Origin of the sequence: Burkholderia sp. BCC1988 (assembly GCF_905339895.1) — a bacterium.
In the GTDB taxonomy this organism is placed as follows: domain Bacteria; phylum Pseudomonadota; class Gammaproteobacteria; order Burkholderiales; family Burkholderiaceae; genus Burkholderia.
Genome location: NZ_CAJPHA010000001.1, coordinates 1 through 115,343 on the forward strand (window position 1 = coordinate 1; position 115,343 = coordinate 115,343).

Sequence of the window (115,343 nt, forward strand, 5' to 3'; positions counted from 1 at the left end):
GTATGCCGCCGATACCGTGACCGACTACCTGCTGCGCGACCGCGACAACCCGTCGAGCGTGCTGTCGTGCATCGAGGCCGCGCGCTCGAACGCGCGGATGGTGCGCACGGCGCTCACGCGCGAGGCGTGGGAGAGCGTGAACGGCGCATGGCTCGCGCTGCGCCAGGCGCTCGCGCAGCCGGTGCCGGAGAGCGGGCTGCCGGCGGTGCTTGACGAAGTGAAGCGCGAAACCGCGCTGATCCTCGGCAGCTTCTACAGCACGATGCTGCGCAACGAGATCTTCGATTTCGCGCAGATCGGCGCGTTCGTCGAGCGCGCCGACAACACCGCACGGATCATCGACGTGAAATACCACCTGCTGCTGCCGTCGGTGTCGCACGTGGGCACGATCCTCGACAACTACCAGTGGGAGACGATCCTGCGCTGCGTGGCCGCTCACCGGTCGTACCGCTGGGTGTACGACGTGCAGTACAAGCCGATGAACATCGCCGACTACCTGATCCTGAACGGCCGCATGCCGCGCTCGCTGCGCTATTGCTACGGGCGCGTGGTGTCGAGCCTGAACCTGCTCGCGAAGGATTACGGCGTGACACACCCGTGTCACGACACGGCCACGAAGATTCTGCAGATGCTGTCCGACACCTCGGTCGAGCGGATCTTCAAGAGCGGCCTGCACGAGTTCCTGACCGACTTCATCGGCCGCAACAACAGCCTGGGGATCGATATCGCCCAGGCCTACAACTTCGACTGAGACTTGCCATGCGACTCGCCATCCGACACATCTCGCGTTATCAGTTCGACGATCAAGCCACCCATGCGCTGCAACGGCTGCGGCTGCGCCCGCAATCGGGGCCCGGGCAGACGGTGGGCGCGTGGCAGGTCACGATCGACGGCGTCGAGCCGACGCTTTCCTATGCGGACGGATTCGGCAACCGGATCGACCTCGTGCGCCACGACCGCGGCGCGAAGAACGAGGTCGTCGTGGTCGCGGCCGGCGTCGTCGAGACGCAGGACCGCGCGGGCATCCTCGGCAACCCCGAGGGCTATGCACCGCCGTGGATCTTCGAGCGCGAGACCGCGCTCACGAAAGCCGGCGACACCGTGCGCGAGCTCACGCAGGCGCTGCCGATCGAGCCGCACAGCCTCGATGCGCTGCACTGGCTGATGACGGAAGTGCACGACCGCATCGCATACGCGCCGAACCTGGCCGACGCGCCGGTCGATGCCGAAACCGCGCTGCAAAGCGGCGAGGGCACCAGCCGCGACCATGCGCACGCGTTCATCGCGGCCGCTCGCGCGCTGAAGGTGCCCGCGCGCTACATCTCGGGCTACGTGCTCGCCGACAGCGCGATGCAGCGCATCGCCGACGCGAAGCAGAGCGCGAGCGACGAGGATGCCGAGGAAGCGCTCGCGCTGCAGACGGGCGACGGCATGCAGCAGGTGCTCGGCGCATCGCATGCCGCACAGTCACAGGGCTTGCCGCAGGCGGCACTCGGCGCGCAGCCGCAGGCCGTCGCGCTGATGCAGCAGCCGGCCGGTCATGCGTGGGCCGAGGCGTACGTCGAAGGGCTCGGCTGGGTCGGCTTCGATCCGTTCATGAACCGCTGCCCGGACGAGCGCTACGTGCGCATCGCCGTGGGCCTCGACTATCGCGACGCGCAACCGGTGACGGGGATTGGCGCGAGCGTCGTCGGCATCGAGATCAGCGTCGTGCAGTCGCCCGAACTGGTCTGACGCACACCTTCTCCGAACCCGCCGTGCCGTGCCGCCGCAGCGACGGCGACGCGGCGCGCGCGGCCGGTCCAACCCGAACCGAGCGGCTCTCCCATGCCCATTCACGTCGCGCTGCATCACACCACCCGCTACCGCTACGACCGGCCCGTCAACCTCGGGCCGCAGATCGTGCGGCTGCGGCCCGCGCCGCACTGCCGGACGCCGATCGTCGCGTATTCGATGACCGTCGAGCCCGCGCAGCACTTCATCAACTGGCAGCAGGACCCGTTCTCGAACTATCTCGCGCGGCTCGTGTTTCCGGAGCGCACCGAACACTTCGAGATCACGATCGACCTGGTTGCCGAGATGTCGGTGTACAACCCGTTCGACTTCTTCCTGGAAGCCAGCGCGGAGCAATACCCGTTCAGCTATGACGATGCGCTGAAGACCGAACTCGCGCCGTACCTCGCGTGCGATCCGCAGACGAGCGCGGCGCCGCTGTTCCGCGCGTATCTCGACGGCGTCGACCGCACGCCGGCCGGCACCGTGAACTTCCTCGTCGCGCTGAACCAGCAGCTGCAGCACGACATCGGTTATCTGGTGCGGATGGAGCCGGGCGTGCAGACGCCCGAGCAGACGCTCGAGCTCGCGTCCGGGTCGTGCCGCGACAGCGCGTGGCTGCTCGTGCAGCTGTGCCGGCATCTCGGCATCGCCGCGCGTTTCGTGTCCGGCTACCTGATCCAGCTCACGCCCGACGTGAAGGCGCTCGACGGCCCGAGCGGCACGTCGGTCGACTTCACCGACCTGCACGCGTGGTGCGAGGTCTACCTGCCGGGCGCGGGCTGGATCGGCTTCGATCCGACCTCGGGCCTGCTCGCCGGCGAAGGGCACATCCCGCTCGCATGCACGCCGCAGCCGACCAGCGCCGCGCCGGTGGAGGGGCTGATCGACGAATGCGAAGTGTCGTTCGAGCACGAGATGGTGGTGACGCGCGTGTACGAATCGCCGCGCGTGACGAAGCCGTATACCGAGCAGCAATGGGACGCCGTGCGCACGCTCGGCGCGCAGGTCGACGGCGCGCTGACGGCCGGCGACGTGCGGCTGACGCAGGGCGGCGAGCCGACCTTCGTGTCGATCGACGATCGCGACGGCGCCGAATGGAACACCGATGCGCTCGGCCCGACCAAGCGCGGCTATGCGACCGAACTCGTGCAGCGGCTGCGCGCCGAATACGGCGAAGGCGGCTTCCTGCATTTCGGGCAGGGCAAGTGGTATCCGGGCGAGCAGCTGCCGCGCTGGGCGCTGTCGATCTTCTGGCGCGCCGACGGCCAGCCCGTGTGGCACGACCCGTCGCTGTTCGCCGACGAGCGCGAGCCGTCCGCGTGCACGACCGACGACGCGAAGCGCTTCATCGACGCGCTGGCCGCGCGCCTCGGACTGACCGACGAATTCGTGCGGCCCGGCTACGAGGATGTCTGGTACTACCTGTGGCGCGAGCGCCGGCTGCCCGTCAACGTCGATCCGTTCGACTCGCGCCTCGACGACGAGCTCGAGCGCGCGCGGTTGCGCAAGGTGTTCGACCAGCATCTCGACAGCGTGGTCGGCTACGTGCTGCCGATCAAGCGCACGGACGACGCGCCGGGTCTCGACGGCCCGCGCTGGCAGACCGGCCCGTGGTTCTTCCGCGACGAACGGATGTACCTCGTGCCCGGCGATTCGCCGATGGGCTATCGGCTGCCGCTCGATTCGCTGCCGTGGGTCGCCGGCGCCGACTATCCGTACCTGGTCGAACGCGATCCGTTCGCGCCGCGCGACGCGCTGCCGGACGCGGCCGCGTTCCGTGCGCGTCATGCGGGTGCGGCCGACGCGCCGCGTTACCTGGCCGGCGTGCATCGCGAAGCGTCCGCGCAAACGGTCATGCAGTTGCGCAGCGACGGCAGCGCCGCCGGCGACCGGCACGCGCATGCCGCGCAGGACCCGCAGCGCCACCCCGAGCGCTTCGAATCGGCCGCATGGATCACGCGTACCGCGATGTGCGCAGAAGTGCGCAACGGCATCCTGTACCTGTTCATGCCGCCGCTCGCCGCGCTCGAGGATTATCTCGACCTGCTCGCGGCGATCGAGCTGACCGCGCAGGCCCTCGGCGTGAAGCTCGTGCTCGAAGGCTATCCGCCGCCGCGCGACGCGCGGCTCAAGCTGTTGCAGGTCACGCCCGATCCTGGCGTGATCGAGGTGAACATCCATCCGGCGAAGAGCTTCGACGAACTCGTCGGCCAGACCGAATTCCTGTACGACGCCGCGTGGCAGTCGCGGCTGTCCAGCGAGAAGTTCATGGTCGACGGCCGGCACGTCGGCACGGGCGGCGGCAACCACTTCGTGCTCGGCGGCGCGACGCCGGCCGACAGCCCGTTCCTGCGCCGCCCCGATCTGCTCGCGAGCCTGATCGCCTACTGGCACAACCATCCGTCGCTGTCGTACCTGTTCTCGGGGCTGTTCATCGGTCCGACGAGCCAGGCGCCGCGCGTCGACGAGGCGCGCAACGACCAGGTCTACGAGCTCGACATCGCATTCGCGGAAATCCAGCGCAACAAGCTGCTGTACGGGCAGGACATGCCGCCGTGGCTCGTCGACCGCGTGCTGCGCAACCTGCTGATCGACGTGACCGGCAACACGCACCGCAGCGAATTCTGCATCGACAAGCTGTATTCGCCGGATTCGTCGACCGGGCGGCTCGGCCTGCTCGAACTGCGCGCGTTCGAGATGCCGCCGCATGCGCGGATGAGCATCGTGCAGCAACTGCTGCTGCGCGCGCTGGTCGCGCGCTTCTGGGCCGCGCCGTATACGACGCCGCTCACGCGCTGGGGCACCGCGCTGCACGATCGCTTCATGCTGCCCGCGTTCCTGAAGATGGATTTCGACGACGTGCTGGCCGAGCTGCGCGACGCCGGTTTCGCGTTCGATTCCGCGTGGTTCGCGCCGCATTTCGAATTCCGCTTCCCGCTGTTCGGCCAGATCGCGGTGAACGGGATGCAGCTGTCGCTGCGCGGCGCGCTCGAGCCGTGGCACGTGATGGGCGAGGAGGGCGCGCCCGGCGGCACGGTGCGCTACGTCGATTCGTCGGTCGAACGGCTCGAAGTGCGCGTGACCGGGCTGAACGACAACCGTCACGTCGTGACCGTCAACGGCCGCGCGCTGCCGTTGCAGCCGACCGGCACCGTCGGCGAATACGTCGCGGGCGTGCGCTACAAGGCGTGGGCGCCGCCGTCGGCGCTGCATCCGACCATCGGCGTGCATGCGCCGCTCACGTTCGACATCGTCGATACGTGGCTGCAGCGCTCGCTGGGCGGCTGCCGGTATCACGTCGCGCACCCGGGCGGGCGCAACTATGCGACGTTCCCGGTCAACGCGTACGAGGCCGAGAGCCGCCGGCTCGCGCGTTTCGTCGCGATGGGGCACACGCCGGGGCGGATGGACGTGGCGGCCGCCGCGCCGAGCCGTGAATTCCCGTTCACGCTCGACCTGCGACGGCCCTGATCGTCGGATGAAAGGACGCACGACGATGCGCGGTCTCCGACCTCCCGGCGCGCCGGGAGGAGTGCTAGGATGCGGGCAGACTGCGGCCGCCCGCCGCGTCTGCCGTGCCCGGACGACGGTGCGGCGGCGCGCGGGCACCGCTGCCCCCTGACGACGGAACGATACCGACCGTGCCGCCCATTCACCCCGACGATCTCGCCGACGCCGACGCGATGCCCACGCTTTTCGATACCGGCGCGCAGCCGGACGCCGCGGAACTGGCCGCCGCGCTCGCGGCGCCGGCCGCGGCCGGCCGCTACGACGAACTGCGCGGCAGTGCCGCCGGCCTCACCGCGCCGCTGCTCGCCCCCGCATGGCGCAGCTTCTTCACGTCGATCGGCAGCGACGGCGTGGCCGACCTCGACCGCCGCGCCGACGCGCTGCAGCGCCGCATGCGCGAGAACGGCCTGTTCTACCAGCTCCACGAACAACGCGCAGGCGACGGCGCGGCCGGCCCGTGGTCGCTCGACCTGCTGCCGCTGATCGTCACGCCCGAGGACTGGGTCGCGATCGAGCGCGGCGTGCTGCAGCGCGTGCGGCTGCTGAACGCGACGATGGCCGATTTGTACGGACCGCAGACGATCCTGCAGCGCGGGCTGCTGCCGCCCGCGCTCGTGACCGGCCACCCGGGCTACCTGCGCGCGATGCGCGGCGCACGCGTGCCGGGCGACACGTGGCTGCACGTCGTCGCGTTCGATCTCGCGCGCGGCCCCGACGGCCAATGGCGGATCGTCGCGCAGCACACGCAGGGCCCGTCCGGCCTCGGCTATCTGCTCGAGAACCGGCTGATCGTGTCGCGGCTCTTTCCGCGCGGCTTCCGCGGGCTGCGCGTGCAGCGGCTCGCTTCCGCGTACCGGTCGCTGCTGCAGAGCATGCAGGCGCTCAGTCCCGCCAGAAAGAATTCGCGGATCGTGCTGCTGACGCCCGGGCCGCACAGCGCGACCTACTTCGAGCATGCGTATCTCGCGCGCTACCTCGGCCTCACCCTCGTCGAGGGCGGTGACCTGACCGCGCGCGACAACCGCGTCTTCCTGAAGACGCTGCGCGGGCTCGAACCCGTGCACGGGATCCTGCGGCGCGTCGACGACGCGTGGCTCGATCCGCTCGAACTGCGTCCCGATTCGATGCTCGGCGTGCCCGGCCTGCTGCAGGCCGTGCGGGCCGGCAACGTGCTGCTCGCGAATGCGCCGGGTTCGGGCTTCCTCGAGTCGCCGGGCATGCTCGGCTTCATGCCGCGCCTCGCGGAAGCGCTGCTCGGCGAAACGCTGACGCTGCCGGCCGTGCATTCGTGGTGGTGCGGCGAGGCGGCCGCGTGCGGCGATGCGCTGCCGCAGCTTGCGCGCAGCATCGTGAAGCCGTCGTATCCGCCCGAGGTGCAGGCCGGCGGCGCGTTCGACCCGGTGATCGGCGCGCGGCTCACGCCGGCGCAACTGGCCGAATGGCGTGCGCGGATCCTGGCCCGGCCCGAGCATTACACGGTGCAGGCCGACCTGCCGTTGTCGCAGGCGCCGACCTGGCCGGGGCACGACGCGTCCGACGGCAGCGGCGGCGCGCGCATCGTGCCGAAGCCGCTGCTGCTGCGCGTGTTCGCGCTCGCCGACGGCGCGCAGCGCTGGCGGCTGCTGCCGGGCGGACTGTCGCGGGTCGGCACGCGCGATACGCTGTTCAACGCGCCGATGCCGCGCGGCGGCAGCACGGTCGATACGTGGGTGATGACCGAAGGCATCGTCGATTCGACGACGCTGCTGCAGACGCGTCTCGGCCCCGACGATCTGGTCGAGCGTCCGCGCGCGATCGCGAGCCGCGCGGCGGAGAACCTGTTCTGGCTCGGCCGCTATACCGAGCGCGCGACCAACCTGATGCGTCTCGCGCGCGCCGCGCTCGAACGGCTGCGCGGCGAGGACGACGTCGACAGTCCCGCGCATCTCGAGTTGATCGACACGTTGTGCCGCGACACCGGCCTGATCGCGCCCGACGCGCCGAACGCCGTCGATGCGCCGCGTGCGTTCCAGTACGCGCTCGCGACGTCGCTGACGCGCGGCGCGGACCGCACGTCGGGCATCGCGTCCTGCCTGTTCGGGATGCGCGGCGCGGCTGCGGCGATCCGCGAACGGCTGTCGAGCGATCAGTGGCGGCTGATCGACGACGCGACGCAACTGTTCGCCGACAGCGCCGATCATCCGGAAGCCGAGGAGCAGATCGGCAACGAGGCGCTGCAGTTGCTGGAGCGCCTCGGGCTGCTGCTCGGCGCGATCACCGGCGCGCAGACCGACAACATGACGCGCGACGACGGCTGGCGGCTGTTGTCGATCGGGCGGCAGATCGACCGGCTGGACTTCCTGTGCAGCGTGCTGAAGTTCGCGTTCGACGAAGGCGCGGTGCACCGGCAGGACGGTTTCGAACTCGTGCTGGAGCTGTTCGACAGCACGATCACGTTCCGCTCGCGCTTCCAGCGCGGCTTCGACGTCGCGCCGCTGCTGTCGCTCGTCGTGCTCGACACCGACAATCCGCGCTCGCTCGGCTGGGTCGTGCAGGCGTTGCGCGGCCGGCTGACGAAGGTCGAGCGCAGCGAGGGCTATGCGCTGTCCGAACTGGCCGAGACGATTCCGGACGTGCCCGCGTGGTCGCTGCACGAACTGTGTGAAACCGGCGACGATGGTCGGCACGACGCGCTGCTCGATGCACTCGACACGACCGTGAAGGCCGTGTGGGATCTGTCGAACCGGATCGGCGAGCGATATTTCAGCCACGTTCGCGAGGCGGGCAGGACGCTATGGTGACGCCGAAACACGCGGCGAAGACGCCGCCCGCGGCCGCCCCCGGCAGTGCGAAGCAGACAGCGGCGGCGGTCGTGCCTGCGGCCTCGAATGCATCGGCCACGTCGGCCACGCCGACGACGTCGGCCGGTCGTGTCCTGCGTGTCACGCACGACACCGAATATCGCTACGCGGCGCGCGTCGAATCGGCCCAGCACCAGGCGCGGCTGCAGCCGCTCGCGACGCCGCGCCAGCAGGTGCTGTCGTTCGCGCTCGACATCGAACCCGGACCGGAAACGGTCGGCACCGAGATCGACGCGTTCGGCAACGCGCGCGCATCGTTCGCGCTGAACCAGCCGCACGATGCGCTGCTCGTGCGCAGCCGCAGCACGGTGCGCGTGAGCCCGCCCGTCTGGTCGCAGGGCGCACGCGGCGCGCCGCCGCCCGCGATCGCGCATCCCGACCCCGAGCACGCAACCGCATGGGAAGCCGTGCGCGACCGCCTGCGGTTTCGCGCGGGGCAGCCGTACGACGCGGCGAGCGAATTCGTGTTCGCGTCGCCGCACGTGGCGTGCGATCCGGAACTGGCTGCGTATGCGGCCGCCAGCTTCAAGCCGCAGCGGCCGCTCGTGCAGGCCGCATGGGACCTGATGCGGCGGATTCACGCCGACTTCGCGTATACGCCGAACAGCACCGACATCACGACGACGGCGCTCGATGCATTGCGATTGCGCAAGGGCGTCTGCCAGGATTTCGCGCACGTGATGATCGGCGCGCTGCGCTCGCTCGGGCTCGCCGCGCGCTACGTGAGCGGGTATCTGTTGACGCAGCCGCCGCCCGGGCAGCCGCGGCTGATCGGTGCGGACGCCTCGCATGCATGGGTCGACGTGTACGACCCGGCGTGGCCCGAAGACGGCGGCTGGCTGCAGCTCGATCCGACCAACGACCGCGCGCCGGGCGACGACTACGTGATGCTGTCGATCGGCCGCGACTACGCGGACGTGACGCCGCTGCGCGGCGTGATTCGCGGCGGCGGCGCGGATCAGGAGCTGAAGGTCGGTGTGACGGTCGAGCCGCTCGATGAGGCGCTCTAAGGCCAGATGCGCCGGTCGCCGGACGTTTAAGTCGTCGTTAATACTGCCCGCCTAGCATGGTGTTGCCGGCGAACGGATCGGACCCGATCCGGCGCCGGCGGCACGCACGGGTGCGTCGACGTCACGGCGCCGCGCCGTCGCGCGTCGCCATTCCCTTGCAACGGCGGCAGACATGATCAAGAACTTCGACTACACGCTCGGCAACGAGACGATAGAGCTTTGCGCGAGCTTCGGCGCGGGCCCGGCGTTCCGCCGCGTGCTCGTGAGCCGTGCGGATTCGATGGAAACGCTCGTGGTGCTCGACGCGCGTGGCCTGTCGGGCCTGCTGAAGGTCGCGACCGAGGAGCCGGAAGGGTTGCTCGACGATGCGATCCGCAAGGTTGGCGATGAACGACTCGTCGAGCGGGCGATCAGCGGCCGCACGATCGTCGAAGCGGCGCTCTGAGCGGGGCGGCGCGCGCCGGCCGGCATGGCCGGCTGCCGCGCGCCGCGCGCCGCGTGGTATTGCGCGGTATGTGCTGCGTTGCTTGCGCTTACGCCGCGAACCGGTCCGTCGCCGCAAGCAGGGCCTTCAGGATGCCCGGTTCGTTGAATGCGTGTCCGGCATCCGGCACGATCTCGAACCTCGCGTCGGGCCATGCCTTCGCGAGATCCCATGCGGTGCGTGCGGGCGTCGCGATATCGTAGCGGCCTTGCACGATCACGCCCGGAATCCCGGCGAGGCGATGCGCGTCGCGCAGCAACTGGCCCTCCTCGACGAACCCGCGATTCACGAAGTAGTGGTTTTCGATCCGCGCGAACGCGAGCGCATAGTGGCCGTCCGCGAAGTGCGCGGCCAGCGCCGGGTCCGGCAGCAGCGTGATCGTACGGCCTTCCCAGAGGCTCCATGCGCGCGCGGCTTCGAGTTTCGCGGCTTCGTCGTCGCCCGTCAGGCGGCGATGGTACGCGGCCATCAGGTCATCGCGCTCGGCTTGCGGAATCGGCGCGAGGAATTCTTCCCACAGGTCCGGGAACAGCCACGACGCGCCTTCCTGGTAGTACCACAGCAACTCCGCGCGGCGCATCGTGAAGATGCCGCGCACGACGAGTGCGCTGACGCGTTGCGGATGCGTCTGCGCGTAGGCGAGGGCGAGCGCGCTGCCCCATGAGCCGCCGAACACGAGCCACTGTTGCGCGCCGACCATCTCGCGCAACCGCTCGATGTCGGCCACCAGGTCCCAGGTCGTGTTGTTGTCGAGGCTCGCATGCGGTGTGGAGCGCCCGCAGCCGCGCTGGTCGAACAGCAGGATGTCGTAGCGCTCGGGATCGAACAGGCGGCGATGGTCGGGGCTGCAGCCCGCGCCCGGGCCGCCGTGCAGGAACACCGCGGGCTTGCCGGACGGGTTGCCGCAGCGCTCCCAGTAGATGCGGTGGCCGTCGCCGGTGTCGAGGTGGCCGTGGGCGTAGGGTTCGATCGGTGGGTACACAGGCAGGCTCCGGGTGAGGGTCGGCAGGGCGGCGGACGACGCACGGGCCGGTGGGCGATCGGAATACGGCAGCGCCGGTCTCGCGGATATTGCGGCGCCGCAGATTCGTTGTGTCGGCATCGGCCCGGCGGCCGCCGGGCAAGGCTTGTCATTATGCCCATTCATTCCGGCCGTTGCGTGCGATGGCGCAGCCGGTTGCACGGCGCGGCATTGCGGCCGGCATGCTCGGCGGAATTTTTTTTGCCAATTTCGTTCCGATATTTTTCAGACAAAATCCCGGCGGCATATCGGCGCACCGATCGCGGGCGCCGGCCTTCATTCCGTTCCTCCGCCGTGCCAACGGGAAACGAACCGATGAACCATCGCGTCAAGCAACTGACCGGGTTGCGCGCCGTCGCGGTCACGATGGTCGTCGTCGGCCATGCGGAACGCGTGCTGCCGGGCGGCTATACCGGCTGGCTCGCGCCGCTGCGGCTTGTCGCCGACGGCCGGCTCGGCGTGCTGATCTTCTTTGTCCTCAGCGGCTTCCTGATCACCAACGTGCTGCGCGCGGAGTGCGCGCGCACCGGCGGGATCGCGCTGACGTCGTTCTATGTGCGCCGCGCGCTGCGAATCTGGCTGGCGTGCTACGTGTATCTCGCGACCATCGGCGTGCTCGCCGCCGTCGGCTGGCTCGACGTCGGGCGCCGCCAGTGGCTGTATGCGGCGCTGCATCTGTGGAATTACTCGGCATGGTTCGGGCTGAGCGGCGACAACGTGCTGCACCCGGACGGCGCGTGGTATCTCGGCCATTTCTGGTCGCTCGCGCTCGAGGAGCAGTTCTACTGGTTCTGGCCGCTGCTGTTCGTGTTTGGCGCCCGCCGTCGCGGCACGTGCCGGCTGGCCGCGCTGATCCTGGCCGTGCCGCTCGCGCGCGCGCTCACGTATTTCGTCGCGCCGGCGCTGCGCGGGCAGCTCGGGATGATGCTGCATACGGGCGTCGATCCGATCCTGATCGGCTGCTACGCGGCGCTCGAACGCGAACGGCTCGAAGCATGGATCGGCTCGTGGCGCGGCGAGACGCGCATCGTGACGGCGCTCGTCTTCATCGTGCTGTTCGGGATGCCGCTTGCCGAACATCGGCTCGGCGGCTTCTGGAATGCGACCTACGGCGTGACGCTCGAGGCCGCACTGATCGCGATCGTGATCGTCGTGCTGAATTTCCGCAGCGAGTTCTGGTGCGCGCGCTGGCTGCGGGCCGCGCCGGTCGTGTTCGTCGGCACGATCTCGTTCAGCCTGTATCTGTGGCAGCAGCCGTTCGCGAATCCGGGCCTGCCGGTTGCGCATGCGTTTCCACTTGGCATCGTGTGGGCGCTGCTGGCCGCGACGGCCAGCTACTTCCTCGTCGAGAAGCCGTTCCTGCGGTTGAAGGATCGTTTCACCGCGCGCGAAGCACGACGCCTGCGCGACGATGCGCGGCGGATGCCGGCGCCGGCCGATCCGATCGGGCCGAAGGTGGCGGAATAGGCGGGTGGGGTGGCGATTCGCTCCGGCCTTACTTGAAGCGCTTCATTGCGGCGGGCGAATACCAGAAGTTCCGGAACATGTCGATGCCGTACGACTTGCCGTCGTAGTGGACGACCGTGCGCGCCGTGCGCTTGCCCGTATCTGAGTAATCACCGTTCTTGCGCTGCGTCTCCGTGATGTGCGCCGTGATCGGCAGGTTGGCGAAGCCGTGGCTCGACGCTTTCTCGACGGCGATCGTCATGCGGGCCTCTTCGCTGCGCGCATCGCCGATGCCGGGGGCCGCAGGCTTCACCTTCGACGCCGACCCATCCATAGAGGTTGGTGCCGAACAATGGGCGGATACGGCCGCCTTCGCACATTCGCGGCAGCGGCGATTGCCTCCGCCTTTCCTTGCGTGCGTTCTATATTTGTCGTTATGGGTCAGTTTGCGAGAGGAGAGAGGGACCATGAATCGTATCCACATCGTCGCCGCTGCTTCGCGATGGGTGCTTCTGGGGCTCGCGGTGCAATCGGGCGTTGCGTTGAGTCAACAGCAGCTGGACAAGTCATTGGACCAGCAGCTGGCCGGTGCATGGACGTATGTCTCGGCCGACACCGTCCGCCCGGACGGAAGCCGCACACCCATGTACGGATCTGATCCGCGCGGTCTGGTGATTTTTGATGGCCATGGTCACTACGCGCTGGTGAATTCGCGCAGCGACCTACCCAAGTATGTGTCCAACGATCGAATGAAAGGCAGTGCAGAGGAATATCGCGCCGTGGTGCAAGGTTCGATCGCACATTTTGGTACGTACGTCGTCAACGAAGCAGACAGAACCATCACCTTTCACATAGAAGCAGGCACGTTTCCGAACTGGAACGGTGTCGAGCAACGCAGGCCGTTTGTCCTCTCGGGAGACGAGCTCAGATGGACCACGCCCTCAGCCTCCGGGGGAGGCTCGGGTGAGGTCGTGCTGAGGCGAGCCAAATGACTTCGAATACAGGCCGAGTGTGTGTCGTCACTGCCGCGGAATGACGGGACGCGGGATTGAACTGGCCTGCTTTGGCATGTTGCGTCGATGCCGGCAAACAAAGCGATCGGTCGGACAGATCGATATCAAGATGAAACCGATCCGACGCTCGACCGGGCACCGGCTCGCAACTGCGCCCAACGTACGGTTTTCGTCGGGGCAATGACGGCATTGGTTCGCCGACAGCCACTCGCATGTGCCCGCGGCCGCCCAAATGTCACCTGCACAGTCGAGTCTTTCCCCGAACCTCGCAAACAACAAAAAAGGCCCTTGCGGGCCTTTCGTCGACGAAGCGAGTAGCGTTACTGCGTCAGCGCCGTAAAACCCTCCAGCAACCGCTCGACATCAGCCGCTTGAATCGCGCCCATCGTCGAGATCCGGAACAGTTCCTTCGACAACCCGCCTTGCCCCGCATAAATCACGAAGCCGCGCGCCTTCAGCCCGTCGTGCAGCGTCTCGTACGTGACGCCTTGCGGCAGCCGGTACGCACGCAGCACGACCGACGACGCGCCTTCCGGCAGCACGAGCGACATCCCGCGCGCCGCGAGCCCGGCCTGCGCCTGATCGGCGAGCGCCTTGTAGTGCGCATGCCGCGCGCGCCATCCACCGGCTTCGTCGAACTCGCGCAGCGCCTCGACGAGCGCGTAGTACGCGTGCACGGACGGCGTGAACGGCGTATTGCGCTGATCCTGCAGCTTCGCGAGCCGGCCGAGATCAAGGTAATACGTGCGGCTCGCCGCCTTCGCGAGCGCGCTGCGGCGCACGATCACGAACGCGGCGCCCGGCACGCCGTGCAGGCACTTGTTCGCGGTCGCGGCGACCGCGTCGATCACGCCGCCGGTGAAGTCGATCGCTTCGGCGCCGAAGCTGCTGACGCCGTCGACGAGCATCTTCACGCCGCGCGCACGGCACACGTCGGCGATCGCGCCGAGGTCGTTCAGCCGGCCGGTCGTCGTTTCGTGATGAATCACCGCGACGTGCGAATAACCGCCCGCGTCGAGACGCGCGGCGATCTGCGCGAGATCGGGCGCCTGCATCCATTCGTGCTTCAGCACCTCATGCGCGATTCCGTACTGCGTCGCGATCTGCGTGATGCGCTCGCCGTACACGCCGTTCTCGATCACGAGCAGCTTGCCGTCCTGCGGCACGAGCGCCGCGATCATGCTCTCGACGGCGGCGGTGCCCGAGCCGGTCATCAGCACGGCGGCCCATTCGGCCGGATCGAGCTCGTACGCGGCAACGAGGCGCGCACGCGCTTCATCCTGCAGATCGAAGAATTCGCTTTCGCGATGGCACAGGTCGGGTTGCAGCAGGCTGCGGCGCACGCGTTCGGTGAGCGTGACCGGGCCGGGATTCAGCAGCAGCATCAATGAGCTCCTTCGGCGTGGGCTTCAGCCTGTGCGGCGCCGATATGCCGCATCAGGCGGGTCTTGACCTCGACCGGCGTGACGGTCGGGCGGGGCAGGCCGTCGGGCACGCCCGTGCGGATCGCCACGCGCACGAACTGCGCACCGTCGGCCCGCGCGGCGAGCGTCGCATCGAGCACGTCGAGCGTGTCGCCTTCGACCGCCGACGCATAGCCGCATGCGGCCGCGACACCCGCGAACGACACATGCTGCGACACGGTCGCCTGGCCGCCCGTCGATTCGTGTGCGCCGTTGTCGAGCAGCACGTGCGTGAGGTTGGCCGGGCCGTAGGTGCCGAGCGTCGCGAACACGCCCATGCGCATCAGCGCGGCGCCGTCGCCGTCGACGGCCACCACGCGCAGGTCGGGGCGCGCGAGCGCGAGACCCAGCGCGAGCGGCGTCACGCAGCCCATCGAGCCGACCATGTACAGCTGATTCGGGCGGTCGTCGATCGCATAGAGCTCGCGGCTGCAGAAGCCGGTCGACGCGAGCACGACGGTCGAATCGACCGGCGTGTGCGCGATCACGCGCTGCAGCGCGTCGTGGCGGGTCGGCCACGCGTCGGCCGACGCGGCACGCGACGACGCTTGCGCGGCGACATGCGCGCGCGGCGCGGCCGCCGGATTCGCCTTCAGCTCATACGGCGCGACGCTGCCTTTCTGCATCACGAGCGCGTACGGGCGGCCCGTCGCGTCCATGTGCGCGATCGCGCGGTCGAGCGCCGGGCCGACCTGTTCGGGGTCGGTCGGGAACGTCTCCCACGGGATTTCCATCGTGTCGAGCATCGCCGGCGTGATCGGGCCCATCAGCGCGTGCTGCGGCTCGTCGGCGACGCCCGGCTGGCCGCGCCACGTGACGATCAGCAGCTGCGGCAGCCGGAACGTCCAGGTCAGCGACGTGAGCGGGCTCACCGCGTTGCCGAGCCCCGAGTTCTGCATCATCGCGATCCCGCGCTTGCCGCCGAGCGTGGCGCCCGCGATCAGCGCGACCGCGTCGCCTTCGTTCGCGGCCGACACGTAGTGCAGCGTCGGGTCCTGCAGCACGTAGTTGATGAACGGCGTCAGGTACGAGCAGGGCACGCCCGCGTACCAGTCGAAACCGCGTTCGCGCGCGGCCTCGACGAACTGGGCCGCTTCGATCATTGCGCGCCCCCGTTGCCGGCGCCCGGCTCGGACAGCGGCGTCTGGCCGTGCGCGAAGTCGCCCGCGCGGCGGAAGTCTTCCAGATCGTTGACGCCGCGCCAGTGGCCGTGCACGTACTGGACCTCGATCTTCTCGCCGGCGGCGATCAGCTCGTTGAGCAGCGACGGGATGTCGAGCGTGTCGAAATCGGGGCGCGCCTGCAGCGTCGCGAGCATCGCCTTCAGGCGGTCGACGCCCGCGCCGCGCACGTTCAGGAGACCGATCCAGCGGCCGTGCGGCGTGCCGGCGGCGACGTCGCTCGACACACGCTGCAGATACGTCTTCTGGCCGAACAGGCCGCGGTCGTCCGCCGCCGAGCACAGCGCGAAGTCGCGCACGCTCTGGTTGGTTTCCGTCAGCGACGAATCGACGACGACGCTGAACTCGGCCTCGCTCTCCGCGAGGTCGCGCACGATGTAGCTGCGGAACAGCAGGTCGCCGTACGAGATCACGGTGTCGCCGGTCAGGCGTTCGGCCGCACATGCGAGCGACGCGAGTTCGCCCGTCTGCGCATGGCGTTCGTTGACCACGAGCTTGATGCCCGACGTGTCGATCGCGTCGGCGCGATAGCCGCCGACCACGGTGATGTCGTTCACGCCGTGCGTCTTGAAGCCGTCGACGAGCCAGCGCAGCAGCGGCTTGCCGGCGACCGGCAGCATGACCTTCGGCTTGTCTTCGGTGACGGCTTCGAGGCCCTTGCCGCGGCTCGCGGCGAGCACGATCGCGGCGTTCGACGCGCGCGACGACGACGACAGGTAGATGCGCTCGGCGGCCGAGTACTCGTCGGCGTCCTGCAGGCGGAAGATCTCGTTGACCGATGCAACGCGGTCCTCGACGTTGATCAGCGTTTCGCTCTCGTGGATCTCGCGCGCGGTCGCCTGCATCGCGGATGCCGACGCGCGGATCAGGTGGTTCGCCCAGATCACGGTGCTGATGCCGGCCTGGCGGAACACGTCGGTCGGCGTGCTGTAGTACTTGGTCGGCACGATCACGAGCGGCGCCTTGCCGCTCCATTCGCGCGCGAACTGCAGGATCTCGTCCGGGCGCGACAGCTTGCTGTGGATCAGGATCGCGTCGGCGCCGGCTTCCGCGTACGCGTTCGCGCGACGCAGCGCCTCGTCCATCCCCCAGCCTGCGATCAGCGCTTCGACACGCGCGACGATCGAGAAGTCGGGATCGGTCTGCGAATCCTTGCCGGCCTTGATCTTGCCGCAGAACTCGTCGATTTCCGCGAGCGGCTGGCGCTCGCCGCCGATGAAGCTGTTGGTCTTCGGGAACTGCTTGTCCTCGATACAGACGCCGGCGATGCCGCGCTGCTCGAGCTTCTTCACAAGGCGGCGCACGTTGTTGAAGTTGCCGTAGCCGGTGTCGCCGTCGAGCAGGATCGGCAGGTCGCTCGCGTCGGCCATGAACTCGAGCACGTCGACGACCTGCGTCCAGCTTGCCTCGTTGTTGTCGCGCACGCCAAACTGCGCGGAGATCGCGAGGCCCGATGCCCAGATCCCCTTGAAGCCCGCTTCGCGGACGATGCGCGCGGACAGGCCGTTGTGCGCTTCCATCAGGAATTCGAGTTCGCTGCTGACGAGCATGCGGCGCAGGCGTGCGCTGCGCGATTCGGAGAAGTTGGGTTCGCGTGCGTTCATCGTGCGGCTCCGGCGGTCGTGCGTTGAATCAGGGGGAGAATCTCTTGCGTCGCGCGTGCGACGTCGTTCGGGAAGTCGATTTCGATCCACGGCGAACCCGTGACGTCGGCGACGTCGAACGCGTGGCCGCCTTCGAGCAGCAGGTCGCGCACGGCTTCCTCGTGCGGCATGTTCGCGCGGCCGCTGTCGACGTAGCCCGCGACGATTTTCGCGAGGCGGCGCGCGGTGCCTTCGGTGAAGCGGAAGAAGCCTACCGACTCGCCGATCGTGTCGTAGTCGAGGTCGACCGCGAGCTGCTTGCGCAGCTCGACCGGCACGCCGTTCTTCAGGCATAGCTTGACGGGTTCGTCGCCGGCCTCGAAGTCGCGATCGATCAGCAGGCGGTCGACCGACTGGTCGGCATCGGCGACCAGCGCGTGCAGGATGTTCTCGTCGTACAGCACGTCGGCGTCCATCAGCAGCACGTCGCCGCCACGCGTCATCGCATCGGCGACGGTATGCACGGTCAGCACGCTGCCGAGGTCGTAGCGCTCGTTGATCACGATCTCGGCGGTGCGGCCGAGGCGCTTCAGTTCCTGCTCGACCTTCTCGTGCTGAAAGCCGAGCCCGAGCACGATTTCATCGACGCCCGCGGCGTCGAGCACACGCAGATGGCGCTCGAGCAGCGACACGTCGTCGAAGCGCAGCAGGCACTTCGGAAATTGCGCCTCGGGCGGTTGTTGCAGGCGCAAGCCGAGGCCTGCCGCAAGAATGATGGCTCGCATGGGTTCTCCAACCAAAAAGCCGGCGGATCTGAACGATCAGTCGGCGATGGGCTGCGGCGCACGGCGCCGCTGCCAGTTTCTTTCACTGAAATGCAGATAGAGCAGGCCGGGCAGGCCGAGCGCGAGTTCGCGCGCGCGCTTCGCGAGCGACAGCGCGAGCGCCGCGTCGGGCGGCAGGCCGACCAGCGGGGCGAGCAGCAGGTAACCGCCTTCCTGTGCACCGAGCGAGCCCGGGATCGCGAATGCCGCACCGCGAATCGCCTGGCCGACGCTCTCGAGCAGCAGCGCGTCGAGCCAGCTGACCGGGTGCCCGAGGAAGTGCAGCGCGAGCCACACTTCGGCGGTGCCGACGATCCAGCCGGCGAGGCTCAGGGCGAAAGTCTTCGCGACCTTCGCGCGATCGCGGTACAGCGCGCCGACCGCGTCGTCGATCGCGTCCGCGCGGGTCGCCAGCGACGACCAGTCGCGCGGGCCGAGCAGCTTCGACGCGAGACGCAACCCGCGGCCGAACAGCCCGCGCCGCTGCGCCGCGTAGAACGCGACGGCCAGTGCGCCGAGCACGCCGGTGGCGATCAGCGCCGGCGTGCGCAGGTGAGCGACCGACTCGTGCGTCGCATACACGCTGAACGTGGCGATGCCGATCAGCGCGAACGCCATCTGCGCGAGCGCCTGCATCGTCGTGCTGACGGTGACCGCGGCGGCCGCGTCGGCCATCCGCGTGCCGCGCTGCGCGAGGTGGCGCACCATCAGCACCGGGCCGCCGATCTGCCCGGCGGGCAGCAGGCTGTTCACCGATTCGCCGACCCAGCGCGCGCGCAGCGCGTTGCCGAGCTCGGCGCCCGGCTGGCCGCGGCGGAACATCACCGAGATCGCCAGCGCGTCGATCACGAGCGGGACGACGTGGAATGCCGCGACGAGCGCGAGGCCCCAGCCGGCCGCGAGGAACGTCGACGCGACCGCGCCGACGCCCTGCCACGCGAGCAGGGCGACGAACAGTGCCGTTCCGAGGGACAGCAGGATCAGGCCGGCGCGTGTCATGACCCGCTCGACCGGCGCGTAGCCAGCTGCTTGAACACCTGGCGGAAACCGAAATACGCGATCGCGTCCTTCATGTTCGAAATGAAGCGCTTCCACGGCCGCATGCCGGGGTTGGTCACGTATTCGAACGTGAGCGACACGCGCGTCTCGTTCTGGCCGAGCGGCGTGATGCGATGGCGCAGCTTGTCGCCGTCGAACAGCACGATGCCGCCGTCGGCGATCTGCACGGAACCCGGTTCGTCGGGCACGTCAGGATTGCGCGTATGCAGTTCGTAGTCGAGCCGGCACGACGACTCGTCGATCACGCCGATCAGCAGCGTGTAACGACGGCCGTCGTAGTACGACGTGTCGTAGTGCCAGCCGATGTGGTCGCCCGGCTTCGTGTAGTAGTACAGCGCGTACGCATGCGGATCGTCGTCCGGCGACAGCATCAGCTTGTCGCCGGTGACCTTCTCGAGGAAGCCGATCAGCGCCTTCGAGCGGTACAGCTCCGCGATGTACGGCGCCTGCTCGTCGATCGTGTGCCGGCTCACGCTGCCGCCCTGCTTGTGGCCGGGCAGGTAATTGCGGTTCAGGCCGGCCTGCATCGCGCGGGCGGCGGCCGCGAGCTTCGCGTGCGCGTCGGCCGGCAGGAATGCGTCGAGGTACAGGAACGAGCCCTGGCGCGTGTAGTCGCCGCGCAGGCGGTCGAGGTCGAGACGGCCGACGCAGTCGGCCACGGTGCGATCGGGATCGGCCGCTGCCGCGCGCGCAGGCGCGGGGCGTGCCGGGCTCAGCACGGAGTCGTCGCGCGTGCTAGGAGTCATTTGGAAACCTGGATTTCGGTAGGGTTCTGCGGGAGATTGCCGCGGCGGACGATGCGCCACCAGTCGATCACGACCCACGCGGCGAACAGCGGGGCGCCGATCGATGCCGCGAGCAGGAACGGCTGGACGCCGTCGACGAGCGTCACGATCGGCAGCAGGTAGAGCACGTCTTCCGTCTCGAAGCCGCCGGCGAACGCCTGCTTGGTGCCGGCCTTGCCGGCGATCGATTCGATCCGCATGCGCAGGAAGAAGATCAGCGCGACGGCCGCACCGGCCACCGCGCCGAGCAGCACCGGCGACGCGGCCATCTGGCCGCCCTGGGCGACGATGCCGAGGCCCATGCTGACGAACAGCGCGACCGTCACGAGCGCGTCGGCCGCGAGGTCGTAAAAGTGACCGATCTTGCTGGACTTGCCGCTGATGCGCGCGAGTTCGCCGTCGGTGTGGTCGACGAAGTTCGACAGCACGATCAGGAATGCCCCCGCGTTGATCCAGCCGAAGCCGCCTTGCGCGAGGCACCAGGCACCGGCGAGGCCGATCAGCAGACGAAGGGTAGTGAGGTGATTCGGGGTGACGGGCGTGTCGATCAGCGGGCGTACAAGCGAGCGCGCGAGCCGCGCATCCCAGGTGCGTGGCAGGGGCGGTTCGGAACGTGTGGCGGTTTTTCTTTGGTCCATCGGCGAAATATATACGGAATTGTAATTTGTTGCTTTTTATTCGATCAATGTCCTGACATACGGGAGTGTTACCGCGCATTCCGGACATCGGCCGGTTGCGAACCGGATGCGCGAAACGGCGTTCGCGCAGGCGGGCCTTACCAGCTTCAGTGTGGTTCGCGTCGCGCGGCTGTCAAGGGCGGACGGGCCTTGCGCGCGGGCGCGGCGGCGCTCCGCGCGCGTCGACGCGTTGATGTGCATCAGGCCCGCAAAAGCCGCGTCGGGAGACAATCGGCTGCGGCGATCGCCGATCGGCCGTCGCATGCGGATTCCCCGCGTTTGCGCGGTCAATCCGGAAAGATCTCGATCGATTGGCGTCAGGCAATTTGTAATCCGCGTGCGGCAAATTGGCGGTCCGCTTTCGCGCACCTTTCGACTGCATTCGATGCGCAGCCGGCTCCCTGTCACAGAACGGCCGTTCGATACCCGGCGCATTCGGCAAGTATCTTTTGCATTCAACGGACATTTCGCGGCGATGGCCTCTGCGATACTCCGACCGTGCCCGTGGTGCCGGGCCGCCCCTCGCGGCCCCAAGGGCTTCGCGTCGCCCAGGAGACACCCCCCGCGACGTCAACGACAGACCAAAAGCGTCAGATATACAGCCATGTCTTCTTCACGCATCCTCGCTCCCGCCCTGCGTTCGCTCGTCCGCACCGCCGACGAAGCCGCCGCGCTGATCCGCCCCGGCATGACCGTCGCCATGAGCGGCTTCACCGGTTCCGGCTATCCGAAGGCCGTGCCCGCCGCGCTCGCCGCCCACATCGACGCGGCCCACGCGCGCGGCGAGGACTTCCGGATCAACGTGCTGACCGGCGCATCGACCGCGCCGGAACTCGACGGCGCGCTCGCCCGCACCAACGGCATCTCGATGCGCCTGCCGTACCAGTCCGACCCGACGCTGCGCGACAAGATCAACAACGGCGAAGTCGACTACCAGGACGTCCACCTGAGCCACGTCGCGCAATACGCATGGTTCGGGCTGTACGGCGACCTCGACGTCGCGATCGTCGAAGTCGCGGGTATCCGCGAGGACGGGCTGCTGATTCCGTCCGCGTCGATCGGCAACAACAAGACGTGGCTCGAGCAGGCGAAGCACGTGATCCTCGAAGTGAACTCGCGCCAGCCGCTCGGCCTCGACGGGATGCACGACGTCTATTACGGCACCGCGCTGCCGCCGCACCGCAAGCCGATTCCGCTGACGAAAAGCGACGACCGGATCGGCGAGCCGTACCTGCGCTGCCCGGCCGAGAAGATCGTCGCGATCGTCGAGACCGACGCGCCGGACCGCAGCAACGCATTCTCCGCGCCGGACGCCACGTCGAAGCAGATCGCGCTGCAACTGATCGACTTCCTGCGCCACGAGGTGAAGCGCGGCCGCCTGCCGGAAAACCTGCTGCCGCTGCAGTCGGGCGTCGGCAACATCACGAACGCGGTGCTCGCGGAACTCAGCTCGGCCGGCTTCTCGAACCTGACCGCGTACACCGAAGTGATCCAGGACGGCATGCTCGACCTGCTCGACGACGGCACGCTGAGCTTCGCGTCGGCCACGGCGTTGTCGCTGAGCCCGGCCGCGGTGCAGCGCTTCGCGGACGAGATCGCGACGTTCCGCGAAAAGATCCTGCTGCGCCCGCAGGAGATCAGCAACCATCCGGAACTCGTGCGCCGCCTCGGCTGCATCGCGATGAACGGGATGATCGAGGCCGACATCTACGGCAACGTGAACTCGACGCACGTGATGGGCACGAAGATCCAGAACGGCATCGGCGGTTCGGGCGACTTCGCGCGCAACGGCTACCTGTCGTGCTTCATGTCGGCGAGTACCGCGAAGGGCGGCGCGATCTCGCGGATCGTGCCGATGGCGAGCCACGTCGACCATACGGAGCACGACGTCGCGGTGGTCGTTACCGAGCAGGGGCTCGCCGACCTGCGCGGCCTGTCGCCGAAGCAGCGCGCGCGCAAGATCATCGCGACCTGCGCGCATCCCGACTACCGGCCGATGCTCGAGGACTACTTCGAGCGCGCGTCGCGCGAGAGCTTCGGCAAGCACACGCCGCACCTGCTCGCCGAGGCGCTGTCGTGGCACGAGCGCTACGTGCGCACCGGGACGATGAAGGCCTGACGTCGCGACCCGCGGCGGGCAGGTGCCCGCCGCACTGCGTCAATCCATCGCCGCGTGCGCGACGTCGACGCTCGCCGTTTTCTGCGGCGGGCGGATCAGCAGCAACAGCGGGATCATCAGCAGCGTCGCGACGAACATCAGCTTGAAGTCGTTCAGGTAGGCGATCATCGCGGCCTGCTGGTTGATCGTGCGGTCGAGCAGCGCGATGTCGACGTGGCTGCCGGCGATCGCCTGCACGGCCGGGTCGAACGGCGTGATGTGGGTCGCGAGGTCGGCATGCGCGACCTGCGTGTTGCGCGTCATCAGCGTCTGGACGATCGAGATGCCGATACTGCTGCCGATGTTGCGCATCAGGCTGTAGGTGGCCGTGCCGTCCGCGCGCAGTTCGGGCTGCAGCGTCGAGAACGACAGCGCGCTCAGCGGCACGAACACGAGCCCCAGGCCGAAGCCCTGGACCACCCCGGGCCACACGATGTCCGCCTCGGACAGCACGATCGTGTACTGCATCATCTGCCACAGCGCGAGCGCGGAAATCGCCAGCCCGGCGAGCAGCAGCGCCCGCGCGTCCACGTATTTCAGCAATCGTCCGACGAACAGCATCGCGATCATCGTGCCCGCGCCGCTCGGCGCGGTGACGAGCCCCGTCGTCGCGACCGGATAGCCCATTAGGTTCTGCAGCATCGGCGGCAGCAGCGCGCGCGTTGCGTACAGCACCGCGCCGACGACGAAGATGAACAGCGTGCCGGTCGCGAAGTTCGGGTCGCGCAGCAATTCCGACTTGAAGAACGATGCGTGGCCGGCGGTCGCCGTATGCACGAGGAAGAACGCGAAGCTCAGCGCGGCGACGAGCGCCTCGATGCGGATCTCGTACGAACCGAACCAGTCGAGCTGTTCGCCGCGGTCGAGCATCGCCTGGAACGCGCCGATCGCGAGCGCGAGCGTCGCGAAGCCGAACGCGTCGAATTTCACGTGCGGGCGCGGTGCGCGCGCGGGCAGGAAGGTCAGCACGCCGGCCAGTGCGAACGCGCCGATCGGCACGTTGATGAAGAACACCCAGCGCCAGTTGTAGCTGTCGGTGAGCCAGCCGCCGAGCGTCGGGCCGAGGATCGGGCCGACCATCACGCCCATCCCCCAGATCGCCATTGCCTGGCCTTGCTTCTCGCGCGGGTTGATGTCGAGCAGGATCGACTGCGACAGCGGCACCAGCGCCGCGCCGAACACGCCCTGCAGCAGCCGTGCGCCGACGATCTGCACGAGCGACTCGGACAGCCCGCACAGCGCGGACGCAATCGTGAAGCCCGCGATCGAGATCGTCAGCAGCCGCTTCATGCTGAGCCGGTCGGACAGCCAGCCGGTCAGCGGCGTCGCGATCGCCGCGGCGACGATGTAGGAGGTCAGCACCCAGGTGATTTCGTCCTGCGACGCGGACAGCGTGCCCTGCATGTGCGGCAGCGCGACGTTCGCGATCGTGCTGTCGAGCGTCTGGATCAGCGTCGCGAGCATGATCGACAGGGTCAGCATCGGCCGATTGAGGGCGGGCGGCGAGGCGGGGGCGTCGGCGGCGGGATTCAAGCGGGTGTCTCCGTGGGGCGGTCGCCGTGGGCGGCGATCCGGTACGGCTCGAATTATAAGCATGCTTATTATGTTTGTGCTCATCGCTTGATCCGAGCCGCGGGTCATTCGCGGCCTGCCCCTATAATCGCCGCATGGACAAGACTTACGAGAACCGGATCGGCTACCTGATTTCCGACGTCGCCCGCCTGCAAGGACGCCTGTTCGACCGGCGCGCGAAGCGCCTCGGGCTGACGCGCGCGCAAAGCCGCGTGCTCGCGTACCTGACGTGGAAGGGCGAGATGAATCAGGCGCGGCTCGCGGAGTGGCTCGAGATCACGCCGATCTCGCTGACGCGGCTGCTCGACCGGATGGAAGGCTGCGGGTGGATCGAACGCATCGCGAACGACGACGATCGCCGCGCGTTCGTGATCCGGCTGACCGACAAGTCGCGCGAGATCTTTCCGCAGATGCTGGAAGTGGGCGACACCGTCACCGACGACGGGCTGCGCGGCTTCACGCGCGACGAGCGCGATACGCTCGTGCGCCTGCTCGGGCGCGTGCGCCACAACCTGATCGATAGCGGCGGCGAATGACGCGGGCGCGGGCGCGGCGCCGCTGAATCGGCCGGCAGCAGCGGGGCGGCTGCGGCAACGGCGGGGCGGTCCGGGCTTGTGTCGGAGGAGTCGGGCCGCTATCTTGCAACCTCAAGTTCACTTGAGATCAAGCATGAGCCGTCTGGACATCGCCGATGTCGCGCGCCGCTCGGGATTGCCCGCGTCGACGCTGCGCTACTACGAGGAAAAGGGATTGATCGTGCCGACCGGCCGTCACGGGCTGCGGCGCCAGTATGACGAATCGGTGCTCGAGCGCCTGGCGCTGATCGCGCTCGGCCGCGAGGCCGGCTTTTCGCTGGACGACATCGTCGCGATGCTCGACCGTACGATCCGCCGTCTCGGCGCGGTGCGCGATGCGTTGCGCCATGCGGCCGTGTGCCCGGCGCCGAGTCATCTCGAGTGTCCGTCGTTCCGCAAGCTGCTGCGCATCGCCGCGCATCGTCATCCGGTGCGCCGCACGAAGACGGACGGCACGTAAGCGGTCAAGCGGTCCGGTTTGCCGGAACGGCGCGCGCGGGCGGGCGGCGGGGCGGCCGTACCGCGGCGGCCGGCGCTCCCGAGCGGATCATCCCGCGTAATACACACGACACTCCATCTCGCGTCCGCGCACGATGCGCTTGCCGACGAGCGAGCCGAGCGTTTCGGTGACGACCGTCCTCTGGTGCTCGCATTGCAGCGCATCGTAGAAGTAGAGCGCGACCCAGTCGGCGGTGCGGGTGGACTCCTGCGGGCGAACGGGATACGGGCACAGCGCGGTGAAATGCCAGCCGCCTTTCGTCATGTGCATCACGGGCGGCTGAACGCTCAGGTCCGCGTTCAGCCGACGCGACACGAGCGTGGGCAGGATGCCGGCGGCGGCCTTGTTGCGGTACAGGCGGTCGATATACAGCAGCAGCTCGACCGGCGGCTCCGTGCCGAGATCGGCGTTGCGCGTGTGGCCTTGCCAGCGCCGGCGCCGGGTCAGCACGTCGTCGAGCGCCGCGCGGATGCCGGCCGCGCGACGCGGGCCGACGCCCGCGATCGCTTCGAGCTGGCCGCTGCGGGCCGCGCGTTCGAGATCCTCGAGCGTATCGATGTGCAACTGGTCGTGAATCCGCAGCGCGAGCGCGTGGCCGATGCCCGGCACGGCTTCGAATGCGGACGCGCGCTCCGCGTCGCCGCGCAGCCGGTCGAGCAGGCGCCAGCGTCCGGTCACCAGCAATTCGGCGATCGCCTGGGCGACGCCCGTGCCGATCTCCGGCAGTGCACCGAGCGAATCGACGCCGCCCGCGTCGAACCGGGTGCGGATGCCGTCTTCGAGCGCGGCGATCGTGTCGGCCGACGCGCGGTAGGCGGCAACCCGATAAGGATTCGCCCCCTGTTCGGCAAGCAACTGCGCGGCTTCGCGCAGGCAGGCCGCGATTTGCCGGTTTTCCTCGTGTGTCTGGCCGATGGTCGTTTGCATGTGCGGAGCCCGGGGATGTGCAAACGGAATGGACGCGGCGGGTCACGCGCCGGTCTACCTTTTATTTCAACATATTGTCGGGGCGGGCGACGAACAAAACTTGATGTGCGTCAATGGCAAACGTTGCACAGGCGGAAGCGGGCCGCGCACGTTCGTGCCGCGCCACGGCACGAACGTGCGATGCGTCACGCTTCGAGGAACGTCTGCGCGCCTTCCGCCTCCGCGGCCGTGCGCAGCGCGGCGAGCGCGCGCTTCTCGATCTGCCGCACGCGTTCGCGCGACATGCCCGCGTCCTGCGCGATCGCGTCGTAGGTGTCGGGCTCGGCGCCGCCGAGGCCGAACCGGCGGCGCAGCACGTCGGCCTCGGCCGGCGTGACCGAGCGCAGCAGCGACGTCACGCATTCGCGCATCCGCGTGTCGGCCAACTGCTCGAACGGGCTCGCCGAAGCCTGATCCTCGATCAGGTCGACGAGGCCGGCGTCCGCGTCGGGCAGCGGCGCGTCGAGCGACACCGGCTCGGCAGGGAGCGCGAGCACCGCGCGCAGCTTGTCCTCGGCGAGCCCGGTTTCGGCCGCGAGTTCGGCCGGCGTCGCGCGCCGGCCGGTGCGCTGGCGGAAGCGCAGTGCGTGCCGATGCACGCGCTGGTACTGGTCGCCGACGTGCACCGGTACGCGGATCGTGCGCGCGCGATCGGCCACCGCGCGCGCGACCGCCTGCCGGATCCACCAGGTCGCGTAGGTCGAGAACTTGAAGCCGCGCCGGTATTCGAACTTCTCGATCGCGCGCATCAGGCCGAGGCAGCCGTCCTGCACGAGGTCGGGCAGGTCGACGCCGCGGTTCATGTACTTGCGCGCGATCGACAGCACGAGCCGCAGGTTCGCCTCGAGCATCGCGCGCGTACCGTCGCGCACCTTCTGCTGGCCGTCGCTCAGCGCGGCGCCGAGCGCACGCCGCGCGACCATGTCGAAGCACGCGGCGTCGGTGCCCGCGGCGGCGTCCGTCGCGGCGTCGACCGGCGCGGCGGCCAGTGCGCGCACGACGCGGCTTGCGTCGTCGACGGCCGGTGCCACCCACGCGAGCGAACCGAGCAGCGCGGCCAGGCGGTTGCGCGCATCGCGGTATTCGGCCGAGCGGCAGCCCTGCGCGTGCAATGCGCGGCGCACGGCCGTCACCGCGTCCTGCAGCGTGTCGTAGCGTGCAGGCGCCGGCGCGTTGCCGTTGCCGTCGCGGACTTCATCGCCTTCGTTGGCGGCCGCGCCGGTTGCGCTCGTAGCGCCATGGCGCGCGAGCAGCGCCTCGACGGCCGCCGGACAGCCGGCGAGCGCGTGCAGGATCTGATGGCGGCCCGTTTCGATCTCGCGGGCCAGCACGATTTCGTCCTCGCGCTTGAGCAGGGGCACCGCATGGATTCGCCGCATGTAGAGCGCGAGCGGATCGGTCGATGCGCTCGTGCCGCGGGCCAGATCGCCGAGCAGCGCACGGCCCTCGTCGAGCGCGTCGCGATCGACGTCGACCGGCGCCGCGCCCGCGAACGGCACCGGCGCGGCCGGCTCGTCGAGCACGGCGATGCCGATGTCCGCGAGCGCGGCGCGCACGACGTCCAGCGCGTCGGGGCTGTCGCTTTCCGGCGGCAGCGCGTCGACGAGGTCGGCGTGCGTCAGATAACCCTGTTCGCCGGCAAGCGCCAGCAGCTGGATGATCGGATCGAGGGGCGTGTCCGCCCGAAGCGTGGGGCGTGGCGTAGTCATGTCGATGGCGGCGTGAGCCGCGTTCCTGTCTGGGCGGGCCGAAGTCCGCGGGTTTCAGGCTCCCGGAGGCCGCGAACGCCCGTCCGCGCCGGCCAGCCTGACTCGATATTCAAGTTGAGGGCATTTGCGTCAACTTCAACGTCGGCGCGGCTGACGCGCGAGCATGCGGCATGCCCGCCCGGTTGCGACCTGGATTCCACCCGTGGAAACAAAAAGTAACGGATCAAACCCGCAGAAATATGCGGGGGACGTAAGCTAGAGTCAGGCGCGCGCCACGCAGCGACGCGCGGATTCCTTCGGAGCATGAAATGAACCCGATTTCCGCCGCGAGGCCTGCCGTCATGGCGCTGGCCATGCTCGCGCTGAGCGGTTGTTATTACACGAGCCCGTACGGCTATGCGCCGTATTACGCACCCGTGCCTGCCACGGTTTCGCAGCGCGAACTCCCGGCAGCGCCGGCAAATGCCGGGCCGGTCGTCCCGTCTACCCCCGCGGTGCCGGCCGTGCCGCCGCCGGCGGACGATTACGCCGACGCGCCGGCTCCGGTATATGCCGCGCCGGTCTATGTGCCTTACCCGGCCTACTACCCCGCGTATTACCCGGGCTGGTACGGGCCGCCCGTCACGGTCGGCCTCGGCTTCTGGGGGCATTGGGGCGGCGGCTACCGCGGCGGGTACTGGCGCCGTCCCTGGGGCGGCGGCCACTGGGGAGGCGGGCATTGGGGCGGGGGCCATCGACATTGACCGACGCGCGGCGGCACCGCGCGGGAGAGCAACATGAGCAACACGATCATCCGAAGTCTGTGCGTCGTCCTGTTCGGTGTCGCCGCGATACCGGGCCTCGCCGACGCGCAAAGCAGCGCCTATACGAATTCCGGGGCCGAAATCTATGCGGGGCCGGCGCCCGATTATCCGGTCGTCGCGCAGGTCCCGCCCGGCACCGCGCTGGACGTGTTCGGCTGCCTCAGCGACTACTCGTGGTGCGACGTCGCGCTGCCGGGCGTGCGCGGCTGGATCGACGCGGAGCAGCTCGACTATCCGTACCAGGGCAATTACGTGCCGTTGCTCGAATACGGCGCGATCATCGGGGTGCCGGTGACCGGGTTCGCGATCGGCGCGTACTGGGACCGCTATTACCGCCACCGGCCGTGGTTTCACGATCGCGACCGCTGGGAGCATCGTGCCGAGCCGCGCATCGGCCCCGGCGGGATGCCGCCGGCCTACGGGCGCCCGCAGCCGGGCGGGCCGGTTCAGCGCGCGCCGGGCGGCGAGCCGCCCGAGCGGCATGATGCACGGCCGTCGGCCACGCGCGGCGGCTGGAACGGCCCGAACCGCGCGCCGGCGCCGGCGCAACAGGCCGCACCCGCGCCTGCGCCGATGCCGGGCGCGGCCGGCGCCCGTCAGCCGGCGCCGCCGCCACCCGCACCCAGCGGTGGCGCGGTCAGGATGATGGTGCCGCAGACGCATCAGGGTGGCGGCGGTTACGGCGCACGGCCGCAAGGCGGCGGAAACGGCGGCGGAGATCACGGCGGCGGCGGGCGCGGCACCGACGAGTTCCGGCATTGATCGCCTGACGGCACCGGTGTCGCGGCCCATGGCCGGGGCCGGATGAAAAGCAATTCGGTCGGCTCGCTCATCGCGCCCCTGCAAGCCTGTTCCTGAAAAAAACGAAACCCCACGCTCCGAAAAACGTGGGGTTCGTCAGCAGTCCGATGCCGCTCCGGAGAGCGGCTCCCGATCGACGCGGGCGGGCCCGTCGTACGGCCCGCCGCCGCGCGTCAGTCGTCGAGCAGCGACAGGTCGCGCACGGCGCCCTTGTCGGCCGACATCACCAGCTTCGCATAGGCCTTCAGCGCGGCGGACACCTTGCGCGGGCGCGGTTGCGCCGGTTTCCAGCCCTTCGCGTTCTGCTCCTCGCGGCGCCGTGCGAGCTCCTCGTCCGAAACGAGCACGTCGATCGTGCGGTTCGGGATGTCGATGCGGATCTTGTCGCCGTCGCGCACGAGGCCGATCGCGCCGCCCGCCGCCGCTTCCGGCGAGCAGTGACCGATCGACAGGCCCGACGTGCCGCCCGAGAAGCGGCCGTCGGTCAGCAGCGCGCATGCCTTGCCGAGGCCCTTCGACTTGATGTAGCTCGTCGGATACAGCATTTCCTGCATGCCGGGGCCGCCCTTCGGGCCTTCGTAGCGGACGATCACGACGTCGCCGGCCTTGACCTTGTCGTTCAGGATGTTCTCGACCGCTTCGTCCTGCGACTCGGTCACGTGGGCCGAGCCCTCGAACACGAGGATGCTTTCATCGACGCCGGCCGTCTTCACCACGCAGCCGTCGAGCGCGATGTTGCCGGTCAGCACGGCGAGGCCGCCTTCCTTCGAGAACGCATGCTCGTACGAGCGGATGCAGCCTTCGGCGCGGTCGAGGTCGAGGCTCGGCCAGCGCGTGTCCTGGCTGAACGCGACCTGCGTCGGGATCCCGGCCGGGCCGGCCAGGTAGAACGTGCGGACCGCTTCGTCTTCGGTACGGACGATGTCCCACTGGTCGAGCGCGTCCTTCAGCGACGGCGCGTGCACGGTCGGCACGTCGGTGTGCAGCTTGCCGGCGCGGTCGAGCTCGCCGAGGATCGCCATGATGCCGCCGGCGCGGTGCACGTCCTCGATGTGGTACTTGTTCGTGTTCGGCGCAACCTTGCACAGCTGCGGCACGCTGCGCGACAGGCGATCGATGTCCTTCATCGTGAAGTCGATGCCGGCTTCCTGCGCGATCGCCAGCAGGTGCAGGATCGTGTTGGTCGAACCGCCCATCGCGATGTCGAGCGTCATCGCGTTCTCGAACGCCTTGAAGCCGACCGAGCGCGGCAGCACGCGCAGGTCGTCCTGCTCGTAGTGCTGGCGGGTCAGCTCGACGATGCGGCGGCCGGCGCGCTTGAACAGCTGCTCGCGATCGGCGTGCGTCGCGACGACCGTGCCGTTGCCGGGCAGCGACAGGCCGAGCGCTTCGGTCAGGCAGTTCATCGAGTTCGCGGTGAACATGCCCGAGCACGAACCGCAGGTCGGGCACGCCGAGCGTTCGACTTCGGCGACGTCGGCATCCGAATACGACTGGTCGGCCGCGATCACCATCGCGTCGACGAGGTCGAGCTTCTTCAGTTCGATGGCCTTGGTGACCGGGTTCGCGAGGCGCGTCTTGCCGGCTTCCATCGGGCCGCCCGACACGAAGATCACCGGGATGTTCAGGCGCATCGCGGCCATCAGCATCCCCGGCGTGATCTTGTCGCAGTTCGAGATGCAGACCATCGCGTCCGCGCAGTGCGCGTTCACCATGTATTCGACCGAGTCGGCGATGATGTCGCGGCTCGGCAGCGAGTAGAGCATGCCGTCATGGCCCATCGCGATGCCGTCGTCGACCGCGATCGTGTTGAATTCCTTCGCGACGCCGCCGGCGGCCTCGATCTCGCGCGCGACGAGCTGGCCGAGATCCTTCAGGTGCACGTGCCCGGGCACGAACTGCGTGAACGAGTTGACGACCGCGATGATCGGCTTCGAGAAATCGTCGTCTTTCATGCCGGTGGCGCGCCACAGCGAGCGCGCACCTGCCATGTTGCGGCCGGCGGTGGAAGTTTTGGAACGGTATGTGGGCATGGTATGGCTGAAGAAATATCGCGGAAAAGGGTGGAGGCACGGGAATAAAGGCCTCTCGCGCGCCCGTGCGAACAACCTCTTGAGCTGCGCCCTGGGCAAACTCGACGATTATCCCACAGCCGCCGGGCGTGCGGCGCCCGCGGGCGAGGGCGCGGGTGGAGTGGTGCGCCGGACAGCGCCTCGGTGTGCCGAGCGTGAAGGCGAACCGGGCGCACCAGGCACGAAGGCGGACGCCGGCCATCGCCGGCGGAGCCGGGCGGCGGCGTCATCGCCCGTTCTGTCGACGATAAAGCCGTGCGCCGTACCCGCCGATCGCGCGTCAGTCGAGCAGCGTCAGGATTTCGTCGTACAGCGTCTTCGGAATCCGCACGCCGTGCGCGATGCTGCGCGCGCGGGCATCGAAGCGCCGTTGCGAAGGCAGCCGCGCGCCTTGCCCGGTGATCGACGCGAACATCCGCTCGCCGCGCGCGAGGCCCGCGTCGAGCTCGTCGCCGAGGAACACCTTCGGGTCGAACGCGATCACGAGTTCGCCGTGGCACGGCGTCGCGCCGACGCCTTCGTCGAATTCCATCGACTCCTGGCTCGTCATGTCGCCGATCAGCGCGCCGCCGAGCAGTTCGACCATCGCCGCGAGCGCCGAACCCTTGTGGCCGCCGAAGGTACGCATCGCGCCCTGCAGCGCGGCCTTCGGGTCGGTGGTCGGCTGACCGTCGGCATCGATCGCCCAGTGCGGCGGGATCGCCTTGCCCTGTTTCGCATGCAGCTCGATGTCGCCGCGCGCGATCGCGCTGGTCGCGAAGTCGAACACGAACGGCACGCCGTCCGGGCGCGGCCACGCGAATGCGATCGGGTTCGTGCCGAACACCGGTTCGCGGCCGCCTTCCGGCGCGACCCAGCTGTGGCTCGGGTTCATCGCGATGCCGGCCAGCCCCTCGGCGGCGATCGCCTCGACCTCGGGCCACAGCGCCGAGAAGTGGTAGCAGCGGTTGATCGTCATAGCGGCGATCCCGTGCTGCTTCGCCATCTCGACGAGCACCGGCAGGCCGGTCTCGAAGCTCAGCAGCGAGAAGCCGCGATGCGCGTCGACCGAGACGATCGACGACGACAGCCGGCGCAGCGTCGGCACGGCCTGCGGATCGACCTTGCCTTTCTTCAGCGAGCGCACGCACACGAGCAGCCGGTACACGCCGTGCGAGTGGCACTCGTCGCGCTGGCCCTGCGTGATCACGCTGGCGATCGCCTGCGCGTGCGCAGCGGACATCCCGTGGTGCGTCAGCACCCGCAGCGCGAGTGCGTGCACCTCGTCGAGCGACAGGACGACTTCGGCGAGCGGCTCAGACATCGCGCGCTTCCCGCGGCGCGGGCACGCCGTCGATGCGTTGCGGCACGTTCAGCGGGTTGCCGTTGCGGATGGCGTCGGGCAGCAGCGCGTCCGGCACGTCCTGGTACGACACGGGGCGCAGGAAGCGCTCGATCGCGCGTGCGCCGACCGACGTGGTGCGCGTGTCGGACGTGGCCGGGAACGGGCCGCCGTGCACCATCGCATGACCGACCTCGACGCCCGTGCCGAAGCCGTTGACGAGAATGCGGCCGGCCTTGCGCTCGAGCGTCGGGCGCAGCGCGGCGAACAGCGCGGCGTCGCCGTCGGCGAGATGCGCGGCGATCGTCAGCTGGCCTTCGAGCGACTTCAGCACGCGGTGCAACGTGTCGGCATCCGGGCAGCGCACGATCAGCGACGCGGGGCCGAACACTTCGTCGCGCAGTTCGGGGTGAGCGATGAACGCGTCCGCCGACGTCGCGAACAGCGCCGCGCGCGCCTGGTAGCGGCCGCCTTCCACGCCTTCCGCGAGCAGCTCGACCGCGTCGTGCGCGCGCAGGGTGGCCACGCCTTGCGCGTAGCTCGCGTGGATGTGCGGGGTGAGCATCGTCTGCGCGGCGGTCGCCTGCACGGCGGTGGCCGCCGCGGCTTCGAACGCGCGCAGCGCGGGGCCGTCGACCGCGAGCACGAGGCCCGGGTTCGTGCAGAACTGGCCGGCGCCGAGGGTGAGCGACGCGACGAACTGCGGCGCGATCGTGTCGTGGCGCGCGTCGAGCGCGGCCGGGAACAGCAGCACCGGGTTGATCGAGCTCATTTCCGCATAGACCGGAATCGGCTCGTGGCGCGCGGCCGCGATGTTCATCAGCGCGACGCCGCCGCGGCGCGAGCCGGTGAAGCCGACGGCCTTGATGCGCAGATCGGCGACGAGCGCCTGGCCGATTTCACGCGACGCATCGAACAGTAGTGAGAACACGCCGGCCGGCAGCCCGCATTCGCGCACGGCCTGCTGGATCGCACGGCCGACGAGCTCGGACGTGCCCGGGTGCGCGGAGTGCGCCTTGACGATCACCGGGCAGCCGGCCGCGAGTGCCGATGCCGTATCGCCGCCCGCGACCGAGAACGCGAGCGGGAAGTTCGACGCGCCGAACACGGCGACCGGCCCGATCGCGACGTTGCGCAGCCGCAGGTCGACGCGCGGCAGCGGCTTGCGGTCGGGGCGGGCCGGGTCGATGCGCGCATCGACGTAGCCGCCGTCGCGCACGAGCGACGCGAACAGCGCGAGCTGGCCGACCGTGCGGCCGCGTTCGCCTTCGATGCGTGCACGCGGCAGCCCCGTTTCGGTGACGCAGCGCTCGATCAGGTCGTCGCCGAGCGCCATGATGTTGCGGCCGATCGCGTCGAGAAACGCGGCGCGTTGCTCGGGGCCCGTTTCGCGATACGTGTCGAAGGCTTCGTCGGCGAGCGCGCAGGCCGTCTCCAGGTCGCGCAGGCTCGCGCCGCCGAACGCGGGTTCGAGCGGTTCGCCGGTCGCGGCGGCGATCGCGTGAAGGGTGCCGTTCTGTCCGGCGACGGCCGACTGGCCGATCAGGAGCTGACCTGTGAGTTGCATGGTTCTTCCTCGGAAAATGCGGGGCCGGGCGTGATGCGCCCGGCCGGAGTGGAAAGGGGAAAGCGGGTGCGTCAGTCTTCGTCGTCTTCGAGCTGCAGCTTGTCGGAACGGATGCCGGTGTTGGCGCCCCAGTAGAAGATCACGAGCGCGACGGCCGCGACGACGACCGTGTCGTACGGATGCGCGAGCTGGCCCGTGCCGCCGAAGCCGCCGAAGTACGACAGCACGATCATGGCCGCGTAGAACGCGATCAGCCACGCGGACGAGCGCACCTGTTCGGCGATGCTCAGGTGCGCGGTCGGCACCCAGCGGCGGCACGCGAGATAGATCACGAACATCACGATCTGCAGGCCGAGCAGCCAGGACACCGTACTCCAGCCCGACCAGTAGACGATCAGCGCGGCGATCACGAACGACGCGGGGCCGGTGATGCCGAACGCCACCGCGCGGAACGGCCGCGGCAGGCCGGGCGCGGTGCGGCGCAGCGCGGCGACCGACACGGGCGCGACCGCGTAGCTCAGCACGAGCGCGGCCGACACGATGTTGATCAGCGCTTCCCACGACGGGAACGGCATGGTCCAGAAGATCGCGAGGCAGAACGTGAGCCACAGGCCCGCGCGCGGGATGCCCGATGCCTCGTCGACACGCGTGAACACCTTGAAGAACGTGCCCGTCTTCGCCCAGCCGTAGACGACGCGCGGCGTCGCGTTCATGTAGATGTTGCCGCAGCCGCTCGGCGAGATCATCGCGTCGGCCACCACCATCACCGCGAGCCAGCCCACGCCGAGCGCGAGCGCGATGTCGCGGTACGGCAGCGAGAAGGCCTTGCTCACGTCGTGCCAGCCGGCGGCCAGCATGTCGGTCGGGATGCTGCCGATGAACGCGAGCTGCAGCAGCACGTAGATCAGCGTGGACAGCAGGATCGACAGGATCAGCGCGATCGGGATCGTGCGCTGCGGATTGCGCACTTCGCTCGCGACCGACACGATCGGCGTGAGGCCGAGGTACGCGAAGATGATGCCGCCGGCCGACACGGCCATCTCGATGCCCGGCATGCCGAACGGCGCGAAGCCGTGCATGGTCAGGTTGGCGGGCTTGAAGAACGTGAACAGCACCGCGATCACCGACAGCGGCACGATGAACTTGAAGATGCTGATGATGTTGTTCGCCTTCGCGAACGTCTTCACGCTCGAATAGTTCAGGTAAAAGAACAAGCACAGCAGCGCGGCCTGCACGAGCCAGCCGAGCGTGGTCGGGTCGCTCGAGCCGGCCTTGGTGAGACCGGGAAACCACGCGGCCGCATATTGGCGCGCGGCGACCACTTCGATCGCGATCAGGCTCGAGAACGCGATCAGCGTGATGAAGCCCATCAGGTAGCCGAGCAGCGGGCCGTGCGAGAACACCGGGTAGCGGACCACGCCGCCCGCGCGCGGCAGCGCGGCGCCGAGCTCGCAGTAGACGATGCCGAGCAGGAGCACCGCGAAGCCGCCGAGCAGCCACGAGAAGATGCCGGCCGGGCCGGCGATCGTCGACACGTGACTCGCGGCGAACAGCCACCCCGAACCGAAGATCGCGCCGAGGCCGATGAACGTCAGGTCGGTCAGCGACAACTGCTTCTTGAATTTGCCGTGACCGCCGTCGGCGGGCACGGAACGGGAAAGCGGGACGGACGGGTGGGTGTTGCCTTGGCCTGGCATGGGTTTGTCTCCTGGGAAATATCGGTGCAGGTGTGGCTTGCGCTGCGCTCCGACGGAGCAGCGGCGCAACACCTGCCGGCCGGCGTGCGACCGGTTCGAGCGACCGGCGCGGGCCGGGGGCCGTTCATGCGCGGCGCGGGTTGGCGCCGCAGCGAACGGCCCGCGCGAGCCATGCCGGACCGGAAGCGGCGATGCGACGGGGGATGCCGTTGCACCGCCGGGGGGAATCGGTAGCGCGGTCAGCGGTTCGCCCGGTTCCGTTCGGCGCGGTGCGCGGCGTCGAAAGCGGTGGAAGCGCCCGGTGCGAACCGGTTGCTGAGGGCGGGGAAAACTCCGGTCCGCTGGATGGCGTTTCGGCTCACTGCAATCTCCTGCTTCGTATCGGTCGACGACAGGCGTGTCGACGTGCAACCAGTATCGCCGTGCAAACACCCATCACGCTTGAGCCGGATCGCGGAGCAAAATGACGAAATCGGCACAGTGGCCGGAAGGGCCGCGAAGGGTGCTTCGCACTATGCCGATTTCGTCGCCGTCCTTATCGAAAAGCCACAAGCGGACGGACGCGCGACGGAGGAAGCTATGCTCTTTTCCCCACATCGGACGGCTCATGATGAAGCGCATCCAGATCATCGATTCGCACACGGGCGGCGAACCCACGCGGCTCGTCGTGTCCGGTTTCCCCTCGCTCGGCAACGGCACGATGGCCGAGCGCCGCGACGTGCTCGCGCGCGAGCATGATCGCTATCGCACCGCGTGCATTCTCGAGCCGCGCGGCAGCGACGTGCTGGTCGGCGCGCTGTTGTGCGAGCCCGTGTCGCCGGAGGCGGCGGCCGGCGTGATCTTCTTCAACAACAGCGGCTATCTCGGGATGTGCGGGCACGGCACGATCGGCATCGTGCGCACGCTGCATCACATGGGCCGCATCGAGCCGGGCGTGCACCGGATCGAAACGCCGGTCGGCACCGTCGAGGCGACGCTGCACGACGACCTGTCGGTCAGCGTGCGCAACGTGCTCGCGTATCGCCACGCGAAGGCCGTCGATGTCGACGTGCCGGGCTACGGCCCCGTGAAGGGCGACATCGCGTGGGGCGGCAACTGGTTCTTCCTGATCAGCGATCACGGCCAGCGCGTGGCCGGCGACAACGTTGCGGCGCTGACCGCCTATTCGTCCGCGGTGCGCGCGGGGCTCGAGCGCGCGGGCATCACCGGCGCGAACGGCGGCGAGATCGACCATATCGAACTGTTCGCTGACGATCCCGAGCACGACAGCCGCAGCTTCGTGCTGTGCCCGGGCCACGCGTACGACCGTTCGCCGTGCGGCACCGGCACGAGCGCGAAGCTCGCGTGCCTAGCGGCCGACGGCAAGCTCGAACCGGGCGTCGTGTGGCGGCAGGCGAGCGTGATCGGCAGCGTGTTCCAGGCGAGCTATGCGCAGGCCGACGGCGGCATCGTGCCGACGATCCGCGGCAGCGCGCACCTGAGCGCGGAAGCGACGCTGCTGATCGAGGAAGACGATCCGTTCGGCTGGGGCATCGTGTCGTGAGCGAAATCAGGACCGACGTCGTCGTGATCGGCGCCGGCATCGTCGGCGCGGCATGCGCGCACGAACTCGCGCAGCGCGGGCTGCGCGTGCTCGTCGTCGATGACGCGAGCGGCGGCGCAACCGGCGCCGGCATGGGGCACCTCGTCGCGATGGACGACAACGCGGCGGAGCTCGCGCTGAGCCATTACTCGATCGAGCTGTGGCGCGCGCTCGCCGGCGAGATGCCGGAAGGCTGCGCGTACCGCAACTGCGGCACGCTGTGGCTCGCGGCCGATTCCAGCGAGATGGACCTCGCGCGCACCAAGCAGGCGACGCTCGCCGCACATGGCGTCGCGGGCGAACTGATCGACGCGGCGACGCTCGCGCAACTCGAGCCGATGCTGCGCGCGGGCCTCGGCGGCGCGCTGAAGATCCCCGGCGACGCGATTCTCTATGCGCCCGTCGCCGCGAGCTGGCTGCTGCAGCGCGCGCCGGGCATCACGTTGCGGCGCGAGCGCGCGGTGGCGGTCGATGGTCCGAGCGTGACGCTCGCGAGCGGCGACACGCTGCGCGCGGAACGCGTGGTCGTCGCGAACGGCGTCGCCGCGCGCACGCTGTTGCCCGAGCTGCCGCTGCGCCCGAAGAAGGGGCATCTGCTGATCACCGATCGTTACCCGGGCCAGGTGTCGCACCAGCTCGTCGAACTCGGCTATGCGGCGAGCGCGCACGCGAGCGACGGCACGTCGGTCGCGTTCAACGTGCAGCCGCGGCCGACCGGCCAGCTGCTGATCGGCTCGTCGCGCCAGTTCGATACCGAGGACGCGCGCATCGAGCCGCCGGTCCTCGCGCGCATGCTGCGCCGCGCTGTCGGCTATTTGCCCGACCTGGCCGACCTGAACGGGATTCGCGCATGGACGGGTTTCCGTTCCGCGAGCCCCGACGGCCTGCCGCTGCTCGGCGAACATCCGGCGCGGCCGGGCGTATGGCTCGCGGTCGGGCACGAAGGGCTGGGCGTGACGACCGCGCCGGGCAGTGCGCGGCTCGTCGCCGCATTGATGACCGGCGAGCGGCCGCCCATCGACATCGAACCGTATTTGCCGGGACGTTTCCTGACGACGTCCCCCGTAGCTGGAGCGCTGACATGAAACGACCCCCACGCACACTTCGTTCGCCATCGACCGGAGTTGGCGCTTCAGCGCTTACCCCGGTCCCATGCAAGGCGCCCCCCGCGGGGGCGGCCCGCCGGAGGCTCACATGATCATTCATCTGGACGGCCGCGCGCTGACGGTGGCCGACGGTGCGACCGTCGCGGCCGCCGTCGCGGCGAGCGGCGACGACACGACGCGCGTGTCGTGCACGGGTGCGGCGCGCGCGCCGTTTTGCGGTATGGGCATCTGCCAGGAGTGCAGGATGACGATCGACGGCCGCCGCCGCCTGGCTTGCCAGACGCTGTGCCGCGACGGGATGCGGGTGGAGCGCACGCGATGAGCACGGCGAAACAGGAACGACTGAGCGTCGACGTCGCGATCGTCGGCGCGGGCCCGGCCGGGCTGTCGGCGGCGCGGGCCGCCGCACGAAGCGGCGCGACGGTCGCGATCGTCGACGACAATCCGCGCGCGGGCGGGCAGATCTGGCGCCAGGCGGCGGCCGCGACGCCGGTGCCGGCCGCGGCGGAACGCCTGGCCGTGCTGCGTCAGCCGAACGTCACGCATCTCGCGGCCACGCGCATCGTGGCCGAAACGCAGCCGGGCACGCTGCTGCTCGAGGACGACGAGCGCGGCTTCCTGCTCGAATTCCACACGCTGATCGTGTGTTGCGGTGCGCGCGAGCTGCTGCTGCCGTTCCCGGGCTGGACGCTGCCGGGCGTGACCGGCGCGGGCGGCCTGCAGGCCCTGATCAAGTACGGCCTCGACGTGCGCGGGCAGCGCACGGTGATCGCCGGCAGCGGCCCGCTGCTGCTCGCGAGCGCGGCGACGGCCCGTCAGGCCGGCGCGCAGGTGTCGCACGTGCTCGAACAGGCGGCGTGGAGCGACGTGGCCGGTTTCGGCGCGGGGCTTTGGCGCTGGCCGTCGAAACTCGCGCAGGCGGCGAAGCTCGTCACGGCCGCCTACCGGCCCAATGCCTACGTCGTCGAGGCGTTCGGCGACAAGCGGCTCGAACGCGTGCGGATCCGGCAGGGCGAGCGAGAGTTCGAGGTCGACTGCGACAGGCTCGCGTGCGGCTTCGGCCTCGTGCCGAACACCGTGCTGCCGAGCCACCTCGGCTGCCGGATAGAAAACGGCGCGGTGGTGGTCGACGCGCATCAGCGCACGAGCCGCGACGGCTGTTTCGCGGCGGGCGAGTGCACGGGTGTCGGCGGCAGCGAACTGGCGATGGTCGAAGGCGAAATCGCCGGCTACGCGGCCACCGGGCAGACGGCGCCGCTGGCCGAGCGGATTGCGCAACGCGCGCACTGGCAGGCGTTCGCGGATGCGGTGCGCGAGCGCTTCGCGATACGAGAGCCGATCCGCAAGCTCGCGCGCCCCGACACGCTGCTGTGCCGTTGCGAGGACGTGCGCTTCGACGCGGTCGCAGACGCGGCCGCGCCTGCGCCGGGCTGGACGGCCGCGAAGCTGCAGACGCGCTGCGGGATGGGCGCATGCCAGGGCCGCGTGTGCGGCGCGGCCGCGCAGGCGCTGTTCGGCTGGACGCCGCCGGTGCCGCGCACGCCGCTCGTGCCCGCGCGGGTCGGCACGCTGATGCTGGACGACATCGCGTCCTGCGACGGCGGCTGATGCGCCACGGCGCAGCGCCCGGTTCGCGCCGGGTCGCTGCGTCGCTCACTCCGCCTTCACTTTCTCCCATCCGCCTACCTGCGGCGCCGCACAGGCACGCAGGCACTCGATCGCGGCGGCCACGGCCGCGCGCTTCGCGCTGTCCGGATGCCAGTAGATCGACACCGCGCCCTGGCCCTCGAGCCGCATCGGCAGGATGCGGATCGCGTTCAATTGCTCGAAGCGCCGCGCGGCACGATGCGATGCGACGCCGAGCAGGTCGGTGTTGTTCAGCAGCGTGAGGTTCAGGATCGACGAATTCGATTCGACGCAATGCGGCGGCTGCACGCGCCCGGCGGCCGTCAGCGCGACCTGCAGCGCGTTGTGCACGGGGGTGCCGGGCGGCCAGACGATCCACGAGCAGGCCAGCACCTCGTCCCAGCCGACGGATGCCGCGCCGACGAGCGGGTGATCGGGCCGCGCGACGAACACCACCGGATCGACATACAGCGCTTCGGCGTGCAGGTGCGGATCGACGGACGCGGACCCTGAACGGCCGACGACGATGTCCAGCTCACCGCGCGCGAGCTGCGGCATCAGCTGGTTCATCGTGCTCTCCGCGAGCCGCACCTGCGCGCGCGGCATCCGCTTCAGCAACTGCGATACCGCGAGCGGCACCGTATCGGCGGCCGCGACGCCCGACGTGCCGATCGTGACCAGGCCGCTGCCGCCTTCGCGCAGCGCGGCCATGTCGTCGCGCGCGACGTCGAGCTGCGCCTCCACGCGGCGCGCATGCTCGATCAGCGCGTCGCCGTAGGCCGTCGGCCGCAAGCCGCGCGCATGCCGCTCGAACAGCGGCAGGCCGACATCCTCCTCGAGTTCCTTCAGCCATTTCGACAGCGCCGGCTGGGTGGTCGCGAGCGCAGCCGCCGACTGGCTCAGGTTGCCCGTGCTGGCCAGGCTCAGCAGGACCTGCAGGTGCCGCAATCGCAGCCGGTGGGTCCAGTCCATCGCACGCTCCGTATCGGAAGGTATATCCGAATCAATATGGATTAGATGATTTCGTCATTTTACCGGGTATGTCTGCGTCGAATATAAATGCGCTAACGGACTGCGGCACGCGGTCCCCGACCCGACACAGCGCCGACCGCGATCGGCCGCCCCAAGGAGACATCATGACCAGCCGACACCCGGATACGTCGCGCGCCGATTACTACGCCCGGATCGCCGAGCAGCGCCTCGCGCCGTTGTGGGAATCGCTGCACAACCTCGTGCCGAAGACGCCGCAGCCGGCCGCGCAGGCCGCGATCTGGAAGTACGCGCGGGTGCGCGACCTGGTGATGCAGGCCGGCAGCGTGATCAGCGCGGAAGAAGCCGTGCGCCGCGTGCTGGTGCTGGAGAACCCGGGCCTGCCCGGCAAGTCGAGCATGACGCCGACCCTGTACGCAGGCCTGCAGCTGATCCTGCCCGGCGAGATCGCGCCGAGCCACCGCCATACGCAGTCGGCGCTGCGCTTCATCGTCGAAGGCAAGGGCGCATGGACCGCGGTGAACGGCGAGCGCACGACGATGCATCCGGGCGACTTCATCATCACGCCGTCTTGGGCGTGGCACGACCACGGCAACCCGGCGGTGGAAGACGGCGGCGAGCCGGTCGTGTGGCTCGACGGGCTCGACATTCCGCTCGTCGCGAACCTCGACGCGGGTTTCGCCGAAAACCATCCGACGGCCGAGCAGCCGGTGAGCCGCGCGGAAGGCGACAGCTTCGCGCGCTTCGGCCACAACATGGTACCGGTGCGGCATCGCGCGAGCGATCCGACGTCGCCGGTGTTCAGCTATCCGTATGCGCGCACCCGCGACGCGCTCGACGCGCTGTACCGCAACGGCGAACTCGACGCGTGGGACGGCGTGAAGCTGCGCTACGTGAACCCCGCGACGGGCGGCTGGCCGATGCCGACGATCGCGACCTTCATGCAGTTCCTGCCGGCCGGCTTCGACGGCCGCACGTATCGCAGCACCGACGCGACGATCTACTGCGTCGTCGAAGGCAGCGGCACCGCGCACATCGGCGGCGACGCGTTCGCGTTCGAGCCGCACGACATCTTCGTCGCGCCGTCGTGGGCGCCGGTGAGGCTGTCGGCGTCGTCCGACAGCGTGCTGTTCAGCTATTCCGACCGGCCGGTGCTGTCCGCGCTGAACCTGCTGCGCGAAGCGCGCGACTGACGCCGCCGATTTCCGCGATTTCCCGGATTTCCCCGATTCATCCGGTGCGCTGCCGACGCGGCGCGCGGTCCTTCCTTGATGCACATGCTGGAGCCTTTCATGACTTACGTTTTCCCGCCCGAAGCGCCGGTGGCGCTTCCCGTCGCCGGCAGCGATGCCTGTTTCGCGGTGCGCCGCGTGTACTGCGTCGGCCGCAACTACGCGGCGCATGCGCGCGAAATGGGCTTCGATCCCGATCGCGAACCGCCGTTCTTCTTCTGCAAGCCGGCCGATTCGATCGTGCCGGTCGCCTACGGCGAAACGCTCGATCTCGCGTATCCGTCGCAGACGCAGAACTATCACTACGAAGCCGAACTCGTCGCGGTGATCGGCAAGGGCGGCGCCGACATTCCGCTCGAGCGTGCGCTCGAGCACGTGTGGGGTTATGCGGTCGGCCTCGACATGACGCGCCGCGACCTGCAGATGAAGATGCGCGAGATGGGCCGGCCGTGGGAAATCGGCAAGGCGTTCGACCGTTCCGCGCCGATCGGCCCCGTGCATCCGGCGAGCGAAGTCGGTCATTTCGAGCAGGCCGGCCTGTGGCTGACGGTCAACGGCGCGACGAAGCAGAAGAGCGACGTGTCGCACCTGATCTGGTCAGTCGCGGAAACGGTCGCCGACCTGTCGAAGTTCTTCCGCCTCGAACCGGGCGACGTGATCTTCACCGGCACGCCGGAAGGCGTCGGCGCGGTGGTCAAGGGCGACGTGATGCAGGTCGGCGTCGAGCGGCTCGGCGAACTGGCCGTGCACGTGGTCTGACGCGCGCCTCGCTTTCCTCGAAAGGTCACATCGTGCAACTGCATAGCTTCTTCAATAGTTCGACATCCTATCGGGTGCGCATCGCGCTCGCGCTGAAAGGACTGTCGTACGACACGCTGCCCGTCAACATCCGCACGGGCGAGCACCGCGAGGCCGGCTACGTCGCGCAGGTGAATCCGTCGGCGTCGGTGCCAGCGCTCGTCGACGGCGATTTCCGTCTCGGCCAGTCGCTCGCGATCATCGACTACCTCGACCGGATTCATCCGGCGCCGCGGCTGATTCCGCTCGAACCGCGGCAGCGTGCACGCGTGCTGGAACTCGCGACGCTGATCGCATGCGACATCCACCCGGTCAACAACCTGCGGGTGCTGCGCTACCTCGACAGCGAACTGCAGGTCACGCCGCAGCAGAAGAGCGCGTGGTACCGGCACTGGGTCGCGGAAGGGATGGCCGGCGTCGAGCGTCTGCTCGTGCGCGCGGACACGGGCCCGTGGTGTTTCGGCGAGGCGCCGACGCTTGCCGACGTATGCCTCGTGCCGCAGGTCGCGAACGCGCTGCGGATGGATTGCGACCTGAGCGCGTATCCGCGCAGCCTCGCGATTCACGAACACGCGCGGCGCGAGCCGGCATTCGACGCAGCGCAGCCGCAGCGGCAACCGGACTACATCGCGTAACACGAAGCAGGAGACAGACATGGGCGAGACACACAACACAGGCCGACGCGTACTCGTGATCGGCGGCGGCATCGGCGGGCTCGCGGCGGCGCTGGCGCTCGCGCGCCAGGGCATTCGCGTGAAGCTGCTCGAGCAGGCCGCGCAAATCGGCGAGATCGGCGCGGGCATCCAGCTCGCCGCAAACGCGTTCAACGCGCTCGACGCGCTGGGCGTCGGCGAGGCCGCGCGCGGCCGGGCGGTGTTCACCGACCGGCTGCAACTGATGGATGCGGTCGATGCGCGGGAAGTCGCGTGCGTCGATACGGGCGCCGCGTATCGCGAACGCTTCGGTAACCCGTATGCGGTGATCCATCGCGCGGACATCCACCTGTCGATCTACGAGGCGGTCAAGGATCATCCGCTGATCGAGTTCCGGACCAGCACGCAGGTGTGCGGGTTCGAGCAGGACGGCCACGGCGTGACCGTGATCGACCAGCACGGCGAGCGCTATCGCGCCGATGCGGTGATCGGCTGCGACGGCGTGAAGTCCGCGATCCGTCACGCGCTGATCGGCGACGCGCATCGCGTGACGGGGCACGTCGTGTATCGCGCGGTCGTCGACGTCGACAACATGCCGAAGGATCTGCAGATCAATGCACCGGTCGTCTGGGCCGGCCCGCATTGCCATCTCGTCCACTATCCGCTGCGCGGCGGCCGGCAGTACAACCTCGTCGTCACGTTCCACAGCCGCGAGCAGGAAACCTGGGGCGTGCGCGACGGCAGCAAGGAGGAAGTGCTGTCGTACTTCGACGGCATCCATCCGCTGCCGAAGCAGATGCTCGACCGGCCGACGTCGTGGAAGCGCTGGGCGACCGCCGACCGCGACCCGGTCGAGCGCTGGAGTGCGGGCCGCGCGACGGTGCTCGGCGACGCTGCCCATCCGATGACGCAATACCTCGCGCAGGGCGCGTGCCAGGCGCTCGAGGATGCGGTGACGCTCGGCGCGGCCGTCGCGCAGACCGACGGCGACTTCGAGGCCGCGTTCGCGCTGTACGAGCGCGTGCGGATTCCGCGCACCGCGCGCGTGCTGTATTCGGCGCGCGAGATGGGGCGGATCTATCACGCGAAGGGCGTCGAGCGGCAGGTGCGCAACGCGCTGTGGGTCGGACGCACGCAGGCGCAGTTCTACGATTCGCTCGACTGGCTGCACGGCTGGCGCGCGCAGGATTGCCTGAAATCCGTTGCCTGACGCATTTCGGTTTGCATCCGGCGGCGCGCATTTCAACGACATCGCGCGCGACCGCCTTCATGGAGGAGACATCATCATGGCCGATACGCTGTCCATCGACGTCAGCGAATGGATCGACCGGCATCGCGTTGCGCCGTTTCAGGCCGCGATCGTCGTGCTGTGCTTCCTGATCGTCGCGATCGACGGTTTCGACACGGCATCGATCGGGTTCATCGCCCCCGTCATTCGCGCGGAATGGGGCCTGTCGCCTGCGCAGCTCGCGCCGGTGTTCGGCGCGGGGCTCGCCGGGCTGATGGCCGGCGCGCTCGTGTTCGGGCCGTTCGGCGACCGGTTCGGCCGCAAGCGCCTGCTTCTCGCCTGTGTCGCGTGTTTCGGCATCGCGAGTGCGGCGTCGGCGAGCGCGGGCGGTCTGACCGAACTGATCGCGTGGCGCTTCGTGACGGGCCTCGGGCTCGGCGGCGCGATGCCGAACGCGATCACGCTGACGTCCGAGTATTGCCCCGCGCGGCGGCGCTCGCTGCTCGTGACGACGATGTTCTGCGGCTTCACGATCGGCTCCGCGCTCGGCGGACTCGCGGCCGCGTCGCTGATCGAACGCGACGGCTGGCGCGCGGTGCTCGTCGTCGGCGGTGCCGCGCCGCTGCTGCTTCTGCCGGTGCTCGCATGGCGCTTGCCCGAATCGGTGCGCTACCTCGTCAACACCGGCGCGGCGCGCGAACGGGTCGCGGCGATGCTCGCACGCATCGCACCGGACCCGCATCTCGCGCACGCGTCGTTCATCGCACCGCGCGGCAAGCCGGCCGGTTCGCCGCTCGGCCGCCTGTTCGGCGCCGACCTGCTGCGCGGCACGCTGCTGCTGTGGCTCACGTTCTTCATGAGCCTGCTCGTCATCTACCTGTTGTCGAGCTGGCTGCCGACGCTGTTGCGCACGACCGGCGCGACGTTGCAGACGGCCGCGCGCGTGACCGCGATGTTCCAGGTCGGCGGCACGCTCGGCGCGATCGTGCTCGGCGGGCTGATGGACCGCTTCGATCCGCATCGCGTGTTGGCATGCAGCTATGCGGCGGCCGGCGTGTTCGTCGCGGCGATCGGCGTGCTGGCCGCGTCGCCGGCGGGCGCCGCGCTGGTCGTGTTCGCGGCGGGCTTCTGCGTGTCGGGCTCGCAGGTCGGCGCAAACGCGCTGTCGGCCGCGTTCTACCCGACCGAGTGCCGGACCACGGGCGTGAGCTGGGCGAACGGGATCGGCCGCGGCGGGTCGGTCGTCGGTTCGATGGCGGGCGGGGCGATGCTCGCGATGGGGCTGCCGTTGCCGATCGCCTTCGCATTCGTCGCGGTGCCATGCGTGATCGCCGGGATCGCGGTGCTGGTGCTCGGCGCGGTACGGGGCGGCGAGAAGCGCGCGGCGGCAGCCGATGCGCTTGCCGGCGAGCAGGCGTAGCGGAGGCAGGGGTGGGCGTCGCAGACGGCGCTTTCCTTTTTTCTGATTTCTGATGGCGCCGACCGAAAGTACGAATCAACGATATATAAATATATATAATATCGATTCGTTAATCGAATGCGATCGCCCTCATGAACGCCGACCCTTCCACCGGGCTGCCCGAGCCCGATCAGATGCGCGCCGCCGCCGAATCGGCGTGCGCGCTGCTCAAGGTGCTGTCCAATCCCGATCGCTTGCTGCTGCTGTGCGAACTGTCGCAGGGCGAACGCTGCGTGAGCGATCTCGAGGCGCGGCTGGATATTCGCCAGCCGACACTGTCGCAGCAGCTCGGCGTGTTGCGGGACAACGCGCTCGTCCGCACGCGCCGCGAAGGCAAGAACATTCACTACTCGCTCGACAGCCCGGCTGCGATCGCGGTGATGGGCGTGCTGTACGAACAGTTCTGCGGCCCGGCCGCGAAGGGGACGCGCGATGCAGCTTGATGCGCTTCATTTCACGCCGTGGCTGTCGCTTGCCGGTGGCGTGCTGATCGGGCTTGCGGCCGCGTGGCTCATGGCGTTCAACGGGCGGATCGCCGGAATCAGCGGCATCGTCGGCAGCCTGTTCACGGCCGGTGCGGCGGAGCGCGGCTGGCGTGCCGCGTTCGTCGCAGGGCTGATCGCCGCGCCGCTGCTGATGCGTGTCGCCGGTGCCGCCGTGACGCCGCAGGTCGATGCAGGCTGGGGCGAGTTGCTGGCGGCCGGCCTGCTGGTCGGGATCGGCACGCGCTATGCGGGCGGATGCACGAGCGGTCACGGCGTCTGCGGGCTGTCGCGCGGCGCGACGCGCTCGATCGTCGCGACGGCGGTCTTCATGGTCGCGGGCTTCGCGACCGTATTCGTGCAACGGCACGTGCTCGGGGGCTGACATGCAGGCAGGATTCGCGTTTCTCGCGGGGCTGGTGTTCGGCGTCGGCCTCATCGTGTCGGGGATGGCCAACCCGCAGAAGGTGCTCGGCTTTCTCGACCTGGCCGGCCGCTGGGATCCGTCGCTCGCATTCGTGATGGCCGGCGCGATCGGCGTCGCCGTGTTCGCGTTCGCATGGGCGAAGCACCGGACGCGGTCGTTGCTCGGCCTGCCGATCCAGTGGCCGGCCGTGTGGACGATTACCGTGCGCCTCGTCGCCGGCAGCGCCGTGTTCGGCATCGGCTGGGGGCTTGCCGGGTTCTGCCCGGGGCCGGCGATCGTGTCGATCGGGCTCGGGTCGGTGAAGGGCATCGCGTTCGTCGGCGCGATGCTGGCCGGGATGGCATTGTTCGAATGGATCGAGCGCGCGCGGAAGGTGCGGTAGCAACGCGCGGCTGCTGCGGCCGAGGTTGTCGGCGTGGCCGAATCGGCCCGGCGAGGGCGCCGGCAGGGCTGGAATTCGTCGCCGGGGAGCGACACGGTGATCGTGCGGCGACAACGGCGACGGTCTGTAGCCGTCGCGCGGCCGGGCTCGAATTCGTCGCCGGGGGAGCGACACGGAGATCGTGCGGCGACAACGGCGACGGCGTGTAGGCGTCGCGCGGTCGGGCTCGAATTCGTCGCCGGGTGGCGACACGGTGATCGTGCGGCGACAACGGCGACGGTGTGTAGGCGTCGCGCGGCCGGGCTCGAATTCGTCGCCGGGTGGAGCGACACGGTGATCGCGTGGCGACACCGGCGACGGCATGTAGCCGTCGCGTCAGGACTGCTCGCGCACATGCCGCTCGCCGAGCAGCCGCGCGGACGCCCGCTGCAGCCACGCACGCCACACCGCGAACACGCCGGGCCTGGCCACGGGCGCCGCGACGGTCGCGGCAACCGGCCCGGCGCCGCCGGCGGACAATGCCACGTGACCGGCCGTCTCGATCGTCAGGCATTCGCCCTCGTCGAGCACGCGGCGAACGTATTGCGGCGCATCGGGTAGCCAGTCGAGCCCGCCGTGACGTAACGTGACCGCGAGCGCGCCGTCGAGCACGATGACGCGGCTGCCCTTGTCGAACCACGCAAAGTGGCTTTGCCCGGCGTCGAGCCGGATGTCGTGCGTCCGCATGGCGTGTCCTTTTCCCGGTTGCGCGGCCCGGCGATGGCAGGGCGACAGCGTGCAATCAGGTTAAGGAAACGCGTGCGGGCAGGACAGATTCAGGGGACGGGTATCTGTTACGGTGCAGACGGCGATTTCATGTTGCTGTATCGGTGAGTTTCCCCGGAATCTGTATCTGGCGTGCGCCCGGGCGCGCGGGCAGGATGGCCCGCATGACGCCCATCACCGATCCCTCCCGCACGACTTTGCCGATGGCCGGCGAGCCGCTTTACGAACGGCTCGCCGAGCATTACCGCCGCATCATCGCGGCCGGCACGCTGTCGCCCGGCGACCGGATGCCGTCCGTGCGTGCGTTCATGGCGCAGCACGGCGTGAGCCTGTCGACCGCGACCCAGGCCTTCCGGCGGCTCGAGGATACGGGCTGGTGCGAAGCCAGGCCGCGCTCGGGCTACTTCGTGCGCCGGCGCGCGGCGGCCGCGCTCGACACGCTGCCGGAAAGCGACGTGCAGCCGCTGAGCGTCGAGCCGCCGTTCGCGGGGCTGCACGAACGCGTGTCGCGCGTGATCGATCGCGCGAATGCGACGCCCGACGCGCTGAATCTCGGTGGCGCATCCGCGCTGGCGACGCTGTACCCGGCCGAGCGCCTGCAGGCGCTGGCGATCCGGCTGCTACGGCGCAAGCCGACGCTGCTGACCGACGCGGGGCCGGTTGGCGGTTCGGCCGAATTCCGGCAAACGATGGCCAAACGCGCGCTGTCGTACGGCGTGACCGTGTCGCCGGACGACGTGATGTCGACGAGCGGCGGCGTCGATGCCGTGAATCTCGCGTTGCGCGCGGTGGCGCGCCCCGGCGACACGATCGCGATCGAATCGCCCGCCTTTTTCGGCTTGATCCAGCTGCTCGAAAGCCTCGGCCTGCGCGCGCTCGAGATTCCGGCCAGCCCGACGACCGGGTTGTCGATCGAAGCGCTCGACGTGGCGCTGTCCGCGTACCCGGATATTCGGGCCGTGGTCGTCGTGCCGAATCTGCAGAACCCGCTCGGCAGCGTGATGCCCGACGAACGCAAGGCCGCGCTGGTCGCGCTGTGCTCGCGTCACGGCGTGGCCGTGATCGAGGACGAGCCGTATCGCGAACTCGTGGAAGCGCCGCACGCGGTGAAACCCGTGAAGGCATGGGATCGCGACGGCACGGTGATCTATTGCCCGTCGCTCAACAAGGTGCTGGCGCCCGGAATGCGGCTCGGCTGGATGAGCGCGGGCCGCTGGCACGCGCGCGTGAAGATGCTCAAGTTCGCGCAAAGCCGGCACAACGCCGCGTTGCTGCAGGCCGTCGCGGCCGAATTCGTCGGCTCGGGTGCGTTCGACCGCCACCTGCACCGGTTTCGCGAACAGCTTCGCGTGCAGCGCGATGTGACGATCGATGCGATCGCGCGCCATTTTCCCGCCGGCACGCGGATGAACCGGCCGCCCGGCGGCATGCTGCTGTGGATCGCGCTGCCCGACGGCGTGCGTTCCGAAGCCTTGTTCGATGCCGCGCTCGCACGCGGGGTAAGGATCGCGCCAGGCGCGATCTTCTCGAATTCCGACCGCTTTGACGCGTATATCCGGCTTGCCTGCACGCGGGTGTTCGACACGGCACATGAAGCGGCAATCGAAACGCTCGGCCAGTTGATACGCGACGCGGCGGCCGCTGCGTGAGCAGGGCGGGTGTCGGCCGGGCTGGCGCGTTGGCTACCGGGCTCGGCGGTCGTGACGAGAGCACGGGCCGGCCGATCCGGCTCGCCGCATTCTCCGCGGCCGGCCGCCGCACGGCGACGCGCCGACGATACGATTTCGGCGATTTCATCGGCTGACCGCATGCGCGGCGAGGTGCTGACGGATCAGCGACAGATAGCGATCTCCGACCGAGAAGTCGCGTGCGGCACGCGGCCGCTCCGCCGGGCGCAGCGTGGCCGGCGCGCTCATGCCCAGATATCGGCATACCGCCGACGGAAAGGGCTTTCGCGTATGCCCGAGCTGGCGCGCCGCACGCTCGACGCGGGCGTCGCCCACCTGCGCACGCAGCCATGCCAGCACTTGGCGATCGGTGTCGTTGACGATACGGACCAGATGTTCCATCGCGCACCTCACTGTTCATAAATACAGTGCTGTAAATATAACCAGTGTTTTCGGCGACCGCAAGCGGATGCGCATGCGCCTGGCCGTTCGGCCAGGGTCAACGCGCCGGCGCGGCGGCGCGGGCGATGCGGGCGGCGGCCGGGACGGGATTCGCGTAGCGTGCGTCGGTCAGCGTGCCGAGGAACGCGACGATGTCGTCGATTTCCGCGTCGGTCAGCGCGGGCGGCGTGCCGGGCCGGCGGTTCATCGGCGTCGAATTGACGTTGATGTTGCCGCGATAGGCGGCCGGCACGTCGTCGAACGTCCGGGCGCCGTGATACCAGCGGCCAGGGTCGGTCGAGCGCGTGTTGTAGAACGCGACCGCGTCGCGCAGCGTCGTGAACACGCCGTTGTGCATGAACGTCTGCTTGACCGCGACGTTGCGCAGTCCCGGCGTGCGCAGGTAGCCGCACCATTGCGTCGGCTCGGGCCAGCGCAGCCGCGCAGCCGTATCGCACAGACCGTTGTCGAAATGGCGCGGATCGCGGTTCGCGGGCAGCGCGCGGTTGCGCGGCACCGCGATCGCGTCGTAGCCGAAATCGGTGAAGAGCGAGCGCTCCGGCCGGCTCGACGTTTCCGACAGCGTATGGCAGCTCATGCAATTGCCCTTGTCGGGATTGCGGAACAGCGCCAGGCCGCGCATCTCGGCCGGCGCGAGCGGCTTGCGCGTGCGCAGGAATGCATCGAAGCGCGACGTGAACGGCGCCATCTCGTCGCTCTGCAGATAGGCCTCGACGGCCGAGCCGAGCGCCCGCACCAGTTGCTCGGGATCGCGCCGCACCGACGTGCCGAAGCGCGCGGCGAGATCGCCCGCCAGTTCGGTGCCGTCGACCTTGCGCAGCAGCGCGGCCGGCGATCGGTTGTTCATCTCGTTCGGGTCGAACAGCGGCCCGCGGATCTGTTCGGCGAGCGTGTCCGCGCGGCCGTCGCTGAACAGGCCGCCGAACGGCGACGGCGCGGGCGCGTCGTCGTCCTGGTAGAAGTGGCGGCGCGGCACGTAGCGCACGTAGAGCAGCGATGGCGCGTTGCGCTGGCTGAAGCGCCCGTGGCGGCTGCCTTCCGGCACGCCCGGCCCCGCGAGCGAAGCGGCCGACAAGGTCGGCGCGAACGCGCGCCCCGGATCGTGGCAGCCCGCGCACGACATGCCGCGCGGCTCGGACAGCCGCGGATCGAAGAAGATCCGGCGGCCCAGCGCAACGAGCGTCGGGTCGGGCGCGAAACGGGCGGTGGCCGCGTCGACCTTGTCGGTCACCTGCGGCGTGCCGTTGCCGATCGTGCCGACGACGCGCGCAGGCGGCGCGCCGGGGAGCAGGGTCGTTTCGGCAGGTGCGCCGTGGGCCGCGAGCGCCGCTCCGGCGAGCACGGCGGCGGCAAGGGCGCGTACCGCCCGTCCGCCGGCGGCCGGAACCGCGGCGGACGCCGAACGCCCGGCGAGGGCGACCGAAGGAATCGGCTGCCTTCGCGATCCAGCCGTTCGTCCCCGGCAGCCGGCCGCATCCGCCGAACACGCCGAACACGCCGAACACGCCGAACACGCCGAACACGCCGAACACGCCGAACACGCCGAACACGCCGAACACGCCGAACACGCCGAACACGCCGAATCCGCCGAATCCGCCGAATCCGCCGAATCCGCCGAATCCGCCGAATCCGCCGAATCCGCCGAATCCACCGAATCCACCGAATCCACCGAATCCACCGAACACGCCGAATCCACCGAATCCGCAGAATCCATCAAACCGCCATGCAATCGAACTTCGTCCCTCACGGCGCGATGAACCCCGTCTTGTCGCATGCGAGCGTGTTGCCCGACTGGTCGCACGACGCGAGCAGCTTGCCCGCCGCCGAATACGCATGGAACACCCAGCCCGTCGCCGGCGCAGCGCGTCGCTCCATGATCAGGAAACCGAAGCTGTTGTTGTGCGACAGCCGTTCGATCACGGCGCCCGGCGCCGGCGTCAGGCCGGCGGGGAACGGGTCGGGCAGCGCGACGTCGAGGTTGTCGCCGCCGTTGCCGGACACGATCGTCGCCGGATGCCCGGACGAGAAGTTGATCGCCTGGAAGTCGTGCACGTGCCCGTGCAGCGCGACGTGGATGCCGGGCGGGTAGTACGCCTGCGCGTTCAGGCTCGCCATCACCGACTGCAGCGCGAGGTTGCCCGGCGCGGGCGTGCTGCCGGCGATCGGCGCGAACGCGAGGATCGGATGATGGTTCGTGAAGATCGTCGTCGACATGCCGGCCTTCGACGCGAGCGACGCGACCGTCTGGAACTGCTTCTGGTAGATGCGGAATTGCGCGTCGGTCGTCTTCAGCGGATTGCGGCCGACCTTCGCGGTGTCGAACACGATCACCTGCGTGCCGCCGCCGAGCGACACCGCATAGGGATCCGAGTAGTTCGCGTCGTCGTCGTTGGCCGGATCGTCGCACGAACGGGCCGCCGAATACGGGCGCGGATCGAGGAAGCGGTACCAGCCCTGGCCGGCCCGTGCGCATTCCTCGTGGTTGCCGCGCACGACGACCCACGGCGCCTTCGCGAACAGCGGCGCGGCCGGGCGGAACAGGTCGGCCTGCCATGCATCCCAGCCATAGCCCCACGGGCTGTCCTTGCAGCCGGCGATGTCGGGCGGGCACGCGTTTTCGCGGTAGTGATAGTCGCCGACGTGCAGCACGAGGTCCGGCGACAGCTTCGCGACGCTCGCCGCGATCGTGTCGAACGGCCAGACCGTCGCGTCGTTGCACGCCTGCCATGCGTTGTCGGCCTTCTTCATCCGGCAGCCGGTGTCGGCGATGATCGCGATGCGCTGCGGCTGCGCTTTCGGCAGCGGCAGCGCGCGGCCCGCGACGCTCGCCGTTTGCGCATCGGCCGGCAGCGTCGCTTCGCAGACGGACACCGGGAAGCTCGACGGTTTCGAGTCGGCCGCGGCGCTCGCCGTCGGACGCTGCGCAACGGTCGCGGCGCCGGCGCGCAGCGTCATGCGCGACAGCTTGCCGTCGACGGACAGTTGCGGGCACAGCGGATCGCTCGCGGATGCAGGGCTGTAGCTCGTGATCACGCGTGCGATCGCCTGGTTCGCGTCGCCGATCTCGACCCACGCGGCCTGGAGGTTGATCGCGGCACTGGCCGGATCGGCGGGCGTATCGATGTGATTCGAACACGCGGACAGCGCCGCGAGGGCAACAAGCGGAGCGCAGCGCGCGAGCAGTGCGCGCGGGAGGAGTCGTCGCATGAGAGGCACCGTAGGAAAGTCGTCAACGATACGCAGCGCGAGTGTAAGAAATGTGAAGGGCGGAGTCCGACAGCCGGCCGGCGCGCGAGTCGTGCCGCGGTCGCGGCCTTGACCTCAAGCCGGCTTGAAGCAGCATAGTCCGGATCACGGTCAACGATACGGACGGAAAAGGAGAATCGACGATGAAAGACAGCCGGGCAAACGAAGCGCAGTCTGCGCTGTGGAATGGTCCGTCGGGGCTGGCATGGGTCGACGAGCAGCGCTCGCTCGACCGGATGTTCGAGCCGTTCGAGACGCTGCTCGCGGACGCGGCGGCCGCGGCATCCGCGCGCAGCGTGCTCGACGTCGGCTGCGGCACCGGGGCGGTGACGCTCGCGATCGCACGGCGGCTTGGCACGCACGCGCACTGTACCGGCGTCGATATTTCGGCGCGGATGATTGCCGCCGCACGGGCGCGTGCCGAACGCGCCGGCCTGGGCGCCGGCTTCGCGCATGCCGATGCGCAGACGCATGCATTCGCGCCGGTTCGGTTCGACCTGATCGTGTCGCGCTTCGGCGTGATGTTTTTCGACGATCCGGTGCGCGCCTTCGCAAACCTGCGGCAAGCGGCGCACGCGAACGCGCAACTGCGATTCGTTGCATGGCGCGGCGCCGCCGACAATCCGTTCATGACGACGGCCGAACGTGTCGCGGCAACATTGCTGCCGGCCCTTCCGGCGCGGCAGCCGGGGGCGCCGGGGCAATTCGCGTTCGGCGACCGGCAGCGGATCGCGTCGGTGCTGTCGGACAGCGGCTGGGCCGACATCGCGATCGAGCCGATCGACCAGGCGTGCGTGTTGCCCGAGGCGGCGTTGAACGACTACATCGCGCGGCTGGGCCCGGTCGGGCTCGCGCTTCAGGACGCAGACGACGCGACGCGGCGGCGCGTGGTCGAAACGGTGCGCGCTGCGTTCGAGCCTTACGTGCAGGGCGCTGACGTGCGGTTCGACGCGGCGTGCTGGCTCGTCACGGCGCGGGCGCCGTCTGCATGACGCGCCAGGCTACGAGGACGACCGACGTTCGGCATGCACGCTGCCGTTCGCGCATGACAAGGCAAGGCTGCGCCGCCGCGCAAGCGACAGATATCAGCCGCGCCTCGCACGCAACATCAGCCACGCGCAGCCCGCCGCGACGAGCGCGAGCCCGAGCAGCACCGCCTCGACGCCGAGCGCGAAACCGGGCGGCATCTCGCCGCTGTTCGGCACGGGCGACAGGTTGGCGGTGATCGCGATCGCACCGCCGGCCAGCAACGCGATGCAGACGATCCAGTAGACCTTGCCGCGCGGCGCGGCGCTGCGGATCCGCCACAGCGCGAGGCCGACGCCGCCGAGGTAAAGCACCGCGAGCGTCGCGAGCGCGATGAAGTCGCCGGTGCGATGGTGCAGCAGGCCGCTCATCGTGCGACTCCGTCGGAGGCCACGCGTCCGCACGATGCGATGAACGCGACGGTATCGTTCATGCTGCCTCCGTTGCGTGCCCCGGCGCGCGGCTCAGCAGATGCGTGCGGATATCGGCCGCGAGCGATTCGTAGCGTTCGTACTGGCGCAGCACGTCGGCGATCACCACGTCGCCGCGCAGGTATTCGACGTCGGGGCCGAGCCGGATGTTGCCGAAGCCGCTCGCCGCGATCAGCACGAGAAACACGAGGAACGTGGTGACGGCGAGCACGTAGAACCAGTCGAAGCGCGCGACGACCCATTGCTGGCCGGAGGAGAACAGCGCGCATACGACGAGCAGTGCGCCGATGACTGCGAGCGCGGGCAGCACGACCTGCGGCTCGAACGCCGTGCGGGTCGAGGGACGGGAACCTGGCATGGCTGGCATCCAGTTGTGGGCGCAACGAGGCGCGATGCCGCCCGGCGCGCGCGTCGCACGTCGGACCCTGATACGGCGTGCGTCGAGTGTAGCGCGGTGTCGGGACTGCAAGAAGGGGCAAGCAGCAGGGATTAACCTGATGAATTGTAGGGTATCGGGCCGATCGCGAAAACCCTCGCACTGCGCGGCGCGTGCGACGGAGCGCAGACGAGGCGCGGAATCCGGCGCCCCGGACGATGCGGACCGTCCGGGGCGCCGGCAGGCGATGCGCTGCCGCGATTTCAGAACGTCACGGCGATCCCGGCCATGCCGACGAACTGGCCGTGCGTCGTCGACGGCGTGAGCTGCTGCGAGTCGCCGACGATCGGCGCCGCGTCGACGATATGGCCGGCACCTTGCGCGCCGAGCGTGCGCCCGCTCGAATGCGTGTACGCCTGCAGCGCATAGAGCGTCGTGCGCTTCGACAGGCTGTACGACTCCTTCAGCGAATACTGCTGGTAGCGGGCCGCGTTCGACACGCCGTTCGCCTTCGACGCGAGCGTGTACGCGAACGCGCCGGCCACCGAGAAGGTCGGCGTGAAGCGGTACGCGGCGAGCGCGCCGTAGGTGTTGAACACGGCCGTATTCGCGAACGTGGAGCCATTGCCGGGCAGGTACTTCACGTTCGAGTAGTTGAGGCCCATCGTCAGGTTGCCGAGCGTGTAGTTGCCGGCCGTCGCGACCTGCTCGACGGCCTTCGCGGTCAGGTAGCCCTGGTTCAGCACGGACACGGCGAAGCTGCCCGACGCCGCGGTCGCCGGATTCAGGAACCCCGCCGACGAACCCGAGCTGTTGATGCGCAGGTAGCCGGCCGCGATCCCGACCGGCCCGTTCGCATAGCGCAGCGCGGCGCTGAACGTATTGCCCTTGCCGGTCGCGCCGGCGATGCCGCCGAACGCGTACATCGCGCTCGCGGTCAGCCCGGACAAGGTCGGCGACGTATAGGTGACCGAGTTGTTCACGCGGATGGTCGTGTCGAGGCCGTCGATGTCGCCCGGATGCGCGCCGGTCGCACCGGTCAGCCAGCTGCTCGACGCGTAGGGGCCGACCAGCAGGAAGTACGGCGTGTACTGGCGGCCGGCCGTCACCGTGCCGTAATGGTCGTTGCGCAGCCCGACGAAGGCCTGGCGGTTGAAGATCGTGCCGGCGGCGGCTTGCGCGCCGGTGTTCAGGTTGAAGCCGGATTGCAGGTCGAAGATCGCGTGCGTGCCGCCGCCGAGATCCTCGTCGCCGCGCAGCCCGAACTTCGACGCATACAGGTTGCCGTCGCGCATGTACACGTTCGAGTGGCCTTGCTGGTTGTTCACGTACGCGAGCGAATCGTCGACCACGCCGTACAGCGTCACGCTGCTCTGCGCATGGGCGGCGGAAGCGCCGAGCGACGCGGCGGATAAAATCAGGATTGCATAATGATGATGCGGTGCCTTCATTGTCGATCTCCAGGTCTCTTCAGGGGGCGGGAGGCTGGACGGCCTCCTCTTGGATGGCGGGGCGGGCCGCGTGCGCGGTCCGCCCGAACATGGCTCGGCGCTTGCCCGAGCGTGCGCGGTCAGTCGTCGAGCGCCACGACGAGGCGACGCCACGCGCCGTCCCGCGCATCGTGCTCGACGCGCGCGCCGCGCACCGCAAGCGCGCCTTGCAGCGACGCCGGCAGCAGGATCTCGAGGCGCTCGGCGGGGCGATGCATGCGGCCGTCCCAGCGGACCGACACGCCGAGTTCGCCCGACGCCTGGCGGCCGGTCTCGATGCGCCACAGCCCGTATTCGCCGTCGCGCCACGCTTCCGTTTCGCCGTCGTCCTCGACGCATTCGCCGTATGCGACACCGTCCTCGATGCGCGGCGCGACGAGGAAGCCGCGCGTGTCCGCGCGCGCGCCGAAGCGTTGCTCGGCGACGTTCAGCGGCAGCACGCGGCCTTCGCGCAACAGCATCACCGGCGTGTCGAGCGGCGCGGGCAGCGTCACGCTCGCACCGCCGTCGAACGATCGCGCGCTCGCACAGCACAGCCAGCGCGCGCCCGACGGCAGGTAGACCGTGCGCTCCGTGCGGCCCGGGTCGACCACCGGCGCGACGAGCAGCGCGTCGCCGAGCATCATGTCGTCGCATTCGTCGTAGCAGCGCGGGTCGCGGGGGAAGTCGCCGAAGGTCGGCCGCAGCACGGGCTCGTAGCGCGTGGTCGACAGCCACAGCAGGTGATAGAGATAAGGCAGCAGCCGGTAGCGCTGCTTGATCAGCGACGCGATCCGCGCGGTGATCTCCGGATACATCCACGGTTCGTTGACGGTGCCGTCGTCATTCCACGAATGGATGCTGAAGCGCGGCATGAAGATGCCGAACTGGACCCAGCGCAGCAGCAGCTCGGGCGACGGTGCGGGACCGGAGAAGCCGCCGATGTCGTGACCGATGTTCGACACGCCCGACAGCGCGAGCCCGAGGCCCATCTTCAGGTTGTAGCGCAGCGTTTCCCATGACGTGTAGTTGTCGCCGGACCAGGTCTGCACATAACGCTGCATGCCGGCGCCGCCGGAGCGTGACACGAGGAACGGCCGCTGCGCCGGCGCATGCGCGCGCTGCGCGTCGCGCGACGCACGCATCATCAGCATCGTCTGCAGCACTTTCGCCTCGCGCGCGGGAAATGGCTGGCCGAAGCCGTACGCGATCGCGTCGGGCGACCAGATCTCGTATTCGTTGTTGTCGTTCCAGGTCGACTCGATCCCGTAGTCGAGCAGCGCCGACGTGACCTGCTCGCGCCACCAGCGGCAAGCGTCCGGTTGCGTGAAGTCGATATATGCGCCGACCTCGTCCCAGAACTGCACCCACGCCGGCTCGCCGGACGCCGAGCGGATCAGCAGCCCGCGCCGTGCAGCGTCGTCGAACGCGGGATGGTCGCGCAGCAGGCACGGCTTGATGTTCGCGCACAGGCGGATGCCGTGGTCGCGGTAGTGCTTCACGAATCCCTTCGCGTCGGGAAACTTCTCGCGGTTCCAGTTGAACACGTAGCGCTTCGAGCCGATCGACGTATAGCCCGACGACAGGTGGAACGAATCGCACAGGATGTCGTGCGATTCACACTGCTCGACGAACTGGTTCATCTGGCGCTGCGCGTCCGGCGCGTCGGTGTAGCTCATCGTCGAGCCCGAATAGCCGAGCCCCCATTTCGGCGTGCGCGCCGGGCGCCCGGTGAGCCACGTGAAGCGTCGAGCGGCGGTGAGCGGCGTGTCGGGCGATGCGATGAAGTAGTAGTCGAGATCGCCGTGCTCGGCGACGAAGTAGCGGTACAGCCCGTGGTAGTTGTCGAGCTCGCGGCCCATGTCGAACGCGCAATCCGACAGCGTGTCGTAGAACAGCCCGAAACCCTGGCACGCGTCGGGCGACCAGGTCACGTAGAACGGGATGTGCTTGTAGAGCGGGTCCGTGTGCTTCGCGCTGTAGCCCATCGCGTCGATGTTGCGCATCTCGAAGCGCGCGCCGGTACGGTCGAGGTCGCCCGCGCGTTCGCCGAGGCCGAACACCTTGTCGCCGCGCTCGCGGGCGACGTAGTGATAGGCGCGGTCGTCCCACCAGCCGAAGTTGTACGCCTGCGTCGCGCGGTCGGCGAGCACGACGCGCCACGCGCCGTCGGCACCACGCATCGACCACGCGCAATGGCCGCCTTGCCGGCTTACCGTGAGACGGACCTGCGCGGTTTCGATGCGCACGCCGTCGTCGTCCTCGCCGAAGTCGTAGACCGGCAGCGCGAACCCGCCGAGGTCGAGACGGTCGCGGCCCTCGAGCGGCACGTCGTCGAGGCCCGGTGCGATCGTCCAGGTGCGCGGGTTGCGCGGCGTCGCGTCGGGCAGCACGCGCACGCGCACGATGTCGTCTTCGAGCACGAAGACCTCGAGGGTCGCGCCCGCGTCGGACGCGAGCAGCACACGGTTCGCCTGGCGGGCGGCGACGCGGAACACGGGCGGATGAAGAAGCGAAGTCATGAAGGCGATTCCTGGTGAAAACGGAGGTCAGGCGTGTTGCGCGAGCAGGCGTTCCTGCTTCGACTGCCCGCGGATCAGCACCGCGAGCAGCGTGACGCCGATGATGTCGAACAGGCCGAGGCACGCGAACAGCGGCGCGTAGCCGATCTTGTCGGCGAGCGCGCCGACCAGCAGGGAGAAGCCGAGCCCGCCGGTCCACGCGGCCATGCCCGCGAAGCCGCTGGCGGTGCCGACTTCCTCGGGATCGAACACGTCGGCCGACAGCGTGTTGACGAGCGCGGAGATCATCTGGTGCGCGAAGCCGCCGACGCAGAACAGGGCAATGGCCGTATACGGCGACGACACGAGCCCGATCATCGCCGGCCCGAGCATCAGCACCGAACCGAGCGCGACGCCGGCGACGCGGGACCACACGAGCGGCAGTTTGAACCGGTTCGCGAGGTAGGGCGACAGGTAGCCGCCCGCGATGCCGCCGAGGTCGGCCGCGAGAAACGGCATCCACGCGAACACGGCGATCTGCGTGAGCGCCATGTGGCGTTCGGTGGCGAGGTACAGCGGAATCCAGAAGCTGAAGGTCTGCCATGCGGGTTCCGCGAAGAAGCGCGGCAGCGCGATCGCCCAGAAGCGGCGCGCGGTGACGACGTCGCGAATCCGGCGCTTCGACACGGCCGGCATCGTGGCCTGGCCGTCGCGGATCAGCGTGCGCTCCTGCGACGTGAGGCGCGGATGATAGGCCGGCGAGCGGTACTGCGTGTACCAGAGCGCGGCCCACAGGAAGCCGAGGGCGCCGGTGACCATGAACGCGGATTGCCAGCCGAACCGCATCGACAGGAACACGACGAGCGGCGGCGCGATCGCGGCGCCGAGCGACGTGCCGGCATTGAAGTAGCCGACCGCGACGGATTTCTCGCGATCGGGAAACCATTCGGCGACGGCCTTCATCCCCGACGGAATCGCGGCGGCCTCGAACAGCCCGAGCAAGCCGCGCAGGATGCCGAGCGACAGCCAGCCCGACGCGAAGCCGTGCGCGACGCCGACCACCGACCACAGCATCGCGAACAGCGCGAACCCCAGCCGCAGCCCGATCAGGTCGACGATGAACCCGCACACCGGCTGCATGATCGTGTAGCCGATCTGGAACGCGCCGACGATATACGAGTACTGCTGCGTCGAGATCGCGAACACCTGCTTCAGTTCCGGTGCGAGCACCGCGAGGGAGTTTCGAGCGAGGTAGTTGAGGATCGTGCCGAGGCATACCAGCACGATGATCCACCAGCGCAACGCCTTGACTGTTTTCACTGCTGTCTCCTGATCCATGCAAGTCGCCCGGTCAGGGCGTCTCGTTCAGTCTTATTTGTACGATGTCCGATCTTAATGAGCGCCGATTCGCCCGGCATTCCTCGAAATGACCACATTCAATCGAACATTTCGATGCTGTCGAAAGTCGATGTTATCAGACGACTGATCATTTTCGAGCATCCTATGTTCGAATTCGAATCAGGTCAACGTGAATCTGCATTCGAACGAACATGCTTGGGGTATTCCCGATAGGCGTGCAGATGGGGTATCCGGCGCGTTGGGTGACGACCGAGCGCCGAACGCCCGCTTGCCGGGGCCGAGCGGCCGTCGACGGGCCGACTGCATCAGCCGGGCCCGGCAATGGGCGTGACAACCCTGATGAAAATTTATTTTTTTCCTGCCGGCAGATTGTGTAAATTGATTTTCATCCACCTTGCAAAACCATTCGCATGACGCCGCTCGTACCGCACGATGTCAGTCACGAGGAATCCGCGATCGCGGAGCGCATCGCCTCGGCCATGCCGCGGATGACGCCGATCCACCGCCGGATGGGCGAGTTCGTGCTCGCGAATCCGTTCCGCGCGGCGACGATGCGGATCGACGAGCTGGCGCAGGCCGTGAATGCATCGATCGCGACCGCGAACCGCTTCGCGAAGGCGCTCGGCTTCGACGGCTATCCGGCGATGCGCGCGGCGCTCGTGCGCGGCTTCGAGGCGACGCTCGGCCCGGTCGAACGGCTGCGTTCCGCGCAGGAACAAGAGCAGGAGCAGGGCGTGCGCGGCGCCGCGTGGATCGACGCGGTGTTCGACCAGGCCGTCACGAACATCGAGAACACGCGTGCGCAGCTGGATGCGGCCGACGTCGAAGCGGCCGTCGAGGCGATCGTCGGCGCGCGGCGCGTGCTGATCCTCGGCGCCGGTTCGAGCGCGTTTCTGACCGGGTTGATGGAACACGGCCTGTCGGTGTGTCACGACAACGTGCAGTCGCTCGCGCTGCTCGGCGGCCCGTCGCATGCGGCGCGGCGCCTGTACACAGCCGACTCGCGCGATCTCGTGATCGCGCTCGCGTTTCCGCGCTACGTGAAGGACACGATCGAGCTGGCCCGCCGCGCGGCGGCGCGCGGCGCGCGCGTGCTCGGCATTTCCGACGGGCCCGGTTCGCCGCTGGCACCGATCGCGTCGCTGAACCTGTACGTGAAGGCCGAGCGGCGTTTCGCGGCCACGTCGGAAGCGGCCGTGCTGACGATGATCGAGGCGCTGATCGACGCGGTCGCGCTGCGCACTCACCGCTCCGCGAAGTCCGCCGCCGAAATGACCGAATTCCTGTTGCCGTGGCTGGTCCAGCCGCAAGCGGCGCTGCCGGCCGCCAACCCTTCTTCTTCCGGTCCGAAAAAATCATGACTTCATCCGCGATCGTCGCGATTCATGGCGGTGCAGGCACGATCCTGCGCGAGGCGATGGACACCGACACCGAACGCCGTTACCGCGCCGAACTCACCGCGATCCTGCAGGCCGCGCAGAAGGTGCTCGCCGACGGCGGCAGCGCGCTCGATGCCGTCACCGTCGCGGTGCGGATGCTCGAGGACTGTCCGTTGTTCAACGCCGGGCGCGGTGCCGTCTATACGGCCGAAGGCAAGCACGAGCTCGACGCGGCGGTGATGGACGGCACGACGCTCGCGGCCGGCGCGATCTGCTGCGCGACCCGCGTGCGCAATCCGGTCCTCGCCGCGCGGCGCGTGATGGAGGCAAGCGAGCACGTGCTGTTCGCGGGCGCGGGCGCCGATGCGTTCGCGGCCGCACAGGGCCTCGAACTCGCCGAGCCCGGCTACTTCGACACGGAAGCGCGTCGCGCGCAGTGGCTCAAGGCGCGCGAGGCGGCCGGCATGATGCTCGACCACGACGCGGCGACCTTCGCGTTCGGCGCCGGGCAGCCGGCCGAGCCGCTCGATCCCGACCGCAAGCACGGCACGGTCGGCGCGGTCGCGTGCGACCTGCGTGGCCATATCGCGGCGGCGACGTCGACCGGCGGCATCACCAACAAGCAGCCCGGACGCGTCGGCGATTCGCCGATCATCGGTGCCGGCTGCTACGCGGACGACGCGACCTGCGCGGTCTCCGCGACGGGCACCGGCGAGATGTTCATCCGGCTCGCGACCGCGCACGACGTGGCCGCGCAGATGGCCTATCGCGGCGCGTCGCTTGCCGACGCCGCGCACGACGTCGTGATGAACAAGCTGCCGCGCCTGGCCGGGCGCGGCGGGATCGTTGCGGTCGACGCGCACGGCAACGTCGCGATGCCGTTCAACACGGAAGGGATGTATCGCGGCTACGCGCGCGTCGGCGAGACGCCCGTGGTCGGCATCTATCGCGACGACGCGGCCTGATTCCGGATCGTACGAGGAGACCTTCGCATGACTTCGAGCCGAACCCCGTCCGCGCTGGTGCTGCCGGAACAGCGCGTGGTCGCCGTCGACGACCTGTCGGTGATGTTCCGACGAGAGAACGCGACGTTCGACGCGGTACGCAACGTGTCGTTTCACGTCGATCGCGGCGAGACGCTCGCGATCGTCGGCGAATCGGGCTCCGGCAAGTCGGTCACGTCGCTCGCGCTGATGCGGCTCGTCGAGCACGGCGGCGGCGAGATCACGAGCGGCCGGATCGCGTTGCGGCGCCGCGGCGGCGCGCTCGTCGACCTCGCGCAGGCGAGTGCGGCGACGATGCGCGGGATCCGCGGCGCGGACATCGCGATGATCTTCCAGGAGCCGATGACGTCGCTGAACCCGGTGTTTACGGTCGGCGACCAGATCAGCGAGGCGATCGCGCTGCACCAGTCGAAGAGCGCGACCGAAGCGCGCGCGGAAGCGTTGCGGCTGCTCGATCTCGTGCGCATTCCGGAGGCGCGCCGCGTGTTCGCGCGCTTTCCGCACCAGTTGTCCGGCGGGATGCGGCAGCGCGTGATGATCGCGATGGCGCTGTCGTGCCGGCCCGCGCTGCTGATCGCCGACGAACCGACGACCGCGCTCGACGTGACGATCCAGGCGCAGATCCTGCAACTGATCCGCGGCCTGCAGGACGAAATGAACATGGGCGTGATCTTCATCACGCACGACATGGGCGTGGTGGCCGAAGTGGCCGATCGCGTGCTGGTGATGTATCGCGGCGAGAAGGTCGAGGAGGGCGAGTCCGAGCGCATTTTCGCGACGCCCGCGCATCGCTACACGCGTGCGCTGCTCGCGGCCGTGCCGCGGCTCGGCTCGATGCACGGCACCGATATCCCCGAGAAATTTCCGCTGCTGAAGGTGGACGGCGCGAGCGCGGCCGCGCCGGCGCCTGCCGCGAACGATGCGAATGATGCGGCCGATGCGAACGATGCGAACGATGTCGCCGCGGTCCCCGCCGCCGGGCAGCCGCGCGTCGATCCGGCCACGCCGCCGATCCTGCGCGTGCGCGATCTCGTCACGCGGTTTCCGGTGAAGAGCGGCGTGTTCGGCCGCGTGTCGCAATACGTGCATGCGGTCGAGCGCGTGAGCTTCGAGCTGCGCGCGGGCGAGACGCTGGCGCTCGTCGGCGAATCGGGCTGCGGCAAGTCGACCACCGGCCGCTCGCTGCTGCGCCTCGTCGAATCGCAGAGCGGCTCGATCGAATTCGACGGCCGCGATATCAGCGCGCTGAAGGGCCAGGACCTGCAGGCGCTGCGCCGGAACATCCAGTTCATCTTCCAGGATCCGTTCGCGTCGCTGAACCCGCGCCTGACGGTCGGTTTCTCGATCATGGAGCCGCTGCTCGTGCACGGTGTCGCGAGCGGCCGCGAAGCGCAGGCGCGCGTCGACTGGCTGCTCGACAAGGTCGGCCTGCCGCCGGAGGCCGCGCGCCGCTATCCGCACGAATTCTCGGGCGGCCAGCGCCAGCGGATCGCCATCGCGCGCGCGCTCGCGCTGAATCCGAAGGTCGTGATCGCCGACGAATCGGTGTCCGCGCTCGACGTGTCGGTGCAGGCGCAGATCGTGAACCTGATGCTCGACCTGCAGCGCGAGCTCGGCGTCGCGTATCTGTTCATCTCGCACGACATGGCCGTCGTCGAGCGCGTCAGCCATCGGGTCGCGGTGATGTATCTCGGCCAGATCGTCGAGATCGGCCCGCGCCGCGCGGTGTTCGAGGCGCCGCAGCATCCGTACACGAGGAAGCTGATGAGCGCGGTGCCGGTGGCCGACCCGGCACGCCGGCATGCGCCGCGCCAGCTCGCGGCGGACGAGATTCCGAGCCCGATCCGCGCGGTCGGCGACGAGCCGATCGTCGCACCGCTCGTCGCGGTCGGCCCCGATCACTACGTCGCGACGCATCGCGTCGGCGGCGCGTATTGATCGCGCGGCGAGGCGCATATGGACCGTAGCTGCGCACGCGCCAGGCAACGGCGTCACTTCCCGGAGCGGATGCAGTCGCGCCGCGATTTCCACCACGCGTTACCGAATCATCCACAGGAGCCAGACAAAATGAACAAGCCGCATTCGTTCCCGATGTTCCGCCCGCGCGCGCTGTTCGCCGCGGGGGCAGGCGCGCTCGCGCTGTCGGTCGCCGCGCCCGCGTTCGCGCAGCAGAACGTCGTGGTCGCCGTGTACTCGACGTTCACGACGATGGATCCGTACGACGCGAACGACACGGTATCGCAGGCCGTCGTGAAGTCGTTCTACGAAGGGCTGTTCGGCTTCGACAAGGATATGAAGCTCGTGAACGTGCTCGCGACGAGCTACCAGGCGTCGCCCGATGCGAAGGTCTACACGGTCAAGCTGCGCCCGGGCGTGAAGTTCCACGACGGCACCGACTTCAACGCCGACGCGGTGAAGGCGAACTTCGACCGCGTGACCGATCCGGCGAACAAGCTGAAGCGCTACGGGCTGTTCCGCGTGATCGAGAAGACCGAGGTGGTCGATCCGATGACGGTGCGCTTCACGCTGCGCGAGCCGTTCTCCGCGTTCATCAACACGCTCGCGCACCCGTCGGCGGTGATGATCTCGCCGGCCGCGCTGAAGAAGTGGGGGCGCGACGTGTCGCTGCATCCGGTCGGCACGGGCCCGTTCGAGTTCGTCGAATGGAAGCAGACCGACGACATGAAGGTGAAGAAGTTTGCCGGCTACTGGAAGAAGGGCTATCCGAAGGTCGATTCGATCGACTGGAAGCCGGTGGTCGACAACAACACGCGCGCCGCGCTGCTCAAGACCGGCGAGGCGGATTTCGCGTTCACGATTCCGTTCGAGCAGGCGGCCGACCTGAAGAGCAATCCGAAGGTCGAGCTGATCGAGCGGCCGTCGATCATCCAGCGCTACATCTCGCTGAATACGCAGAAGAAGCCGTTCGACAATCCGAAGGTGCGTGAAGCGCTGAACTACGCGGTCAACAAGGAGGCGCTCGCAAAGGTCGTGTTCGCCGGCTACGCGACGCCGCAGACGGGCGTCGCCCCGGTCGGCGTCGAATACGCGACCAAGCTCGGGCCCTGGCCGTACGATCCGGCGAAGGCGCGCGCGCTGCTGAAGGAGGCCGGTTATCCGAACGGCTTCGAGTCGACGCTCTGGTCCGCGTACAACCATTCGACGGCGCAGAAGCTGATCCAGTTCGTCCAGCAGCAGCTCGCGCAGGTCGGCGTGAAGGTGCAGGTGCAGGCGCTCGAGGCCGGCGAGCGGGTCGCGAAGGTCGAGAGCGCGCAGGATCCGGCGGCGGCGCCGGTGCGGATGTACTACAGCGGCTGGTCGGCCTCGACGGGCGAGGCGAACTGGGCGCTGTCGCCGCTGCTCGCGTCCACGTCGGCGCCGCCGAAGCTCTACAACACCGCGTACTACAAGAACGGTGCCGTCGACGACGATCTCGCGAAGGCGCTCGAGACGACCGACAACGCGAAGAAGGCCGCGCTGTACGCCGACGCGCAGAAGCTGGTGTGGGCCGACGCGCCGTGGATCTTCCTGGTGCAGGAGAAGATCGTCTACGCGCGCAGCAAGCGCCTGCACGGCATGTACGTGATGCCGGACGGTTCGTTCAACTTCGACGAAATCTCGGTGAAATGACGGCAGCTCGCCTGCTGTCCGGCGCCGGCGGCGCAAGCTGCCGGCGCGCTGATTCGATCGGTGTCCCATGCTGAATTTTCTCGTCAAACGCCTGTTCGGCCTGCTGCCCACGCTCGCGATCGTCGCGGTGCTGGTGTTCCTGTTCGTGCACCTGCTGCCGGGCGACCCGGCGCGGCTCGCGGCCGGCCCCGAAGCCGACGACGCGACGGTCGCGCTGGTGCGTGCCGATCTCGGGCTCGACCGGCCGCTGCCCGCGCAGTTCGCGAACTTCTTCGTGAAGATCGCGCACGGCGATTTCGGCACGTCGACGCGCAGCAAGCGGCCGGTGTCGACCGAGATCGGCGAGCGCTTCATGCCGACGCTGCTGCTCACGCTCGTCAGCATGGTGTGGGCGACGGCGTTCGGGATGGCGATCGGGATCGCGTCGGCGGTATGGCGCAACCGCTGGCCCGACCGCCTCGGGATGACGATCGCGGTGTCGGGCATCTCGTTTCCGGCGTTCGCACTCGGCATGCTGCTGATGGAGATCTTCTCGGTGAAGCTCGGCTGGCTGCCGGTCGTGCCGGACGGCACGTGGAAGAGCTACGTGCTGCCGTCGCTGACGCTCGGCGCCGCGGTCGCGGCCGTGATGGCGCGTTTCACGCGCGCGTCATTCGTCGAGGTGCTCAACGAGGACTACGTGCGCACCGCGCGCGCGAAGGGCGTGCACGAGCCGCTGGTGGTGCTCAAGCACTGCCTGCGCAATGCGATGATCCCGGTCGTCACGATGATGGGGCTGCAATTCGGCTTCCTGCTCGGCGGCTCGATCGTCGTCGAGGCCGTGTTCAACTGGCCGGGGCTCGGGCGCCTGCTGGTCGATGCGGTCACGATGCGCGACTACCCGGTGATCCAGGCGATCGTGCTGCTGTTCTCGCTCGAGTTCATCCTGATCAACCTGACCGTCGACGTGCTGTACGCGGTCATCAACCCGACCATCCGGTTCAAGTGAGCGTGAGGCCAGCATGAACGCGACTGTCCAGCCCGCGGCACCGGCCGCATCGAACACGATCCGCACGCCGTGGCGTGAATTCTGGCGCAAGTTCCGCAAGCAGACCGTCGCGCTGGTCGCCGGCGGCTTCGTGCTCGCGCTCGTCGTGCTGGCCTTCGTCGGCCCGCACATCGTGCCGTTCGATCCGGAGAATTATTTCGACTACGACGCGCTGAACGCGGGGCCGTCGGCCGTGCACTGGTTCGGCGTCGACTCGCTCGGCCGCGACATCTTCAGCCGGATCGTGACCGGCACGCGCATCTCGCTCGCGGCCGGCTTCTTCTCGGTCGCGCTCGGCGCGCTCATCGGCACGTTCTTCGGGCTGCTCGCCGGCTACTACGAAGGCTGGTGGGACCGCATCACGATGCGCGTGGCCGACGTGCTGTTCGCGTTCCCGGGGATCCTGCTCGCGATCGGCGTGGTCGCGATCCTCGGCAACGGGATGGTCAACGTGATCTGCGCGGTCGCGATCTTCAGCATTCCGGCGTTCGCGCGGCTCGTGCGCGGCAACACGCTGATGCTCAAGCACATGACCTACGTGGAAGCCGCGCGCAGCATCGGCGCGTCCGACTGGACGATCATCATGCGGCACATCCTGCCGGGCACCGTATCGTCGGTCGTCGTCTACTTCACGATGCGGATCGGCACGTCGATCATCACGGCCGCGAGCCTGTCGTTCCTCGGGCTCGGCGCGCAGCCGCCGACGCCGGAGTGGGGCGCGATGCTCAACGAGGCGCGCGCGGACATGGTGACCGCGCCGCACGTCGCGATCTTCCCGAGCCTCGCGATCTTCCTGACCGTGCTCGCGTTCAACCTGCTCGGCGACGGGCTGCGCGACGCGCTCGACCCGAAGCTGGAGCGGCGCTGATGCGAGCCGTGCCCATGTGGGCCGCGACGCTGCCGGCCGGGCCGCGCGGCACGATCGCCGACGTGCCGGGCGTGACGGTCGGCCATGCGACGCTCGATGCGGGCGACGTGCAGACGGGCGTCACCGTCGTGAAGCCGCACCCGGGCGACCTGTACCGCAGCAAGGTGCCGGCCGGCGCGGCCGTGATCAACGGCTTCGGCAAGAGCGTCGGGCTCGTGCAGGTCGACGAACTGGGCACGCTCGAAACGCCGATCGCGCTGACCAACACGTTCGGCGTCGGCGCGGTGGCGCAGGCGCAGATTCGCGCGGCGGTCGCGGAGAACCCGCAAATCGGCCGCGACTGGCCGACCGTCAACCCGCTCGTGTTCGAGTGCAACGACGGCTATCTGAACGACATCCAGGCGTTCGCGGTGACGGCCGCGCATTACGACGAAGCCTGCAATACCGCGGCGCGAGATTTCGCACGTGGCGCGGCAGGCGCCGGGCGCGGGATGTCGTGTTTCGACCTGAAGGGCGGGATCGGCTCCGCGTCGCGCGTGGCCGTCGCGGCCGGCAGGCCGTATACGGTCGGCGCGCTCGTGCTCGCGAATTTCGGCCGGCTGCCGATGCTGATGTTCGGCGGCGTGCCGGTCGGACGGATCGTCGCGCAGCGGCGTGCCGCCGCCGACGCTAAGCCGACGCACGCGGCGCCGCCCGAGCAAGGCTCGATCATCCTGCTGCTCGCGACCGATGCGCCGCTCGACGCGCGGCAACTGTCGCGGCTCGCGCGCCGCGCGGGCGCGGGGCTCGCCCGCACCGGCTCGGTCTACGGACATGGCAGCGGCGACATTGCGCTCGCCTTTTCCACCGCGTACACGATCGCGCACGATGCGTCGACCGTCGCGCTGCCGGCCCTCGTGGCCGATGCGGCGCTCGACCCGCTGTTCATGGCCGCGGCCGAAAGCGTCGAGCACGCGATCGCCGACGCGCTGCTGCAGGCCGTGACCGTGACCGGCCGCGACGGCCACGTACGGCAATCGCTGCGCGATGCGGTGCCCGATCTCGAGCGGTTATTCAACGCAGGCAACGAAGGACGTCCGAGCCATTCATGAAGATTCTGATCTCGACCGACATCGAGGGTGTCGCCGGCGTGTTCGCCCTCGAGCAGACGCGTGCCGGCAATCCGGAATACGAACGCGCGCGCCGCTGGATGACCGCCGAGGCGAACGCGGCGATCGAAGGCGCGTTCGCCGGCGGCGCGAAGGCCGTCTGGGTCAACGATTCGCACGGCGGCTTCCGCAATCTGTTGCCCGACGGGCTCGATGCCCGCGCCCGCGTCGTGCTCGGCAAGCCGCGCACGCTGGGGATGATGGCGGGCCTCGAGCAGCAGCCCGACCTCGTGTTCATGATCGGCTTTCATGCGAAGTCGCAGACGCGCGGCGTGCTTGCACACACCATCAACAGCTTCGCGTTCACGCAGGTTTGGCTGAACGGCGTCGAACTCGGCGAAGCCGGGCTGTACGGCGCGCTGGCGCGCGAATACGGCGCGCACGTCGCGCTGGCGTCGGGCGACGACGTATTCGCCGAGGAAACCCGGCCGCTGTTTCCGGACGCGCGTTTCGAGACGGTCAAGACGGCCGGCGGCGCATCGAGCGGCGACACGCTCACGCCGGCCGCGTCCTGCGCGCGCATCGCGACCGCCGCACGCGAAACGGTCGTACATGCGCTGTCGTCCGGCTGGCGCGCGACAGCGCACCGGCCCGCGCCGGCCGCTTGCACGCTGCGCGTGCAGACGGCTGCGCTCGCCGATCTGTTCTGCGTGCTGCCGTCGCTCGAGCGGGTCGATGCGGTGACGCTGCGCTTCGACGGGCCGTCGGTCGAGCACGTGGTGCGCACGCTGAACAGCCTGTCGGCCATGTCGTTCATGTTGCGGTGATGCGTGCCGACCGGATGCCGTCGGTGCGCGGCACGTCATGCACCGGGCGCGCGGTCTGCCGCCGTGTCGAGCAGGAATGCTTCCATCGCGGCGACCAGCGCGAGCGGGGTTTCGTTCATCGGGTAATGACCGGCATTGCGCAGCACGTCGACGGTTGCGCGCGGATAGCGCCGCAGATAGGTGCGCGCCATCAGCGCCGCGTCGAACGCCGGGTCGTGCTCGCCGATCAGCACCTTCACCGGATGGTGGCCCGTGATGTCGTCGCTGAAATCCGTGTCGGCCCACGCGCGGAAGTACGCGCCGAACGCGTGCGGCGACGAACAGGATGCCGAATACGCGGCTTTCCACTCGACCCAGGCGGCGGGCAACCGGTCGCCGGTGCTGCGATCGATGATGGTGCGGCGATCGGCGAGGTGGTCGGCGGCGCGTTCGAATAGCGCGCGTCGCGCGGCGTCGAACGGCAGGCCGCCGCACGGCACCGGCGCGATCGGCACCAGCGCGCGCACCCGGTCGGGCGCCATGGCGGCGACCTTCTCGATCGCCATGCCGCCCATCGAGTGGCCGACGAGGCTGAACGTACGCCAGCCGAGCGCGTCGGCGAGGGCGAGCGTGTCGGCGGCGATTTCGGCGATCGAGTACGCGCCGTGCGCGCCGCGCATGCCGCCGTAGCCGCGGTAGTCCATGAACACATAGGTGAAGCGTTCGTGCGACAGCCACGTCTCGACGGGCTCGAACGCACGCGCGTCGCCGAACCAGCCGTGCAGCACGAGAACAGGGTGGGGGCCGTCCCCCACGCGATGAAACGTATTGGGCATCTCCGCTCCGAAGAAGTCGCTATCCGGCCGATTCGGCCGTCGGGTCTTGCGGCCATCCGGTCGCGCAAGCGTGGAGCGGATCGTAGACCGATCGAAGGTGACCCGCCTTCGATATCGGGTCATTCATGATGGAATTCGGGCCTTGAGAAATACGCTGCTGGATCCCTACGAAGACATTCCCCGTAGCGTCGTGGTGACCGCCAACGAGTACGCGGCGGGCACGACGTTTCCGGAGCACGCGCACCGGCGCGGGCAGTTCGCGTTCGCGTCGCGCGGCACGATCAGCGTGTCGACGCCGCACGGCCGCTGGCTGGTGCCGCCGCAGCGCGCGTGCTGGGTGCCGGCCGGCGTGCGGCACGAAATGACGATGACCGGGCCGGTCACGATGCTCAACACGTTCGTGTCGGACGACACGGCCGAGGCCGCGGGGCTGCCGGACCAGTGCGGCGTGTACGGCGTGTCGCCGCTCCTGCGGCAACTGATCGACGATGCGATCGACCTGCCGGCGATGTACGACGTCGACGGCCGAGCGGGCAAGCTGATGGCGCTGCTGGTCGCGGAAATCGCGACGATGCCGCGGCTGTCGCTGCACGCGCCGCTGCCGGCCGACGCGCGCCTCGCGAAGATCTGCCGGCATCTGTTCGCGTCGCCGTCGATCGCCGCCGATCTCGACCAGGTGGCGACCGACGCGGGCGTGAGCCGGCGCACGTTTACGCGGCTGTTCCGCGCGCAGACCGGCGTGAGTTTCGCCGCCTGGCGTCAGCAGGTCTGCATGCTGGCGGCGATTACCCGCCTGAGCGACGGGCAGCCGGTGACGCGGGTCGCGTTCGATCTGGGCTATGCGAGCGCGAGCGCCTTTACGTCGGCGTTTCGCCGCATCCTCGGCGAAACGCCGAGCCGGTATCTGGAGGTTCGCCGCTAGCCGGAACGGAGGCTGCAGCGAGTGCGGCGGCGTGCTCCGGTCGCGGACGAAAAAAACGCGTCTGCCAGGTTTCGGTCAGACGCGCTTGAAGGCACTCGGTCAGAAAAAATGCGCGCTCAGGCAGCGGGGCAGTGTTCGCGCATTGCGGGTGAAATTGTTGCCTGTTCCGATTCAATCCAGTCGGTGTCGGGCGGATAGCAAAGCATACGCCGTGTAACGCGCAAACGATATCGTGCGGGCCCGACGATTCATGTGCTGTCGCAGCATGCGTTTCAATCGCGCGTTTGATGCCGGAGGCGGGAGCAGTCAACCAAGGGCGTCGGCCGTCCCGATCGGGCGTGCTGCGGCACGGCATCGAATGTGGCGGCACCAAAGCGAAAACCGCCGCACGACGCGATGCCTGTCGGTATCGCGCCACACGGCGGTTCGGTGCGGGCAGCCGGCGTGCGTCGGCACGCGGGTCACACGTCGAAGAACACGGTCTCGTCCGGCCCCTGCATGCGGATGTCGAAGCGGTACACGACGGGCCGGCCCGGTTGCGCGTCGCGCTTCGCGACGAGCGTTGCGCGGCGTTCGGCCGGCACGAGGTTCAGCACCGGATCGGCCGCGTTCGCCGCGGCTTCGTCGTCGAAATACACGCGGGTGAACGCGTGGGTCAGGATCCCGCGCATCATCACCGTCACGTTGATGTGCGGCGCTTCGTCGGCGGCCGCGCGGCCCGGCTTGACCGTCTGGACAACGAAGCGGTGCTGCGCATCGGTGCCCGTGCCGACGCGTGCGAAGCCCGTGAAGCCGGACTTCGCGATGTCGTCGCGCGACGCGGGATAGCGGCCCACGCCGTCCACCTGCGTGAATTCGAGCACCGCGTCGCCGACGACGTTGCCGTCGCCGTCGAACACCTGTCCGACCAGCAGCACGTGCTCGCCTTCGGCGTCGGGCGTGGCGATCGCCGGCGTGAACAGGCTCTTCAGGTCGTAGTCGTATTGCTGCGGGCACAGGCCGTACGCGAAGTACGGGCCGACCGTCTGCGAAGGGGTTTGCTTCAGCGTCGTCATGGTTCAGCGCTCCATCGGGGTGGCGTCGCGGCCGCGCAGCACGATGTCGAATTCGTAGCCGAGCGCATAGCCTTCTTCGGTGATGTCCATCGAGAAGCGCGAGATCAGGCGGTCACGCGCCGCTTCCGGCGTGCCCTGGAAGATCGGGTCGTACGCGAGCAGCGGATCGCCGGGGAAGTACATCTGCGTGACGAGGCGCGAGCCGAAGTAGTCGCCGAACAGCGAGAAGTGGATGTGATTCGGGCGCCATGCGTTCGGATGGTTGCCCCACGGATACGCGCCGGGCTTGATCGTCAGGAAGCGGTAGCGGCCTTCGGCGTCGGTCATGCAGCGGCCTGCGCCGAGGAAGTTCGGGTCGAGCGGCGCGTCGTGCTGGTCGACCTTGTGCACGTAGCGGCCGGCCGCGTTCGCCTGCCATACCTCGACGAGCGTGTTGCGCACGGGCTTGCCGCCTTCGTCGAGCACGCGGCCGGTGACGACGATGCGCTCGCCGAGCGGTTCGCCGTTCTTCACGGCGTTCTTCGTCAGGTCGTGGTCGAGCGCGCCGAGATCGTCGGTGCCGTAGACGGGCACGTACTGGTCGCGCAGCTTTTCCTTCAGCGGGATCAGCGGGCGGGTCGGGCCGCGCTTGACCGACGAACCGTACTCGGGGTGGATATACGCGGGATGCGACGGCCAGTCGCGCGGCGTGAGGATCGTGGGGGAATCCATCGGGCGTCTCCTGTCAGGTATTTCGCGAAGTGGATGGCAAGACTTTAGCCAATCCGGAAAGTTATGCAAAATGACCTTTTTTCGCGAATCGCATAACCGTTCGTTATGTTTGGCGGCGCTCATGAAAATCCGCCGGACAGGCGGCGTGATCGCGCTGCTGCCCGGCGACCGGATTCCATGCGCTGCGGCGTCATGCGTGACGTCGCGCCGAATGCTTGGGCCTTTCCGGAAAGTTATGCAAAATGGCGTGATATCACCATTCGCATAACCGCCCGTTATGAATAACCGTATCGCCGACGGCCGCGTCAAATTCCGGCACCTGCAGTGTTTTCTCGCGGTCGCGCAGTTGGGCGGCGTGCAGAAGGCGGCCGAAAGCCTGTCGATCACGCAGCCGGCCGTGTCGAAGACGATCGCCGAACTGGAGTCGATCCTCGGCGTGAAATTGTTCGAACGCGGGCGGCACGGCGCGCAGCCGACCCGCGAAGCCCAACTGTTCATCCCGCACGCGAACGCGTGCGTGCTGGCGCTGCGGCAGGGTGTCGGGCTGCTCGCGCGCGAAGGCGGCGCGGCCGCGGCGACGCTCGAAATCGGCATGCTGCCGACGGTCGCGGCATCGCTCGCGCCCGCGCTGATGAAGGCGCTGACCGCACGCTGGCCGCGCATCGTGGTGCGGATCGCGACGGCTGCCAATACCGAGCTGCTGGAGCGTCTGAAGGCAGGGGCGATCGAATGCGCGATCGGGCGCCTGTCGGAGCCGGAACGGATGATCGGGCTCGCGTTCGAGCAGCTGTACAACGAACCGCTCGTCGCGGTCGTGCGCGCCGGCCATCCGCTGCTGGCGAGTGCCGCGCCGGCCGCCGAGCTCGCGCGCTATCCGGTCGTGCTGCCGCCGTTCGGCACGCTGATCCGCCAGTCGGCCGAGCAGCTGCTCGGCGCGTGCGGCGCGCCGCCGCTGGATTCGTTCATCGAGGTGCTGTCGGTGTCGGTCGCGCGTGCGCTCACGCTCGAGAACGACGCAGTCTGGTTCGTGCCGCTCTATGCGGCCGAATACGACTTGTCGGCCGGCGCGCTCGCGCGGCTGCCGCTGCCGTCCGCGGGCACCGACGAGCCGGTCGGGCTCGTGCTGCGCACCGATGCGCAACCGTCTCCCGTCGCCCGGACGCTGATCGACGCCGTGCGCGACATCGCGCAGGCGCGGTTCGGCGATGCGCACGCCCATCGCGCCCCCCGTGGCGCGCGCAAGCCGGCTCGCCGCCAGCGTCGAGACGCCGGGCAGGGCGTGGACGGATGACGTCCGGCTGCCGCTCTTTCACCGTCATTCGTTAGCCATTCGGTCAGTAGCGGGTGTCGTCGTGCTTGGCGTATCGTACCGTTTTTGATACACTCGATGACACGACGATGGCGAGACAGCAGATTCAGGCCACGCTCGACGTGCGGTTCTTCCGCACCGCGCGTGGCAACGAGCCGGTGCGCGAATGGCTCAAGGCGCTCGGGCAGGTCGAGCGCAGGGTGATCGGCGAAGAGATCAAGACCGTTCAACTCGGCTGGCCGCTCGGCATGCCGCTGGTCCGGAAGATGTCGCAGGATCTGTGGGAAATCCGCGTGATGTTGCCGCAGCGAAGCGCGCGCGTGCTGTTCACGGTCGTCGGCGACACGATGGTGCTGCTGCACGCGTTCTTCAAGCAGTCGCAGGCCACGCCGTCCGACGATCTCGACGTGACCGTCGCGCGGCTGAAAGCGCTGACGCGCGCCATCTGAATTCCTCCGGCTGCGCCGGCACATGCGATCGGCGATGTGCCGGCCGGCCACGCCATGCACTGGAGTACCCATGACGACCACGAACAACCCGCATATCGGCAGCGATTTCGACAGCTTCCTCGAGGACGAAGGCCATCTCGAAGCGGCCACCGCCACCGCGATCAAGCGCGTGATCGCGTGGCAGATCGGCCAGGAAATGAAGGCGCAGCACATTACGAAGACCGCGATGGCCGCGCGGATGAAGACCAGCCGCGCCGCGCTCAACCGGCTGCTCGACGAAACCGACACGAGCCTCACGCTCGCGACGCTCGCGAGCGCGGCCACCGCACTCGGCAAGCGGCTCAGCTTCGAACTGGTGCCGGCCTGACGCCCGCGGCGCAGCGGTGCGCGGCCGGTTCGCGGCGGGCCGGCGCAGCGCGGCGAGCGCATGTTTGCTCGTCCGCACACGGGCGCCGGCACGCGTTCACGTGCGTCGCCCGGCCATCCGCAGATAAAGCAGCGCACCGCCAGCAAGCAGCAGCGGGCACAAGATGAACCACCCTGTCGTCAGGAACAGCCCGGCGACAGCGACCAGCGAAATCCACGCGCAGCGATATGCGATGCCGCCGCGCGGCAGCAGTTTCAGCGCGGCCGCCGCGCCGAGTCCGTACACCATCACGAAGCATCCGGACGTGACGAGCACGAGCGGCTTCGGACCGACGTCCGAGAGCGTCGTCGCGGCCAGCGCGACGACGGCCAGCACCGCGATCACGCCAAGACTTCGGCGCGGCACGCCGCCGACCTGGCTGCCTTGTGCGAGCCACGCAGGCAGCGCGCCGTCGCGCCCGAGCGCTGCGCCGAGCTTCGCCGCGCCCGCGAAATACGCATTCATCGTGCCGAGCGTGAGCAGCAGCGCGGCCGCTGCCGCCAGCACCTGCGCGTGACCGCCGATGCCGCCCGCGATCAGTTCCGCGAGCGGCGCACCCGACGCGCCGGCCGAAGGCCCGAGCACCGTGACGCTCGCGGCCGCGACCGACAGATACAGAAAGCCGACGACCACGACCGCGATCCCGGCCGAGCGCGGCATGTCGTGCGCGGGCCGGCGGAACTCTGCCGCGAGGTGCGTGATCGCTTCCCAGCCCGCGAAGCTCCACACGAGCAGTGCGGCAGCCTGGCCGACCGCGAGCCAGCCATGCGGCGCGAACGGATGCAGGTTCACCGTGCTCGCATGCGGCGCGGACGCGAGCACGGCGGCCAGCAGCAGCGTGACGAGCAGCGCCGACAGCACGAGCTGCATGCGGCCCGACACCGTGACGCCGAACGCATTCGCGGCCGACACCGTGGCGATCAGCGCGGCAGCCGTGACGATCACCGTGACGTGTCCGCCGCCCGTGACGGCGGCGACGTACGCGCCGCCGAACATCGCGGCGGCCGGCGCGCCGGCCGGCACCGCGAAATAGAAACACCAGCCGACGATTGCCGCGGCCTTCGGCCCGAATGCGCGTCGCGCGTAGGTCGATACGCCGCCCGCGTCCGGATAGCGCGCGCCGAGTGCGGCGAAGGTGGCGGCAAGCGGCCCCGACAGCACGACGAGCGCGGCCCACGCCAGCAGCGACGCAGGGCCTGCAACCTCGGCCGCGAGCGCGGGCAACGCAATGACGCCGGTGCCGAGCACCGCGCCGATATACAGCGCGGCGCCCTGGAAAATCGTCAGCGAGCCCGCGTGATGAACGGCGGGCGAATCGGCATGCGAGGGCATGAAAGGCAGTCTCCTGAAGGCTCGTTATGGTCACGCTCGGGCGCGCAATGAATCGTTCGATGCTACCCGAACGTACGCGGTGCTGCCGCGCGGCGTTCAGTAGTCCGCGATGTGCCGTGTGTCAGCCGATGTCAGGAGTCAGTGGCGGCGTGCGAGCCGCAGGCGCGCATCCTCGCGCGCGGCAGGCGGCAGCTCGGGCGCGTAATGGAACGTGCCCGCCACGAGCGACGCGACCGGCACGCCGTCGCGGAACAGCACGCAATTGCCGGCCAGCGCGGGCACCTTGTCGCCGGGCAGCAGCGTGCCGGCAAGGTTCAGCGGATCGGCGCCCGTCACGCACACGTACTGGCCGTCGCCCGGTTGACGACGCAGCTCGCGCAGGACCGGGATCGCTTCCGGCAGCGCGAACTGCTCGCCCGCGAGCCCCGCGACGAAGCGGCCGCCGCGAATCTCGCCGCGCGCTTCGAGACGTTGCAGCACCCGCACGAGTTCGCGCCAGCTCGGCAGCCAGTCGGCTTCGCGTTCGAGCAGCCGCCAGAACACCACGCCATAGCGGCGCAGCAGCGTCCACGCGATGTGTTCGAGCGCATCGGGATCGGTCGCGGGCGCACCGCGCTTCGGTGCCGGGGTTGGCGCATCGTCCGGCGCCGACATGCGTTGCACGAGCGCCCAGCGGCCGGCGTCGTCCATCCCGCCGATCAGTGCGCCACCGCGCCGCGTGCGCGGCGCATAGGTCGCGCTGCGCTTGACCGCGGGCTTCAACAGCGCGCGCAATCCGGCGAAGCTGTCCGCATTCACGAGGCCGGCCGACACGAGTTCGCCGAGCGCCTGCTCGAGTTCGACCGGCAGCATGTGCAGTTCGTCGAGCAGTGCGTCGAAGAACATCGCGCCGTGTGCGGCAAGTGCATCGCGCACCTGCGTCGCACGCGCGGATAGCGCCGGCTGCGCGTCCGGGTCGCGCAGCGCCTGCCATGCGCCGAGGTGGCGGCGCGGCAGCAGCACGACCGGCGTCGTTTTCACGGGCGTGCCGGCCGCGCGCGCCGGCGCGCCGATGCGGGTCCACACGAGTTTGCCCGAGCGGCACAGCTCGTCGAGGCCGCCGGCCGTGTAGTCGGTCAGGCGCGCGGGCAGCAGCGCGTCTTCCCATGCGCTCGCCGCGGCTTCGTAGCCTTCGAGCTGCTCGACGACGGCCGCGAGCGCGTCGCGGCCCGTGCCGCGCGTATCGGGCGTCAGGTGCTGCCAGTGGAACAGGAAGCGCATGAAATCGGCGCGCTCGACCGGTTCGATCTCGCGGCGCAGCCGCTTGACCGTGTAGCGATGAATGCGCGCGAGCAGGTGGCGTTCGCACCATTCGTCGGTCGTGGCGCCCGGCGTGAAGCGGCCATGCATCACGTAGCCTTCGCGCTCCAGTGCGGCGAGCGCGGTCGCGATCGCCGCGGACGGCAGGCCGAGCGGCCGCGCGATGGCGTCGAGCGTCGATGGCCCGAAGCCGGTGAGCCGCGCGCGGATCACGTCGACGAGCGCGGCATCGGCTTCCCAGGGTTGCGCGCAAGCGGCCGGCACCTTCAGCGCAGGCGCGACGCGTGCGTCGGGATGCAGCGCGCGCATGCAGACCAGCCGTTCGACCGGCACCCACAGCACGGCGCCGTCCGGCGTGACGAGTTGCGTCGCACGACGGCGCTCGGCCAGTTCCGCGAGCCGTTCGGGCCAGCCTTCGTGCGCGTGCGCTTCGCCGTCGGCGACGCACGCGAGCGTGAGCAGGGCGTCGTGCATTTCGTCGGCATCGCGTACGAGCGGCCACGCTTCGTCGCGCACCGCATCGATGGCATCGGCGTCGAGCGCGCCGAGATCGTCGGCCGATTCGGGATCGCTCCAGCGGCGCGACTGCACGGCCTGCGTGCGGCGCTCCTCGAGCGGCGCGTCGTCGAGGAACGCATAGGGCTTCGCGTTGAGGATCTCGGCCGCGAGCGGCGACGGCGCGGGCAGGTCGCGCGCGATCAGTTCGATCGCGCCGCTTTCGATCCGGCGCAGCAGCGCGAGCCAGCCGTCGGTATCCATCGCGTCGTGCAGGCAATCGTCGAGCGTCTGGTCGACGAGCGGATGGTGCGGGATCTCGCGTTCGCCGACGACGTTCTCGACGCATGCGACCTGGTCGGGGAACACGGTCGCGAGCAGGTCGTCGCTCTTCATCCGCTGCAGTTGCGGCGCGGTGCGCCGGCCGCCGGTGAAGCGCGGCAGCGCGAGCGAGGTCGTCGCGTTCCAGCGCCAGCGCACGCCGAACATCGGCGCGTCGAGCAGCGCCTGCACCAGCACGTGCTCGGCGCTCGCCGAGCGCAGGTAGCGCCACACTTCGTCGAGCGCGAAGCTGTGCGCGAGCGACAGCGAAAGAATGATCGCGTCGTCGGTCGCGGCGGCCTGCAGCTCGAAGTTGAACGTGCGGCAGAAGCGCTTGCGCAGCGCGAGCCCCCACGCGCGGTTGATACGGCTGCCGAACGGCGAATGGATCACCAGCTGCGTGCCGCCCGATTCGTCGAAGAAGCGCTCCATCACGAGCGTGTCCTGCGTCGGCAGGGCGCCGAGCGCCGCGCGCGTGCGCGCGAGGTAGTCGGCGATCTGGCGGGCCGCATCGGGCGACAGGCGGAGATCGTCGACGAGCCAGCGCAGCGCCGGCGCAAGGCGGCTTGCGGGCGGGGCGATCGCGGTGCCGGCGGGATCGCTTCGCGAATCGGTCGCGGTGTCGGCTTCGGCCGCCTTCCTGGTTTTGCCGCGCGTGCCCGACTTGCCAGCCGTGTCGCCGCCTGCGCGCTTCGGTTCGGCCGCCGCCGTGTGCCGGTCGCCTTCGGCGAACAGCCCGTCGAGCCGCGCCCGCAGCCGGCCGACCGCCGCCGACAGCTCGTCGCTGCGCCCGAGCCCCTCGCCGAGCCAGAACGGAATGCCCGGCGCTTGACCTTGCGCGTCCTCGACGCGAACACGGCCGGTTTCCACGCGAATGATCCGGTACGACTGATTGCCGAGCTGGAACACGTCGCCCGCGAGGCTCTCGACCGCGAAATCCTCGTTGACGGTGCCGACCTGGATACCCTGCGGTTCGAGCAGCACCGCGTAGTCGGCCATGTCGGGAATCGTGCCGCCCGACGTCGTCGCGGTCATCATCGCGTTGCGGCGCCCGCGCACCGTGCCGCCGACCACGTCGCGATGCAGGTACGCACCGCGCACGCCGCGGCGGCTCGTGAAGCCTTCGGCGAGCATCTTCATCACGTCGTCGAAGCGTTCGCGCGACAGGCGCGCGTAGGGCGCCGCGCGCGTGAAGCTCGCGTACAGCGCGTCCTCCTGCCATTCCGCGCAGGCGACTTCGGCGACGATCTGCTGCGCGAGCACGTCGAGCGGTGCCTCGGGAATCCGCAACGCGTCGAGCTCGCCGCGTTGCACGCAATCGAGCAGCGCCGCGCATTCGACCAGCTCGTCGCGCGACAGCGGGAACAGGCGGCCCTTCGGCACGCCGCCGACATGGTGCCCCGAGCGGCCGACGCGCTGCAGGAACGGTGCGATCCCGCGCGGCGAACCGACCTGGCACACGAGATCGACGTCGCCGATGTCGATGCCGAGTTCGAGCGACGCGGTCGCGACGAGCAGCTTCAGCTCGCCGCGCTTGAGCCGCTGTTCGGCGTCGAAGCGATGCTCCTTCGCGAGACTGCCGTGGTGGGCGGCGATCGCGTCCTTGCCGAGACGGTCGGCGAGATGGCGCGCCATGCGTTCCGCGGTGCGCCGCGTGTTCACGAACACGAGCGTCGTGCGATGCGCGGCGGCAAGCGCGGCGATCCGGTCGTACACCTGTTCCCACACGTCGGTCGCCATCACCGGCTCGAGCGGCACGTTCGGCAGTTCGAGCGCGAGGTCGCGTTCGCGCGTGTGACCGGTGTCGACGATCGTGCATTCGCGCGGTGCATCGGCCGGGCCGCCGACCAGGAAGCGCGCGACCGCGTCGATCGGTTTCTGCGTGGCCGACAACCCGATGCGCGGCAACGCGCGGCCCGTCAACGCGTCGAGGCGTTCGAGCGACAACGTGAGATGGCTGCCGCGCTTGGACGACGCAAGCGCGTGGATCTCGTCGACGATCACCGAACGCACGTTCGACAGCATCTGCCGCCCCGACGTGGACGACAGCAGCACGTACAGCGACTCGGGCGTCGTCACGAGGATGTGCGGCGCGCGCTTGCGCAGCGCCGCGCGTTCGGCCTGCGTGGTGTCGCCGGTGCGCACGGCGGTGCGGATCGCCGGCACCGGCAGGCCGAGCTGCGCGAGCGAGTCGGCGATGCCGGCGAGCGGCGCGTCGAGGTTCACGTGGATGTCGTTCGACAGCGCCTTCAGCGGCGACACATAGACGACGAGCGTCGCGTCGGGCAGCGCGCCGTCGTGCGCGAGCGCATCGCGCACGAGGTCGTCGAGCGCGCACAGGAACGCGGTGAGCGTCTTGCCGGAGCCGGTCGGTGCGGCGACGAGCGTCGACCGGCCGGCCTTGATGTGCGGCCAAGCGAGTGCCTGCGCGCCGGTCGGCGCGGCAAACGTGCGGCGGAACCACGCGGCGACGGCCGGGTGGAACACGTCGAGCGCGTGGGCGGGGCGGGTGGCTGTGACGTCCATTGGAGCGTTGAAATGGGGTGCGAGCGCGCGGGCGGCCGCGCGCGAATCGTCAGTGTGCCAGACGTCGCGTGCGCGTGCCGGGCACCGCGCGCGGGGGGGACGCGCGCGCCGGAGATTCAGATGAGGCGCGGCGCCGGTATTTCAACAGGCGTGCGCGCGCAGCGGCACCTGCTCGTTCACGGGTGCCGGATGGGGGAGAGAAGGACGTCGGGTTCGACGCGCGCCGGGCGGGTGCGGAGCACGAGGCGTGACGACATGTATCGGCGCGCGACTAGCTGAGGACCGGCCAGATTTGGTCGATCGCCTTCTCGCGAGCAATTCCCCGGGCCATTTCAGCGTCAAAATTCTCGGGAGAGACCGGCCCCTCGTTGACACCGACGGCGGCATGACCGTTATTGAGGACGATCACGCAGAGGGCGATCTGCTTCAACCGCTCTGGCGGGACGTTGGCGCGCAATCCCGTGGGCGTCGTGCTGCGTACACCATCCGCGGCGGTGAAGTATGTCTCGCTGAACCATCGCCTCCGCGACGGTCCCGGCGTTCCCATATCGAGCCTCGTAATCGAATCCATCGCGGAAATGGTCGACTACATGGGTGAAGGCCGGAGGCTTGAGGAATACGCAGACGCTATTTGGGGCCGGCGGAACGACTAGCACGCCGGCCTATGGCCTTAGGAAACGGTGAAGCGTGACAGCACTGGCGTCGAACGTCGGCTTACCCTTGGAACACGCCATTGTGCTCTCGATTGTCTTGATCGAGGACGATTCCGTTCTCCGACGACGAAAACGTCTTGCCATTGTCGAAACAGAGTGACAGCGTATAGTCAAAAATCCACCGGTCGTTGCCGTTGGGTTGGATATGGATACTAATGACGGGGACATTCAGATCGGCAATGGTCGTTGTGGTTGAGAGTAATGCAAGATCGAATTGATTAGTGGACGGATCGCTAAATTCCATATCGCCGCCTAGATTCTCTCCTTTCGCTAGATCCTCGCTCAGAAACATGCTGATCTTGTTTTTTACCAATACGTTTAGAACGGTATCGTGATCTTTGTTATCGTTATGAGTATAGAAGGTAATTGATGCCCGTGTTAGTTTTGCGTCACCGGTTCCCATTATTTCTCTCCTCAAAGAGATCGAACAGGGGTTAAAGCGCCACACCTTGGCAGCCGGACTGCGCCCGCGCGTGCCCGGTTCGCAAGTTACTGAGAATGCACGGTCTCTGTATCGGATTACTCGCCGGCAACAACAGGGACAACTGGTGCGACAGGCGCGACCGGCGCTACTGGGCCACCCAGTGCATTCCGCAAGGGGCAGGTAGGGCAGGGGGCGACAGGTTGGGTTAGCTGAGACGCAGACGTCGATGGGTCTTGGTCACCGGGGCTAAAACTTTGCACGACCTTCCCCGTCATAAGAATTCCGAGAAGAGTAATGATCGACCCTTCCAGCTTAAACTCATGTGGAGGGCTTGATATAGCGACGTAGGAGGAAATTGATAAAGCTCCGAACGCCCACGCAAGAAAAGCAAGGCGGGTTGCAGAGAATCGTCCGGCTCCATCTTGAAAGAATTGAAGGAAATTCATGACTCCTCCGGCTTTGCGTTTTTGGTGAGGTTTTTTGTAAAATAAATTGAAGATTGCTAGTGCAAAATCTAGGACAAATTTTGAATCAATGCTGAATGGCGAAAAATTTTATTTGGCGAGACGGTATATATTCAGACGATAAATCGGCAGTCGCGCATCGCTGTAGTGCCGATGTAGGACGATGCTCCATTGCCAATGCAGGCGGCCGCCTCGCCAGCAAGTGCGATCGGGCACCTAGCCTTGTCGAGTCAATGGGCTACATACGAGAACCAACCGATCAGAGGGCTCTGTTCCAATCTAGCCAGAATTCTTCCGCGATGGCTGGATTCATGCTCAAATGTCCGATTCGCTCGATAGTTTGTCGGAAGGAGCATAGCTCCCCGATGGGCGAACATTGTTTCTAAGACGAGTTCTAAGTCGTCGGGCACTTATGCGGTGGGTGGGCGCAAAGACTATCGATGCATGTCTCGGAAACGAACGTTTTCTGGACGAGATCTGCGTTGCATATGACCGATCTCGATGGGGTTCCCTGATTGCAGAGCTCCCGTACCGCGAGTAGCCTATTGTCAGAAGTAGAACAAAAAATCACAAAACCACATAGCAGGGGAATAACAATGAATATCAATATCAGGAGGGGATGTTCGAAAGCATCCTTGGGTCTTGTGGCATCAGCCGTGTATGTGACTCTCTCCGGTTGCTCGGCTCCTTCGGGCCTGGTCACTCAACCGCTTTCAACATCGTTTCGAGTAGACGCAATCCCGGCCGCCGAAGCAGCACCGGTGCCACGAACGGCTGCCGAAGCCGCGGCCGCGACTGACGCCACGTCTTATGGGTACCATCCGCTTGACCCCACTCCAGTCACCGTCGAGTGGAGTGGGTCTAAGAAGCCAACACCCGAGGACGTTCTCAACTCGCTGCCTGACGAGACGATGCGCATCGCCGTCGGCAAGATCGATATCAACGGGAATATCACCTACGGCCCGATGGTCCTGAGCGCGGCGAATAGTCGATATGTCGTTGTCGTGGACTACGTGAAGTCCAACACTCACCCGCTGTTTGTGAAGAAAGGTGCCACCCGCTCAGACGGTTCGTATATCGCCACGATAGTGAAGGATTCGAATTCGGCGGATGTTTCCGTGCCTGTCTATATTGGCGTCGGTTTACGGCTGACAGCGATTCTCAATACCACGAAAGGCAAGATCAACCTCGGCAACCTAATCGCCATTGGTGCAGCCGCGCAGGCCAACGAATTGGCCGGTACGCTTGTGGTCCAAACTCTCGGCATCACGGGCGAGAACATTTCGACCGCGCTTCCCATTCCCAGTGACATCAGCGCCGCTTCGATCCAGAATGCCATTCAATCAATGGGCACAATGAAGGCCAAGCTGTACGACAGCAAGACGCATATTGAACCCCGTGTCGTTGGCGTCTACAACAACATCGGAGGAACGACGACGGGTACCATCAACGGCATCATTTCGTCGGTCATGAGCGACCCGCCCTCGCTCAAGGTTGGCCAGTTGCAACTTGCCTCCCAGCAGATGAAACCCCAGAAGTCCTCGAAGCTGGCGACAAAATAGCCTCTGGGCTATGCATCGGAAAAAGTATCCTGGGCCGCTTTGCGGGCAGCTTCCAATGCTGACGCGCCAGCATCGGCGATCGTGATCCCGTCGGCCGGCATGAAGTTCACACCCTCGAGGAAGGCCATACGGAGGGTGTCCCACAAGTCGGGGGACGGGATGCCGTCTTTGGCCATGTCTTCTTTGCTCATTATCTTCCAACGCGTTTGATCGTCGAACACGAACGGGATCTGCGACCCTTGGTCGAGCAGTTCCCTCGTATGGACGCGTGAGAAACTGATCCCGCCATCCTGTGCCTCCGCGGCATGCACCGAACACTGCGCCCGCAAGTTGACAAATTGCTCCTTGTTCCGCTTCTTGAAACAGAGCATTCCCCAGTTCACGCCGATCACGTTCGGGGCGCCGAGCTCCTCGAGCCGCTTGGCGAACTGGATACCCTAGCCCCCGACGTCAACGAGGATCGTTACATTCGACAGCTGGTCCGCATAGTCCTTGACCATCCGAGCGACCTGGCCCCCAGTCGAGCGCATTGCTGAATACCAGGACGTCGATTACGTCGACGTGCCGCGGCTCCGCGTTCATCCGATCTCCGGCACCCCACACGTGCCTGCAAGAGCGTGGCCCCTCCAATCACCAGTGCGGCCCGCAATGCCTTGCAGCCGATGTACCTCAGCTGGTCAGAGTTGAATCCGATGACGCCGCGGCACTTCTGCTATCGATGACCGCATGCGCGATGAACTCCGGAGCACCAAGCCGCCAGATACCGGTCATGAGCCACACGATGCCCATGTGGATGAGCGCGTGCGCAGCGAGCGCCTGGTACCACGGCACACTCGTGACCGGGGCGAACCGGTTTTTCGCGCGCGCGAGGAAATCCCCCTGCAGGGGATAGTCGGCCAGCGCATGGCCGACCAAGAGTGCAAAGAAGATCGCTATAGCGTGGGCGCCTCCCAGTTGCCCGAAGCCTTCGCCGACGTAGCTGCGCTGGCCAGCTTGTCGCGCAACCCGTACGCGCTACGACGTGTCACTACACGCGATGCAGCCAGCCGAGCCAGTGTTCGAGGAACGGCGCGCGCGTCCACAGCGATTGCGCGAGCCACAGCGTGCCGCCCCAGGCGGCGGCCACGACGATCAGGTCGCAATGTCCGCTGTTCCACAGGTTCAGCGAATGGCGCCGCCAGATCCACGGCACGCCGAGCGGATTCGGCCAGTCGGCGAGCAGGTGCATCACGCCGCCGCACGCGAAGCCGAACAGCGGCGCGGCCCACAGCGGATGCGGATGATGCGTGAGCCCGTGCCAGCCCAGCGCAAGCAGCGCGATCCAGCCGATGCCCCAGTGCGTGATGGTGCGGTGCGTGATCCACAAGCGGCGCTTGCGGGTCCACCACGCGACTTCGAGCCAGTCGGGCGCGGTGCCGCCCGCGACGCCGGCCGCGAACGCGGCGAGCAGGCCCGCGTGCCAGGGGCCGGTCGCGCCGGTTTGCGCGACGAGGACGGCGGCGGCGACGCCGGCCGCGAAGCCGGACGCGTGATGCGCATTGTGTGATGCCATAGGAAACGAGACGAAGAAGCGTGAAGCGGCGCATGCATGAAAGAACAATGCTGCGGCGCGAAAGCGGGGCGCTATCTTCTCAGATCGCATTGCGTCGCGGGTGGTTCGCCGGCAGATTTTTTCGCGTAGATCATCGCGCGCCGCGCGATTCGCAACTTCTGTTTTGTGTGTTGCGCGAGCATGCGCGCCGTGCGCAATTTTGACCGGTTCCTCGTCGCCTGCTTCGGCATTTCTGAATGGCTGGTCACGCAGCGCGCAAACAATTGCCGCGGTTTCGCGACGCGGCGTGTTCGACCCTCTTTGTCCCCCTATACTACGGGACCGGTATATGGCGAGTCGACGCACTGGCGGCCATAACCGGATCGCGCGCCTTTCGAGCCTGAAGGAGATCCACATGGGGGACATGCAATGACTACGCTGAATCGCTTCAAATCATCCGCCGTCGTGCTCGCGACGATGGCCGGCATCGGCTTCCTGCCGAACACGCCGGCCTACGCGAAAGGGCCGCAGCCGGCGGTCCTGACGAGCTCGGCGGTCGCGGTGGCCGACAAGTACAGCGCGGACGCCGCGGAGCGGATCTTCAAGGAAGGCGGCAACGCGATCGATGCGGCCGTCGCGATCGCGTTCACGCTCGCCGTCACGTACCCGGAAGCCGGCAACATCGGCGGCGGCGGCTTCATGACGATCTACAAGGACGGCAAGCCGTACTTCATCGATTACCGCGAGCGCGCGCCGCTCGCCGCGACGAAGGACATGTATCTCGACAAGGACGGCAACGTCGTCAAGGGCATGAGCCTGTACGGCCCGCGCGCAGCCGGCGTGCCGGGTACGGTCGCCGGCATGTGGGAAGCGCAGAAGCGTTTCGGCAAGCTGAAGTGGAAGCAGGTGCTCGCGCCGGCGATCCACTATGCGCGCGACGGCTTCGTCGTCGACGAGCAGCTGGCGCAGCGCGGCGTCGACGCGTCGAAGGAATTCGGCGGCAAGACCAATTTCGACAAGTACTTCGCGTCGATGAAGGCCGGCACGAACTTCAAGCAGCCCGATCTCGCGGCGGTGCTCACGCGCATTGCGGATGGCGGCGCGGAAGGGTTCTACAAGGGCAAGACGGCCGAGCTGATCGCCGCGTCGATGAAGACCGGCGACGGCAACGGGCTGATCACCACCGAGGATCTCGCGCAATACCGCGCGGTGTGGCGCCAGCCGGTGCAGGCGAAGTGGAACGGCTATGACGTGATCACCGCGCCGCCGCCGAGCTCGGGCGGCATCGGCCTCGTGCAGCTGCTGAAGATGAAGGCGGACCTCAAGCAGGACTTCGAGGGCGTGAAGCTCAACTCGCCGCAATACATCCACCTCGTCGCGGAAATCGAGAAGCGCGTGTTCGCGGATCGTGCGCAATACCTCGGTGACCCCGACTTCTACAAGGTGCCGATCGCGCAGCTGACCGACGACGCGTACATCGCGAAGCGCGCGGCGGAAGTCAATCCGAAGGAGCCGTCGGACACCAAGAGCGTGCAGCCGGGCCTCGGCACGTCGATGCCGGAGAAGGCGGAGACGACGCACTTCTCGGTCGTCGACAAGTGGGGCAACGCGGTGTCGAACACGTACACGATCAACGGCTATTTCGGGTCGGGCGTGATCGCCGACGGCACCGGGATCGTGCTGAACGACGAGATGGACGACTTCTCCGCGAAGCCGGGTGTCGCGAACATGTTCGGCGTGGTCGGCAGCGACGCGAACGCGATCGAGCCGAAGAAGCGTCCGCTGTCGTCGATGTCGCCGACGATCATGACGAAGGACGGCAAGGTGTCGCTCGTGATCGGCACGCCGGGCGGTTCGCGGATCTTCACGTCGATCTTCCAGGTGATCAACAACATCTACGACTTCAGGATGCCGTTGAAGGAGGCCGTCGGCGCGATGCGTTTCCACCATCAGCTGCTGCCGCCGAACACGATTTTCTGGGAGCCGTACCACCCGATCGAAGGCGAACTCGCGAAACAGATCGAGGCACGCGGCTACACGCTGAAGGGGCAGGACTTCAGCGGCGACATCCAGGTGATCAAGATCGACGGCAGGACGCCGGAGGCGATGGCCGATCCGCGTGGGCGCGGGGTCACGCGGATCATTCGGTGACGTCGAGTATCGGGTGAGTGACGCGTGCGCGAAAGCGGTCGCGCATGCGGTTGCGCGGCCGGCATGCAGTCCGGTGCCGGGCGGGCAGCCGCGTCGGATGGCTCGGACGCGCGGTGCAACGCGCTCAGGCGGTGGCGCGGATGAATCCGGCGATCCGGGTGGTCACTGCATCGGGCGCTTTGCGGCGTTGCCCGCCCGCTGGATGCGATTGGCGACTGGTGGTCGCTGCTGATCGTCCGCGATGCATTCGACGGGCTGCGCCGTTTCGGCGAATTCCAGAAAAATCTCGGCCTGGCGAAGAACATCCTCGCCGCGCGTTTGCGCAACCTCGTCGCGCACGGAATCATGGACATGGTGCCGGCCGCGGACGGCGGCGCGCATCACGAATACGTACTGACCGAAAAGGGGCGAGGCCTGTTTCCGCTGCTCGTCGCGCTGCGGCAGTGGGGCGAGGATTTCTTCTTCAAGCCGGACGAGGCGCACGTGCTTCTCGTCGACCGCAAGACCGGCTTGCCCGTCAGGAAACTGGAGCTTCGCTCGCAGGACGGCCGCGTGCTCGGGCCCGAGGACACGGTCGTGCTGCCGCCGCCCGGTTGACGCATCGCCAGAGCGGGCGGGCGTCACCGCGCCAGCGGCGCATGTGCGTGCCCGATCCGCTCGGGAGCGGCGGTTCGATCGCGTTCAAGTACGATCTCGGCGAGCGCGCGGCGGCCCGGATTCCGCTTCTGAGGGGCGGATCGACCCCTTTTTCATCAATTTGACGCGAGACGCTGGGATAATGGCGGTGTTTGGCTGCGTCAATTGAAGGAAGGAGGCCCCATGGGCGATAACGATACCCGCACCGAGACCGACGACTTCACCGATACGGCATCGCTCGAATCGCGCCAGCGCCGTTTTGAGGAAGACCTCGTCGACGCGTACGACGAAGAGCTCGAAATGGAGCTCGACGACCGCCGCTTCGACAACGACGAGGATCTGCTGTTCTCGCCGGAGCGCCGCGAAGCGCGCAAGCAGTATTTCCGCGAGCTGTTCCGGCTGCAGGGCGAACTCGTGAAGCTGCAGGACTGGGTCGTGAGCACGGGGCACCGGCTCGTCGTGATTTTCGAGGGGCGCGACGCGGCAGGCAAGGGCGGTGCGATCAAGCGCATCACGCAGCGCCTGAACCCGCGCGTGTGCCGCGTGGCGGCGTTGCCGGCACCGAACAATCGCGAACGCACGCAATGGTATTTCCAGCGCTATGTCGCGCATCTGCCGGCCGGCGGCGAGATCGTGCTGTTCGATCGCAGCTGGTACAACCGCGCAGGCGTCGAGCGCGTGATGAATTTCTGCACCGACGACGAATACGAGGAGTTTTTCCGCTCGGTGCCCGAGTTCGAGAAAATGCTCGTGCGCAGCGGGATCCAGATCGTCAAGTACTGGTTCTCGATCACCGACCACGAGCAGGAGCTGCGCTTCCAGAGCCGGATCGAGGATCCGCTGAAGCAGTGGAAGCTGAGCCCGATGGATCTCGAGAGCCGCCGCCGCTGGGAAGCGTATACGGCCGCGAAGGAAGAGATGATGCTGCGCACGCACATCCCCGAGGCGCCGTGGTGGGTCGTGCAGGCGGTCGACAAGAAGCGCGCGCGCCTGAACTGCATCCATCACCTGCTGACCCAGGTGCCGTATCACGAGGTGCCGCGGCCGACGATCGATCTGCCGCAGCGCGAGCATCACGAGGACTACATTCGCCGTCCGACGCCGGACAGCATGATCGTCCCGGACGTTTATTGAGCGGTTCGGGTCGACTGCATCGACCACGGAGGCGCGCCGTGCAACGCGGCGCGCGTTAATCGCGGATCAGGAACGCGGCGCGGTCGCGCCCGGCGATCCAGGCGGGCGCACGACCGCGGCCGCTCCAGGTCGCGCCCGTCGCCGGATCGCGATATTTCGTGCCCATCGTGACCAGCTTTGCGCGATCGCTGTAACCCTGCCCGAAGATTTCCCGCGCGGTCAGCGCATGGTCCGTCACGAGCTGGCGTACCTGCACCAGTGCCGCTTGGCGTTCATGGCGGCGCGCCACCCGGATGCGCCGATCGAGTTCCGCGAGCTGGGCTTGCAGTTTTTGCAGTTGCATGCGTCCGATATCCCCGTAGCTGAATTCTGATTGTTGGCGATCGTTGGCGACGCGCGGTGTGCCGCATGTCTGCACGCCCGGCCAGGCGTTTGCAGGACGCGTCGCGAGGAACACGGGGGAGATTAAGTTTCGGCGCGCGGGTTTTCTATCGGACGCATCTGAATTTTCACGGGAATCTGTGTGAAACCCGTGGCGACGAGGCCGGGCGGGTTGCCCGATCCTCACAGGTCGGGGAAGCCCGAGCGCCCCTGCGTCAGGTCGAACAGTTCGGTCTTCGCCGCCGCCTCGGCCGTTTCCGGCAGCTTGATCACGAGCTTCACCGTCATCCCGTACGCGCTGTCCACCAGCGCGTAACCCGCCTGCTCGATCCAGCGGCGCACCCGCGCTTCGTCCGGGTAGCCGATTTCGATCGCGAACCGCGTGTGGCGAATGCGTTCGACGCGCTCGGCGTCGAGCAGCGCCGACGCGATCGCGTCCGTATAGGCGCGCACCAGGCCGCCCGCGCCGAGCTTCACGCCGCCGTAGTAGCGGACCACCGCGCCGAGCACGCCGTCGAGATCGTGATGACGCAGCACTTCGAGGATCGGTCGGCCGGCAGTGCCCGACGGTTCGCCGTCGTCGGACATGCCGGACTGGCCGCCGGCGAGCAGGGCCCAGCACACGTGGGTGGCCGCCGGGTGTTCGTCGCGCAGGCGCTGCAGCGCCTGCATCGCGGCATCGCGGTCCTCGACGGGGATCGCGAACGCGATGAAGCGGCTCTTGCGGATCTCGAGTTCCCGGGTGTAGAGGGTGGCAAGCGAGTAAGTCATGTTCCGGGAAACGGTGAATGTATAAGAATCAAGGAGATAGGGGCTCCTGTGCGGCGCGCTTCCGATTGCAGGCGATGCATGCCGCAGTCAGGCCCGGCAGGGCGCGTGAACGGGATGAGCAACGGGTCACGACGGAATTTTACCGTGGCGCGTCGAGGGATTCGGCGCGGTCGCCGCGCCGGCCGCTCCGGAGCGTGAAATCGCGTGCGACGAACGCGACCGCCGGGTGACGATGGATCAACGGAGCGCTTCGCCCGGGTTCAAACATCGGACGTGAAGCGCGGTCTGGACTTTCCGGAGGACGAAAGCGGGAGGAAGGAGTTCCGTGCCTGGCAAGTGGGGACCTGGCGTGCACCGGTCGGCTCGACGTGAGCGCGAAGCATCGGGCGCGGCGGAGGGTGTCGCGATCGCAGGCGCAATCGATTCTCGTCGGCCACGGATGGCGGCTCGGATCGCGGCTCGAATCGCGGCGCATCTGCCGATGCACCGAACGAGTGTAGGTCAACCGCGATGCGTTGCGTAGCCGGGAGATGCAGAACATTGTGTTCTCGCAGGCCGAACGTCGAAGCGTCATTCCATGCGCTAGACTCGTGCCGTCGATGCGCGCCGCCTGTCGTGCGATCGGGTATGACGGCGGCGTGCGTGTGCGTACCTGCATTGCGCGGGATGATTGGAAGGTCCGGTCGTTGTGATTCGGATTGCGAAGCAATGAAGAAGGCGGTTCATGTTCGGAAAGCGTTTCTATGTCCCGGCCCTGTTGATGGTTGCGCATGTGCCGATCGCATGCGCGCAGAGCAGCGTCACGTTGTTCGGCGCGCTCGACGTGGGACTGAGTTACGTCAGTAACGAAGGCGGCCACGGCAATGCGAAATTCGACGACGGGATTTTTACGCCGAGCCTGCTCGGCTTGCGCGGAAGCGAAGATGTCGGCGGCGGCTCAAAGGTCATTTTCCAGCTGGTCAGCCAGATTTCACCGGGTACCGGCGCGCTGATCGGCAATGGCCTGTTCGCGCGTACCGCGTACGTCGGTGTGCAGAACGACCGGCTGGGCACGCTGACCTTCGGCAACCAGTATGAATTCATGGCCGATACGCTGTTCTTCAGCGGCACCGACGCGGCGGCCGATGTCGCCGGACTGTACAACCTGCGCAACGGACCCTTTCGCAAGCTCGCGCTGCCCGGCAACCCGACCGGCGCGTTCGACTGGGACCGGATGGCGGGCAGTCAGCGTGTGGCGAACGCCGTCAAGTTCGTGAGCCCGGTCATCCATGGGCTGAAGGCGGGCGCGCTTTATGCGTTCGGCGGCGTGCCGGGCTCGATCGGCGCGGGCAATACGGTGAGCGCCAGTCTCGACTACGAGGCCGGACCGTTCGGCGCCGCCGCCGCGTACACCAACGAGAAATATGGCGCACAGCCGGGCTCCGTCGCGACGAGTGTGCGTAACTGGGGCGCAGGGGCGCACTACCGGATCGGACCGGCGAACCTGAGCGCGCTGGTGACGACCGTTCATAACGCTGCGTCCGGTGGTTCGGTGTGGATGGCCGAGTCGGGCGGTACCTGGCAACTCTCCGGTCCGGTCAGGATCGGCGCGGATTACATGTACATGAAGGGCAATGCGGCGCTCGACAACGACCACGCTCACCAGGTCACGGCGACGGTGCAGTACACGCTGTCGAAGCGAACGATGGTGTACGCGACCGGTGTGTGGCAGCGGGCAAGCAGCGGTGCCCGGGCGCAAATCAACGGTGTGATGGATCCGGATGGCGCGTCGTCCGGCGCGAACCAGGCCATTGCCCGCATCGGCCTTCATACGCTTTTCTAGCGGTGTGCACATCGCGCAGCCGGTATCGGCGGCGGTGCTCATGCAGCGCGAACGCTGCAGGGCGCGGTACCGGTATCGGCAGGAACCGGCCGGATCGGCCAACCGGAGGCTTGCTGTCTGATGCAGATACTTCCTGACCTCGAGGCGTGGGCGATTTTCGCGCACGTGCTCGAAACGGGCTCTTTCGTCAGGGCCGCGGAGGCGCTCGACCTCTCGCAGCCGACCGTGTCGAAAGCCATTTCCCGACTCGAACGCCGGCTCGGCACGGCGCTCTTTTATCGAAACTCGCGTCAGGTTTCGCTGACGGCCGCCGGCGAAATCGCCAAATCGCGAGCGATTCGCATTCTCAGCGAAGCCGCGGCGGCGGAGAACGAGGCGTCGTCGCACGCGACGGAACTGCGCGGTCCGGTGCGCGTTGCCGTGCCGATGTCGTTCGCGAGCCGCCACGTCGCGCCGCTGATCCCCGCCTTTCTCGAACGCTATCCGCAGGTGGAGATCGACCTTTGCGTCACCGACCGCATCGTCGATGTGGTCGGCGGCGGGTTCGACGTGGCGGTGCTCATCGCGGAACTCGCCGACTCGTCGCTGCGGGCGCGCCGGCTCTGTGCGGTGAATCATCCACTGGTGGCTTCGCCGGCCTATCTGAAACGTTGGGGGCGACCGACGCATCCTCGCGACCTGGCCCGGCATGCGTGTCTCGTCTACACGGGGTTGGCGACGCCCGAGTTATGGCAATTCCGTCATGCGTGCGGAGACGCGTTCGCGGTCGCGGTGCGCGGCATCATCCGCAGCAACAGCGCCGACGTGATCGTTCCAGCGCTGCTGGCTGGCCGGGGCGTCGCGTTGCAACCCGAGTTCGTCGTCAGGGACGCGTTGATGCGAGGCGAACTGGTGGACGTATTGCCCGAGTGGCGGATCGATCCGGTGGGCGTGAATCTCGTGACGCCGCCGAGCAGCTTGCGGCCGTTGCGCGTGACCGCGTTCCTGGACTATCTGGCGGAGCGCCTCGCTGCCGCGCCATGGGCGGTAGCCGGCGCGTGACGGGCCGTCGGTGCGGAACGTTGCAAAAACGGATTCGATGGGTTGCCGGACACCGCGTCGCTCCCCGCTGAATCCGGGGCGACGACGCGGCGCGCGGCGAGATGTCCGGCGTCGCGCGCACGCGCATGAAACGGTGGTCAGCGCGGGAAAGGAGGGTCAGGCGAGGCGAGACAGTTTGAAGACTTCCGAGCGCTCGACATTCTTCACGCCGTTGGCGTGGAAATTCAGGATGTGTGCGCCTTGCGTGTGATGCTTTTCGCGCAGGGCGGGATCTGCCCAATGTTCGACAAAAACGAACCGGCGCGGATCTTCGCTGTCGACGTGCACCTCGTAGCGCAGATTGCCTTCTTCATTCTGCGACGGACCGGCAAGGGCGATCAGGTCTTCGCGCAATTGCGCCTCCTGCCCCGCCTTGGCGTACAGCACGGCGACGATATGAAGGTCGTTCATGGTCTGCTCCGGTAATGGGTCTGACGATCGGATTCGATCGAACGAATTATAGTGAGCCGGCCCGACGCGATGCGCGAACATTGCGTTCCAAATCAGGAAACACCGGCGATCGGCGGCGAGCGCGCGGCGCCGTTCAGGTCTTCGTCAATTCACGCGAATTGCGTACGTTGCGAAACACGAGTTGAGTCATGGGTTGCAGCGGCGCGAGCGCGGCCTCGCGTGCTTTCTCGATCAGGCCGTGATGAGGCGACTTGCCGCAGACAGGATCGGTGAGGCTTGCATCGCCCGTCATCAGATACGCCTGGCATCGGCACCCGCCGAAGTCCTTCTTCTTCTCGTCGCACGACCTGCAGGGTTCGGGCATCCAGTCGTCGCCGCGGAAGCGGTTGAAGCCGAACGATTCGTACCAGATGTGTCGCAGGTCGTGATCGCGCACGTTCGGAAAGGCGATCGGCAGTTGCCGCGCGCCGTGGCACGGCAGTGCGGTGCCGTCCGGCGTGACGATCAGGAACAGGCTGCCCCAGCCGCTCATGCAGGGCTTCGGCCGCTCCTCGTAATAGTCGGGCGTGACGAAGATCAGCCTGCATGGGTTGTTCGCGGCGGCGAGCTTCGCCCGATACGCGTTCGTGATGCGCTCCGCGCGCTCGAGCTGTGCGCGGGTAGGGAGCAGCGCCTGACGGTTCAGGTAGGCCCATCCGTAATACTGGCACGTCGCGAGCTCGACGTAGTCCGCGTCGAGCGCGATGCACAGCTCGATGATGCGGTCGATGTCGTCGATGTTGTGGCGGTGCGTGACGAAGTTCAGCACCATCGGATAGCCGTGCGCCTTGACCGCGCGGGCCATCGCGAGCTTGTGGGCGAATGCCTTTTCCGATCCGGCCAGCATGTCGTTGACCGTCGCGTCGCTCGCCTGGAAGCTGATCTGGATGTGATCGAGGCCGGCGCGGCGAAACGCATCGATCTTCTGCTCGGTCAGGCCGATACCCGACGTGATCAGGTTCGTGTAGTAACCGAGGCGGCGCGCCTCGCCGATCAGTGCGGCAAGATCCGGACGCACGAGCGGTTCGCCGCCCGAGAAGCCGATCTGCACGGCGCCCATCTCGCGCGCTTCGGCCATGACCCTGAACCATTGTGCCGTGTCGAGCTCCGCGCCCTGGCTCGAGAAATCGAGCGGATTCGAGCAGTATGGGCACTGCAGCGGGCACCGGTACGTCAGTTCGGCCAGCAGCCACAGCGGCAATCCGGTTGCCGGCCGCGCGGCGTCGGGCGTCACCGGTTCACGCGAGTTCGATCCAGTGTTGGGCACGGGCGGTCTCCATGAAATCCTCGACGTCGGTACCGAGTTCGGGCACGTCGGGGAATTGCCGTTCGAGATGCGCAACGATGTCCGCGACGGTGCGCGTGCCATCGATCAGCCCGCCGATCGCACTCGCGCTTTCGTTGAATCTGACCATGCCTTCGGGGTACAGCAGCACGTGCGCATGCTGGGCCGGCTCGAACTGGAAGCGAAAACCCGGCCGCCAGCGCGGCACGCGATTCCTGTCGAAATTCATGGTGCGATTCCCTTGTGCCAGACCGGCTGGTCGGTGACGGTGTGATAAGGCGGCCGGTGCAGTTCGTAGGCCATCGACATCGCGTCGAGCATCGTCCACAGCACGTCGAGCTTGAACTGCAGGATATCCAGCATCCGCTGCTGGCTCTCGTAGGTCGTGTAATGCCGCAGCGTGATGTCGAGCCCGTGCTCGACGTCGCGGCGCGCCTGACCGAGGCGCGTGCGGAAATATGCGTAGCCGTCCGGATCGATCCACGGGTAGTGGCGCGGCCAGGTGTCGAGGCGAGACTGGTGGATCTGCGGCGCAAACAGTTCCGTGAGCGAGCTGCTCGCAGCTTCCTGCCAGTTCGCGCGGCGCGCGAAATTCACGTAGGCGTCCACGGCGAAACGCACGCCGGGCAGCACGCGTTCCTGCGAGCGCAACTGCGCGCGGTCCAGCCCGACCGCTTCACCGAGCCTCAGCCACGCCTCGATACCGCCTTCGTCGCCGGCGGTTCCGTCGTGATCGATCAGGCGCTGGACCCACTGGCGGCGAACCTCGCGGTCGGGGCAATTCGCGAGGATCGCCGCGTCCTTCAGCGGAATGCTGACCTGATAATAGAAGCGGTTCGCGACCCAGCCCTGGATCTGCTCCCGGGTCGCGCGTCCTTCGAACATCGCGACGTGGTACGGGTGGTGGATGTGATAGAAGGCGCCCTTGGCACGCAGCGCCTGTTCGAACTGGGCGGGAGTGAGGGCGGGTTGGCTCATCGACGGTTCCATGACGTTGGGGACAGTGGAAGGGCGTGCGTCGTACCGCAATCGACGTCGTATGCATCACGATGCGCGTCGCGGAAGCGGGACCATGCGTTTTTTATAGCACGATGTCCATCCCGTCAAAGGCGACCTCGATCCCGCGCTGCCGCAATTCCGCGCGTTCGGGAGAACCTTCGTCGAGGATCGGATTGGTGTTGTTGACGTGAATCAATACCTTGCGCGGGCCCGGCACCCGGGCCAGCACGTCGAGCATGCCGCCCGGACCGTTCAGTGCGAGATGACCCATTTCGCGGCCGGTGCGTACACCGACGCCGCGTCGCAGCATCTCGTCGTCGTCCCACAGCGTGCCGTCCACGAGCACGCAGTCCGCGTCGTTCATCCGTTGCAGCAGCGCGTCGTCCACCGTGCCGAGCCCGGGTGCATGGAACAGCGTGCCGCCGGTGCGGCGATCCTCGACGAGCAGGCCGATGTTGTCGCCGGGATGCGGATCGAAGCGATGCGGCGAGTAGGGTGGCGCCGCACTGCTCAGCGGCAGCGGCGTGAAGCGCAGGTTCGGGCAGGCCGGCACGGTGAAGCTGTCGCCGAGCACGATGCGGTTCCAGACCAGCCCGCCGTTCCAGTGCGCGAGCATGTTGAACAGCGGAAAGCCGCTGATGAGGTCATGGTGGACCATGTCGGTACACCACAGCTGCAGCGGACAGCCTTCGCGCAGGCTGAGCAGGCCGGCGGTATGGTCGATCTGGCTGTCCATCAGCACGACGGCGGCGATGCCGGTGTCGCGCAGCGCACGGCCCGGCTGCAACGGCGGGAAGGCTTGCAGCTGCGCGCGAATGTCGGGGGACGCGTTGCACAACACCCAGTTCGCGCCGTCGTCGGACAGCGCGATCGACGACTGGGTGCGGGCCTGCGCGTCGATCGTGCCCGCGCGAAAACCCGCGCAGTTCGCACAGTTGCAGTTCCATTGCGGAAAGCCGCCGCCCGCGGCGGATCCGAGGATGTGTATGAGCATGACGGTGCGACGAGGGGCCGGGGTGCGAAGCAAAGAAAAAGCCTCGGCAGGCCGAGGCTTTCCTTACCGGATGGCGTGCCCGAATCAGCGATTCGACACGTACATCGTGACTTCGAAACCGAGTCGCAGATCAGTGTAGGCAGGTTTGGTCCACATAGGAGAACTCCTTTGCAATGACGACTGACGACGAAGCGCGCCCGCGGACCTGCCGACATGTTCTACCCCAACCATCGGCGACGAGACCGTGCTGCGGCTTCACTACGCTATCACATTCGTGCGGTGGGCGGCCGGTACGAAGTCCGGTAAATCGCACGTTCACATCCTACCCGAACGGATCGCACGAGCAAGTCAATCCGGGCATCGATGGCATTCCCGGTTTTCATTCATGTGCGCATCGGGCACGCATTGCCGACACCTGGTCGACAATGCGAACGAAACACCGCGATTGCGCATTGTTTGCCGGCCGGTGGCGCCTCTTTAATCGTACGAATCGACGCGTTGTGCGTGGGTGCCGGGCGGCGTTCCACCCGACACCGGCATCGTCAGGCCGGCTGCCTAGCTACCCTGCAGCCGGATATCGCGCGACGACGCGCCGACATACACCGTCCCGCCCGGCACGACCTTCCAGCCATTGCGCGACGTATCCCACACGCTCTGCATCCGCGGCGACACGGTCACGCGGACATGCCGTGCCTCGCCCGGGTTCAGCCGGATCTTTTCCCAGCCGACCAGCCGCTTCGGCGGCTCGTCCTTGTACGGCACGCCGAGATAGACCTGCGGCGTTTCCGCGCCGGCGACGCGGCCGCCGTTGCGCACGGTAAACGCGACGCTCAGCGAGCCGTCCCGTTGCCGCGACACCGACAACCCGGAATACGCGAAGTGCGTGTACGACAGCCCGTGGCCGAATTCGAACATCGGCTTGATGTTGCGCGCGTCGTACCAGCGGTAGCCCATGTTCAGCTTCTCCGCGTAGACGGGGTCGTTGTCGAATGCGCCGCCTTGCCCCCACGTCGGCGTGTCCTGGTCGCGCGCCGGGAACGTGACGGGCAGCTTGCCGGACGGGTTGACCGCGCCGAACAGCACGTTCGCGATGGCCTTGCCGCCGCCTTCGCCCGGATACCACGCCTCGACGATTGCCGACACGTTGTCCTTCCACGGCATCAGCACCGGATTACCGCTCTGGACGACGACGATCGTGTGCGGGTTCGCCCGCGCGACCGCTTCGACGAGCGCATCCTGATTCGACGGATTCGCGAGGCTCAGGCTTTGCAGATCGCCGAAATCCTCGCCGGCCGGCTGCGCGACCACGACGATCGCGACGTCCGAGCGGCCCGCGAGCGCCGCGGCCTGGTCGATTTCCTGCTGCGTGTACGCGCGGAACGGCGACTGCTGGTCGCTGTTGCCCGCGAACGTGACTTGTGCCGCCGGCGCGAGCGCGCGGATCGCCGCGACGATCGGCACGTCGACCTTGAGCCACGGATTGCGCCACCAGCTGCAGCCGGTCGACGCCCCGAACGTCAGGCCGCCGCAGCCCGCGAACGAACCGGTGACCGGATCGCGCGTGTTGCCCGAGCCGCCGCCGGACAGCACGGCCGCATCGGCGTGGCCGCCGATCACCGCGATGCGCGACAAGGCCGCCGCCGCCAACGGCAACTGGTTGCCGTCGTTCTTCAGCAGTACGATCGACTGCTCGGCGACGCTCTGCGCGAACCGGTTCGCGGCCGCGAAATCGATCGTGCCGCCGCCCTTGGCCGGATCGTCCATCACGCCGACGCGGATCATCACGGCGAGCTTGCGGCGCACCATGTCGTCGAGGCGCGCGGTCGATACCGAGCCGTTCGCGATCGCCTGCTTGACGGCCGCCGGCGTCAGGTAGACCGACGGGCCGACGTCTTCTTCCTCGTCGAGCCCGGCGTTGATCGCGGCGGCCGTGCTGTGCGTCGCGCCCCAGTCGGATTGCACCTGGCCCTGGAAGCCCCATTCGTTCTTCAGCACGTCGTTCAGCAGATGCGTGTTCTCGCACGCGTACGCGCCGTTCAGGCGGTTGTAGCTGCACATCACGCTGCCTGGCTGCCCGCGCTTCGCGGCGATCTCGAACGGCAGCAGGTAGAGCTCGCGCAGCGTGCGTTCGTCGATCTGCGTGTTACCGCCCATCCGGCCATGCTCCTGTTCGTTGCCGGCATAGTGCTTGATGGTCGCGATGACCTTCTGCCGCTGCGTGGCGAGCGTGCGCTCCGCGAGCAGGTCGCCTGCGAGCAGCGGATCCTCGCCGAGATACTCGAACAGCCGGCCGCCGCGCGGCTCGCGCGCGAGGTTGGTGCCGCCGCCGAGACCCATGCCGAACCCTTGCGCGCGCAACTGGATCGCGACCTGCTTGCCGTAGTCGTACGACAGGCGGCGATCCCAGCTCGCGGCGACGGCGATCGTGGCGGGGAAGGTCGTGCTCGCGAGCGACGTGCTGCCGGAGCCGGTCGCGGAGTCGACCATGTTGAGATCGGGAATGCCGAGCCGCGGCACGCCCTGGATGTAGCCGGCACCGCCGTTCGGCACCTTCGACATTTCGTATTGCGAATGGATGAACTGCAGTTTCTCGTCGAGCGTCATCTTGCGCACGAGGAGGTCGGCGCGCCGCTGCGCGGCGGACGACGCGAATGCGTCGGCGGCGTCGCCTTGTGAATTGAAATCGGCATTGCCTGCGTGGGCGGTGGTGCAGAGGGTCGCTGCCAGCACGACGGCCGGCCAGTGTTTGTCCCGCATGTTGCTCTCCATGATCGTATTGCCGGTTGTTGTTCGGATGATGTCTGGAGCTGCGCACGTCCGGTGGATTCGCACCGGACGCATTCGGCTGGCGATGCAGGGTGGTTGCGCGTCGGCATGCCAGGCCAGGCGGGGAATCGTTACGGCCGGTTGGGCCCGATCGGACAACGCGGACGGCGACGCGGACCGTCCGACACTGCCGAATCGGATGTAGCGATTCTCTGCAGTGGCCAATCGTACGAATGTAGTTTGACTACAGCATCGGTGTTTCTACTGATACGTATGATCTTTTTTCGATGCGGGTGTGCGATGTGGGGAAAAGCCGGTAAGCGTTCCTGATTGTGCGTGTGCAGCAGGGTAAGAAGTACCCGCGGGCGGTCGTTTCGAGGGGAGGCGGATCGGTGCTGGCGACGGGGCGTGTGGGGGAGTCGTTGCGTGTGCATCGAATGGGCAAGTCATTCGGCCGGATCGCTCCCGCCGCTTCGCGCGCAGCATCGCTCCGTGCTTCGGTTACCGAACGCACAATTCATCGGGAAAATCGTTCTTATTCTGCAATGAGTGGGTGCGTGCGATCGTGCCTGATTTCTCTTCATGAAAACAAGAAAAAGGATATCTGGTCTGGCAGGGTTGATTTGCGGCGGCGTCTTGCCTGCCAGCCGCATGCGTTCCTGCAGGTACACCCCGGAATTCGGAAGACTCAGCGTCCGATCGTCCATCCGCTTTTTTACTTTTACATCGCGATTGAATTGCGATGATATGGAGTGCTTGAATGACAGCAGAATTTCCGGCGACATACCTCATCGGCACGGCAACGGGCCTGACCGCGCGACCGCTTCTGCAGGAGCTGGTCGACCTGCCGATGAGCGTCAGGCGGTTTGGGGTGATGGGGGATGGCGTGACTGATGATACGGCGGCGCTACAGACCGCGTTCAATGCCGGGATACCGTTGTATTTCCCGCCTGGCACTTATTTGTATAGCGCTAATTTGACCGCGACGGCGTCGATCATCGGCGCCGGATGGGATTCGATCCTGCAGTGCACGACCCCGCAAGGTAAAAATTCCTGTATTTCCTGGAGCAATGTAAGTAATTTAAAAATTCATAACCTGCATTTTTTTTCGAAAAATACGACGGCGTACTATCCCGATGAGAGTGCCGGCTCACTCAATCTGACGGACTGCAGCCAGTTTGAAATATCAGCATGCAAATTGAACAACTCCTCGGCGCAAGCCGTCGGTATGCGTAGCTGCACGAATGGAAAAGTGTTCGGCAATACACTTCTTAATGTCTGGCATGATGGTATCCATGTTACTAAGGCAAGCTCGGATATTATTGTTACGAACAATGAGGTGATCAACGGCGGAGATGATGCATTTGCCGTGGTTGGTTACTGGAACGAGGGTGTTCGTCCTCGGCGCATTATTATTTCGCACAATAGAGTTGTCGGAACAAAGTACGCTCGCGGTGTCGCTATTGTCGGCGCCCAGGAAGTCACGGTGACCAATAATCACATCTACAATCCCATGGGAGCAGGGATCTATGTCGCGTCGGAGTTGACAAGCGTTTACCAGAGTTACGGCAATGATAATGTGACGGTTGCCAACAATATTCTGGATACGTGTGGGGTGCAATCCAACATTGCGGCAGTAGCCGATTTGTCAAACGGTCCGCTTGGTTATTCTGCATTGCATGTAGGTGCGACAAGTGGATTCAATAATTCGCATATCAATATTGAAAATAATACGATCAAGAATTCTGCCGGGGCGCCGATCGGACTGTGGCAGCCGTCGGGAAACAACATTCACGTCAATATTTCGCAAAACACCATAGTCAATGCCTGGGATCCGAACAACAAGAACGGGTTTCCATTGACGACGATCAGTGCGACGTCGGCATCGAAAACGCTGAGCTTTGCCAATAACCCGGGCGTCGCCGTCGGCATGGCGGCATGGTATTTCAACGGTTCGACGAGCGTGCCGATCGGCACGGTTGTATCGGCGGGCGCATCGACGGTTACGCTGGACAAGACGGCAACCGTTCCTAGCGGCGGGACCGTGATCTTTTCGGGCGTTGGCCTGTTCGGGGCGACGCTCGCGACGACGGTTTCCGCCGCGAGCGGCGCTACGTCGCTGACGTTTGGTACGACGACGGGCGTGACCTACAACGATATCTACGGTTTCGGATCACCGGGTGACGAAACGACGGGCGTGTCGATCGGGCAGAGCGTCAGCGGTACCAACATCGCGGCAGGAACCTACGTGGTCGGCGTGATGGCGAATACGGTAACGCTCAGCAAAGCGACGACGGGCACCATCGCGAGCGGCGCGTCTATCGTCTTTACCCCGATGGTCTGCATGACGTCTCAAACGATCGCGACCTCGGCCGCGTCGGCGGCGGGAACCAACACGCTGACGTTTACGCCGTATCCGTCGGCGCGCGGCTGTGCGGTCGGTCAGGGGGTATCCGGAGCGAACATCCCGACCGGCACGTATGTGACCGCGGTTTCCGGTAACGGCAATGGTCCGACCGTGACCCTGTCCAATAATTTCACTGGCACCGGAATTGCCAATGGTGCGTCGATTACGTTCACCGGCACGGGATCGTTAAGTACTGCATCTGGAATCGCGCTGTATAACACGCTCGATTGCATCGTCTCGAAAAACCAACTTTCCGGAATTTCGAAGGACGGAATCTACGTCGACGGCTCTTGCACGAATGTCATGGAGATCAGCGACAACATTGGAGAAAACATCGGCTGCTGCAATGGCTTTGCCCGTTTCATGACGATCGGGGCGCTTGCGGCCGGCGCATTGCTCAAGGTGCGCGGCAATTACATGGCTCAGCCGGTCAATTATCCCCGGGCGATTGACACGCTGATCTCGTCGAGTTCGTGGAGTTATACGGCGTGGGGCGAGGGCAACATCGCTCAAAACGGGTTTGTCGGTTTTGGAGTGCAACTAGCCCCGGCCGCGCAGACGGTCGGCTCTTCGCCGTGGACGTTCACGAACCGCAACCCCAGCGGCGTCAGCATGTCGGTTGCTGGCGGTACCGTATCGTCGATCGCGGTGTCGAGAAACGGGCAGGCGGCCTATGCTGCCGGCTTGACGAACGGCCTCGTCGATCTCAAGCCGGGTGACGCGATGACGGTTACGTATAGCGCCGCGCCCACCGTTACGATGATTCCGAGACTGGGGCAGTAACCCGTAGATACTGGTCATAAAAAATGCTTCGGAGTGCATTGTTGTGAAAGGAGGCGAGGATTGTCCACGACGGCGTAACGATATCGGGATCGACCACTATCGTGTCGGCGTCGGTGGTATTCACCGTGCAAGGGGGTATCGAGTCTGATAGTGCGGAGTTGCGGCTGTGTCGTTCATTGCAGTGGCATGCGCTCCGCAGTCTCGGCCGGAGATTCGGAAAATCGGTTGCCGATCATTGGTCAATTTTTTTGATTTTTACGTCGCGATTGAATTGCGATGGTATGGAGTGCTTGAATGACAGCAGAATTTCCGGCTACATACATTGTTGGCACGGCAACGGGCCTGACCGCACGACCGCTTCTGCAGGAGTTGGTCGACCTGCCGATGAGCGTCCGCCGGTTTGGCGTGAAGGGGGATGGCGTAACCGACGATACGGTTGCGCTCCAGACTGCGCTCAATGCCGGGATACCGTTGTATTTTCCACCCGGCACATATCTGTATAGCAACACGTTGACCGCGACGGCGTCGGTCATCGGCGCCGGCTGGGATTCGATCCTGCAGTGCACGACTTCGCAAGGCCAGAACGCTTCGATTTACTGGAACAATGCAAGTAATTTCAAAGTCAAGAACTTGCAGTTTTTTTCGCAGAATGCGGCGGCATACTATCCCGACGAGAACGCTGGCCCTGTTAACCTAACGGGTTGCAGACAGTTTGAGATTTCCGGGTGCAAGCTTAACAATTCTGCCGGGCAGGCAGTCATCATGCATAGCTGCGTCAACGGAAAGGTCTTTGATAATACGCTGATCAATATCTGGCACGACGGCATCCACGTTACCAATGCAAGTTCGGACATCACGATCACGAACAACGAAGTGATCAACGGCGGGGACGATGCGTTTGCCGTGGTCGGCTACGTGGCCGATGGCGTTCGTCCCCGTCGCATCACGATTGCGAACAACAGGGTGAGAGGAACCAAATATGCACGTGGCATTGCCATCGTAGGTGCGCAAGAGATCACGGTAGTCGATAACCAGATCTACAACCCGATGGCGGCGGGAATTTATGTCGCGTCCGAGCTCACAAGCGTCTATCAGAGTTATGGTAACGATAACGTGACGGTCGTCAATAATATTCTGGATACGTGTGGTGTATCATCCAATATTGCTGGAATAGTAAACTCGCTCAATGGACCGCTTGGGTATTCCGCATTGTCCGTGAATGCGACAAATGGTTTCAATAATTCCCATATCAATGTTGTAAATAATACGATCAAGAATTCTGCCGGCGTGTCGATCGGACTGTGGCAGCCGTCGGGAAACAACATTCACGTCAATATTTCGCAAAACACCATAGTCAATGCCTGGGATCCGAACAACAAGAACGGGTTTCCATTGACGACGATCAGTGCGACGTCGGCATCGAAAACGCTGAGCTTTGCCAATAACCCGGGCGTCGCCGTCGGCATGGCGGCATGGTATTTCAACGGTTCGACGAGCGTGCCGATCGGCACGGTTGTATCGGCGGGCGCATCGACGGTTACGCTGGACAAGACGGCAACCGTTCCTAGCGGCGGGACCGTGATCTTTTCGGGCGTTGGCCTGTTCGGGGCGACGCTCGCGACGACGGTTTCCGCCGCGAGCGGCGCTACGTCGCTGACGTTTGGTACGACGACGGGCGTGACCTACAACGATATCTACGGTTTCGGATCACCGGGTGACGAAACGACGGGCGTGTCGATCGGGCAGAGCGTCAGCGGTACCAACATCGCGGCAGGAACCTACGTGGTCGGCGTGATGGCGAATACGGTAACGCTCAGCAAAGCGACGACGGGCACCATCGCGAGCGGCGCGTCTATCGTCTTTACCCCGATGGTCTGCATGACGTCTCAAACGATCGCGACCTCGGCCGCGTCGGCGGCGGGAACCAACACGCTGACGTTTACGCCGTATCCGTCGGCGCGCGGCTGTGCGGTCGGTCAGGGGGTATCCGGAGCGAACATCCCGACCGGCACGTATGTGACCGCGGTTTCCGGTAACGGCAATGGTCCGACCGTGACCCTGTCCAATAATTTCACTGGCACCGGAATTGCCAATGGTGCGTCGATTACGTTCACCGGCACGGGATCGTTAAGTACTGCATCTGGAATCGCGCTGTATAACACCCGAGAATGTATTGTTTCTAATAATCAATTTTCCGGAATCGCGCAAACCGGGGTTTACATGGATGGATCTTGCTCGTGTTTAACGGAGATTAGCAACAATATCGGAGAAAACATCGGCTGCTGTAACGGTTTCGGTCGTTTTATTACGGTAGGAGGGCTCGCGGCGGGGGCATCGCTCAAATTGCGTGGGAATTATATGGCTCAGCCGAATAATTATCCTCGGTCAATCGATGGTTTGACTTATTTTTATTCAAATTCTTGGATCTATATATCGTGGGGTGAAGATAATTTCGTCCAAAACGGATTTGTCAGCACTTATGTCCCGGTGCCCCCTGTTGTGCAGACGGTCGGCGCTTCACCATGGACGTTCACGAATAGCAACTTGAGTGCGGTCAGCATGTCGGTCGCAGGCGGTGCCGTGTCGTCAATCAATGTCTCGCGAAACGGTCAAACGGCCTACGCCACCGGCTTGACGAATGGAATGATCGATCTCAAGCCGGGCGATGCAATGACGGTCACCTATAGCGCCGCCCCGACGGTCACGATGATTCCGAGATTGGGGCAATAGCGCTGATCCGGCGTTCAACTCGCCGGATGGCAAGTCATGCAGCGAAGTCACCGGAGACGAGGGAGCCGACGACCGTTGCCGACGCTGCGCATCCGGCGCATTTCACTCTTTTGCGTGCTTGTCGGCGCGCGTCGAGGATCGATATGGCATTTCAACTTCAGGACCGCGTGAAAGAAACGACCACTTCCACCGGTACGGGTGTTCTGTCTCTGGCTGGTGCAATGACGGGATTCCGGACTTTCTCATCGGTATGTGCAAATACCGACACATTCTATTACGGGTTGCAGGCCGTGAGCAGCACAGGCGAGCCGAGTGGAAACTGGGAAATCGGAATCGGCACGTACACGGCCAGCGGAAACACGCTGTCGCGCACCACTGTTCTGGCTTCAAGCAACGGTGGCGCGGCAGTCAGTCTTGCGGCGGGCACCACGCAGGTCTGGATGGATCTTCCGGCGGCGCTTCCCGCCAATTTGCCGGTCAGCGCAAAGTATTTCGGCGCGAAGGGGAACACGCGAATCGTCAACGACGGCGTAACGACAGGGGGATCCACCGCCTTTTCGTCGGCATCGGCGGCGTTCACCGCGGCGGACGTGGGCAAACGCATCGACATCGCGACCACCAATGCGAATGGCGTCGCGACGTTGGTTGTGTCCACGACGATCACGGCAATCGTCAGCGCGACACAGGTCACGCTCGGGAAGGCAGCGGCGGCGAGCGCAACCGGCGCCAATGTCGTGTACGGCAGCGACGACGGCCCAGCCCTGACGGCCTGGCTGAATTACCTGATGACGATCTGGCCGGTCAAGGGTGATCTGCCCGCGGGCGTCTACTATTCAAGCCTCGCGCTTCCTGCGGTCACGAAGCCGATAGCGATCTTCGGACACTCGAGCCGCACGTCGATCATTCAGTTCGGCGCAGGCGTCGGCGGACAGTGCTTCACAGTGTTGAACGTGGGTTTCAACAGCGAAACGACGGACCTGCCGCAGACGGGCAACGTGTCATGGACGTCCAACACGGCGGTGACCGCTGGCTGCGTGCTGCGAGACTTCACCCTTCAGGGGAATCGCGCGTGTGCGTCGTTGCAGCACGGATTGGTGCTGCAAGGCAATGTGGACTGGCTCGACGTCGCTCACGTGAATTGCCTGTATTTTCGCGGTGGCGGCGTGTTGTGGACGGACACCGGGAGCGGGTCGACCCAGGCACGCGCGAACGTCCGCGAAGTCAACCTGAGCACGATGAAGATTCGACATTGCGGCGACATGGCGACGAATACGCCCAGCTTCGGCATTTATCTTGACGACAGTCCGGCCGCCGCCGCGTCCGATTCGTCGAACCTTTTCAACCTCGACAATATCGACATCATCTTCAGCAACGGCACGGCGCTTGCCGTACAGGATCGCCGCACGTCGAACACGGGTTATCCGCTGTATGGAATCCGGGCGCGCAACATCCTGCTGCACGACCGGATGACCACGATGGGTCTCGGTACCGGGCGTATGTTCAGTGTTGTCGGACAAGTGACCAATTGCGTTTTCGACATCAACTTCCCGTTGAGTGCGCGGAACGACTACGCGGCCGAGATCCTGCCGAATCCGAACTTCAATGCATATCCTACCGACAATGAATTTATCTTTGCGTTTCCGCAGACCGTCAAGGGCGTAATTATCGGCAACGTCGGATACAACGCAATCAAGCTTCGGAACTACTTCGGCAGCGGCGAGGCGGTGTTCATCTCGACCGAGAGCCCATACAATCTGAGAATCGACTGCGAGACCGACAGTGTGTTCCAGCCGATTCCTTCTGCGATGACGCTGACGGGCGCCGGCGCCGTGGCGATCCCGGGCTGGCGTTTCAATACGACGCCGAATTTGCCGATTTTCATGCCGGTCCTGGCGGCCAACGGCACCGGCGATACGACGCTGGCAACCATCTTCGGCATCACCGGAACGATTACGCGTGCGGGCAGCGTGACGGCGGGAACGGACACGTACACGTTCACGCCGTCCACGTCCAACACGTCGTTCATTCCCGCCGGAGAATATTTTTCAAAGATTTGCGTCAACGCATCGCAAGGCAACGGCGTCGCCGGCCGCTACAAGTACATTCCCGAGGACCGATACGGCCGAGCGACCAACAGTGCATGGGCAAGCGGGCGCCTGCTGCAAATGTGGCCGTGGCAATTTCATATCGAGAACGCAACCGGGCTGGTTCGCTACAGCTACGGCGCACCGGCCGCCGACAATGCGGGCAATGCGATGGCGCTGTGGGCCGGCGGGTTTGTCGGCACGAACTCGACGCCGAGCGTGACTGGCCTGAGCAAGCTGACGGCGAACTATGCCGTGCCGACGACGCTAACTAACCTGACCGGCGGAATTGATGGTCAATCCGTCAAGATCGTGGCGACCAATGGAAATTGCACGATCGCGAACAACGCCAATATACAGACGACAACCGGGGCAAATGTCGCCATGACGACCGGGCAGGTGCTGACCTTCACGTTCGATGTCACGATGAATAAATGGTGTGGTGGTTGACGAGGTTGCAATAGAGACGTCGTGACACGACCCGCCTCGGCAAGGCGCACCGATCGGCGCGCTCTTTTTGCGCCGATGGATCTGGCGACCGTGCTTGAAGCAGCCGGGCGACCGTTTCAGGCGGTTGGTCGGCGCAGCGTGGTGCGCGATCTTCGGGGGGCAGATCGGATGTTTATGTGAAGATAGGTTTTCGGTGGTATTGCTCACATACACGCGGTGCCAGACAGTGTCCAATCAAATATCAGCGCGTGAGCACCTCGGCCGGAGCGCGACCGGCAGGGCGGTGCCGGCGCGGATTGCCCGGTGTCGTATCGGGCGACGTTCGATGCGGCGATACATGTGGCGCGCCGGTGCGCAGTACGTCGTCATGGGAGCGCCGGCCGACGGGATGCGGACGCGCGCGGCATGGTGGCGCTCATGATGACCTGTACGGATCGACGTGCGGGTGACGTGCGGTGCAAGTGCCGCGCGGCAGTGCGGCGCGCGCCGTGCCGGCGAGCGTAATGCGGTGATCCGTCGTGTCGGGCGGGTTCCGGCACAGTTTGGAAAGACGCGATGTCAATTACTACACATTCCATATCGAGGCTCGGTTCGCCGCGACTGTTCGCGGCGGCGGTGACCGTGTGTGCGCTGAGCGCATGTGCATTTGCGCCCGGCATGACGTACCATGCGCCGGCTGAACGCGACGCGAATGCGCGCGTGGGCGTCGCCGCATCGGGCGCGGGCGGCCTCGACGGCGTGCAGAACGTGTCGAGCGAGGACCTGATCGAGATCACGCCGGCGTTCGTCGAGCAGCAGCACGCCAGCCGTTCCGCCGGCGTCGACGCCGAAGTCCGGCACCTGTTCGGCACGTCGAAGGCATACGTCATCGGTCCGGGCGACGTGCTGAACATCGTTGTATGGGATCACCCGGAACTGAACCTGCCGACGGCGCAGGCGACGAATGGCGACAACATCGGCACCAACTCGGTCGCGGCGGGCTATACGGTCGACGCGAGCGGCAACGTGCAATTCGCATACGCGGGCCTCGTCCACGTGGCAGGAATGTCCGAAGCGGAGGCGCGCAAGGCGCTCACCAGGCGACTCGGCGAATACGTGCGCAACCCGCAGATTGCGCTGCGCATCCAGGCGTATCGCAGCAAGCGAGTCTATCTCGACGGCGAAGTGCGCACGCCCGGGTTGCAGATCATCAACGACATGCCGATGACGCTGCCCGAGGCGATCGATCGCGCAGGCGGTTTCACGACTGCGGCCGATCGATCGCAAGTCATGGTGACGCGCGGCGGCAAGACGGTGAACGTGAGCCTGCCGGCGATGATTGCGGCCGGTGTGAATCCGTCGAACATCCTGTTGCGCGATGGCGATCTGGTGCGCGTGCGGGCGACGAACGAAGCGAAGGTGTTCGTGCTCGGCGAGGTGTCGCGCCCGGCGACGCTGATATTGACCGACGGGCGAATGAGCTTGGGCGAAGCGCTCGGCGACGCGGGCGGCGTGAGCCAATACACGGCGGACGCGCGACAGATCTACGTGGTGCGCCGCGGGCCCGGCAACCGGCCGCTGGTCTATCACCTGGATGGGAGTGCGCCGGCATCGTACGCGCTCGCCGACCAGTTCGCGCTCGAGCGTCGCGACGTCGTATTTGTCGATGCGTCATCGCTGGTGCGCTGGAGTCGTGTCGTGAACCTGCTGATTCCGTCTGCGGCGCAGGGCGCGCTGACTGCCCGTGCCGTTGCTCCGTGAAACCCGCTTCGAATGTCGTGCTCGCGATTTTTCAGCTTGCTGAAGGGTGCCGTGCGAATTCATCGTCTCCGCCTGACCAGTGCGACGGTGAGGTGGGGAGTATTGAAATTGTAATGTGACGTACGGAATACGTCAGGATTGAGTGGTCTACTACCGGTAGACATTCGGGCGGGGCCGTTTGCCCGGTGCATCGAGGTCATCCAGTGTGAAAAATCGTAATATTCCGTAATGCGAATCAATAACATTCTCAGAACCCGTCTCAACATGGAAGGGCTCGCGGATCGGGGTGGTCCTCGGCGAATGCTCGCGCGTAGTACGCACGCATCTCATTGCACGCCTGAGCAATGATCGTCCGCTTGCTCCTTGGCCTGCGGCAAGCATGCATTGAAATCCGGCCCATCAGACACTTAAAACAAGGACCAAACCATGACACCCATCCAGTTCGATGGATGCGTCGGGTGGCTTCACGAGGGTAATCGACCACATGGCATCGTCATTTGCGAACCGCTCGGCCATGAGGCACTTTGGCTTCACAAACTTGTGCGTTCAATCGCTGAGCATCTCGCCGACCGCGGTTTCCCGGTACTACGCTTTCACTATCCGACGAGCGGCGATTCGCTCGGAGACGAACGGGATTCCGAACGCTTCGACCACATGCTCGAGAGCATCCGGCATGCCGTTCGGACGTTGTGCGAAAACGCCGCGCTGGACAGCCTGACGCTCATCGGCGTGCGCGCTGGCGCGGCATTGGCGTTCCTGGCTGCGGACGGCATACCGGGGCTTACGCGTTTCATCGCACTTGCGCCTGTTGTGCGTGGCCGCAGCTACGTGCGAGAGCTTTCGCTCGTCGCGCAACGTTGGCTCGATAACGCCCCTCCGACCGTGCGGGATGCGGTTCGCGACGAACGGGGGTTCAACGTACTCGGCCATACTTATCCGGACGATCTCGTCGGCGCGCTGCGGCGCATCGACCTGTGCCAGGCTGCTAGCCGTATGCGTACGTTGCCGGCGCGCGCGTTGCTCGTCGATGTACCGTATGGCGACAGTCCGGCGTTATCGGACGCGCTGCAGGAGCGCGGTGTCGTGGTGAGCATCCACACGTGTTCGGACTGGGCGGTCACCATGCGCGAGCCGCACTGGTCACGGCTGCCCAATGCGCTGCTCGAGACGATCGCGAACTGGATCGACGATGGACCTGATGCAGCCGTTCGCGCCGCAGTGCAACGCCCTGCGTCCGGCATTGAATTGACCGGAAACGGCAGCGTCGAACGGGTGATTTGCGTGGGACCGCAACAGCTGGTTGGCGTGTTGTGCGAACCGGCCGGCGACTCCATCCGCGTCGCGGCACCAACACTGCTGATCGCCAATACGGCCGCCAATCCGCGTGCCGCCGACGGGCGCCTTGCAGTTCGGCTGGCCCGATCGCTCGCGGCGCTCGGCATCCGCAGCCTGCGCATCGATTCGAGCGGCATTGGAGACAGCAGCCGGCGCGCACGCGACGACCAATCGGACATTCCGTATTCGGAGCAGATGATTGCCGACATGGTCTCCGCCGCGCGTTGGCTGAAAGAGGCCGGTCATCACAAGATTGTCACGTTCGGGATCTGCTCCGGGGCGTACGCATCGCTTCATGCCGCCGCGTGCGGACCGCTTGCCGGCGTGATCGCGGTTAATCTCCCGGTTTTTGTCTGGCCGCGCGGAGAGACGCTTGCGACTGTAGTCAATAACCAGACCAATTCGATGCGCGGCTATGTCGCATCGTTGCGCAGCGTCGACAAATGGCGCCGCCTGCTGCTCGAAGGTCGCGATCTGCGTCCGGTATTGCGCGCGCTTATCCGCTTCCTCGCGGATTTCATGACCGTGCCGGTCAGGCGCCTCATGGAGCGTGTCGGCTGGGGGGCGGGCAAGGACACGCCACGCGGGTTACTGCGCGACATGTCTGCGCGCGGCATCCAGGCTCACTTCATTTACGGTACGTTCGATCCCGGCGTCGATGTCGTGGTTCGGCATTTCGGTCCCGTGTCAGGTGCGTTCGCGCACTTGCCGAATGTATCGGTCGATACGCAGGACGCACTCGATCATTCGCTGCACGGCAACGCCGCCGCGCAATACGTCATTGACCGCTGCGCGGAGTTGCTTGCCGGCTGGCATGCACCGGCAGAGCCTGCCGCGACCCCGAAAGCGGAAGCGGAAGCGAAACGGGTGACGCCGTAGCATCGGGCGAGCGCGCACCAAAACGAACGCGGCGCGGCCGCCGTGTCGGAGACGGCTGAATGAAGGGTAGATTGCCGGTGAGTGGGGCGGTACATGCCCCGGTGCGCCGGCCGGTCTGTTCTTAACCGCCCGAAAGTAAGCGTGCGAACAGAACCTTGGCTTTCGACACGTTATCGTGGCAGCGTCAATTTCTCGCGTTGCCCGCTTTCGGCGGCGTCGGCGCCATGAGGCTGTTCAGGAATGTTGATACAACGAAATTGCCGGAGATGCCGAAAAGTGAGCAAACTCTGCGCGCCGCAGTTGACGCGCCATGCAGGTTCGTCGTGATGCGTGTGCTAGTCATCAACGATTTCGTTCGCAAGGGTGGCGCCGAGGAAGTGTACCGGGTATCCGTCGACGTGCTTCGTGCACGCAACGACGTTGTGGTCGAAACCTTCGACGAGAACACACTGCCGACCGATGTTGGAAACAGCCGGCGCGCGCGCGCGTGGTCGCCTGTCGCTGCACGTACGCTCGTGACGCTGCTTGAGCGATTTCGTCCGCAACGGATCCTCGTGCACAATTACCACAACCTGCTGTCGAGCGCGATCCTGCCTGTGCTTGCCCGCTACAAGCGGCGCTCGGGATGTG

The 115,343-nt window shown here is 67.2% G+C and carries 98 protein-coding genes and 1 pseudogene (1 of these 99 running past the window's edge); 52 read left to right on the forward strand and 47 right to left on the reverse strand.

All coding sequences use genetic code 11. The annotated features are described in order from the left end of the window. The 6 genes from U4012_RS00005 to U4012_RS00030 form a co-directional block, all read left to right on the forward strand. Positions 1 to 751 (forward strand): alpha-E domain-containing protein (locus U4012_RS00005; RefSeq protein ID WP_321795079.1); only part of this gene is annotated, 751 nt, incomplete at its 5' end. 8 nt (positions 752 to 759) lie between these two features. Then, on the forward strand, positions 760 to 1,734 hold the full coding sequence (locus U4012_RS00010; RefSeq protein ID WP_321795081.1) for a transglutaminase family protein: 975 nt from the start codon (positions 760 to 762) through the stop codon (positions 1,732 to 1,734). A 93-nt stretch (positions 1,735 to 1,827) separates the two neighbouring features. After that, entirely contained in the window at positions 1,828 to 5,247 is a 3,420-nt protein-coding gene (locus U4012_RS00015; protein WP_321795083.1) for a transglutaminase family protein, read from the forward strand. A gap of 212 nt (positions 5,248 to 5,459) precedes the next feature. Beyond that, positions 5,460 to 8,066, forward strand: coding sequence for a circularly permuted type 2 ATP-grasp protein (locus U4012_RS00020; protein ID WP_124485088.1), 2,607 nt, complete (start codon positions 5,460 to 5,462; stop codon positions 8,064 to 8,066). After that, the gene (locus tag U4012_RS00025; RefSeq protein WP_321795085.1) at positions 8,060 to 9,136 is read left to right on the forward strand and encodes a transglutaminase family protein; all 1,077 of its coding nucleotides are present in this window, start codon (positions 8,060 to 8,062) and stop codon (positions 9,134 to 9,136) included. Before U4012_RS00020 ends, U4012_RS00025 begins: the two co-directional genes overlap by 7 nt. Before the next feature lie 172 nt (positions 9,137 to 9,308). Next, a complete protein-coding gene (locus tag U4012_RS00030) occupies positions 9,309 to 9,581 on the forward strand; it encodes a hypothetical protein (protein WP_124485046.1) in 273 nt (90 codons plus the stop codon). 88 nt (positions 9,582 to 9,669) lie between these two features. Here U4012_RS00030 and pip read toward each other — a convergent pair whose 3' ends face one another. Next, positions 9,670 to 10,602 carry a prolyl aminopeptidase gene (pip, locus tag U4012_RS00035; protein ID WP_321795089.1) on the reverse strand — a complete coding sequence of 311 codons (933 nt, stop codon included), beginning with the start codon at positions 10,600 to 10,602 and terminating at the stop codon, positions 9,670 to 9,672. A gap of 151 nt (positions 10,603 to 10,753) precedes the next feature. Beyond that, positions 10,754 to 10,921 carry a hypothetical protein gene (locus tag U4012_RS00040; protein ID WP_321795091.1) on the reverse strand — a complete coding sequence of 56 codons (168 nt, stop codon included), beginning with the start codon at positions 10,919 to 10,921 and terminating at the stop codon, positions 10,754 to 10,756. Positions 10,922 to 10,956: 35 nt separating this feature from the next. Here U4012_RS00040 and U4012_RS00045 point away from each other — a divergent pair, with 35 nt between their 5' ends. Then, a complete protein-coding gene (locus U4012_RS00045; protein ID WP_321795093.1) occupies positions 10,957 to 12,108 on the forward strand; it encodes an acyltransferase in 1,152 nt (383 codons plus the stop codon). 28 nt (positions 12,109 to 12,136) lie between these two features. On the opposite strand, the pseudogene U4012_RS00050 reads toward U4012_RS00045, so the two are convergent. Continuing rightward, positions 12,137 to 12,461, reverse strand: a pseudogene (locus tag U4012_RS00050) (multidrug ABC transporter ATPase); the annotation flags it as partial. A 93-nt stretch (positions 12,462 to 12,554) separates the two neighbouring features. Here U4012_RS00050 and U4012_RS00055 point away from each other — a divergent pair. Continuing rightward, a complete protein-coding gene (locus U4012_RS00055; protein WP_321795095.1) occupies positions 12,555 to 13,079 on the forward strand; it encodes a lipocalin-like domain-containing protein in 525 nt (174 codons plus the stop codon). 341 nt (positions 13,080 to 13,420) lie between these two features. Here the strand turns inward: U4012_RS00055 and U4012_RS00060 are convergent, their stop codons facing one another. Genes U4012_RS00060 through U4012_RS00095 form a run of 8 tightly spaced genes read right to left on the reverse strand, consistent with a single transcriptional unit; the run spans position 13,421 to position 20,936 of the window. Continuing rightward, entirely contained in the window at positions 13,421 to 14,485 is a 1,065-nt protein-coding gene (locus tag U4012_RS00060) for a 2-aminoethylphosphonate aminotransferase (protein WP_321795098.1), read from the reverse strand. Then, positions 14,485 to 15,666, reverse strand: a complete 1,182-nt coding sequence (aepY, locus tag U4012_RS00065) for a phosphonopyruvate decarboxylase (RefSeq protein WP_321795101.1) — start codon at positions 15,664 to 15,666, stop codon at positions 14,485 to 14,487. The genes U4012_RS00060 and aepY overlap by 1 nt, the downstream gene beginning before the upstream one ends. Then, on the reverse strand, positions 15,663 to 17,348 hold the full coding sequence (aepX, locus tag U4012_RS00070) for a phosphoenolpyruvate mutase (protein ID WP_124920476.1): 1,686 nt from the start codon (positions 17,346 to 17,348) through the stop codon (positions 15,663 to 15,665). The genes aepY and aepX overlap by 4 nt, the downstream gene beginning before the upstream one ends. Beyond that, the gene (locus U4012_RS00075) at positions 17,345 to 18,112 is read right to left on the reverse strand and encodes a phosphocholine cytidylyltransferase family protein (RefSeq protein WP_321795106.1); all 768 of its coding nucleotides are present in this window, start codon (positions 18,110 to 18,112) and stop codon (positions 17,345 to 17,347) included. The genes aepX and U4012_RS00075 overlap by 4 nt, the downstream gene beginning before the upstream one ends. A 36-nt stretch (positions 18,113 to 18,148) precedes the next feature. Then, positions 18,149 to 19,150, reverse strand: a complete 1,002-nt coding sequence (locus U4012_RS00080; protein WP_044843986.1) for an HpnL family protein — start codon at positions 19,148 to 19,150, stop codon at positions 18,149 to 18,151. Next, on the reverse strand, positions 19,147 to 19,956 hold the full coding sequence (locus tag U4012_RS00085) for a 2OG-Fe(II) oxygenase (protein WP_044843987.1): 810 nt from the start codon (positions 19,954 to 19,956) through the stop codon (positions 19,147 to 19,149). The genes U4012_RS00080 and U4012_RS00085 overlap by 4 nt, the downstream gene beginning before the upstream one ends. After that, positions 19,953 to 20,633: a CDP-alcohol phosphatidyltransferase family protein gene (locus tag U4012_RS00090; protein WP_124485032.1), complete on the reverse strand. Its 681-nt coding sequence runs from the start codon at positions 20,631 to 20,633 to the stop codon at positions 19,953 to 19,955. Before U4012_RS00090 ends, U4012_RS00085 begins: the two co-directional genes overlap by 4 nt. 36 nt (positions 20,634 to 20,669) lie before the next feature. Continuing rightward, entirely contained in the window at positions 20,670 to 20,936 is a 267-nt protein-coding gene (locus U4012_RS00095) for a hypothetical protein (protein WP_321795113.1), read from the reverse strand. 340 nt (positions 20,937 to 21,276) lie between these two features. On the opposite strand from U4012_RS00095, the gene U4012_RS00100 reads away from it, so the two are divergent. Continuing rightward, positions 21,277 to 22,791, forward strand: a complete 1,515-nt coding sequence (locus tag U4012_RS00100) for an acetyl-CoA hydrolase/transferase family protein (protein WP_321795115.1) — start codon at positions 21,277 to 21,279, stop codon at positions 22,789 to 22,791. A gap of 39 nt (positions 22,792 to 22,830) precedes the next feature. On the opposite strand, the gene U4012_RS00105 is transcribed toward U4012_RS00100, so the two are convergent. After that, positions 22,831 to 24,363 carry a DHA2 family efflux MFS transporter permease subunit gene (locus U4012_RS00105; RefSeq protein WP_321795117.1) on the reverse strand — a complete coding sequence of 511 codons (1,533 nt, stop codon included), beginning with the start codon at positions 24,361 to 24,363 and terminating at the stop codon, positions 22,831 to 22,833. Positions 24,364 to 24,497: 134 nt separating this feature from the next. Between U4012_RS00105 and U4012_RS00110 the strand changes: the two genes are divergently transcribed. Both U4012_RS00110 and U4012_RS00115 read left to right on the forward strand, forming a co-directional pair. Then, positions 24,498 to 24,938 carry a MarR family winged helix-turn-helix transcriptional regulator gene (locus U4012_RS00110; RefSeq protein ID WP_044843991.1) on the forward strand — a complete coding sequence of 147 codons (441 nt, stop codon included), beginning with the start codon at positions 24,498 to 24,500 and terminating at the stop codon, positions 24,936 to 24,938. A gap of 133 nt (positions 24,939 to 25,071) precedes the next feature. Continuing rightward, complete coding sequence (locus tag U4012_RS00115; RefSeq protein WP_321795120.1) at positions 25,072 to 25,437, forward strand: helix-turn-helix domain-containing protein; 366 nt, start codon at positions 25,072 to 25,074, stop codon at positions 25,435 to 25,437. Between the two features lie 87 nt (positions 25,438 to 25,524). On the opposite strand, the gene U4012_RS00120 is transcribed toward U4012_RS00115, so the two are convergent. Continuing rightward, the gene (locus U4012_RS00120; RefSeq protein ID WP_321795122.1) at positions 25,525 to 26,403 is read right to left on the reverse strand and encodes a helix-hairpin-helix domain-containing protein; all 879 of its coding nucleotides are present in this window, start codon (positions 26,401 to 26,403) and stop codon (positions 25,525 to 25,527) included. A 185-nt stretch (positions 26,404 to 26,588) separates the two neighbouring features. Further along, a complete protein-coding gene (locus tag U4012_RS00125) occupies positions 26,589 to 28,151 on the reverse strand; it encodes a sigma-70 family RNA polymerase sigma factor (protein WP_321795124.1) in 1,563 nt (520 codons plus the stop codon). Positions 28,152 to 28,459: 308 nt separating this feature from the next. On the opposite strand from U4012_RS00125, the gene U4012_RS00130 reads away from it, so the two are divergent. After that, positions 28,460 to 28,894: a hypothetical protein gene (locus U4012_RS00130; RefSeq protein WP_321795126.1), complete on the forward strand. Its 435-nt coding sequence runs from the start codon at positions 28,460 to 28,462 to the stop codon at positions 28,892 to 28,894. Between the two features lie 33 nt (positions 28,895 to 28,927). After that, positions 28,928 to 29,716, forward strand: a complete 789-nt coding sequence (locus U4012_RS00135) for an SH3 domain-containing protein (RefSeq protein ID WP_321795128.1) — start codon at positions 28,928 to 28,930, stop codon at positions 29,714 to 29,716. A 212-nt stretch (positions 29,717 to 29,928) separates the two neighbouring features. Here U4012_RS00135 and ilvD read toward each other — a convergent pair whose 3' ends face one another. The 4 genes from ilvD to U4012_RS00155 form a co-directional block, all read right to left on the reverse strand. Further along, a complete protein-coding gene (ilvD, locus tag U4012_RS00140) occupies positions 29,929 to 31,788 on the reverse strand; it encodes a dihydroxy-acid dehydratase (RefSeq protein ID WP_044842880.1) in 1,860 nt (619 codons plus the stop codon). A gap of 319 nt (positions 31,789 to 32,107) precedes the next feature. Next, positions 32,108 to 33,130, reverse strand: coding sequence for an Ldh family oxidoreductase (locus U4012_RS00145; RefSeq protein WP_321795132.1), 1,023 nt, complete (start codon positions 33,128 to 33,130; stop codon positions 32,108 to 32,110). Beyond that, positions 33,123 to 34,715, reverse strand: a complete 1,593-nt coding sequence (locus tag U4012_RS00150; protein WP_321795134.1) for an aldehyde dehydrogenase (NADP(+)) — start codon at positions 34,713 to 34,715, stop codon at positions 33,123 to 33,125. Before U4012_RS00150 ends, U4012_RS00145 begins: the two co-directional genes overlap by 8 nt. A 71-nt stretch (positions 34,716 to 34,786) precedes the next feature. Continuing rightward, entirely contained in the window at positions 34,787 to 36,412 is a 1,626-nt protein-coding gene (locus U4012_RS00155; protein ID WP_321795136.1) for an APC family permease, read from the reverse strand. Between the two features lie 610 nt (positions 36,413 to 37,022). Here U4012_RS00155 and U4012_RS00160 point away from each other — a divergent pair. The 4 genes from U4012_RS00160 to U4012_RS00175 all read left to right on the forward strand — a co-directional run bounded on the left by U4012_RS00160 (position 37,023) and on the right by U4012_RS00175 (position 40,708). After that, positions 37,023 to 37,955 (forward strand): 4-hydroxyproline epimerase, encoded by a 933-nt coding sequence (locus U4012_RS00160; RefSeq protein WP_321795969.1) that lies wholly within the window; start codon positions 37,023 to 37,025, stop codon positions 37,953 to 37,955. Then, positions 37,952 to 39,079, forward strand: a complete 1,128-nt coding sequence (locus tag U4012_RS00165; protein WP_321795138.1) for an FAD-dependent oxidoreductase — start codon at positions 37,952 to 37,954, stop codon at positions 39,077 to 39,079. The genes U4012_RS00160 and U4012_RS00165 overlap by 4 nt, the downstream gene beginning before the upstream one ends. Before the next feature lie 109 nt (positions 39,080 to 39,188). After that, entirely contained in the window at positions 39,189 to 39,422 is a 234-nt protein-coding gene (locus U4012_RS00170; protein ID WP_011658575.1) for a 2Fe-2S iron-sulfur cluster-binding protein, read from the forward strand. Then, the gene (locus U4012_RS00175) at positions 39,419 to 40,708 is read left to right on the forward strand and encodes an FAD/NAD(P)-binding oxidoreductase (RefSeq protein ID WP_321795141.1); all 1,290 of its coding nucleotides are present in this window, start codon (positions 39,419 to 39,421) and stop codon (positions 40,706 to 40,708) included. Before U4012_RS00170 ends, U4012_RS00175 begins: the two co-directional genes overlap by 4 nt. 45 nt (positions 40,709 to 40,753) lie before the next feature. Here U4012_RS00175 and U4012_RS00180 read toward each other — a convergent pair whose 3' ends face one another. After that, on the reverse strand, positions 40,754 to 41,698 hold the full coding sequence (locus U4012_RS00180) for a LysR family transcriptional regulator (protein ID WP_044842887.1): 945 nt from the start codon (positions 41,696 to 41,698) through the stop codon (positions 40,754 to 40,756). A 164-nt stretch (positions 41,699 to 41,862) separates the two neighbouring features. On the opposite strand from U4012_RS00180, the gene gtdA reads away from it, so the two are divergent. From gtdA to U4012_RS00220, 8 genes are all read left to right on the forward strand, one after another. Continuing rightward, on the forward strand, positions 41,863 to 42,909 hold the full coding sequence (gtdA, locus tag U4012_RS00185) for a gentisate 1,2-dioxygenase (protein ID WP_321795145.1): 1,047 nt from the start codon (positions 41,863 to 41,865) through the stop codon (positions 42,907 to 42,909). 99 nt (positions 42,910 to 43,008) lie between these two features. Then, the gene (locus U4012_RS00190) at positions 43,009 to 43,707 is read left to right on the forward strand and encodes a fumarylacetoacetate hydrolase family protein (protein ID WP_321795147.1); all 699 of its coding nucleotides are present in this window, start codon (positions 43,009 to 43,011) and stop codon (positions 43,705 to 43,707) included. A 32-nt stretch (positions 43,708 to 43,739) separates the two neighbouring features. Next, positions 43,740 to 44,381, forward strand: a complete 642-nt coding sequence (gene maiA / locus U4012_RS00195; protein ID WP_124920487.1) for a maleylacetoacetate isomerase — start codon at positions 43,740 to 43,742, stop codon at positions 44,379 to 44,381. 19 nt (positions 44,382 to 44,400) lie between these two features. Next, entirely contained in the window at positions 44,401 to 45,609 is a 1,209-nt protein-coding gene (locus tag U4012_RS00200; protein ID WP_321795150.1) for a 3-hydroxybenzoate 6-monooxygenase, read from the forward strand. A 76-nt stretch (positions 45,610 to 45,685) separates the two neighbouring features. Then, positions 45,686 to 47,047: an aromatic acid/H+ symport family MFS transporter gene (locus U4012_RS00205; protein ID WP_321795152.1), complete on the forward strand. Its 1,362-nt coding sequence runs from the start codon at positions 45,686 to 45,688 to the stop codon at positions 47,045 to 47,047. 131 nt (positions 47,048 to 47,178) lie between these two features. After that, positions 47,179 to 47,529 carry an ArsR/SmtB family transcription factor gene (locus tag U4012_RS00210; RefSeq protein ID WP_044842893.1) on the forward strand — a complete coding sequence of 117 codons (351 nt, stop codon included), beginning with the start codon at positions 47,179 to 47,181 and terminating at the stop codon, positions 47,527 to 47,529. Beyond that, positions 47,519 to 47,953 carry a YeeE/YedE family protein gene (locus tag U4012_RS00215; protein WP_044842894.1) on the forward strand — a complete coding sequence of 145 codons (435 nt, stop codon included), beginning with the start codon at positions 47,519 to 47,521 and terminating at the stop codon, positions 47,951 to 47,953. The genes U4012_RS00210 and U4012_RS00215 overlap by 11 nt, the downstream gene beginning before the upstream one ends. Before the next feature lies 1 nt (position 47,954). Further along, positions 47,955 to 48,377, forward strand: coding sequence for a DUF6691 family protein (locus tag U4012_RS00220; protein WP_321795156.1), 423 nt, complete (start codon positions 47,955 to 47,957; stop codon positions 48,375 to 48,377). 375 nt (positions 48,378 to 48,752) lie between these two features. Here U4012_RS00220 and U4012_RS00225 read toward each other — a convergent pair whose 3' ends face one another. Beyond that, positions 48,753 to 49,103, reverse strand: a complete 351-nt coding sequence (locus U4012_RS00225) for a hypothetical protein (RefSeq protein WP_124485012.1) — start codon at positions 49,101 to 49,103, stop codon at positions 48,753 to 48,755. Positions 49,104 to 49,306: 203 nt separating this feature from the next. Between U4012_RS00225 and U4012_RS00230 the strand changes: the two genes are divergently transcribed. Next, entirely contained in the window at positions 49,307 to 50,791 is a 1,485-nt protein-coding gene (locus U4012_RS00230) for a PLP-dependent aminotransferase family protein (RefSeq protein WP_321795160.1), read from the forward strand. 144 nt (positions 50,792 to 50,935) lie between these two features. Here U4012_RS00230 and U4012_RS00235 read toward each other — a convergent pair whose 3' ends face one another. Together U4012_RS00235 and U4012_RS00240 are read right to left on the reverse strand one after the other, a co-directional pair. Then, the gene (locus tag U4012_RS00235) at positions 50,936 to 51,211 is read right to left on the reverse strand and encodes a hypothetical protein (protein WP_044842898.1); all 276 of its coding nucleotides are present in this window, start codon (positions 51,209 to 51,211) and stop codon (positions 50,936 to 50,938) included. A gap of 97 nt (positions 51,212 to 51,308) precedes the next feature. After that, positions 51,309 to 52,562, reverse strand: a complete 1,254-nt coding sequence (locus U4012_RS00240; protein ID WP_415750347.1) for a cytochrome-c peroxidase — start codon at positions 52,560 to 52,562, stop codon at positions 51,309 to 51,311. Here U4012_RS00240 and U4012_RS35860 point away from each other — a divergent pair. Continuing rightward, positions 52,477 to 53,028, forward strand: coding sequence for a hypothetical protein (locus U4012_RS35860; RefSeq protein WP_415750351.1), 552 nt, complete (start codon positions 52,477 to 52,479; stop codon positions 53,026 to 53,028). The genes U4012_RS00240 and U4012_RS35860 overlap by 86 nt on opposite strands. On the opposite strand, the gene U4012_RS00245 is transcribed toward U4012_RS35860, so the two are convergent. Then, entirely contained in the window at positions 53,015 to 54,478 is a 1,464-nt protein-coding gene (locus tag U4012_RS00245; RefSeq protein ID WP_321795162.1) for a metallophosphoesterase, read from the reverse strand. The two genes, U4012_RS35860 and U4012_RS00245, sit on opposite strands and share 14 nt — an antisense overlap. 182 nt (positions 54,479 to 54,660) lie before the next feature. Between U4012_RS00245 and U4012_RS00250 the strand changes: the two genes are divergently transcribed. After that, complete coding sequence (locus tag U4012_RS00250; RefSeq protein ID WP_321795164.1) at positions 54,661 to 55,509, forward strand: class I SAM-dependent methyltransferase; 849 nt, start codon at positions 54,661 to 54,663, stop codon at positions 55,507 to 55,509. Between the two features lie 93 nt (positions 55,510 to 55,602). Here the strand turns inward: U4012_RS00250 and U4012_RS00255 are convergent, their stop codons facing one another. The 5 genes from U4012_RS00255 to U4012_RS00275 form a co-directional block, all read right to left on the reverse strand. Beyond that, positions 55,603 to 55,914 carry a hypothetical protein gene (locus U4012_RS00255; RefSeq protein WP_321795166.1) on the reverse strand — a complete coding sequence of 104 codons (312 nt, stop codon included), beginning with the start codon at positions 55,912 to 55,914 and terminating at the stop codon, positions 55,603 to 55,605. A 58-nt stretch (positions 55,915 to 55,972) separates the two neighbouring features. After that, positions 55,973 to 56,332 carry a BCCT family transporter gene (locus U4012_RS35865; RefSeq protein WP_415750338.1) on the reverse strand — a complete coding sequence of 120 codons (360 nt, stop codon included), beginning with the start codon at positions 56,330 to 56,332 and terminating at the stop codon, positions 55,973 to 55,975. A gap of 281 nt (positions 56,333 to 56,613) precedes the next feature. Beyond that, positions 56,614 to 57,801 carry a porin gene (locus tag U4012_RS00265; RefSeq protein ID WP_321795168.1) on the reverse strand — a complete coding sequence of 396 codons (1,188 nt, stop codon included), beginning with the start codon at positions 57,799 to 57,801 and terminating at the stop codon, positions 56,614 to 56,616. Between the two features lie 119 nt (positions 57,802 to 57,920). Beyond that, positions 57,921 to 60,341 (reverse strand): glycoside hydrolase family 31 protein, encoded by a 2,421-nt coding sequence (locus U4012_RS00270; RefSeq protein WP_321795170.1) that lies wholly within the window; start codon positions 60,339 to 60,341, stop codon positions 57,921 to 57,923. A gap of 27 nt (positions 60,342 to 60,368) precedes the next feature. Beyond that, positions 60,369 to 61,640, reverse strand: a complete 1,272-nt coding sequence (locus tag U4012_RS00275) for an MFS transporter (RefSeq protein ID WP_321795172.1) — start codon at positions 61,638 to 61,640, stop codon at positions 60,369 to 60,371. Between the two features lie 449 nt (positions 61,641 to 62,089). On the opposite strand from U4012_RS00275, the gene U4012_RS00280 reads away from it, so the two are divergent. From U4012_RS00280 to U4012_RS00315, 8 genes are all read left to right on the forward strand, one after another. Beyond that, a complete protein-coding gene (locus U4012_RS00280; protein WP_044842905.1) occupies positions 62,090 to 63,040 on the forward strand; it encodes a MurR/RpiR family transcriptional regulator in 951 nt (316 codons plus the stop codon). Then, positions 63,037 to 64,023: an isoaspartyl peptidase/L-asparaginase family protein gene (locus U4012_RS00285; protein WP_124485004.1), complete on the forward strand. Its 987-nt coding sequence runs from the start codon at positions 63,037 to 63,039 to the stop codon at positions 64,021 to 64,023. The genes U4012_RS00280 and U4012_RS00285 overlap by 4 nt, the downstream gene beginning before the upstream one ends. 27 nt (positions 64,024 to 64,050) lie before the next feature. Beyond that, the gene (locus U4012_RS00290) at positions 64,051 to 66,000 is read left to right on the forward strand and encodes a dipeptide ABC transporter ATP-binding protein (RefSeq protein ID WP_321795176.1); all 1,950 of its coding nucleotides are present in this window, start codon (positions 64,051 to 64,053) and stop codon (positions 65,998 to 66,000) included. 129 nt (positions 66,001 to 66,129) lie between these two features. Beyond that, the gene (gene gsiB, locus U4012_RS00295) at positions 66,130 to 67,692 is read left to right on the forward strand and encodes a glutathione ABC transporter substrate-binding protein GsiB (protein WP_044842908.1); all 1,563 of its coding nucleotides are present in this window, start codon (positions 66,130 to 66,132) and stop codon (positions 67,690 to 67,692) included. A 67-nt stretch (positions 67,693 to 67,759) separates the two neighbouring features. Continuing rightward, complete coding sequence (gsiC, locus tag U4012_RS00300; protein ID WP_044842909.1) at positions 67,760 to 68,680, forward strand: glutathione ABC transporter permease GsiC; 921 nt, start codon at positions 67,760 to 67,762, stop codon at positions 68,678 to 68,680. A gap of 13 nt (positions 68,681 to 68,693) precedes the next feature. After that, on the forward strand, positions 68,694 to 69,587 hold the full coding sequence (gsiD, locus tag U4012_RS00305) for a glutathione ABC transporter permease GsiD (protein WP_044842910.1): 894 nt from the start codon (positions 68,694 to 68,696) through the stop codon (positions 69,585 to 69,587). Next, on the forward strand, positions 69,587 to 70,678 hold the full coding sequence (locus tag U4012_RS00310) for a P1 family peptidase (RefSeq protein ID WP_321795178.1): 1,092 nt from the start codon (positions 69,587 to 69,589) through the stop codon (positions 70,676 to 70,678). The genes gsiD and U4012_RS00310 overlap by 1 nt, the downstream gene beginning before the upstream one ends. Then, complete coding sequence (locus U4012_RS00315; protein ID WP_321795179.1) at positions 70,675 to 71,502, forward strand: M55 family metallopeptidase; 828 nt, start codon at positions 70,675 to 70,677, stop codon at positions 71,500 to 71,502. Before U4012_RS00310 ends, U4012_RS00315 begins: the two co-directional genes overlap by 4 nt. 35 nt (positions 71,503 to 71,537) lie before the next feature. Here U4012_RS00315 and U4012_RS00320 read toward each other — a convergent pair whose 3' ends face one another. After that, complete coding sequence (locus U4012_RS00320; RefSeq protein WP_321795972.1) at positions 71,538 to 72,317, reverse strand: alpha/beta hydrolase; 780 nt, start codon at positions 72,315 to 72,317, stop codon at positions 71,538 to 71,540. Positions 72,318 to 72,459: 142 nt separating this feature from the next. Here U4012_RS00320 and U4012_RS00325 point away from each other — a divergent pair, with 142 nt between their 5' ends. Then, the gene (locus tag U4012_RS00325) at positions 72,460 to 73,239 is read left to right on the forward strand and encodes a helix-turn-helix transcriptional regulator (protein WP_321795181.1); all 780 of its coding nucleotides are present in this window, start codon (positions 72,460 to 72,462) and stop codon (positions 73,237 to 73,239) included. Between the two features lie 461 nt (positions 73,240 to 73,700). On the opposite strand, the gene pcaG is transcribed toward U4012_RS00325, so the two are convergent. Continuing rightward, positions 73,701 to 74,294 carry a protocatechuate 3,4-dioxygenase subunit alpha gene (gene pcaG / locus U4012_RS00330; protein WP_321795183.1) on the reverse strand — a complete coding sequence of 198 codons (594 nt, stop codon included), beginning with the start codon at positions 74,292 to 74,294 and terminating at the stop codon, positions 73,701 to 73,703. A 3-nt stretch (positions 74,295 to 74,297) separates the two neighbouring features. Further along, positions 74,298 to 75,005, reverse strand: a complete 708-nt coding sequence (gene pcaH / locus U4012_RS00335; protein ID WP_321795185.1) for a protocatechuate 3,4-dioxygenase subunit beta — start codon at positions 75,003 to 75,005, stop codon at positions 74,298 to 74,300. Between the two features lie 277 nt (positions 75,006 to 75,282). Between pcaH and pcaQ the strand changes: the two genes are divergently transcribed. From pcaQ to U4012_RS00350, 3 genes are all read left to right on the forward strand, one after another. After that, positions 75,283 to 76,296, forward strand: a complete 1,014-nt coding sequence (gene pcaQ / locus U4012_RS00340) for a pca operon transcription factor PcaQ (RefSeq protein WP_321795187.1) — start codon at positions 75,283 to 75,285, stop codon at positions 76,294 to 76,296. Between the two features lie 107 nt (positions 76,297 to 76,403). Next, the gene (locus U4012_RS00345; protein WP_321795189.1) at positions 76,404 to 76,763 is read left to right on the forward strand and encodes a type II toxin-antitoxin system RelE/ParE family toxin; all 360 of its coding nucleotides are present in this window, start codon (positions 76,404 to 76,406) and stop codon (positions 76,761 to 76,763) included. Positions 76,764 to 76,833: 70 nt separating this feature from the next. Beyond that, entirely contained in the window at positions 76,834 to 77,130 is a 297-nt protein-coding gene (locus U4012_RS00350) for an XRE family transcriptional regulator (protein ID WP_044842919.1), read from the forward strand. 96 nt (positions 77,131 to 77,226) lie between these two features. On the opposite strand, the gene U4012_RS00355 is transcribed toward U4012_RS00350, so the two are convergent. The 4 genes from U4012_RS00355 to U4012_RS00370 form a co-directional block, all read right to left on the reverse strand. Continuing rightward, complete coding sequence (locus U4012_RS00355) at positions 77,227 to 78,501, reverse strand: APC family permease (RefSeq protein ID WP_124484993.1); 1,275 nt, start codon at positions 78,499 to 78,501, stop codon at positions 77,227 to 77,229. 138 nt (positions 78,502 to 78,639) lie between these two features. Beyond that, positions 78,640 to 83,142 carry a DEAD/DEAH box helicase gene (locus U4012_RS00360; protein ID WP_321795194.1) on the reverse strand — a complete coding sequence of 1,501 codons (4,503 nt, stop codon included), beginning with the start codon at positions 83,140 to 83,142 and terminating at the stop codon, positions 78,640 to 78,642. Positions 83,143 to 83,413: 271 nt separating this feature from the next. Then, the gene (locus tag U4012_RS00365; RefSeq protein WP_321795196.1) at positions 83,414 to 83,713 is read right to left on the reverse strand and encodes a Gp49 family protein; all 300 of its coding nucleotides are present in this window, start codon (positions 83,711 to 83,713) and stop codon (positions 83,414 to 83,416) included. A 143-nt stretch (positions 83,714 to 83,856) separates the two neighbouring features. Then, a complete protein-coding gene (locus U4012_RS00370) occupies positions 83,857 to 84,258 on the reverse strand; it encodes a hypothetical protein (protein ID WP_321795198.1) in 402 nt (133 codons plus the stop codon). A gap of 1,081 nt (positions 84,259 to 85,339) precedes the next feature. Here U4012_RS00370 and U4012_RS00375 point away from each other — a divergent pair. Further along, positions 85,340 to 86,305, forward strand: coding sequence for a hypothetical protein (locus U4012_RS00375; protein ID WP_321795200.1), 966 nt, complete (start codon positions 85,340 to 85,342; stop codon positions 86,303 to 86,305). Positions 86,306 to 86,313: 8 nt separating this feature from the next. Here U4012_RS00375 and U4012_RS00380 read toward each other — a convergent pair whose 3' ends face one another. The 3 genes from U4012_RS00380 to U4012_RS00390 all read right to left on the reverse strand — a co-directional run bounded on the left by U4012_RS00380 (position 86,314) and on the right by U4012_RS00390 (position 87,857). Next, positions 86,314 to 86,697, reverse strand: coding sequence for a hypothetical protein (locus U4012_RS00380; RefSeq protein WP_321795202.1), 384 nt, complete (start codon positions 86,695 to 86,697; stop codon positions 86,314 to 86,316). 277 nt (positions 86,698 to 86,974) lie between these two features. Next, positions 86,975 to 87,259 (reverse strand): DUF3307 domain-containing protein, encoded by a 285-nt coding sequence (locus tag U4012_RS00385; protein ID WP_321795974.1) that lies wholly within the window; start codon positions 87,257 to 87,259, stop codon positions 86,975 to 86,977. Positions 87,260 to 87,332: 73 nt separating this feature from the next. Further along, a complete protein-coding gene (locus U4012_RS00390) occupies positions 87,333 to 87,857 on the reverse strand; it encodes a metal-dependent hydrolase (protein WP_044842922.1) in 525 nt (174 codons plus the stop codon). Positions 87,858 to 88,265: 408 nt separating this feature from the next. Between U4012_RS00390 and ggt the strand changes: the two genes are divergently transcribed. From ggt to ppk2, 3 genes are all read left to right on the forward strand, one after another. Further along, positions 88,266 to 89,987 (forward strand): gamma-glutamyltransferase, encoded by a 1,722-nt coding sequence (gene ggt, locus U4012_RS00395; RefSeq protein ID WP_321795205.1) that lies wholly within the window; start codon positions 88,266 to 88,268, stop codon positions 89,985 to 89,987. Positions 89,988 to 90,131: 144 nt separating this feature from the next. Continuing rightward, positions 90,132 to 90,584: a helix-turn-helix domain-containing protein gene (locus U4012_RS00400; RefSeq protein WP_321795976.1), complete on the forward strand. Its 453-nt coding sequence runs from the start codon at positions 90,132 to 90,134 to the stop codon at positions 90,582 to 90,584. A gap of 222 nt (positions 90,585 to 90,806) precedes the next feature. Further along, positions 90,807 to 91,757, forward strand: a complete 951-nt coding sequence (gene ppk2, locus U4012_RS00405) for a polyphosphate kinase 2 (RefSeq protein WP_044842926.1) — start codon at positions 90,807 to 90,809, stop codon at positions 91,755 to 91,757. Between the two features lie 55 nt (positions 91,758 to 91,812). Here the strand turns inward: ppk2 and U4012_RS00410 are convergent, their stop codons facing one another. Continuing rightward, a complete protein-coding gene (locus tag U4012_RS00410; RefSeq protein ID WP_415750339.1) occupies positions 91,813 to 92,214 on the reverse strand; it encodes an H-NS family nucleoid-associated regulatory protein in 402 nt (133 codons plus the stop codon). Between the two features lie 107 nt (positions 92,215 to 92,321). Beyond that, positions 92,322 to 92,909, reverse strand: a complete 588-nt coding sequence (locus U4012_RS00415; protein ID WP_044842928.1) for an IMPACT family protein — start codon at positions 92,907 to 92,909, stop codon at positions 92,322 to 92,324. Between the two features lie 724 nt (positions 92,910 to 93,633). Between U4012_RS00415 and U4012_RS00420 the strand changes: the two genes are divergently transcribed. Beyond that, positions 93,634 to 94,731 carry a porin gene (locus tag U4012_RS00420; protein ID WP_321795209.1) on the forward strand — a complete coding sequence of 366 codons (1,098 nt, stop codon included), beginning with the start codon at positions 93,634 to 93,636 and terminating at the stop codon, positions 94,729 to 94,731. A 120-nt stretch (positions 94,732 to 94,851) separates the two neighbouring features. Then, a complete protein-coding gene (locus U4012_RS00425) occupies positions 94,852 to 95,772 on the forward strand; it encodes a LysR family transcriptional regulator (RefSeq protein WP_321795211.1) in 921 nt (306 codons plus the stop codon). Positions 95,773 to 95,928: 156 nt separating this feature from the next. On the opposite strand, the gene U4012_RS00430 is transcribed toward U4012_RS00425, so the two are convergent. The 7 genes from U4012_RS00430 to U4012_RS00460 all read right to left on the reverse strand — a co-directional run bounded on the left by U4012_RS00430 (position 95,929) and on the right by U4012_RS00460 (position 102,296). Then, positions 95,929 to 96,222 carry a putative quinol monooxygenase gene (locus U4012_RS00430; protein WP_124484984.1) on the reverse strand — a complete coding sequence of 98 codons (294 nt, stop codon included), beginning with the start codon at positions 96,220 to 96,222 and terminating at the stop codon, positions 95,929 to 95,931. 133 nt (positions 96,223 to 96,355) lie between these two features. After that, the gene (gene pqqE / locus U4012_RS00435) at positions 96,356 to 97,528 is read right to left on the reverse strand and encodes a pyrroloquinoline quinone biosynthesis protein PqqE (protein ID WP_415750340.1); all 1,173 of its coding nucleotides are present in this window, start codon (positions 97,526 to 97,528) and stop codon (positions 96,356 to 96,358) included. Continuing rightward, positions 97,500 to 97,775, reverse strand: a complete 276-nt coding sequence (pqqD, locus tag U4012_RS00440) for a pyrroloquinoline quinone biosynthesis peptide chaperone PqqD (RefSeq protein ID WP_044842933.1) — start codon at positions 97,773 to 97,775, stop codon at positions 97,500 to 97,502. Before pqqD ends, pqqE begins: the two co-directional genes overlap by 29 nt. Continuing rightward, the gene (gene pqqC / locus U4012_RS00445; protein WP_044843142.1) at positions 97,772 to 98,524 is read right to left on the reverse strand and encodes a pyrroloquinoline-quinone synthase PqqC; all 753 of its coding nucleotides are present in this window, start codon (positions 98,522 to 98,524) and stop codon (positions 97,772 to 97,774) included. Before pqqC ends, pqqD begins: the two co-directional genes overlap by 4 nt. Positions 98,525 to 98,627: 103 nt before the next feature. Continuing rightward, entirely contained in the window at positions 98,628 to 99,539 is a 912-nt protein-coding gene (pqqB, locus tag U4012_RS00450; RefSeq protein ID WP_044842934.1) for a pyrroloquinoline quinone biosynthesis protein PqqB, read from the reverse strand. An 84-nt stretch (positions 99,540 to 99,623) separates the two neighbouring features. Next, a complete protein-coding gene (pqqA, locus tag U4012_RS00455) occupies positions 99,624 to 99,695 on the reverse strand; it encodes a pyrroloquinoline quinone precursor peptide PqqA (RefSeq protein ID WP_124485082.1) in 72 nt (23 codons plus the stop codon). A 399-nt stretch (positions 99,696 to 100,094) separates the two neighbouring features. Further along, positions 100,095 to 102,296 carry a glycoside hydrolase family 3 C-terminal domain-containing protein gene (locus U4012_RS00460; protein WP_321795217.1) on the reverse strand — a complete coding sequence of 734 codons (2,202 nt, stop codon included), beginning with the start codon at positions 102,294 to 102,296 and terminating at the stop codon, positions 100,095 to 100,097. A 769-nt stretch (positions 102,297 to 103,065) separates the two neighbouring features. Between U4012_RS00460 and U4012_RS00465 the strand changes: the two genes are divergently transcribed. From U4012_RS00465 to U4012_RS00490, 6 genes are all read left to right on the forward strand, one after another. Further along, positions 103,066 to 105,495 (forward strand): glycosyl hydrolase family 28-related protein, encoded by a 2,430-nt coding sequence (locus tag U4012_RS00465; protein ID WP_321795219.1) that lies wholly within the window; start codon positions 103,066 to 103,068, stop codon positions 105,493 to 105,495. A gap of 294 nt (positions 105,496 to 105,789) precedes the next feature. Further along, on the forward strand, positions 105,790 to 108,225 hold the full coding sequence (locus U4012_RS00470; protein WP_321795221.1) for a glycosyl hydrolase family 28-related protein: 2,436 nt from the start codon (positions 105,790 to 105,792) through the stop codon (positions 108,223 to 108,225). A 143-nt stretch (positions 108,226 to 108,368) separates the two neighbouring features. After that, a complete protein-coding gene (locus U4012_RS00475; protein WP_321795223.1) occupies positions 108,369 to 110,759 on the forward strand; it encodes a hypothetical protein in 2,391 nt (796 codons plus the stop codon). 555 nt (positions 110,760 to 111,314) lie between these two features. After that, positions 111,315 to 112,499, forward strand: a complete 1,185-nt coding sequence (locus U4012_RS00480; RefSeq protein ID WP_321795225.1) for a polysaccharide biosynthesis/export family protein — start codon at positions 111,315 to 111,317, stop codon at positions 112,497 to 112,499. A gap of 426 nt (positions 112,500 to 112,925) precedes the next feature. Next, positions 112,926 to 114,713, forward strand: a complete 1,788-nt coding sequence (locus U4012_RS00485) for a serine aminopeptidase domain-containing protein (protein WP_321795227.1) — start codon at positions 112,926 to 112,928, stop codon at positions 114,711 to 114,713. A gap of 326 nt (positions 114,714 to 115,039) precedes the next feature. Beyond that, on the forward strand, positions 115,040 to 115,343 hold the beginning of the coding sequence (locus U4012_RS00490) for a glycosyltransferase (protein WP_321795983.1). Its footprint extends 890 nt past the window's final position; the window shows 304 of its 1,194 coding nt (coding positions 1-304); the start codon lies at positions 115,040 to 115,042; its stop codon lies off the right edge, out of view.

Bases quoted from the DNA above. Each gene is read 5' to 3' on its own strand.
- U4012_RS00010 (WP_321795081.1), top strand. From the start codon at position 760: ATGCGACTCGCCATCCGACACATCTCGCGTTATCAGTTCGACGATCAA.
- U4012_RS00015 (WP_321795083.1), top strand. From the start codon at position 1,828: ATGCCCATTCACGTCGCGCTGCATCACACCACCCGCTACCGCTACGAC.
- U4012_RS00020 (WP_124485088.1), top strand. From the start codon at position 5,460: ATGCCCACGCTTTTCGATACCGGCGCGCAGCCGGACGCCGCGGAACTG.
- U4012_RS00025 (WP_321795085.1), top strand. From the start codon at position 8,060: ATGGTGACGCCGAAACACGCGGCGAAGACGCCGCCCGCGGCCGCCCCC.
- U4012_RS00030 (WP_124485046.1), top strand. From the start codon at position 9,309: ATGATCAAGAACTTCGACTACACGCTCGGCAACGAGACGATAGAGCTT.
- U4012_RS00040 (WP_321795091.1), bottom strand. From the start codon at position 10,921: ATGAAGGCCGGCGCCCGCGATCGGTGCGCCGATATGCCGCCGGGATTT.
- U4012_RS00045 (WP_321795093.1), top strand. From the start codon at position 10,957: ATGAACCATCGCGTCAAGCAACTGACCGGGTTGCGCGCCGTCGCGGTC.
- U4012_RS00055 (WP_321795095.1), top strand. From the start codon at position 12,555: ATGAATCGTATCCACATCGTCGCCGCTGCTTCGCGATGGGTGCTTCTG.
- U4012_RS00060 (WP_321795098.1), bottom strand. From the start codon at position 14,485: ATGCTGCTGCTGAATCCCGGCCCGGTCACGCTCACCGAACGCGTGCGC.
- aepY (WP_321795101.1), bottom strand. From the start codon at position 15,666: ATGATCGAAGCGGCCCAGTTCGTCGAGGCCGCGCGCGAACGCGGTTTC.
- aepX (WP_124920476.1), bottom strand. From the start codon at position 17,348: ATGAACGCACGCGAACCCAACTTCTCCGAATCGCGCAGCGCACGCCTG.
- U4012_RS00075 (WP_321795106.1), bottom strand. From the start codon at position 18,112: ATGCGAGCCATCATTCTTGCGGCAGGCCTCGGCTTGCGCCTGCAACAA.
- U4012_RS00080 (WP_044843986.1), bottom strand. From the start codon at position 19,150: ATGACACGCGCCGGCCTGATCCTGCTGTCCCTCGGAACGGCACTGTTC.
- U4012_RS00085 (WP_044843987.1), bottom strand. From the start codon at position 19,956: ATGACTCCTAGCACGCGCGACGACTCCGTGCTGAGCCCGGCACGCCCC.
- U4012_RS00090 (WP_124485032.1), bottom strand. From the start codon at position 20,633: ATGGACCAAAGAAAAACCGCCACACGTTCCGAACCGCCCCTGCCACGC.
- U4012_RS00095 (WP_321795113.1), bottom strand. From the start codon at position 20,936: ATGCGACGGCCGATCGGCGATCGCCGCAGCCGATTGTCTCCCGACGCG.
- U4012_RS00100 (WP_321795115.1), top strand. From the start codon at position 21,277: ATGTCTTCTTCACGCATCCTCGCTCCCGCCCTGCGTTCGCTCGTCCGC.
- U4012_RS00110 (WP_044843991.1), top strand. From the start codon at position 24,498: ATGGACAAGACTTACGAGAACCGGATCGGCTACCTGATTTCCGACGTC.
- U4012_RS00115 (WP_321795120.1), top strand. From the start codon at position 25,072: ATGAGCCGTCTGGACATCGCCGATGTCGCGCGCCGCTCGGGATTGCCC.
- U4012_RS00120 (WP_321795122.1), bottom strand. From the start codon at position 26,403: ATGCAAACGACCATCGGCCAGACACACGAGGAAAACCGGCAAATCGCG.
- U4012_RS00125 (WP_321795124.1), bottom strand. From the start codon at position 28,151: ATGACTACGCCACGCCCCACGCTTCGGGCGGACACGCCCCTCGATCCG.
- U4012_RS00130 (WP_321795126.1), top strand. From the start codon at position 28,460: ATGAACCCGATTTCCGCCGCGAGGCCTGCCGTCATGGCGCTGGCCATG.
- U4012_RS00135 (WP_321795128.1), top strand. From the start codon at position 28,928: ATGAGCAACACGATCATCCGAAGTCTGTGCGTCGTCCTGTTCGGTGTC.
- ilvD (WP_044842880.1), bottom strand. From the start codon at position 31,788: ATGCCCACATACCGTTCCAAAACTTCCACCGCCGGCCGCAACATGGCA.
- U4012_RS00145 (WP_321795132.1), bottom strand. From the start codon at position 33,130: ATGTCTGAGCCGCTCGCCGAAGTCGTCCTGTCGCTCGACGAGGTGCAC.
- U4012_RS00150 (WP_321795134.1), bottom strand. From the start codon at position 34,715: ATGCAACTCACAGGTCAGCTCCTGATCGGCCAGTCGGCCGTCGCCGGA.
- U4012_RS00155 (WP_321795136.1), bottom strand. From the start codon at position 36,412: ATGCCAGGCCAAGGCAACACCCACCCGTCCGTCCCGCTTTCCCGTTCC.
- U4012_RS00160 (WP_321795969.1), top strand. From the start codon at position 37,023: ATGAAGCGCATCCAGATCATCGATTCGCACACGGGCGGCGAACCCACG.
- U4012_RS00170 (WP_011658575.1), top strand. From the start codon at position 39,189: ATGATCATTCATCTGGACGGCCGCGCGCTGACGGTGGCCGACGGTGCG.
- U4012_RS00175 (WP_321795141.1), top strand. From the start codon at position 39,419: ATGAGCACGGCGAAACAGGAACGACTGAGCGTCGACGTCGCGATCGTC.
- U4012_RS00180 (WP_044842887.1), bottom strand. From the start codon at position 41,698: ATGGACTGGACCCACCGGCTGCGATTGCGGCACCTGCAGGTCCTGCTG.
- gtdA (WP_321795145.1), top strand. From the start codon at position 41,863: ATGACCAGCCGACACCCGGATACGTCGCGCGCCGATTACTACGCCCGG.
- U4012_RS00190 (WP_321795147.1), top strand. From the start codon at position 43,009: ATGACTTACGTTTTCCCGCCCGAAGCGCCGGTGGCGCTTCCCGTCGCC.
- U4012_RS00200 (WP_321795150.1), top strand. From the start codon at position 44,401: ATGGGCGAGACACACAACACAGGCCGACGCGTACTCGTGATCGGCGGC.
- U4012_RS00205 (WP_321795152.1), top strand. From the start codon at position 45,686: ATGGCCGATACGCTGTCCATCGACGTCAGCGAATGGATCGACCGGCAT.
- U4012_RS00210 (WP_044842893.1), top strand. From the start codon at position 47,179: ATGAACGCCGACCCTTCCACCGGGCTGCCCGAGCCCGATCAGATGCGC.
- U4012_RS00215 (WP_044842894.1), top strand. From the start codon at position 47,519: ATGCAGCTTGATGCGCTTCATTTCACGCCGTGGCTGTCGCTTGCCGGT.
- U4012_RS00220 (WP_321795156.1), top strand. From the start codon at position 47,955: ATGCAGGCAGGATTCGCGTTTCTCGCGGGGCTGGTGTTCGGCGTCGGC.
- U4012_RS00225 (WP_124485012.1), bottom strand. From the start codon at position 49,103: ATGCGGACGCACGACATCCGGCTCGACGCCGGGCAAAGCCACTTTGCG.
- U4012_RS00230 (WP_321795160.1), top strand. From the start codon at position 49,307: ATGACGCCCATCACCGATCCCTCCCGCACGACTTTGCCGATGGCCGGC.
- U4012_RS00235 (WP_044842898.1), bottom strand. From the start codon at position 51,211: ATGGAACATCTGGTCCGTATCGTCAACGACACCGATCGCCAAGTGCTG.
- U4012_RS00245 (WP_321795162.1), bottom strand. From the start codon at position 54,478: ATGCGACGACTCCTCCCGCGCGCACTGCTCGCGCGCTGCGCTCCGCTT.
- U4012_RS00250 (WP_321795164.1), top strand. From the start codon at position 54,661: ATGAAAGACAGCCGGGCAAACGAAGCGCAGTCTGCGCTGTGGAATGGT.
- U4012_RS00255 (WP_321795166.1), bottom strand. From the start codon at position 55,914: ATGAGCGGCCTGCTGCACCATCGCACCGGCGACTTCATCGCGCTCGCG.
- U4012_RS35865 (WP_415750338.1), bottom strand. From the start codon at position 56,332: ATGCCAGGTTCCCGTCCCTCGACCCGCACGGCGTTCGAGCCGCAGGTC.
- U4012_RS00265 (WP_321795168.1), bottom strand. From the start codon at position 57,801: ATGAAGGCACCGCATCATCATTATGCAATCCTGATTTTATCCGCCGCG.
- U4012_RS00270 (WP_321795170.1), bottom strand. From the start codon at position 60,341: ATGACTTCGCTTCTTCATCCGCCCGTGTTCCGCGTCGCCGCCCGCCAG.
- U4012_RS00280 (WP_044842905.1), top strand. From the start codon at position 62,090: ATGACGCCGCTCGTACCGCACGATGTCAGTCACGAGGAATCCGCGATC.
- U4012_RS00285 (WP_124485004.1), top strand. From the start codon at position 63,037: ATGACTTCATCCGCGATCGTCGCGATTCATGGCGGTGCAGGCACGATC.
- U4012_RS00290 (WP_321795176.1), top strand. From the start codon at position 64,051: ATGACTTCGAGCCGAACCCCGTCCGCGCTGGTGCTGCCGGAACAGCGC.
- gsiB (WP_044842908.1), top strand. From the start codon at position 66,130: ATGAACAAGCCGCATTCGTTCCCGATGTTCCGCCCGCGCGCGCTGTTC.
- gsiC (WP_044842909.1), top strand. From the start codon at position 67,760: ATGCTGAATTTTCTCGTCAAACGCCTGTTCGGCCTGCTGCCCACGCTC.
- gsiD (WP_044842910.1), top strand. From the start codon at position 68,694: ATGAACGCGACTGTCCAGCCCGCGGCACCGGCCGCATCGAACACGATC.
- U4012_RS00310 (WP_321795178.1), top strand. From the start codon at position 69,587: ATGCGAGCCGTGCCCATGTGGGCCGCGACGCTGCCGGCCGGGCCGCGC.
- U4012_RS00315 (WP_321795179.1), top strand. From the start codon at position 70,675: ATGAAGATTCTGATCTCGACCGACATCGAGGGTGTCGCCGGCGTGTTC.
- U4012_RS00320 (WP_321795972.1), bottom strand. From the start codon at position 72,317: ATGCCCAATACGTTTCATCGCGTGGGGGACGGCCCCCACCCTGTTCTC.
- pcaG (WP_321795183.1), bottom strand. From the start codon at position 74,294: ATGACGACGCTGAAGCAAACCCCTTCGCAGACGGTCGGCCCGTACTTC.
- pcaH (WP_321795185.1), bottom strand. From the start codon at position 75,005: ATGGATTCCCCCACGATCCTCACGCCGCGCGACTGGCCGTCGCATCCC.
- pcaQ (WP_321795187.1), top strand. From the start codon at position 75,283: ATGAATAACCGTATCGCCGACGGCCGCGTCAAATTCCGGCACCTGCAG.
- U4012_RS00345 (WP_321795189.1), top strand. From the start codon at position 76,404: ATGGCGAGACAGCAGATTCAGGCCACGCTCGACGTGCGGTTCTTCCGC.
- U4012_RS00350 (WP_044842919.1), top strand. From the start codon at position 76,834: ATGACGACCACGAACAACCCGCATATCGGCAGCGATTTCGACAGCTTC.
- U4012_RS00355 (WP_124484993.1), bottom strand. From the start codon at position 78,501: ATGCCCTCGCATGCCGATTCGCCCGCCGTTCATCACGCGGGCTCGCTG.
- U4012_RS00360 (WP_321795194.1), bottom strand. From the start codon at position 83,142: ATGGACGTCACAGCCACCCGCCCCGCCCACGCGCTCGACGTGTTCCAC.
- U4012_RS00365 (WP_321795196.1), bottom strand. From the start codon at position 83,713: ATGGATTCGATTACGAGGCTCGATATGGGAACGCCGGGACCGTCGCGG.
- U4012_RS00370 (WP_321795198.1), bottom strand. From the start codon at position 84,258: ATGGGAACCGGTGACGCAAAACTAACACGGGCATCAATTACCTTCTAT.
- U4012_RS00375 (WP_321795200.1), top strand. From the start codon at position 85,340: ATGAATATCAATATCAGGAGGGGATGTTCGAAAGCATCCTTGGGTCTT.
- U4012_RS00390 (WP_044842922.1), bottom strand. From the start codon at position 87,857: ATGGCATCACACAATGCGCATCACGCGTCCGGCTTCGCGGCCGGCGTC.
- ggt (WP_321795205.1), top strand. From the start codon at position 88,266: ATGACTACGCTGAATCGCTTCAAATCATCCGCCGTCGTGCTCGCGACG.
- ppk2 (WP_044842926.1), top strand. From the start codon at position 90,807: ATGGGCGATAACGATACCCGCACCGAGACCGACGACTTCACCGATACG.
- U4012_RS00415 (WP_044842928.1), bottom strand. From the start codon at position 92,909: ATGACTTACTCGCTTGCCACCCTCTACACCCGGGAACTCGAGATCCGC.
- U4012_RS00420 (WP_321795209.1), top strand. From the start codon at position 93,634: ATGTTCGGAAAGCGTTTCTATGTCCCGGCCCTGTTGATGGTTGCGCAT.
- U4012_RS00425 (WP_321795211.1), top strand. From the start codon at position 94,852: ATGCAGATACTTCCTGACCTCGAGGCGTGGGCGATTTTCGCGCACGTG.
- U4012_RS00430 (WP_124484984.1), bottom strand. From the start codon at position 96,222: ATGAACGACCTTCATATCGTCGCCGTGCTGTACGCCAAGGCGGGGCAG.
- pqqD (WP_044842933.1), bottom strand. From the start codon at position 97,775: ATGAATTTCGACAGGAATCGCGTGCCGCGCTGGCGGCCGGGTTTTCGC.
- pqqC (WP_044843142.1), bottom strand. From the start codon at position 98,524: ATGAGCCAACCCGCCCTCACTCCCGCCCAGTTCGAACAGGCGCTGCGT.
- pqqB (WP_044842934.1), bottom strand. From the start codon at position 99,539: ATGCTCATACACATCCTCGGATCCGCCGCGGGCGGCGGCTTTCCGCAA.
- U4012_RS00460 (WP_321795217.1), bottom strand. From the start codon at position 102,296: ATGCGGGACAAACACTGGCCGGCCGTCGTGCTGGCAGCGACCCTCTGC.
- U4012_RS00465 (WP_321795219.1), top strand. From the start codon at position 103,066: ATGACAGCAGAATTTCCGGCGACATACCTCATCGGCACGGCAACGGGC.
- U4012_RS00470 (WP_321795221.1), top strand. From the start codon at position 105,790: ATGACAGCAGAATTTCCGGCTACATACATTGTTGGCACGGCAACGGGC.
- U4012_RS00475 (WP_321795223.1), top strand. From the start codon at position 108,369: ATGGCATTTCAACTTCAGGACCGCGTGAAAGAAACGACCACTTCCACC.
- U4012_RS00480 (WP_321795225.1), top strand. From the start codon at position 111,315: ATGTCAATTACTACACATTCCATATCGAGGCTCGGTTCGCCGCGACTG.
- U4012_RS00485 (WP_321795227.1), top strand. From the start codon at position 112,926: ATGACACCCATCCAGTTCGATGGATGCGTCGGGTGGCTTCACGAGGGT.